Raw genomic sequence first — 81,777 nt, forward strand, 5'->3', positions numbered from 1 at the left:
GCCGGGGCCTCGGCGGCGAGCTTCTTCAGCTCGTCCTGGGCGGCCTTGAACGTCGCGTGCGCGTCGGCGAGGACCTGGCGCATGCCCTTGGCGGCCTTGGCCGCGTCCTCGAACTCCTTGGCCGTCTTGTCGACGAACCCGCGCGCCACTCCTGCGGTGACCCCGCTCCACTCGGCCTTGTCGGACTTCGCCTTCATGCCGTTGCGAGCGGCCTCGGCCATCTCGTCCAGCTTGCCGGCCATCGCCGTCCAGTCGGTGACGGCGCTCTGGAGCTTGCCCAGGGGCGCGTTCATCACGTTCTCGTACGTCAGCATGAAGGCGCCTACTTGAGGTATTTGTCTATCGCGGATGCGGTGAAGTCCGCATGGAGCTGCTGCTCGTCCTTGGCGTGGGAGGAGAGCGAGTAGTTCAACCCGTTGGAGATGTTGGCGCAGGCGGCCACGAGGGTCTTCACCTGGCTCTCCCACGCACTGCTGGCCTTGAGCAGCGCCGCCCCGCTCGCGAAGCCCTCCTTGGTGAGGGCCCCGGCCGCCTCGGCGGTGGCGGTGGCGGCGTGCTTGCCGTCGGTCTGCAGGCGCGTGTGCAGCTTGTACGCCTCGGAGCCGATCGCCCCGATGTGGTCCTGATTGAGCTCGAGGTCACCGCCACCGCCACCACCACCGCCGGGGTCGGTGGGCACCTGATTGAGGCGCATGGTGACATTGGCGGAGGCCGAGGCGCGAGCCGCCGACCATTCCTCGTCGAACGACATTGCGTGCACTCCCGGATTGTCAGTAGGTCAACGGTTGCGGCGTACGACGACCACGGTCACGGCCCCACCGATCAGCACGCAGGCTCCCAGACCAAGGGCGATCCAGGGAAGCACACTGCCGCTCTTCTTCTCCTCGGCCTGGGCGGCGGGCTTGGACGCGGCCGCGTCGGGGGCCTTGGCGTCCGCGGACGCGGAGGGCTTGCTGGCCCCGTCCGCCGCTGCGAGATCGGGCAGCGGATAGACGTCGGCCGGCCCGGGGTCGCCGGGGGTCTGCAGCGCGACGCGGGGGCGGACGATGCCGTAGCCGATGTAGTCGTTGCGCTCGACGCCGTCGACGGGCTTACCGGCGGTGTTCAGGAGGACGCGGAGGACCTGGTTGTTGGTCCACTCGGGGTGGGCGGACCAGATGAGGGCGGCGGAGGCGGAGGCGAGGGCGGATGCGTCGCTGGTGCCGTGGGTTTTGCACAGCCCCGTCTTGCCAGAGCAAGCGGTGACAACATCGATACCCGGGGCGGCAAGGTCCACCTGGGGACCATGTTGGGATTCCGCGGTCGCCTTGCCCTTGGCATCTGTCGCGCCTACGCCGACCACCCCTGGGGTCGCACCCGGGTACTCGACTTCGTTGCCGGCGTCCCCAGAATTCCCTACGGCAGCGAAGACCAACTTTCCCTTCGAGAGCGCATACTTCACCGCTTCGGCACGCGCCCGGTCAGTCTCAGGCGTACCAGCGATTCCTAGGGAGATATTGATGACCTTGGCATCCGATTCTGCAGCGAACCGAATAGCCGCGGCCCAAGACGGTGTGGCCAATTCAGCGTTGGCGACACGGATTGGGAGGACCTTGACGCCGGGTGCCAGTCCGAAACCACCGTCGCCGCTCGGGTGTCTACCCGTCGCAGCGATCATGGCCGCAATGCCTGTGCCATGACCACTGTCGTCGTTACGCCCATCTCCACCTTGCGACACGAGATCTGCGCCAGGGACGATCTGCCCCTTCAGTTCAGGGATCTCCTTGACGCCATCGTCGATGATCGCGACGGTCACGCCCGTGCCCGTGCTGACCTTCCAGATGTCGTCGGCCTTCATGGCGTCGAGATGCCATTGCTGGGATCGAACGGTCTCCGCATGGGCCGGGGTCGCGGCGACCCCGGCCAGAAGGAGACCCACCAGGGCCGAGGTCGCCTTGCGCATGCGCATCCCGTGCATTGTCCGTTCTGCTCAGTCGATCACCGGCGGAACAACACGACGGCTGCCCTGCCAGGTCTCTTCGTCCTCGGCCAGGTAATCGGGGCGCTCGCCCCCCTGGTCGTTCCGTCGCCTACCCGGAGTCTGCGTGCCGGCGCCCGCGTGGCCCATGGGACCCATGCCCGCGCCCCCGGCACCATTGCGCACGAGACCCGAACCGCCCTGGGTGAAAGGCTGCCCGCCCACGACCGGGCGACCTGCCGCACCGGTCTGACGCCCTCCGACGACGCCGCCCGGCTCCGAGGCCAGTCGACGTCCGCCGGCGAAGCCGCCCTGGCCGCTGCCGTGGGAGCCACCGCCCCCGTGACCCATGCCGCCGCCACCCATGGGACGGCCCGCCTGGGCGCCTTCGCCGATGACCGTACCCCGCGGGATACCCGAGCCGGGGCCGGTGGAAGTCACCGGGCGGCCGCCCATGATGCCGCTGTCACGCGGGAGCATGCCAGGCACAGTGCCACCCCTGCCGAGGGGACCGGTCGTGCCCGGGACGGGGCCGCCCGGGCCGAAGACACCGGGGAGACCCGGCCCTTTCACCCCGCTGATCGGCGGGACTCCCATGGGCGGCACGAAGGGGCCGGGGGGCGGTCCGCCCGGGCTCGTGGGCAGCGGCCCACCGGGCGTCGTCGTCACCGGAGGCAGCGTCTGGTTCGGTGGCAGCGTGCCGACGGTGTCGAGGTCCACCTCCACGTCACGGTCGGGAGTCACCGGCGCGGGCGCAGTCGTCGTCGGCAGAGTGTTGTCCGGCTGCGACGGACGTCCCTGGACAGAGCCCGGTTCGTTCGCGGACGCACTGCCGCCAGGACCTGTCGCCGGGTACGACGAACCGGCGGAGCCGACTCCTCCGGAGCCTCCACCAGACCGTTCCATGTCCTCGCTCCCATAGCGGGCCGGCGGCAACAGCACCGGCGGCGGCTCCGGGAACGTCGGGATCGTCGCCTTGTCCATCTCCGAGGACGACTGCTGGTACGACTGCGCCAGGTTTGTCATCAGCCGGACCGCCTCGCGGTGGTCCGCGTCCAGCGTCGTCTGGGCCTCCGCGCGGACCGCCGCCGCGTCCGGGTCGTTGTGGTGCTTGAGGGCCGCTGCGAGGTTCTTGGTCGCGGTCGCGTCCACCGCGGTCATCTTCGTGGCCTCGGTCATCGTCTGGACGACCGAGCCCATCCACTCCCCGCCCTTGGCGCTGTACTCGCCCAGACGTAGCGTCGCATTACCCGCGCGGCCCACCCACAGCTGGAAGGCGTCAGCTCCTTCGCCTTCCCAGCCGGTCACGACATGGTCCTTGAGCGCCTCGCCGATCTTCTTGATGTCCTCGGCGGCCTTCTTCAGCTGATCGGCACGTGCCTGGACCGAGGTCGGGTCCAGCGAGGCGATCATGTCCCGCATCTGCTGGTGCGTGAAACCTTCGAAATCCGTTGCCATCAGTAGGTACCTCCCGACGGAGTCGGAGTCGGCGGCGGGTTGGATGCCGCCAGGCGGCGCTGCTCCTCCGGCCACGGGTCGCGTTCCAGCACGTACTCCGCCTTCGCCTCCTTGGCGATCGCCGCCATGCGCTGCTTGGTCTCCTCGTCCACGCCGACGTAACCCTTGCCCGCCGTCTGGACCGCGATGCCCAGGGCCTCGATCTGCCCCGCCAGCCCCTTCGAGAGCTTCTGCAGCTCCGTGATGACCGTGTCGTACGACTTGAACAGCGCGTCGACCTCCGCGAAGCCCTTACCCAGCTTGCTGGCCGGCAGCTTGCCGTCCGCCAGCTTCTTGTGGTCCGCGTCGGAGCCGGTGAGGTCGTCCAGCAGGGTGTCCACCATGCGCTTGTACTCGCTCAGCGAGTCGTACTCGACCCGCATCGCCGCAGAGGCAGCACTGTAGGCCGCCCCAGCGATCGCGCCCATCGGGCCCGCGATCCCCATCGCGAGGGCCGTTGCTACTTGGCTCGCCCCGTTGTCCTCTGCCACGTTGGCCTCCCCGACTCCCCGTCTCCCCGCGGTCGCGGCGCTCGCGCCGCTCCCCGTCCCCGTTCGCATCCGCGTGCGCACCTACGCATCCACCCGGAGCGATCACTCTAGCGATCGGCACCGACAGGCCCAAGCCCGGGTTGCACGTGCAATGTGGGTCACACGGTCACGAGTTGGGCGCACCCACCGCCGCCGACGGCCTGATCGGCAGGCGGTTCACCGGGCGGCCCGTGGCCGCGCGGACCGCCGAGGCGATCGCCGCCGGGGTCGTCACCACCGGGACCGCGCTCGCCGCCTTCGCTCCGAAGGGGGCCACCACGTCGCGTTCCTCGACCAGTTTGACGATCCGGACCGCCGGGGCGTCGAGCGCCGTCGGCAGGGCGTAGCCCGTCAGGTCCGGGTGGCGGACCAGGCCGGCGACCGTGCGGAGGTTCTCCGTCAGGGCCGCGCCCACGCCCTGGGTGACGCCCGCCTCGATACGGGCCTCCAGCTGACGGGGGTTCAGGATGCGGCCCACGTCCTGGGCGACCGCGAGTTCCACGACCCGTACCGAGCCCAGTTCGATGTCCACGTCCACCACCGCGCGGATCGCGCAGAAGGCGAGGCCCACGAACGCGTCGCCCTGGCCGTCCGCGTCCAGGGGTTCCGTCGGGTGGGGGCGGCACTGGGCCGTCGCCCAGAGTTCCTTGCCCGCCATCGCCTCCCCGACCGACATCGAGAAAGCGCCGTCGTACGACGTGATGCGGCCGTCCTGAATCTGCAGCAGCTCCGTGGACATGCCCAGCTTGTGGGCCATCGGCTGGAGGAGCTGGGTGCGGACCATCTTGGCCGCCCGTTCCACCGCGCCGCCGGACACCCACGTGTGGCGGCCGTGCGCCGACGGGCCGGCCGGCGGCTGGTCGGTGTCCACCGGGGCCATGGTGACCTCGTCGACGCCCAGGATCTCCTGGACGATCTGGCGGGCCAGCGTGGCGAAGCCCTGGCCGGTGTCGACGGCCGCGCAGATGACCGTCGCCGCGCCGCCCACCACCTTCACCGTGGCGGTGGAGACCTCGTCGGTCCCCTCCGCGCCGAGCATGTGGACCATGCCGACGCCGTAGCCCACCCCGCGCCGTACCGCGCCGGGCTCGCCCGCGCCCTCGGGGCCGCCCGGCAGCAGCCACTCGTCCTCGGGGGCGTCCTTCGGCAGGGCGGGCAGTTCGAAGTCGCGGACCGCGCGCAGCAGTTCGGCCACCGGGGCAGGGCAGGTCACCGTCTGGCCGGTGGGCAGCAGGTCGCCCGTCGCCAGGACGTTGCGCATGCGCAGCTCGGCCCCGTCGATGCCGAGGGCCGCCGCGAGCTTGTCCATCTGGCCCTCGTACGCGGCGCACACCTGCATGGCACCCTCACCGCGGACGTGGCCCGACGGCGGGTTGTTGGTGCGTACCGCCCAGCCCTCGACGAAGGCGTGCGGGACGACGTACGGGCCGCAGGCGAAGGCCACCGCCGCGGCCAGGGACTCCGAGGAGGCGTCCGCGTACGCGCCCGCGTCCATCAGGATCTGCGCCTCGACCTTGACCAGCCGGCCCTCCGCGTCCGCGTGGTGGCGGTAGCGCAGCAGGGTCGGGTGGCGGTGGGTGTGGCCGAGGAAGGACTCCTCGCGGGTGGCGGCCAGCTTCACCGGGCAGCCGGTGCGCAGGGCGAGCAGCCCGAGCGGGAGCTGGAACGCCGCGTCCTCGCGGTCGGCCGTGGCGCCCGGCACGCCGGTGACGACCACGCGTACGCGGTCCGGTTCCAGCCCGAAGCAGGCGGCGGCCAGGTCGCGGTCGGTGTGCGGGTCGGTGGAGGCGGTGTAGAGCTCGACGCCGCCGTCGGGGCGCGGTACGGCCAGTCCGGCCTCGGCGCCGATGGGGGCGGGGTCCTGGCGGCCGATCCGGTACAGGCCCTCGACGACGACCTCGCCGGTGGCCTCCGGGTCGCCGTAGCGCAGCGGGATGTGCCGGATCAGGTTGCCGTCGGGGTGCAGGGCGGGGGCGCCGAAGGACTGCTCGGGGTCGGTGACCGGGTCGAGGAGTTCGTACTCGACGGCGATCGCGGCCGCGGCGAGGCGTGCCGTGTCCGGGTGGTCGGCGGCCACGGCGGCGATGGCCTCGCCGTGGTGGCGTACGACGTCGTGCGCGAAGACCGGCCGGTCGGCGATCCGGCGGCCGTGCGTGGTGGCACCGGGCACGTCGGCGTGGGTGACGACGGCGCGCACGCCGGGCATCTCGGCGGCGGCCGTGGTGTCGATGGAGAGGATCCGGGCGTGGGCGTGCGGGGAACGCAGCACGGCGGCCCACAGGAGGCCCTCGGCCCACAGGTCGGCGGCGTAGGGGAAGGTGCCCTCGGCCTTGGCGCGGGCGTCCGCGGCCGGGACGGAGACCCCGATTCCGCGCGGCACCTGCGGCTCGGAGGCCTCGGAGGCGGGGGCGGCCATGGCCGTCACCGTGGGGTTCACCGTTGTCGTCGCGGTCGCCGCGTCCTGCCCGCTCACGCCGTGCCTCCGTGGTGGATGCCGCCCTCGCCGGGCGCTGCCTGGTGCGGGATGCGAGGCTCCGGTGCGCCCGCGCTCGGGGCTGCCGCCGGGTCCGCGGCCGCCGCCTCGCGCTCGGCCACGACCTCGCGCACGGCGTCGACGACCCCGGCGTAGCCGGAACAGCGGCAGAGGTTGCCGCACAGGGCCTGACGGGTCTCCAGCTCGCTGGGGGCGTGATTGCCCTCCAGCAGGTCGTGGATGGTCATGGCCATGCCGGGGATGCAGAACCCGCACTGCACCCCGCCCGACCTGCACAACGCCTGCTGTACGTCCGAGAGTTCCCCGTTCGTCGCAAGCCCCTCGACGGTGCGGACCTCGCTGCCGGCGGCCGTCGCGGCCGGTACCAGGCAGGAGGCGACGAGCCGGCCGTCGACCTGCACGGCGCAGGCGCCGCATTCGCCCTGCGAGCAGCCGTCCTTGGCGCCGGCGAGGCCGAGGCGCTCGCGCAGCACGTACAGCAGGGACTCGCCGATCCAGGCGCCGGTGACGGGGCGGTCGGCGCCGTTGACGCGCAGGACGTAGGAGGCCGACGGGTGCTCGTGATGGGCGACGGCCCCGGCGTCCGCTTCTTCCTCGTACGCCTCCACCTCGGCCGGGAGACCTTCGGTGGTGCCCTCGTCCGGGATTCCACCGGCATGGTCGGCGGTGTCCGCGTCCGGCGTGCGGCCGGCCGGCGGCTCCTGCGCGGCCGGCTCGTCCCCGGCCGCGGGGTCGGAGACCGCCGGGCCGTGCTCGCCGCTCGCCGGGGCGGGCTCCGGAGCGCCCGGCTCCCCCTGGTGCGCGGCGTCGTGCGCGGCCTCGCGCCCACCCTCGGGACCGGCTTCGTACCCACCCTCGGGACCGGCTCCGTGCCCGTCCTCGGGACCGGCTTCGTACCCGTCCTCGGGACCGGCTTCGCGCAGTGCCGCGGGACCGGGCTCCGGCGCGTGGCCGAAGGCCGCGAAGCCGTGTCCGTCGGTGCCCGGGGGCTGCGCGGGTCCGGCGGCCGGCGCCTGCGCGCGCACCCCGCCGAAGAGATCCAGGTCACCGGGAGCCACCGGCTTCGCGGCGGCGGGCTCCGGAGCCTGCTCCGCGTACCCCGCGTAGTCACCCTGCCCGGCGTACTCGCCCTGCTCCGCGTGCCCGGCGTACTCGCCCTGGCCGGTGTACTCGCCCTGCCCCGCGTGCCCCGTGTGCTCCGCGTGGTCGGCGCCCCTGGCGCCCTCGGCCGGCTCCGCCGCCGGGCCGTGCGCGGCCTCGATGTCGTGCGGGGCCTGGTGGACCGGCTCGCCCTCGGGCAGGGGGGTACCCACACCGGGGCCGCCCAGCACGCGCGGACCACGGCCCGCGGCGCCCACTCCGGGCCCGCCGAGCAGCCGCCCGGCGGCGTGCGCGGTCGCGGCGGCGGCGGCCGAAGCGGCCGCGGCCTCGTCCGTACCGGGCAGCACACCGGCGCCGTGACCGGCACCGGCACCGTGCCCGGCGACGCCCGCGCCCGTGTCCCTGGCCGGCTGCTGCGTCAGGTACGCCCACGGCGCCGCGGCGCCGCCCGGCAGCGTTGCCGGGGCCTGGCTCCAGTCGGCGTCCAGTCCGCCCGGCCGGTAGTCGTTCGGCTGTTCCGGGTACTCGGTGAACTCGGGCACGGCCCACTGGCCGGTCGCCGAAGACACCGCCCCGGGCTCGTGCGCCGCCTCCGGGAACCGCCACTCGGCGGTCGCGCTCGGGTCGGGCTGCTGCTCCGGCTCCGCCTCGGCGAACGCCGCCGCGACCGACGCCGGGATCGGGACCGACGCCGGGATCGGCCCGCCCACCGGACCGGTCCCCGGGCCCTGGCCCGCACCCGGACCGTGCCCCGCACCCGCCTGGCCGGCCTGGCCCGTGCCGCCCGCCTCCGGCCACTGCACCGGGATGGTCCATGTGCCGGTGGCCGCCGGATCCGTACTGGCCGAGCCGAGCGGCACGATCATCGGCGGCGGCACATAGCCGTGCCCGGGCGCCGCGAGCGGCTCCCCGGTGCCGAGCGCGTCCAGCATGTCCTGCGGCAGTTTCACGAAGGCCGTGGCGTCCGAGTCGTACTCGCCGCCCTGCGGGACCGGTTCCCAGCCCCAGCCCGCCGTGCCGTTCCCCTGGGTCACGTTCTCGTTCTCGTTCTCGCTCATGAGGTCAGCGCCCTCCCCAGGGCCCTGCGCGCCAGCACGGCCACCGTCCGCCGCAGATGCAGTACTCCCGGAGCCACCGGTTCGCCCTGGTCGGGCACGCAGGCGGCCGCGACGTACTCGCCGAAGGCCTCCAGCGCCTCGGGGGCCAGGCTCCGCTCGCCGTCCCAGTCGATCAGCGAGGCCACCCACTGCTCGGCCTCCAGCGGCCGCAGCGGCATCGGGGCGACCGCGCCGATGGCACAGCGCACGCCCCGGCGCGCGGGATCGAGGACGAGCCCCACGGATGCCACGGCACGCCCCGGCCCGGTACGGCCCGTGGCCTTCAGGAACACCTGCGGTGCGTGCAGCAGCGGCACCCGCACGAAGCCGATCAGCTCGCCGGGCCGCAGCATCTCCCGGCCGGCCAGCAGGTACGACACCGGGATCTCCCGCTGCCCGCCCGGGCCGACGATGACGAGTACGGCCTCCAGCGCGGCCAGCACGGGCAGTGCGTCACCCGTGGGCGCGGCGGTGGCGATGTTCCCGCCGAGGGTGCCGGCGTTGCGGATCTGCGGGGGGCCGGCGGCACGGGCCGCGGCCGCCAGGGCGGGGATCAGAGCGGCGAAATCCGGCCGTCCCATCCGGGCGTGGGTGAGGCCCGCGCCGAGCAGTGCGTGGCCGTCCTGGTACTGCCAGCCGCGGATCTCGTTGATCCGGCCGAGGCCCACCAGTGCGGCGGGCCGCAGCAGCCCGGCGTTGACGGCGGCCATCAGGTCGGTGCCGCCCGCGACCGGCACGGCGGCGGGCATGGCGGTGAGCGCCGCCACGGCCTCGTCGAGCGAGGCCGGCAGCGTCACGGACTGCGCCGCCTGCGGGCCCTGCGGCCCCTGAGGTGAATCCAGTGCGTGCGGTGCGTGCGTGGTCAACCCAGCTGCCCCTTCCCGATGTCCCGGTTCCGGCGCTCACGCCTGTTCCGCCGTACGGTACGTGCTCACCGCCGGGACGTGGCAACTCTGGCACATCTTCCGGGCCGCCCGGCGCGAGGGTCCGCCCGCTGCGGCCGCCTCCGCGCGTGGTGCCCCGTACGGGGTGTACGGCCCTGTCGCACCGCCTTCGGCAGCCCTGCTCCCCGATTGCCCGATTTTCCCTGTATCGGGGGAAATTGAGGCAGAGTTCCGGTCCCGTTCCCTTTCGGTTCGGGTGCGCGCCGTCACTCCCGTGTCACACGTTCGGGGGCGCGCCCTCGATCGGGCGTCCCAGCACCCCGGGCCTCCGCTGCCGCGGCAACGGGCCGCCCGGCGGCCGGTAATCGACCCCCTGGGCGTCCAACCGCGCGTAGTGCGCGGCCATCCGGCCCTCGAACCACGCGAAGTCGCGCTCCCCCGGCGCCGGCTGCCACGACCACACCACCTCGGCGAAGGCCGCGAGCCTCGGGAACACCTGGTAGTCGACCCGGTCCCGGTTCTCCATCACCTCGGTCCAGACGTTGGCCTGCGCGCCCAGCACGTGGGCGGCGGCCTCCGCCGACAGCTTCGGCGGCACCGGTTCGAAGCGGTAGACGTCCTCCAGCGAACGCACGTACCCGATGGGCATCGGCTCGTCCGCGCCGCCCGCCTGCCGGTGGTCCAGGTACACCTGCTGCTCCGGGCACATGACCACGTCGTGCCCGGCCTCGGCGGCGGCGATGCCGCCCTCGTAGCCGCGCCACGAGGACACCGCGGCGCCGTCCGCGAGCCCGCCCTCCAGGATCTCGTCCCAGCCGATCAGCCGCCGGCCCCGCTCTGCGAGCCAGCCGTCGAAGTGCCGGATGAACCAGGACTGCAGCCCGTCCTCCCCGTCCACGCCCAGCTCGCGGATCCGCTCCTGGGCGACCGCGGAGGCCTTCCACTGCGCCTTGGGGCATTCGTCCCCACCCACGTGCACGAAGGGCGAGACCTCCGCCGGGAACAGTTCCAGCAGCTCCTCGAAGACCCCCTCGTAGAACCGCAGCACCGCCTCGGTGGGCGCGAGCACGTTCTCGGTGATCCCCCAGTCGTCCCACACGCCGAGCGCCGCGGTGTCGACGACGTCGGTGTTGCCCAGCTCCGGGTACGCGGCGATCGCGGCCTGCGAATGCCCCGGTACGTCGATCTCCGGGACCACCCGGACGTGCCGCTCGGCGGCGTAGGCGACGATCTCGCGGATGTCGTCCTGGGTGTAGTACCCGCCGTGCGGGGTCTCGTTCCACAACGGCGAGGCCCGGTGGCCCCACCGGCTGCGCGGCCGCCACCCGCCGACCTCGGTGAGCCGCGGGTGGCGCTTGATCTCGATCCGCCAGCCCTGGTCGTCGGTGAGGTGCAGGTGCAGGACGTTGAGCTTGTGGGCGGCGAGCAGGTCGATGTAGCGCAGCACGCCGTCCTTGGGCATGAAGTGCCGGGCCACGTCCAGCATCATCCCGCGCCAGCCGAACCGCGGGCCGTCCACGACTGCGGCGTACGGCAGGCTCCACGTGCGGCCCGGCAGCGGCGCCCTGCGGTACGCGTCGGGTCCGAGCAGCTGACGCAGCGTCTGCGCACCCCAGAACAGGCCGGCCGCGCTCGCGCCGGTCAGCTCCGCCCCGTCCGGGCCGATGTCGATGCGGTACGACTCCGGCCCGCGGTCCCACGCGCCGTCCGGGTCGATACGCAGCCGCAGCTCGGCGGTGACGCCGGCCGCGGCGGCGGGCAGCTCCCAGCCGGTGGCGGCCCCCAGCTCGCGTCGCAGCCAGCGCGCGACCGTCCCGGTGCCCGGACCGGCGTCCAGGACCGGCTGCGGCCCGAACGCGAAGCGGCGCCCGTCCTCGTCGAGAAGTGCGACCCGGGGTGCGGGGATCAGGTCCATGCGTGAGCCCTTCACGACTGCGTGCGCCTGTTGCGTCCTGCGCAACGCTCGTTCCGCAGGGCGCTCGTCGCGCCGACCCTAACGCGCCGTGCGGGCACGGCAAAGACCCCCGGACGCGCGATGGCGCGCCGGGGGTCTCGGTCCTGCGGAAGAGAGGGGGCCGGGGGCCGGACTACTTGTCCTTGCCGCCCTTGTCCTTGTCCCCACCGGGGCCCATGGACTCGTAGATCTCCTTGCACATGGGGCAGACCGGGTACTTCTTCGGGTCCCGGCCCGGTACCCAGACCTTGCCGCAGAGCGCGACGACGGGGGTCCCGTCGAGCGCGCTCGCCATGATCTTGTCCTTCTGGACGTAGTGGGCGAAGCGCTCGTGGTCGCCGTCACCGTGCGACACCTGCGGCGTCGGCTCTACGAGGGTCCCCGTGCCAGTCCCGCGCTCGGGCTCAAGAGTGCTCATGGACCCAGGGTACTTAACCCCGCGCCAGTCAGTTGAGCGACGGGTCGTCCGGATAGGTGGCGACCATCGCGAGGTCACTGCGCTGGCGGCGCAGCACCGCCCGCCAGAGCCGCTCCGGGTCCGGGAAGGACACGTCCCCGGGCTCCGACTCCACCACGTACCAGGCGCCCTCGCCGAGCTCGGCCTCCAGCTGACCCGGCCCCCAGCCGGAGTAACCCGCGAAGATCCGCAGGGCCCCCAGGGCCGCCGCGAGCAGCTCCGGCGGCGCCTCCAGGTCGACCAGTCCGATCGCCCCGTACACCCGGCGCCAGCCGAGCGGACCCTCCTCGCCCGGGATCACCGCGATGCCCAGGGCCGAGTCCATCGCCACCGGCCCGCCCTGGAAGACCACACCGGGGGTGCCGGCCAGCGGAGCCCAGGGCAGCAGGACGTCGCCGACGCCCACGGGGGTCGGCCGGTTGAGGACCACGCCGAGGGAGCCCTGCTCGTCGTGATCGAGCAGGAGCACGACCGCGCGGTCGAAATTCGGGTCCGCGAGGGCGGGGGTGGCAACGAGCAGCCGCCCTGTGAGGGAGGACACCTCGGTCATGCCGCCATGATCCCGCACATTCGCCGATTCCGGGGGGCGGGCGGAAAGATCGGATCGACCGCAGCTCAGGGCGCACGGGAGCAGCGAGGAGCGCGCGCGGAAACCGCAGGCGGAACGCAACGCTCCGCCATGTGGTGGATACGGAGGGTGTTGTGCCGAATTCATGACAGTCCTACGGCCACGTCGGCCTTACGAACAAGGGGGTGGTGGCCCTTACCCTTTTCCCTGGCCCCCTGCCCTCCCTCCCCCTGGCTGCCGCCGGGGGGACCCCACTCCGGAACGCGAGATTCATGACCGGCATCAGTGACGATGTACTGCTTGTCCACGGCGGTACCCCGCTCGAGGGCGAGATCCGTGTCCGCGGTGCGAAGAACCTCGTGCCCAAGGCCATGGTCGCCGCTCTGCTCGGCAGCGAACCCAGTCGGCTGCGCAACGTTCCCGACATCCGTGACGTGCGCGTCGTCCGCGGGCTGCTCCAGCTGCACGGGGTGACGGTCCGTCCCGGCGAGGAGCCGGGCGAGCTCGTCCTCGACCCCACCCATGTCGAGAGCGCGAACGTCGCCGACATCGACGCCCACGCGGGTTCCTCCCGCATCCCGATCCTGTTCTGCGGCCCGCTGCTGCACCGCCTCGGCCACGCCTTCATCCCGGGCCTGGGCGGCTGCGACATCGGCGGCCGGCCGATCGACTTCCACTTCGACGTGCTCCGCCAGTTCGGCGCGACCATCGAGAAGCGCGAGGGCGGGCAGTACCTGGAAGCCCCGCAGCGCCTGCGCGGCTGCAAGATCCGCCTCCCCTACCCGTCGGTCGGCTCGACCGAGCAGGTGCTGCTGACGGCCGTCCTGGCCGAGGGCGTCACCGAGCTCAGCAACGCCGCGGTGGAGCCGGAGATCGAGGACCTCATCTGCGTCCTGCAGAAGATGGGCGCGATCATCTCCGTCGACACCGACCGGACCATCCGGATCACCGGCGTCGACCGCCTCGGCGGCTACAACCACAAGGCCCTCCCGGACCGCCTGGAAGCCGCCTCCTGGGCTTCCGCGGCCCTCGCCACCGGCGGCAACATCTACGTGCGCGGCGCCCAGCAGCGCTCGATGATGACGTTCCTGAACACCTTCCGCCGCGTCGGCGGGGCGTTCGAGATCGACGACGACGGCATCCGCTTCTGGCACCCGGGCGGCCCGCTCAAGGCCATCGCACTGGAGACGGACGTCCACCCCGGCTTCCAGACGGACTGGCAGCAGCCGCTCGTCGTGGCCCTGACGCAGGCCTCCGGCCTGTCGATCGTCCACGAGACGGTCTACGAGTCGCGGCTCGGCTTCACCTCGGCGCTCAACCAGATGGGTGCTCACATCCAGCTGTACCGCGAGTGCCTGGGCGGCAGCGCCTGCCGCTTCGGCCAGCGCAACTTCCTGCACTCGGCGGTCGTCTCCGGCCCCACCAAGCTGCAGGGCGCCGACCTGGTCATCCCCGACCTGCGCGGCGGGTTCTCGTACCTGATCGCGGCGCTGGCCGCCGAGGGCACCTCGCGGGTCCACGGCATCGACCTGATCAACCGCGGCTACGAGAACTTCATGGAGAAGCTCGTGGAACTCGGCGCGAAGGTCGAACTGCCGGGCGGCGAGCTCGTCTGAGCCACCGTACGGCCGCATCCCACGGCCGTGGCGCGCACGTCGTGCCGTGCACGCAGAAGCCCCCCGGGCCCCGCACAGGGCCCGGGGGGCTTCCTCGTCCCCGGGGGCCATCTCGTGGCCGCCGGCGGCCCGGTGGGGCATGCCAGGGGCATACCGGAGGCATTACGGGGGCTGCCGCGGGCCATTCAGGGCCCCGGCAGGGCCCTGACGGCCCCTCACAGGGCCTTCCGGGCCTGCCGGGCACGCCCGGGACCCGCGCCGGCCCGCCGGGCCCACCGGTCGCGTCCCGCCCGTGTCCGGCCCCTGCCCGCCCTCGCCCCGTCCGCGCCCGCCCCTCGCCCCGTCCGCACCCGCCCCGCGCCCCGTCCGCGGCCCGGCCTGCGCTCCGCCCGCCCGTTCCCGGCCGCACCGGCCTGCGCCCCGCCCGTACCCGGCCCCGGACAGACCGAAGGGCGGCCACCCCGCCCGGGGGTGACCGCCCATCGTCGTTCTGCGTACTACTGCCGTTCCAGAGGCCTGTGCGGCCTCCGGCGCCGGGGCAGGACTACTTGCCCTTGGCGGCTTCCTTGAGCTTGGAGCCCGCGGAGACCTTCACGCTGTAGCCGGCCGGGATCTGGATGGGGTCGCCGGTCTGCGGGTTGCGCGCGGTGCGAGCGGCACGGTGGGTGCGCTCGAAGGTCAGGAAGCCGGGGATGGTGACCTTCTCGTCGCCCTTGGCGACAATCTCGCCGACGGTCTCGGCGAGCGCGGCCAGAACGGCGTCGGCGTCCTTGCGGGTCACCTCGGCGCGCTCGGACAGAGCGGCCACCAGCTCACTGCGGTTCATGTTGTACTCCCGTGTTCAACTTGCCTTAGAGGCGTGAGATCGAAGCCGATGCTGCCAGGGCCCTAGGACAGTCCCCGGACCCGGGTCTGAACGTCAGACCCTCTCGCCCGGTTACGCATCCTGCCCCCACCAGCGGCGGGAAAGCCAATCCGGCACCCGTCGGGGTCACACGAAAAGCGCCACAGTCACGCCGCGGTGACGCTCCGTCCACGCCCTCGCTCACACGCCGCTGCGGACCGCGGACCTCGCGGGCATCCCCGCAACCCTAGAGGCGGCCCGACGGGCCCGCATCTCGCGACGCGCCGGTATCAGAGCGCCGTGAGGGCCGTCACAGCTGGGCTCAGGCCCCTGCGGCGGCCTTGCGGACGGCACCCGCGACGGCGCCCGCCACCTTGTCGTTGAACACCGACGGGATGATGTAGTTCGCGTTCAGCTCGTCCTCGCCGACCACGTCCGCGAGCGCGCTCGCGGCGGCCAGCATCATCTCCGTGTTCACGGTGCGGGACTGAGCGTCCAGCAGACCGCGGAAGACGCCCGGGAAGACCAGCACGTTGTTGATCTGGTTCGGGAAGTCGGAGCGGCCGGTGGCCACGACGGCGGCCGTCTGGCGCGCGACGGCCGGGTCCACCTCGGGGTCCGGGTTCGCGAGCGCGAACACGATCGCACCCTCGGCCATGGCGGCGACGTCCTCGCCGGACAGCACGTTCGGGGCCGAGACCCCGATGAACACGTCGGCGCCGACCACGGCTTCCTTCAGCGTGCCCGTGTAGCCCTCGGGGTTGGTGTTGTCGGCGATCCAGCGCAGCGGGGAGTCGGCGGCCGCGTCGACGAGGTCCGGGCGGTCCGCGTGCACGACACCGTGGATGTCGGCGCTCACCGCGTTCTTGACACCCGCCGCGAGCAGCAGCTTGAGGATGGCGGTACCGGCCGCGCCGGCGCCCGACATGACGACCTTGACGTCGCCAACTGCCTTGCCCACCACGCGCAGTGCGTTGGTGAGGGCCGCGAGGACGACGATCGCGGTGCCGTGCTGGTCGTCGTGGAAGACGGGGATGTCGAGGGCCTCGCGCAGCCGGGCCTCGATCTCGAAGCAGCGCGGCGCGGAGATGTCCTCCAGGTTGATGCCCGCGAAGCCGGGGGCGATGGCCTTGACGGCGGCCACGATCTCGTCGGGGTCCTGGGTGTCGAGGCAGATCGGCCAGGCATCGATGTCGGCGAAGCGCTTGAACAGGGCCGCCTTGCCCTCCATGACCGGCATGGCGGCCATCGGGCCGATGTTGCCGAGGCCCAGCACGGCGGAGCCGTCCGTCACGACTGCGACGGTGTTGCGCTTGATGGTGAGGCGGCGCGCGTCCTCGGGGTTCTCGGCGATCGCCATGCACACGCGGGCCACACCCGGGGTGTAGATCATCGAGAGGTCGTCACGGTTGCGGATGGGGTGCTTGGACGCCATCTCGATCTTGCCACCGAGGTGCATCAGGAAGGTGCGGTCGGAGACCTTGCCGAGGCTGACGCCCTCGATGCCGCGCAGCTTCTCGACGATCTCGTCCGCGTGCGCGGTGGAGGTCGCGGCGATGGTGACGTCGATCCGGAGCTTCTCGTGGCCGGATGCGGTCACGTCGAGGCCGGTGACCGATCCGCCGGAGGATTCCACGGCGGTGGTGAGCTGGGAGACCGCGGTTCCGCTCGCGGGCACTTCCAGACGGACCGTCATCGAATACGAGACGCTGGGCGCCGTTGCCATGGCCGTGTTCCTCTTCTGTCCCTGGTTCGCTGTAACACACAGAGCCCCGCTGCACAGCAGATGCGGCAGGACCTGTTGTCCGATCGTCCCACCTACCAGCCAGTACAAGGTAACCAGCTACAAAATTCGGAAAGACTCTTCCACCATACGAGATTCCAGGGGGGTTCGGAAGGGTGGGGTCATACAAAACAGGTCCGCGCCCCCCACTGAGTGGAGGGCGCGGACCTGGTGATTCGTACGTCTATGACACCGACCCGCCATGCTCGCCTCGCGGCAAGTGGTCGCTCTGAGCGACGAAGGTTGGGCCCGGGGGCTTGGATCGAGTCGGTGCCGTACCCAGGCTAACAAAGGATCGCCGAAAGTGATCCCCCTGCTCGCACCCGTATCCGAGCACCACGCTCCTGGTCGCCGCCCATCCGGCCGTACGGGGCCCTGAGCGGGCCGGGACCCGGGCGATGAACCGCCACCGCCGGGCCACCGTCCGGGGCCCGCTACGGCAGCAGCAGCTCCGGCACCCCGTCCGCGTCCGGCTTGTCCCGGTCGGCCGAGACCACCGTCAGCTGCTGCGTCGCGCGCGTCAGCGCCACGTACAGCACCCGCAGGCCCGCCGGGGACTCGTCCGCGATCTCCGCCGGGGAGACGACCACCGTGGCGTCGTACTCCAGGCCCTTGGCCTCCAGGCTGCCGAGCGCCACCGCCCGCCCGCCGAGGTCCGCGAGCCAGCCCGCGGCCTCCGCGCGCCGGTCCATCGCCACGACCACGCCGACCGTGCCGTCCACCTGCTCCAGCAGCCGGCGGGTCTCCTCCCGGACCGCGGCGGCGAGGTCTCCCCCGGCAGCCGTGAAGCGGGGCTCCAGGCCCGTGGAGCGCACCGCGGTCGGCGGCTCCATGCCGGGCATCGCCAGGCGCAGCACCCGGGAGGCGACCTCGGCGACCTCGGCCGGGTTGCGGTAGTTCACCGTCAGGGTGAACCGCCGGCGCGGGCGCGAGCCCAGGGCCTCGTCGCGGGCCGCGGCGGCCTCCTCCGGGTCCGTCCAGGAGGACTGCGCCGGGTCGCCCACCACCGTCCAGGTGCCGTGCCGGCCCCGGCGGCCCACCATCCGCCACTGCATCGGCGTCAGGTCCTGGGCCTCGTCCACGATCACGTGCGCGTACTCGGTGCGCTCCGCCGCGAGCCGCTCGGCCCGCTCCCACTGCGTCTCCTCGCGGGTCGGCATCAGCTCCTCCAGCCCGCTGAGCTGGTCGAGCGGATCCATCTCCCGCCGTCTCTTGGGCCGCGCCGGGGCGCCGAGCAGCTGCTGGAGCTCGTCCAGCAGCGCCACGTCGTGCACCGACAGGGGGCCCTTGCCGTCCGGGCCCACCCGGCGCAGCGAACGGGCCAGCTGGCGGGACTCGCGCGGGTTGAGGTCCCGGCGCGACCAGCGGCCGAGGTGGCGCTCGTCGGCGAGCGCGGCGAGCACCGCGCGCGGGGTCAGCTCGGGCCACCAGGCATTGAGGAAGCCGATGAAGGCGTCCTCGGTGGAGATGTCCTCGTCGAAGGCGGAGCGCAGCTCGGCGGCCAGCTCCGGGTCGCTGTGCCGGCCGGCGCCGCCGGACTTCGCGTAGAGGGCGTCGAGGAGCAGCTTGCGGGCGCGCGGGCGCAGCAGGTTGACCGGGGCGGTGCCGCTGAGGACGTTCTGCCGGATCCGGTTCAGCTCGTCGGCCTCCAGCTCCTGGCGGCGGCCGAAGGCCACCACGCGCAGCCGGTCGGGGGCGCCGCCGAGCTCCAGTGCGCCGCGTACGGCCTTGCGGAGCACCTTGAGCATCCGGGAGGAGCCCTTGACGCGGGCCACGGCCGGGGAGTCGTAGGTGGTGGCCTCCGCGCCGTCGACGAGGGAACCCAGCGCCCGGATGGCCACCTGGCCCTCCTCGCCGAGCGAGGGCAGCACGCCCTCGGTGTAGGCGACGAGCAGCGGGGTCGGGGAGACGATCAGGATGCCGCCGGAGTACCGGCGCCGGTCCTGGTAGAGCAGGTAGGCGGCGCGGTGCAGGGCGACGGCCGTCTTGCCGGTGCCGGGACCGCCCGCGACCTCGGCGACGGAGGCGGCGGGGGCCCGGATGACCAGGTCCTGCTCGGCCTGGATGGAGGAGACGATGTCGCGCATGGAGTGCGTACGGGCCCGTCCGAGGGCGGCCATCAGGGCGCCGTCGCCGATGGCGGGCAGCTCCCGGCCGTCCAGGAACGCGGTGACCTCGGGGCGCATCAGGTCGTCCTCGACGCCCAGCACCTTGCGGCCCTTCGAGCGGATGACGCGGCGGCGCACGACCCGGCCCGGGTCCTTGGGCGTCGAGCGGTAGAACGGTGCGGCGGCCGGCGCGCGCCAGTCGATGACCAGCGGCGCGTAGTCGGAGTCCAGGACTCCGATGCGGCCGATGTGCAGCGTCTCGGCGACGTCGGCCGTGAGGTCCTCGCGGATCGCGTCGTCGGCGGGCTCCACGGAGGTGTAGGCGCCGTCGGCGCCGCGCTCCCCGTCCTTGCCGAGCACCAGGTCGATGCGGCCGAAGAGGAAGTCCTCGAACTCGTTGTTCAGCCGGTTCAGGTGGATGCCCGCCCGGAAGACCTGCGCGTCGCGCTCGGCGAGCGCGCCGGGCGTACCCACTTGGCCGCGCTTGGCGGCGTCGTTCATGAGGAACTCGGCCTCGTGGATCTTCTCCTCAAGGCGTCGGTACACCCGGTCGAGATGCGTCTGCTCGACCGCGGTCTCCCGATCGCGGACGGAATCCGCCGTGCTGTCGACAGCGGCATTCTGCGCGGCCACCAAGGCCCCCTTCTGACGTGCATGGGCGACCGTCAACCGTACGCGAATCGGCCCCTTGTCCGCACGCCCGTTCCGGAACCGGTCTCGCTGGGTGGTACGCCCCGGGCCGGGACCCCTACCGGGGCCCGGCCGCCAGCGCCCGGCGGCGGTGCCTGGCCACGCGCTCCCGGTTGCCGCAGCGCTCGCTGGAACACCAGCGGCGCCGGTGGCCGCGGGAGGTGTCCAGGTAGACGCGGGTGCAGCCGTCGCCGGCGCAGGCCCGCAGCAGCGCGCGGTCGCCGGGGTCGGTCAGCAGCTCGACGGCGTCCCGGGCGACGGCCGCGAGCAGCGCGCCGCACTCCACGCCGCCGCACAGCTCCCGTACGAGGTGCCCTTCCTGGTCCCGTACGGCGCACAGACCGGGGGGTGGTCCGGCGGCCAGGGCGTTGACCCGGGCGAGGGCGTTCTCGTCCGTGTCGGTGCCGAGCAGCTCCGCCCGTACGAGCGTTTCCACGTCGGCGCGCAGGGAGCGGAAGGCCTCGGCCCAGTCGGGACCCACCCGGACGAGCGGCGTCCGGTCGGGTACCAGGCCGGCCCCGGCGAGCCACACCCGCAGCTCGTCACCGTCCGGGATCCCCTCGTGGGGGGTGAAGGTGGCCACCAGGTCCAGGCAGACCCGCCCGGAATCGAACCGCATGCCGTCAGCCTCCCGTCGTGGGGTGCCGTACCAGATTGCCGCTCGGCGGGTCGCAGCGGAAGCCCCCGAACCGGTACCTCCGGTGGCTGCAGCCGCGCACCTTCAGCCTCGTCGGCCGGAACCCGGCGGGGGGTCGTCGTGGAGGAGGCGCTGGAAGAGGCGGTGGTCGCGCCAGGCGCCGTTGATGTGGAGGTAGCGCGGCGCGAGGCCGAACTCCACGAAGCCCGCCTTCGCCAGTACCCGCTGCGAGGCCAGGTTGTCGACCAGGGTGCCCGCCTCCACCCGGTGCAGGCCCAGCTCGTCGCGGGCGACCCGGCAGACCTCCGCCACGCCGGCGGTGGCCAGGCCCTTGCCGTGCCAGGCGCGGTCGACCCAGTAGCCCACACCGCCGCTGCACAGCGGACCGTGCACGATGGAGCCGAGGTTGATCGCGCCGACGGGCGTACCGGTGGCCGTCTCGACGAACAGGTAGGGGACGATCCGGCCCGCGTCCCGCTCGGCGAGCACGCCCTCGATCCGTTCCCGCTGGCCGTCCTCCGTGTAGAAGGAGTCCGGGCGGTCCGGTTCGAAGGGCGTCATGAACGCCCGGTTCCGGGCGAACGTCTCGGCCAGCCCGGCGGCGTCGCCGAGCGCTACGCCCCTCATCTCCACCCCGTCAACGATCATCCGGGCACGCTAGCCGACGACTCCCCTGGCCGTCACCGCGTCGGCGGGCAGCTCCCCGTACTTGGCCTCGCCGCCCGCGTCCAGCGACAGCCGGTACCCCCGCTTGACCACCGTCTGGATCAGGTTCGGGACGCCGAGCGCCACCCGGAGGCGGGCCATCGCCGTCTCCACCGCGTGCTCGTCCCGCCCCGCGCCCGGCAGCGCCCGCAGGAGTTCCGCACGGGCCACCACCCAGCCGGGCCGCCGGGCCAGGGCCCGCAGCAGGGCCATCCCGGCGGGCGGTACGGGCCGCAGCTGCGCGTCCACCAGCACCGCGTGGCCCCGGATCTCCACCCGGTGCCCGGCCACCGGCAGTACGCGGGCCCGGCCGGGCAGCTCCTTGCAGAGCAACTGCACCAGCGGGCCCAGCCGGAACCGCTCCGGCTGCACCGTGTCCACCCCCAGCGCCTGCAGCGGCAGCGCGGTCACCGGACCGACGCACGCGGAGAGCAGACTGCCGCGCAGCGCGTCCAGCACGGCCTCCTGCAGCCCCCGCTCCTCGGCCCGGGACAGCAGCGAGGCCGCCGCCGGCGCCGAAGTGAAGCTGACGGCGTCCACCGAGCCGCCGATCATCGCGTCGAGCAGCCGGTCCAGCGGTGCGAGGTCCTCCGGCGCCATCCACCGGTACACAGGGACCACCACCACCTCGGCCCCGCCCGCCCGCAGCGCCTCGACGAAGCCCGGCAGCGGCTCGCCGTGCAGCTGGAGCGCGATCCGCCGGCCGTCGACTCCCGCCGACAGCAGCCGCTCGAGCACCTCGGCGAGCGACTCCGAGTCCGGGGACCAGGTCTCCACGAGCCCGGCGGCCCGGATGGCGCCCTTCACCTTCGGTCCGCGCGCCAGCAGTTCGGCGGCCCGCAGCCGCTCCAGCAGTTCCTCCCCGACGCCCCACCCGTCGGCGGCCTCGATCCAGCCCCGGAAGCCGATGGCGGTGGTGGCCACGACCACGTCCGGTGCGCAGCCGATCAGTTCCTTCGTGGCGGCCAGCAGCTCGCTGTCGTCGGCGAGCGGCACGATCCGCAGCGCCGGCGCGTGCAGCACCGCAGCCCCGCGCCGCCGCAGCAGCGCGATGAGCTCGTCCGCGCGCCGGGCGGCCGTGACCCCTACGGTGAAGCCCGCGAGCGGGCCGGTGTTCGTGTCGTCCATCGTGACCTGCCTAGTGACGCATGTGGGGGCGGTACGGGTGGACCGAGCTTCCCAACACCCCGTGTCGGACTCGGTTCACCCGTATTTCGCCCCGGTTACACCGACGTGAGCTGCGGTTTCGTCTCGGCCCCGGCGGTGTGGATCACCGGGGCGGCCGGGCGGCGAAGGTATACCGCCCAGGTGACCGCGCAGCACAGGGCGTAGAAGCCCAGGAAGGTGACGAAGGCGGCCGTTCCGGAGCCGGAGGTGCGGAACGCCTCCCGGAAGACCAGGTTGATGCCCAGACCTCCGAGTGCGCCGACCGCGCCGATGAGTCCCATGGAGGCGCCGGAGAGCCGCCGCCCGTACGCGGCCGCGCTCTCGCCGCTCATGCCGCGGGCCAGCGCCTTCGCCTGGAAGATGCCGGGGATCATCTTGTACGTCGATCCGTTGCCGAGGCCGCTCAGGACGAACAGGGCCACGAACCCGACGAGGAAGACCGGCAGCGAGGACCGCTGCGAGGCGAACACCACCACGGTGGTCGCCGCCGCCATCGCCACGAACGTCCCCAGCGTGATCCGTGCCCCGCCGAACCGGTCCGCGAGCGCCCCGCCCACCGGCCTGATCAGCGATCCGAGCAGCGGTCCCATGAAGGTCAGCGAGGCGGCCTGGAGCGGGGTGCGGCCGAACTGGGTCTGCAGCACCAGGCCGAAGGCGAAGCTGTAGCCGATGAAGGACCCGAACGTGCCGATGTAGAGGAACGCCATGATCCAGGTGTGCGCGTCCTTCAGCGCCTCGCGGACCGCGCCGGTGTCGTTGCGCACGGGCGCCAGGTTGTCCATGCGTACGGCCGCCAGCACGGCCGCGAGCACGATCAGCGGGATGTAGGCGGCCAGCAGGTACCGCGGGTGCGAGGCTCCGGCGGTCGCGATGACCAGCAGCCCGGCGAGCTGGACCACGGGCACGCCGATGTTGCCGCCGCCGGCGTTCAGGCCGAGCGCCCAGCCCTTCTTGCGCAGCGGGAAGAAGGCGTTGATGTTGGTCATGGAGGAGGCGAAGTTGCCCCCGCCGACACCGGTGAGGGCCGCGACGAGCAGGAAGGTCCCGTACGAGGTCCCGGGCTCCATCACGACGATCGCGGCGACCGTGGGCGCCAGCAGCAGCAGGGCGCTGACGACGGTCCAGTTCCGGCCGCCGAAGCGGGCCACGGCGAAGGTGTACGGCACCCGGACGACCGCGCCGACCAGGGTGGCGGTCGCGATCAGGAAGAACTTCCCGGCGGGGTCGATCCCGTAGGCCGGCCCCATGAAGAGGACCATCACCGACCAGAGCGACCAGATGGAGAAGCCGATGTGCTCGGAGAACACGGAGTAGACCAGGTTGCGCCGGGCGATGCGCTCCCCCGTCCGGCTCCAGAAGGTCTCGTCCTCGGGATCCCACTGCTCGATCCAGCGGCCCCCCTTGCGCGGTGCGGTCGTACCGGTCATCACACGCCTCCACAAACTGTCGCGTCCGTGGAACGACCGTAGGAACGGCGCGTTTCCGCCCCGGTCCCCGCCGGATGACCGCCGGGAAACCTTGCTCTCACCCGCCGCCGTGGGCACCTGTGAGCGTGGCCGGGCGCCAGCTCGCCGGGGGCACGTCCAGCCAGCCGCGTGCGGCACCGAGGTCGGCCACGGCCCGGTGCAGCGCTTCGAGTCCGGGGTGGCCGAAACCCTTGCGCCACACCATGGACAGCGGGGACAGCGGTACGGGGTCGACCAGCGGCCGTTTCACGGACCCGGGCATGTCGACGAAGTCGACGGTCACCAGCACCGGATTGCCGGTCTTGGCCATGACCCGGCGGAACTCGTCCTTGCCGATGGCCACCGGTGCGGGCGGCGCCATGAGGATGCCCCGCCCGGCGAACAGCTCGCGCGCGAGTCCGGTCCACTCCGGCGTCCGCGGGTTCCCGGCGCCCGCGTACACCGTCTCCCCGGCCAGCGCGTCCAGCGGTACGGTCGCCCGCCCGGCCAGCGGGTGCCCGTCGGGCAGCAGCACGGCGAGCGGCTCGTAACGCACGAGGCTGTGCGCGATGCGGGACCGCCACACCGGGTCCAGCCCGGCGGCGTAGCCGAAGGAGACGTCGAGGCGGCCGGCGGCGACCTCGGCTGCGGCGTAGGTCAGCCCGCTCTCCCAGCGGGCCATCAGCTCGCAGTCCGGGGCCAGCTCCCGGGCCTGCTCCAGCACGGTGCGCGCGGTGCTCGGCCCGTCGGTGTTCAGGTCGACGAGAAGCGGCCGGGGAGCGGCGAAGGCGGTGGCGACCGCCTCGTGCGCGGCCAGTACCCGCCGGGCGAGCGGCAGCAGCCGCTCCCCGTCGGGGGTCGGCTCGACGGCCCGGGTCGTCCGGACGAACAGCGTGGTGCCGAGGGCCTCTTCGAGCCGCCGTACGTCCCGGCTCAGCGCCTGCTGGGCGACGTACAGGCGGGCGGCGGCGCGGGTGAAGTGCAACTCCTCGGCCACGGCGACGAACCCGCGCAGCAGCCGGGGATCCACATCACGGGGCATCATCCCCGGAGACTAACAACCGATCGGCGTGAATGGCCTCCGGACAGGTGTTGGACGCTGCGCCCGGTCACGGCCGAGGGTGGTGGTCATGCCCCTCATGGCCGTCACCGGCAACACCCTCGTCCTCGCCGCCCCGCCCGCACCCCTCCCCGACCGGACTCCTCCGCGCCCGCGGGGCCCCTACCGGCGCCTGTTCGCCCTGCCGGGCACCCGCGGCTTCACCGCCGGGAACCTGCTCGCCCGGCTCCCCATGGGCATGTTCGGGGTCAGCGCGGTCATGATGATCGCCGGGCAGCGCGGCTCGTACGCCCTCGCCGGCGCGGTCACGGCCACCGGCCTGGCCGCCACCGCGCTGGTCGCGCCGTGGACCGCCCGGCTGATCGACCGTCACGGGCAGGCCCGGATCGCCGTCCCGGCCACCCTGATCGCGGTCCTCGGCTCGCTGTCCCTGATCGCGTGCGTCCGTACCGGGGCACCCGCCTGGACCCTCTTCGCCTCGTACGCCGCGACGGCCACCACCCCCAACATCGGCGGCATGTCCCGGGCCCGCTGGACGCACCTGCTGAAGGGCTCCCCGGACGCGCACCACACCGCGATGTCCTTCGAGCAGGCCGCGGACGAGCTCTGCTACATGCTCGGCCCGGTCCTTGCGGCCCTCCTGTGCTCGCTCCTCTTCCCCGAGGCCGGCACGCTCACCGCGGCCGCCCTCCTGCTGACCGGCATGCTGGTCTTCACCTCCTGCCGCTCCACCCAGCCCCCGGTGTCGGCGGCCCCCCGCCACGGCTCCCCACTGCGGGTCCTCGCCCCGCTGCTGCCCCTCTTCCTCGCCACGGGCGTGGTCTTCGGCTCGATGGAGATCGCCTCGATCGCCCACCTCGACGCCCTGGGCCTGGGCGCCGCCTCCGGCCCGGTCCTGGCCCTCCAGGCGGCGGGCTCCTGCGCGGCCGGCCTGCTCTACGGCACGCTGCGCCCGCGCGGCCTGCGCACCTGCCTGACCGCCATGGCCGGCGCGATGATCCTGCCGTGGCTCGCGGCGGCCACGGGCTCCCTGCTCCCGCTGGCCTGCGCCCTGCTCCTGGCGGGCATGGCCACGGCTCCGACGATGGTCACGGCGATGTCCCGGGTCCACGCCCTCATCCCGGCGGGCCGCCTCAACGAGGGCATGACCCTGACGGTCACCGCCATCCTCGCGGGCATATCCCTGGGTGCGGCGACGGCCGGCACCCTGGTCGACCACCTGGGCCCCACGACGGCCTACGCCCTCCCGGCTGCAGCGGCCCTCCTGGCCCTCGCGATCGGCCTCCGCCCCCGCAGTCCCCACTGACCTCTGCCGTGAGGAGCGTTCACTTCGACCCCGCCGCCTGGGAGGACTTACTGTTCCGGCTCTCCTCCGACCGGAAGATGGCCCGCCGGATCACCCGCCTGATCGGCGAGATCCAGCGGGACCCGTTCGCCGGCATCGGCAAGCCCGAGCCGTGAAGGGTGAGCTGTCGGGCTCCTGGTCCCGCCGCATCGACGACGAGCACCGCCTCGTGTACCGGGCCGACGAGAAGGAAGTGAAGGTCCTCGAGGCCCGCTACCACTACCGACGCATGACAAAGGCCCCGCAGCCGAGAGGCTGCGGGGCCTTTGCCCACATGGGATGAGTGGAGATGGCGGGAATCGAACCCGCGTCCAACGGTGCAGAAGCAGGGCTTCTCCGAGCGCAGTCCGCTGCGCTTTTCTCAGCCCCGGAGATCACACGGACAAGTCTCCGACGGGCTCAGTCACTGTTTGATTTCCCTCCAACCCCCGTGACCGGGGCTAGAGGTTTAGATCCCTAATTGACGCCAGGATCCGGACCGGGACCACTTCCGGGCTGACGCTCCTCACAGAGGCTTCAGCTCACTGTTATTAGGCAGCGAGGGTGAAGCGGGAGTTATCGCTCTTGGAGTTGGCGATTATTGTTTGCGACATATGGTTAGCGAGATCATTGCCGCTTCCTCGGCTCGCTTCCCCTGCATCGACATCCGCTGTCGAAACCGATCATCCCCATGTTGTTTTTTCAAGCTGCGCCGACCCCTGGGGGACGGTGCTGACGCCATGGTACGCGAAGTGGACCACCGCGTGCCAGATGATTAAACCGTGCCGCGCTGCTTGCGACGGATGGCCGAGATCGTCCGGTTCGTCTCGCGGGTGTCCTGCTTCTCCCGCATGGTCTGGCGCTTGTCGTACTCCTTCTTGCCCTTCGCCAGCGCGATCTCGACCTTCGCGCGGCCGTCCTTGAAGTAGAGCGAGAGGGGCACGATCGTGTGACCCGACTCGTCCGCCTTGCGCTCCAGCTTGTCGATCTCCTCGCGGTGCATGAGGAGCTTGCGCTTGCGCCGGGCGCTGTGGTTGGTCCAGGTGCCCTGGCTGTACTCCGGCACGTGCACGTTGTAGAGCCAGGCCTCCCCGCTCTCCACCGACACGAAGCCGTCCACCAGCGAGGCCCGGCCCTGGCGCATGGACTTGACCTCGGTGCCCGTGAGCACGAGACCGCACTCGTAGGTGTCGAGGATCGCGTAGTCGTGCCGCGCCTTCTTGTTCTGGGCGATCAGCTTGCGCCCTTTTTCCTTAGCCATAGTGCGCTCATTTTCGCACTACGGACCCACCCCGAGGCCACCCAATACCGTGACGGCCCGCTCCTCGACCCGGTCGCCGGCCGTCACGTCCGGGGTGATGCCGTCGCCGTCCAGGCTCCGGCCCGCCGGTGTGCGGTACGTGCCGACCGTCAGTTCGGCAACCGAACCGTCCGGGAGTTCGGTCGGCATCTGCACCGAGCCCTTGCCGAAGGTCCGGCTGCCCACCGCCACCGCCCGGCCGCGGTCCTGCAGGGCGCCCGTCACCAGCTCGGCCGCGCTCATCGTGCCGCCGTCGACGAGGGCCACCAGCGGCCGGGTGGTGTCCCCGCCCGGGGCCGCATGCAGGACCCGCTGCTCGCCCCGTACGTCGTACGTGGCCACCAGCCCGCCGTCGAGGAAGGCGGAGGCCGCGGTGACCGCCTCGGCGACCAGCCCGCCCGGATTGCCGCGCAGGTCCAGCACGACCCCGGCGCCGGGCGGGGCCGCACGGACGGCGGCCCTGACGCGCTCGCCCGAACCACGGGTGAAGGAGGCCACCTTGATGACGGTCACCCCGTCCGGGCGCCGGCGGACGGTCACCGGCTCGGTGCGCAGCTGTTCGCGGCGCACGGTCTCGGTGAGGTCGGCGCCGTTCCGGCTCAGGTTCAGCACGACGGGGGTGCCCGCCTCGCCGCGCAGCAGCGCGACCACGTCGGCCACGGCCAGACCGGTCACGGCCTGCCCGTCGACGCTCAGCAGCCGGTCCCCGGCCCGCAGCCCGGCGCGGGCGGCGGGGCTTCCGGGCTGGACCGTGTCGACCTCGATCATTCCGTCGCGGGCCCGCTGGGCCCACACCCCGACGCCGGTCCAGTGGCCGTCGAGGCCCTCGGCGAAGGCGGCGTACTCGCCCTGGTCGTAGACGGTGCCCCAGCGGTCACCGCTGCGGCTGACCACCTCCTGGGCGGCCTTCTTCCCGGACTTCCCCTCGGCGACGGCCTCGGCCGCGGCGCGGGCGACCGCGTCCCGGTCGGCGGTGCCCGCCTCGCGCGGGGCCTCGGCGGCGGGTGCTCCCGTCAGGGCCGCGGCGGCCGCGGCGCCCTCCTCGCGGTCCCAGCAGCCGGTGTACGCACCGGCACCGACGGCGGTGAGGAACGCCAACGTCAGAACGGCCCCGCGACGCAGGTCGCGGGGCCGGAGACAGAAGGCGGGAATACTCGGCAAGCCCAGCATGGCGCCGAGTCTAGGACAAGCCCCGCGCCGGTACGGGTGGTTGACCGGACCGCTCGCGGGGCGCTTGTCACACCTTCAGGTACTTGCGCAGGGCGATGAAAGCGGCCACGGAGGGCATCAGGAGGCCGATGAAGAGCACGTACGGGAGCTTGGCCAGCACCGATCCCCAGCCCATGAAGTCGATCAGCTGGATCTTGTCGCGCAGGCCGACGCCGTGGTCGATCACGAAGTACTGACCGGACACGAGCATGGCGCAGGCGAAGAGCGCACCGATGAGGCCGGCGACGGCGGCCTCCATGATGAAGGGGACCTGGATGTAGAAGCTGGAGGCACCCACCAGCCGCATGATCCCCGTCTCCCGCCTGCGGCTGAACGCCGAGACGCGCACGGTGTTGACGATCAGCAGCAGCGCCACGATCAGCATGATCAGCATGATGCCGAGGGCCGCGAAGTTGAGGTAGTTCAGGATCCGGAAGAGGTCGTCGATCGCCTGGCGCTGGTCGTCGACGGTGTGGATGCCGTCGCGGCCGGCGAAGGCGGAGGTGACCACCTTGTACTTCTCCGGGTTCTTGAGCTTGACCCGGAAGGACTCCTGCATCTGGTCGGGAGTGATGGAGGAGGCCAGGGCGGTGTGGCCGTACTGCTCCTGGTAGTGCTTGTAGGCCTCGTCCGCCGACTCGTAGGCGACGGACTTCACCAGGGACATCTGCTTGAGCTCGGACTCGATCTGCTTCTTCTGCTCCTCGGTCACGGCGCCCTTGCGGCAGGTGGCGACGCCACCGGCGCCGCCACCGGCCGAACCGTCCGGCTTGGCGGCGACCTCGCCCGCCTCCTGGGCGTCCTGCTTGTTGCAGAGGTAGATCGAGACGTTGGCCTTGTCGTACCAGAAGCCCTTCATCCGGCTCACCTGCTCGCTCATGAGCATGGAGCCGCCGAACAGGGCCAGCGAGAGGGCCACGGAGATGATGACCGCGAAGGTCATGGTGAGATTGCGCCGGAGACCGACGCCGATCTCCGACATGACGAACTGGGCGCGCATTGCGTCTCAGGGACCTTTCAGTGCTGGTAGCCGTAGACGCCGCGCGACTGGTCGCGCACGAGTCGGCCCTTTTCGAGTTCGATGACGCGCTTGCGCATCTGGTCGACGATCTGCTGGTCGTGGGTGGCCATGATCACCGTGGTGCCGGTCCGGTTGATCCGGTCCAGCAGCTTCATGATCCCGACCGAGGTCTGCGGGTCGAGGTTGCCGGTGGGCTCGTCCGCGATCAGCAGGGCGGGGCGGTTGACGAAGGCGCGGGCGATGGCCACGCGCTGCTGCTCACCGCCGGAGAGCTCGCCCGGCATCCGCTCCTCCTTGCCGCCGAGGCCCACGAGTTCGAGGACCTGCGGGACGGCCTTGCGGATCTCGCCCCGCGGCTTGCCGATGACCTCCTGGGCGAAGGCCACGTTCTCGGCCACCGTCTTGTTGGGCAGCAGGCGGAAGTCCTGGAACACGGTCCCCAGCTGGCGCCGCATCTGCGGAACCTTCCAGTTGGAGAGCTTCGCGAGGTCCTTGCCCAGGACGTGCACCTGGCCGTGGCTCGCCCGCTCCTCGCGCAGGATGAGGCGCAGGAAGGTGGACTTGCCGGAGCCGGAGGAGCCCACGAGGAAGACGAACTCCCCCTTCGCGATGTCGAGGGAGACTTCTCTGAGTGCGGGACGGCTCTGCTTCGGGTAGGACTTGGAGACACTGTCGAATCGGATCACGGGTGCACCACGGTCGCCGGGAGTAGGTGTGCGTGACCATACGCGAACGGGCGCGACGTGTGGACCCTGCCTCCGGACTTGCCCTATTTATCCCCCGGTCCCGGAGGGTACGGACCGTGATTGCCCGGACGGGCCGCGCCGAATGTCGACGAAGCTGGCACAGTGGTAGGGGGAACGCTCCGGTTCCCCACGCCGTTATAGGACACGAGAAGCCCTAGGGGACGAGAGGAGGAGCGCATGACATATGACCGGCTCGTGTGCGCGAACTGCGCCGCACCCGTCAGCCAGGGCCGCTGCCCGGTGTGCCGGGCGAACCGGGAGCGCCTCCAGCAGGAGGGCCCCTTCTCCGGTCTGGACCCCATGGCCATCGTCGTGCTCATGGTGGTCCTCGTGGCAGTTCTGGTGCTGACGGCTCAGGTCTGAGCCGCCCGGACCGCCCGGTCGCGGTGCACGCGGTGTTCGTGCCGCGTACCGATCACACACGCGCGAGAAGGGCCCGGACACCTGGTGTCCGGGCCCTTCCGCTTGCGTGCGCGCGTGCCGGTGGCTACGCGGTCTGCTCCTGCTGCTTGCGCCAGCGGATTCCGGCCTCCAGGAAGCCGTCGATCTCGCCGTCGAGGACCGCCTGCGGGTTGCCGACCTCGAACTCCGTCCTCAGGTCCTTGACCATCTGGTACGGGTGCAGGACGTAGGAGCGCATCTGGTTGCCCCAGGAGCTGCCGCCGTCCTTGAGGGCGTCCATCTTGTCCTTCTCCTCCTGGCGGCGCCGCTCGAGCAGCTTGGCCTGGAGGACGTTCATCGCGCTGGCCTTGTTCTGGATCTGCGAGCGCTCGTTCTGGCAGGAGACGACGATGCCGGTCGGCAGGTGCGTGATGCGGACCGCCGAGTCGGTGGTGTTGACGCCCTGGCCGCCGGGGCCGGAGGCGCGGTACACGTCGACGCGCAGCTCGGTCTCGTCGATCTCGACGTGGTCGCTGGTCTCGACGACCGGGAGCACCTCGACGCCCGCGAAGGAGGTCTGGCGGCGGCCCTGGTTGTCGAAGGGCGAGATGCGCACGAGGCGGTGGGTGCCCTGCTCGACGGAGAGCGTGCCGTAGGCGTACGGGGCCTTGACGACGAAGGTGGTCGACTTGATGCCGGCCTCTTCCGCGTACGAGGTCTCGTAGATCTCGGTGGAGTAGCCGTGCCGCTCGGCCCAGCGCAGGTACATGCGCTGGAGGCGCTCGGCGAAGTCGGAGGCGTCGACGCCGCCGGCCTCGGCGCGGATGTTGACCAGGGCCTCGCGCTCGGCGTACTCGCCGGAGAGCAGGGTCCGGACCTCCATCTCGTCCAGCGCCTTGCGGACGGAGACCAGCTCGGTCTCGGCCTCCGCGAGGGTGTCCGCGTCGTCCATCTCCTGGGCGAGCTCGAAGAGGACCGCGAGGTCATCGATGCGCCCGCGCAGGGTCTCGGTCTTGCGGACCTCGGCCTGGAGGTGCGAAAGCTTGCTCGTGATCTTCTGAGCGGCCTCCGGGTCGTCCCACAGGGACGGCGCGGCGGCCTGCTCCTCGAGCACGGCGATATCTGCCCTCAGCTTGTCGAGGTCCAGGACGGCCTCGATCGACCCCATGGTCGAGGAGAGGGACTTCAGCTCTTCGGAAACATCGACGACTGCCACGGGTCCAGCGTAGCCGGTCCCCGGACAACGCCGTCCGGGCAGGCCGGATCACCCGTACTGATGAGAGGTCGTACGGGCGTACGCTCACGGTATGACCGTTCTCCTCGTCAAGCGCCGCCATGTGGGCAACATGCGTGTCACGACGACGAGCTGTCTGCCGCCGGACCGTTCACAAGCCTGATCCACCCCGATCCGACTTGGTCCTGTACGCGCGGCTCCCGCGGTCCCGGCACCACCCCTGTCGGCGACCCTCCCCCGCCCCGCGGCCCCCGCCACCTCTGGGGAACAGGACCCCGTGACATCCCGAAACGGAGCCGTCATGCCGTCCGCGCACACTCTCCCGGTCCTGGACCTCTCCCAGGCCGACGACCCGGCCCAGCGGGCCGACTTCCTGAAGAAGCTGCACGCAGCCGCCAGGGACTCCGGTTTCCTGCACCTGACCGGGCACGGCGTCACCGCCGCCGAGAGCGCCCGCATCCTCGATCTGACCAAGGCCTTCTTCGCCCTCCCGGAGGACGACCGGCTCGCCGTCAGCAACCTGAACTCCCCGCACTTCCGCGGCTACACCCGCATCGGCCACGAGCTGACCGGCGGGGCCTCCGACTGGCGGGACCAGCTGGACGTCGGCGCGGAACGCCCGGCGCCGGCCGTGGGGCCGGACGACCCGGCGTACCTGTGGCTGGAGGGCCCGAACCAGTGGCCCCCGGCGCTCCCGGAGCTCCGTACGGTGGTCCTGGACTGGCAGTCCAGGCTCGCGGCGGTCGCCCACCGCCTGCTCCGGGAACTCCTCGTGGCGATCGGCGCCCCGGCGGACTTCTTCGACGCCGCCTTCGCTGACCGCCCGCACCTGCACACCAAGCTGATCCGCTACCCCGGATCGGCCCCCTCCGGCGCCGACCAGGGGGTCGGCGCGCACAAGGACTACGGGTTCCTGACGCTCCTGCTCCAGGACTCGGTGGGCGGCCTCCAGGTGGTCCGGGACGGCGGCTACCTGGACGTGCCGCCGATGCCGGGGGCGTTCGTGGTGAACCTGGGCGAGCTGCTGGAGATCGCGACGGAGGGCTATCTGACGGCGACGGACCACCGGGTGGTCAGCCCGCCGGGCGCGGTGGAGCGGTACTCGGTGCCGTTCTTCTACAACCCGCGGCTGGACGCGGTGATCGACACCGTCCCGGGGGACTACCTGCGCTCCGCCCCGGGTGTCGCGCACGACGAGACGAATCCGCTGCACGCCGAGTACGGCCGCAACGAACTGAAGGGCTGGGTGCGCGCCCACCCGGCGGTGGCGCGGCGCTGGCACCCGGAACTCGTCGCGGCGTAGCGGCGTTCCGCACGCGTCGGCGATCGGCGATCGGGGCGCGGGGCGCGGGAGGCCGGGGGCGGCGCCCCCGGCCCCGGCGTCGCACGCCCCTACGGGACCCGCGGGGTCGACTGCTTGTTGTCCTGCCGGGGGGCCGGGTCGTCGCCCGAGACGGCCAGCCACGTGCCCAGGCCGACCGCCGCGGCCAGCGCCAGGGCCGATACGGACAGGACCAGCCGGCGCTTGCGCGCGGCCTCCGCGCGGTGGCGGGCGGAGCCCGGCCGGTGGCCGCCCGCCGGACGGGGTACGCGGGCGGTGCCCAGGGCCCCGCCCGCCAGCTCGTCCGGCCCGGGCACCCGCATCGAGGTGTGGGTGTCCCGGTTGGAGTCGGTCGCCGACCCCGGCACCAGCGGGACCACGCCCCGCCGCCGGACCGGGTCGGCCGCCGGTTCCTCCGAGGGCTCGGGGTCCGGATCCGCGTCGTCCGGCTCGTCCACGTCCAGCGGCGGCATCCCGGCCAGCATCGGCAGCAGGTCCCGCAGCCGGACCGACAGCTCCGAGGCCCGCAGCCGTGAGGCCGGGGCCTTGGCCAGGCACTGCACGATGAGCTGCCACAGCTCGTCGGGGATCCCGGGCAGCGGGACGACCGTCTCGGTCACGTGCCGCCGCAGGACCGCGCCAGGGTGGCCCCCGCCGAAGGGGGTGAACCCGGCCAGCAGCTCGTACAGCACGGTGGCCAGGGCATATATGTCCACCGCTGCGCGCGGAGGGAGGCCCTCCACGATCTCCGGCGCCAGGTAGTCCGGGGTGCCGATGATCCGGGTCGTCGGGGCCGAGACCCGGCCGGCGGAGGCCCGCCGCGGGGAGTCGATCAGCTTGGCCACGCCGAAGTCGGTGAGCAGCGCCGGGTGCGAGCCGCCGGGGCCGAGCGGGCCCTGCATGTCCAGCAGGACGTTCTCCGGCTTGACGTCCCGGTGGACGACCCCCGCCGCGTGCGCCGCGGCCAGCGCGTCGGCGACGTCCGCGACGATGGCGACGGCCGCCTCCGGGGCGAGCCGCCGCTCGCGGTCGAGGCGCGTGCGCAGGTCCGTACCGCGGACGAGGTCCATGACGAGGGCGAGGTCGTTGCCGTCCACGACGAGGTCGCGGACGGACACGACGTGCGGATGGTCCAGGCCGAGCAGCGCGCTGCGCTCCTGGACGAACCGTCCGACGAGTTCCTGGTCGGACGCGAGGTCCTCGCGCAGCAGTTTGACGGCGACGGGCCCGTCAGGCCCCTCGCCCAGCCACACCGTGCCCGCGCTGCCACGCCCCAGGATCTGGTGCGCGGTGTACCGGCTGCCGATCTTCCGTGCCACGACTGCTCCCTCAGCGGCTGGCGTACCGCACCGAGGCTACGCGGCCGGGTGGGCCTTGGAGGCCAGCAGGGGGCCCGATTCGCGGCGACCTTCACTTCTGCGCGTGAAATCACGTCCCAGAAGTCGACAAATCCACGAAGTCGGCGCTACGCGGGCTCTCCTCAGGGCGTGGAGGAGCCCGAGGAGCCGGCCGAGTCCCCGATCGTGCTGACCCAGTCGACGGCGTCGGAGCCCCAGGTCCACACCTGGTCCCACCAGCCGCGGCCGGTGCCGATCCACCCCTGGAGCGGGGTGAGCTCCCAGACCAGCCAGCCCGCGACGAAGAACACCAGGATCAGCACCAGGCAGCCCTTGAGGCAGCCGAGGCCGGGGATCCGCACCGGATTGGCGCTGCGGCGGCGCGGCTCGCGCGGCTCGCGAGGGGCGGGCCGCTGCTGCGGCGGGGCCTGCGGGGGCTGCTGCTGGGGCTGGCGGTACTGGGGCTGCTGCTGGGGCTGCTGCTGGTACGGCTGGGGCTGGTGCTGCTGCGGCTGGTAGTGCTGCGGCGGCGGCTGAGGCGCGTACTGCTGCTGGGGCGGCTGCTGCGGCTGGCGGTACTGGGGCTGCTGCGGCTGCTGGTACTGCTGCTGCTGGGGCGGCGGACCCTGCCGGTACGGCTGCTGCTGCTGGGGCCGGTGCTGCGGCGGCGGGGGCGCCTGTCGCTGCGGGCGGCGGCGCAGGGGGTCCTCGTTCGGGTCGAGGTACTGGATCTGCGTCTGCTCGTTGCGGTCACGGGCGGCCTGCATCTGCGACTGCCACGGATGCGGCTGGTCGGGGCGCTGGACCGGGGGCATGACCGAGGTGGGGTCGGCCCCGGGGGCCCCCGTGCTCGGCAGCACCGAGGTGGCGTCGGCCGCACCGACCGGCGGCAGGACGCTCGTCATGCCGTTCGGGTCGTACGCGCCGGCCAGCGGGCCCGCGCCGGGAAGCATCTGGGTGGGGTCCGCGGCGCCCGGGGTCTCGGGGACCGGCGCCGGCGAGGGGTCGGGCGCGAGCAGCGCGCCCACACCGAGCGCGGCCTCGACCTCGGCGGCGGAGGAGTGCACGCCGATGCCGGCGGCCACCACGCGCAGGGCGCGGGCCAGGCTCTGCGAGCTGGGGCGCTCGTTCGGCTCCTTGCGCAGGCAGCGCTCGATGACCGTCCACAGCGGCTCGGGCACGGTCGAGGGCCGCTGGGGGTCCTCGCTGAGGTGGCGGTGGAGCACTTCGAGCGCGGTGCCGCCGGCGAAGGGCGGGCGGCCGGTGAGCAGCTCGTAGAGGAGGATGCCGGCGCCGTAGATGTCGACGGCGGAGGTCTGCGGGCGGCCCTCGGCGGACTCGGGGGCGACGTAGGCCGGGGTGCCGACGAACTCGTGGGTGCGGGTCAGGCCCGGGGAGTCCGCGAGGCGGGCGATGCCGAAGTCGGTGAGCATCGGCTTCATCTGTCCGCCGCGCTCGTCGAGCAGCACGTTGGCCGGCTTCAGGTCGCGGTGGACCACTCCGTCGGCGTGGCTGGCGGCGAGGGCGTCGGCGATCTGGGCCGTCAGCAGGCTCGCGGCGACGGGCGTGAAGGGGCCGTTCTCCCGGAGGTACCGGTGCAGGTCCGGGCCGTCGATCAGGTCCATGACCAGGGCCAGCAGATCACCCTCGACGACGAGGTCGCGGGTGCGGACGATGTTGGGGTGGGTCAGGCGCAGCAGGACCGAGCGCTCCCGCAGGAAGCGCATGACGATGTCGGGATCCTGGGCCAGCTCCTCCTTGAGGACCTTGATGGCCACGGTCTCTCCGGGCTGCCCCGCGACGGCCGCCTCCGCGCCGGCGGCCTCCCTCTGGCGTGCACGCCAGACAGTGCCCGTGGCGCCGCGCCCGAGCGGCTCCTCGAGCAGGTACTTGCTGCCGACTGGCCGCACGTCTCGCGCTCCCCTGCTGTCGTCTGCTGTGGTCGATCTGCTGATTGGTTTTCCGGCCCACTCTAGGGGGTGTCCCCCGGGAAGACGCCGGTCCTCGGAGGTTGGTTGCCGCACATATGTACGGAGGGTGATGTTTGCGGGGTATGCCGGAGGCGATTTTCCCCGTCTTTCCCCGTCCCGGCGTCCGGATCCGGCCGGGGTCCGCCCCGGGCCGCGATCCATCAAGATCATTTGTTGCCGGGTGCCGGGCGTGTTGTCCGCGACAGGTGCGAGGATGCACACGTACGGAACGGCACGGGACGGGAGCCCCGCCTTCCGGGCAGACCTGACCGGACGACGCGTCCGTGCCGGGTGGGGGGCGACCGGACGGTCATGTCACGGGATTCCCCTGCCGGGCGCACACACCGCGCACCGCGCAGAAGGGACCGCTGACGGCGATGCAGATCCGGCTGACCGTCCTTGGGTCGCGCAGCGGCCACCAGACCGCGACCGCCCCCGCGAGCTGTGACGTCCTCGTCACCGCACCCGTCGGCACCGCGCTGGCCGCGGTCGCCTCCGGGCTCGCGGCGACCGTCGGCGGGCCCGACACCGGGGGCACGGTCGTGCTCTACGCCGGCTCCGAACGCCTCGACCTCCAGCGGCGGGTGCTCGGTGAGCCGCCGCTCGTGGACGGCGCGGTGCTGGCCCTGCACGGCCCGGTCCCGGACGTCCTGCCCGAGGACAGCCTCGGCGCACCCCAGCTGCACGTCGTCGCCGGACCCGACGCGGGCGGGGTGCACCTGCTGCACAGCGGTCAGATCCGGGTGGGCCGCTCCTCCGACGCCGACGTCCCGCTGGACGATCCCGACGTCTCCCGGCTGCACTGCGCGGTGACGGTGATCCGCGACGGGCGGGTCGCGGTGGCCGACCTGGACTCGACGAACGGCACCACGCTGGACGGCGCCCCGGTCGGGGCGCAGCCCGTGGGCCTGCCCCCCGGGGCGCTGCTGCGGGTCGGCGAGTCCACGCTGCGCCTGGCGCCCGCGGGCACGTCCGTGCTGCCGGTCACCCCCGATCTCCAGGGCCACCTCGCGGTGTCGGCGCCGCCCGCCGCGGGCCCGCTCCCCGCGGCGGATCCCGCCGCCCCGGTCCCGGCGCCGGACGCCGCCGGCGAAGCCGGCCCCGACGGTGCGCCTTCCGGCCCCGGGGCCGGGCGGCGCAAGGGCATCGGGGCCTGGGCCCGCAAGTGGGTGCGCGGCGAGGAACCGGCCGGGGCCCCGCAGGAACCGGTGGCCGCCGCACCCGACCCCGACGATCCCGCCGCCCTGCTGCTGGCCGCGATGGGGCCCACCGAGCGCCTGTGGTCCCGTACGGCCGGGCGCGCCCCCGTGCTGGACCTGGGCCTCGGCGCCGGAAGCCGGGTCTCCCTCCCCGCCGTCGGCGCCCTCGGGCTCGCCGGACCGCGGGCCCGGCTGGCCGGGGTGGCCCGCTGGCTGGTCGCCCAGACGGCCGCACTGCACGCGCCGGGGCAGCTGGAGATCGTGCTCATCTCCGCCGACCGGGCGCGCGGCCTCGCCGACCGGCGGCGCGACTGGGGCTGGCTCGGCTGGCTGCCCCACCTGCGGCCCGCGCACGGCCAGGACTGCCGGCTCCTGCTCGCCTACGACCGCGACCAGGCCGTCGCCCGTACGGGTGAGCTGATCCGGCGCCTCGACGAGTGCCCCCTCGGCACGCACTGGGCCGCCGCCGACGCCGGGCAGGTCCGGCGGGCCGCCGCCGTCTACGAAGGCCCGTACACGCTCGTCGTCCTCGACGGCGATCCCGGGGCCGGACCCCTGCGCGACGTCACCGGGCGGCTCGCCTCGCACGGCCCGGCCGCCGGGATCCATGTGCTCGCGCTGGCCGAGGCCCCGGCCGCCACCCCCGCCTCCCCGGTCGCCGAGACGTACGAGGCCGCGTGCGCGAGCACCCCCGTCTTCCGGGACTGCGGCGCGGTCGCCCTGCTCAGCGGCGACGTGGCCACGGCCGTACGGACCTTCGAGATCAGCGGCGGCCGGCCGGTCCCCTCCGGGGGCACCGCCACCGCCGACGCGGTCTCCGCCGCCTGGGCCGAGCGATTCGCCCGCGCCCTGGCCCCGCTGCGCAGCGCCGAGGGCGGCTCCGCCGAGGCGTACCGGCCGGCCGCCGCCACCCTGCCCGCCACCGCGCGGCTGCTGGACGAGCTGGGGCTGGCCCGCGCCACCCCGGCCTCCCTGATGGCCCGTTGGGCCGCCGCCACCGACCAGGGGCAGGGCGTGGGCGGCCTCGCCGAGATCGTGCTGGGCAGCGGGCGCCGCGGGCCGGTCGGCACCGAGCTCGTCCACGACGGCCCGCACCTGCTCATCGAGGGGCCCGCCGGGAGCGGGCGGACCGAGCTGCTGCGGTCGGTGGCCGCGTCGCTGTCCGCGGCCGCCCGGCCCGACCGGCTCGGGCTGCTCCTCCTCGACGGGGCCGGCGGCGAGCGCGGCGACGGGCTGCTGCCCTGCACCGAGCTCCCGCACGTCTGCGCCCACCTGGTCGCCTCCGATCCGCTGCGCATGCGGGAATTCGCGCAGGCCCTGGGCGCGGAGCTCAAGCGCCGCTCCGAACTGCTGGAGGAGCTGTCCTTCGCCGAGTGGCACGCGCAGCGCGAGGTGTCCGGCCGGATGATCTCGCCCCGCCGTCCCACCCCGGGCGAGCAGCGGGGCGACCTCGACCCCCCGCGCACGGGCACCTTGCGGCTGCGCGCCGCGACGCCCCGTACCGACCCGGCAGGGCCCAGTCCGCTGCCCCGCCTGGTGGTCCTCGTGGACGACCTCGACGCGCTGGTGGCGCCGGGGCTGGGCAGTACGGGCCGCCCCGCCGCCGGCTCGGTGGTCCGCGCCCTGGAGGCGGTGGCCCGCGAGGGTGCCCGGCTCGGCGTGCACCTGGTGGCCACCAGCGCCCGCCCGGACCGTACGGCGGACACCGGGCTGGCCCGGCTGGCCACCCTGCGCGTGGAGCTCGACGCCCCCGACCAGCCGGGACCGGGCCGCGGCCTGCTCCGGTTCGAGGACGGCCGGACGGTCCCGTTCCAGGCCGGCCGGGTCACCGGCCGGATCCCTCGGACGGCGACCCTGAGACCGACCGTGGTCCCGGTGGAGTGGGAGCGGATGGGTGATCCGCCGGCCCGCCGTCCGGTGCGTGAGCTGGGCAACGGACCCACCGACCTCGCGCTGCTGGCCAGCGCCCTGGACCGGGCCTCGAACCTGGTCTCGGCGATACCCGTGCTGTTCCCGCCCGCGCCCTGACTCCCGCTCGAGCCCCCCTCACGCGGTATTGCGGGGGCGGACGCCTCGGCGTAGACCTTGTGGTCCGGGACACACCACGGGCATCGGGGGCACAGCCATGCGCAGGCACGGAACGAGCCGTACGACACTCACCTGGACGGCGCTCGCCGCGGCGGGCGCCCTCGTACTCACCGCGTGCGGGGACGACGGGAAGAAGGAGCCGCAGGGACCTGCGGGAACCACGGCCGCCCCCCGCGTGGAATTACCGAAACTGCCCGGCGAGAAGCTGGAGGTCGCCGCGGTCTGGACGGGACCGGAGCAGGCGAACTTCACCAAGGTCCTCAAGGAGTTCGAGAAGCGGACGGGAGCGTCCGTCACCTTCGTACCGGCGCAGGACCCGATCGTCACCTTCCTCGGCTCGAAGATCGCGGGCGGGGCGCCGCCGGACGTGGCGCTGCTCCCGCAGGTCGGCGCACTGGTCTCGGCGGTGCAGAACAAGTGGGCGCAGCCGGTGGGCCCGGAGGCCGCCGCCCAGCTCGACGCCAACTACTCGCCGGGCTGGAAGAAGCTCGGCGCGGTCGACGGCACCCAGTACGGCGTGTACTACAAGGCCGCCAACAAGTCGCTGATCTGGTACAACGCGAAGGCCTTCGAGGCGGCGGGCGTCAAGCCCCCGAAGACCTGGAAGGAACTGATCACCGCGGCGGACACGCTGTCCGCCTCCGGAACCCCGGCCGTGTCGGTGGCGGGCGCGGACGGCTGGACCCTCACCGACTGGTTCGAGAACATCTACCTCTCCCAGGCGGGCCCGGAGAAGTACGACCAGCTGGCCAAGCACCGGATCAAGTGGACGGACGACAGCGTCAAGCAGGCGCTGACCACGCTCGGCGAACTGTTCGGCCGCAAGGACTTCCTGGCGGGCGGGCCGAGCGGGGCACTGTCCACCGAGTTCCCGAAGTCGGTGACGCAGACCTTCACCGGCGGTGACCGGCCGGCGGCCGCGATGGTCTTCGAGGGCGACTTCGTGGCGGTGAACATCGCGCAGACCGAGGCGAAGGTCGGCGAGGACGCACTCGTCTTCCCCTTCCCGGCGGTCGGCGCGAAGGCCCCGGTGGTCTCGGGCGGCGACGTGGCGGTCGCGCTGAAGCCGTCGAAGGGCGCGCAGGCGCTGCTGACCTTCCTGGCCTCGGCGGACGCGGCGGAGATCCAGGCGCGCGAGGGCGGCTTCGTCTCCCCGAACAAGGCGGTGGACCCCGCGGCCTATCCGAACGACATCCAGCGGAACATCGCCAAGGCGCTGATCGCCTCGGGTGACGACTTCCGCTTCGACATGTCGGACCAGGCCCCGGCGGCCTTCGGCGGGACCCCGGGCGCGGGCGAGTGGAAGGCGCTGCAGGACTTCCTGGCGAACCCGTCGGACGTGGCGGGCACCCAGGCGAAACTGGAGGCGGACGCGGCCAAGGCCTACGGGAACTGATCCGGTGCGGTTCTCTGCCGCAAAGGGCCCTTCCCCGAAGGGCCCTTCGGGGAAGGGCGTCTCCGCCGGGGCACGCCGCCGTCTGATCGCGGCGGCGTTCCTCCTCCCGGCCCTCGTGCTGCTCGGCGCGCTCGTCGTGCACCCGATCGGCTACTCCCTCTACCGCAGCTTCTTCGACCGCTCCGGCGGCACGTTCGTCGGCGCCGACAACTACCGGGAGATCCTCGCCGACCGCACGATCCGCACCGCTCTGAAGAACACCGCGGTGTGGGTGGTGCTCGCCCCGGCCACGGCCACCGCCCTCGGCCTGATCTTCGCGGTGCTCACCGAACGGGTGCGCTGGGGAACGGCGTTCAAGCTGCTGGTGTTCATGCCGATGGCCATCTCGATGCTGGCCGCGGGCATCATCTTCCGGCTCGTCTACGACCACGACCCCGACCGCGGGGTCGCCAACGCGGTCTGGGTCGGGGTCCACGACACCTTCGCGCAGTCCTCGGCCTTCCCCAAGGCCCGCCCGGGCCGGGACTCGCCGCTGGCGGACGCCGGCGGGGGCGCCTTCGTGACCCGCGACCCCGTCCGAGCGGGCACTGCGGTGCTGCTCCCGCTGGTCGGCGTGGCCCCCGAGGCCCTGCCGGAGGGCACCCGTACCGCGGGCACCTCCGAGGCCGTACCGGGAAAGGTCACCGGCACGGTGTGGCAGGACTTCACCCGCGGCGGGGGCGGACGGACGAACGCGGTCGACCCGACGGAGCAGGGCTTCTCCGGGATGCGGATCGAGGCGGTCAGGGACGGCCGGGTGGTCGACACGGCGACGGCCGGCCCCGACGGCACCTTCACCCTGTCCGCGAAGGCCGACGGCGCGCAGCTGCGGCTGCCCGCCGCCAACTTCCGGGAGGCGTACGCCGGGGTGCAGTGGCTCGGCCCGTCGCTCGTCACCCCGGCGGTGATCGGGGCGTACGTATGGATGTGGGCCGGTTTCGCGATGGTGCTGATCGGGGCCGGGCTGGCCGCCGTACCGCGCGAACTGATGGAGGCGGCGCGCGTGGACGGGGCGAACGAGTGGCAGGTGTTCCGCCGGATCACCGTCCCGCTGCTGGCACCCGTCCTGGCGGTCGTGCTCGTCACCCTCGTCATCAACGTCATGAAGATCTTCGACCTGGTCTTCGTCATCGCACCCGGAGCGGTCCAGGACGACGCGAACGTGCTCGCGCTCCAGCTCTACCGGACCTCCTTCGGCACCGACGCCGATCCGGGGCTGGGCAGCGCCATCGCCGTATTGCTGTTGGTGCTGGTGATCCCGGTGATGCTCGTGAACATCCGCCGACTGCGCAAGGAGGGGGCCCGATGAGCCGTTCCGACATGACGCCGGACCCCGCGAGGGCCCCCTTCGCCGAGCGGGCCGCGGCCCGGCTGGCCGCGGGTGCGCTGCGCGTCTTCCTGGTCGTCGCGGCGATGTTCTGGCTGCTGCCCACCCTCGGACTGCTGCTCTCCTCCTTCCTCTCCCCCACCGACCTCAACAGCGGCGGCTGGTGGCAGGTACTGACCGCGCCCTCGCGCCTGACGGCCGACAACTACGAGCGCCTCCTCGCCAACGACACGATCACCGGCTCCCTCCTGAACACCTTCGCGATCGCCGTCCCGGCCACCCTGCTGGTCCTGGCCCTGGGCTCGTTCGCCGGATACGCCTTCGCCTGGCTGGAGTTCCCCGGCCGGGACTGGCTCTTCCTCCTCGTCGTCGCACTGCTCGTCGTCCCCGTCCAGGTGGCGCTGATCCCCGTCTCCGAACTCTTCGGCTCCATCGGGCTGTTCGAGACCACGGCGGGAGTGGTGCTCTTCCACACCGCCTTCGGGCTGCCCTTCGCCGTGTTCCTGCTGCGCAACTTCTTCGCGGAGATCCCGCGCGAGCTGCTGGAGGCGGCCCGCCTCGACGGTGCGGGTGAACTGCGGCTGTTCACACGGGTGGTGCTGCCGCTCGGCGGGCCGGCGATCGCCTCGCTCGGCATCTTCCAGTTCCTGTGGGTGTGGAACGACATGCTGGTCGCGCTGGTCTTCGCGGACTCGGCCAGCCCGCCGGTCACGGTGGCGCTGCAGCAGCAGGTACGGCAGTTCGGGAACAACATCGACGTGCTCGCGCCCGGCGCGTTCCTGTCGATGGTGATCCCGCTCGTCGTCTTCTTCGCCTTCCAGCGGCAGTTCGTGTCGGGGGTGATGGCCGGGGCGATCAAGTGACCCGCCCTCCGCACACCGAGTGACGTGCGCCGTTGACGCTGCGTAACCCGAATGCCACGCACCGCGTAACCCGATCGCCACGCCGGGGGTTCCTGGGCAAACAGCCCGCGCCGACCCCTGGATGTGCCGTGCCCCGGTTCAGCGTCATCGTGCCCGCGTACAAGGTCCAGGCCTACCTCCAGGAGAGTCTGGACTCGGTGCTGACGCAGTCGTGCCCGGACCTGGAGCTGATCGCGGTCGACGACGCCTCGCCGGACGCCTGCGGTTCGATCATCGACGAGTACGCGGCCCGCGACCCCCGGGTGACGGCCGTGCACCTGGCGCAGAACCTGGGCCTGGGGCCGGCCCGCAACGCGGGCCTGTCCCGCGCGAGCGGCGACTACCTGATCTTCCTCGACGGCGACGACACCCTCGCCCCCGGCGCCCTGCAGGCCATCACCGACCGGCTGAAAGCCACCGGCTCCCCCGACATCCTGGTCTACGACTACGCGCGCACCTTCTGGTCGGGCGAACTGGTGCGCAACAGCCTCTCGAACCGGCTGTCCGAGGAGGGCCCGGCCAGCTTCCGCCTCGCCGACCGCCCGGCCCTCCTCGGCATGCTGATGGTGGTGTGGAACAAGGCGTACCGCCGCGAGTACGTGGAGCGCGAGGGCCTCGTCTTCCCGCCCGGCTTCTACGAGGACACCCCCTGGACCTACCCGGCGCTGCTGGCCGCCGAGTCCGTCGCCGTCCTGGACCGGGTCTGCGTCCACTACCGGCAGCGGCGCACCGGCTCCATCCTGACCACCACCAGCCGCCGCCACCTCGACATCTTCGACCAGTACGACCGGGTCTTCGGACACCTCGCCGGCCGCCCCGAGCTGGAGCGCTGGCGGCCCGCCCTGCACCGGCGCATGGCCGAGCACTTCTGCACCCTGTACGCCGACCCGCGCCGCCTCCCGCGCGCCGCCCGGGCCGAGTTCTTCGCCCGGGCCTGCCTCATGCTGCGCCGCTACCGCGCCCCGGGCGGCAGCGGCGCGCTGCCGCTGTCCCTGTCGCGGACCGACCGGGTCCGGCACACCCTGATGCGGCTGGGCACCCGGCGCACGTACCGGCTGCTGTCGGCGCTGCGCTCGGCCGGACTGGCGCTGGGCCGGGCGGCCTCGGGTCTGTGGCGCGGCCTGCGGGAGTCCGGGATGCGGCTGCACTACCGGATCCAGCGGCTCCTGCCGCTGGATCCGGAGCTCGCGGTCTTCTCCGCGTACTGGCACGGCGGCTACGCCTGCAATCCGGCGGCCATCGAGGCCAAGCTGCGGGAGCTGGCACCGCGGATGCGCACGGCGTGGATCTGCGACCCGGCGCACGCCTCGACGCTGCCCCGCGAGACGACGGCGCTGCGGCCGGGCTCGGCGGCGTACTGGACCGCCCTGGCCAGGGCCGGCCACCTGGTCACGAACGTCAACTTCGACCGCGCCCTGGTCAAGCGGCCGGGCCAGGTCCTCGTCCAGACGCAGCACGGCACCCCGCTCAAGCGCGTCGGCCTCGACCTCCAGGACCGTCCGGCGGCCACCCCGACGACGGACTTCGCGGGGCTGCTGCGCGGCGCCGACCAGTGGGACTACCTGCTGTCCTCGAACCGGCACTCCACCCTGGTCTGGGAGAAGGCCGTCCCGTCCTCCTACACGACGCTGGAGTACGGCTACCCCCGCAACGACGTCTTCCACCGGGCGGGCCCGGCCGAGGTACTGGCGCTGCGCGAACGCCTGGGCATTCCGGCGGGTTCGACGGCCGTCCTGTACGCACCCACGCACCGCGACTACCGGCGCAGCCGGCCGGAACACCTGGACTTCGAGCGGGTCCTGCGGGACCTGGGCCCGCGCTTCACGATCCTCGCCCGCACCCACCTCACGTACGCGGACGTCCCGCCGTCGCCGGACACGCACCCCCGCCTGATCGACGTCTCCTCGTACCCCTCGGTGGAGGAGCTGGCCCTGGCCTCGGACGCGCTGGTGACGGACTACTCGTCGCTGATGTTCGACTACGCGGTGCTGGACCGCCCGATCGTCATCCACGCGGACGACTGGGAGGCGTACGAGGCGGCCCGGGGCACGTACTTCGACCTGCGGTCGTGCCCGCCCGGCGCGATCGCCCGGACCGAGGACGAGCTGGTGGACATCTTCAGCACCGGCCACTGGCAGGGCTCGCGCTCCGCCCAGCTGCGGGCGGCCTTCCGGGCGCGCTTCTGCTCGTACGACGACGGCCACGCGGCGGAACGGGTGGTGCGCCGGATCTTCCTGGGCCAGAGCGCCCCGATCCCGGCGGTCGTGCCCCTGGCGGACCGCCGCCCCGCCCCGTCGGCCCCCGCAGCCACCGCTTCGGCCCCGGAACCGATGCTGGCCCCGCTGGCATCGAGCCGGTGGCCGTAGCGGACCGAAAGCCGGCCGCCCCGGGGTCCGCCCGCAGACGGCCCCCGGCCGGCCGGCCCGCTCAGCCCGCGTCGAGCGCGTCCAGACCCGCCCCGTCCAGGTCGAGCGGCGCCCGCTCCCGCGCCTGCTCCACGGTCCCCCGGGCGATGGCCGCCATGTCCACCTCGATGTGACCGGACCCGTCGAGGCCGAAGCCTCCACCGCGCTCGAACATCAGCACGAGAGGCTCGAAGGGCGAGGGCAGGTCCGGGAGAACGGGGGCGGTGTCCGAGAGCACTGCGAAGTTCAGGGCCCACGTGACGGTGTTCAGAACGACCGGCTGCTGCAGACCGATCCTCTCCGCGACACCCTTCACCGACTCGTCGTCGATCCGCGCCGAAGGATCGATACGCTCGGCGATGTCGAAGAACGGCCACTCCGTGGAACCGGTCGCCCCGGCCCACAACGCGGAGCGCCGCAGGAACTCACGCATGAGCGCGACACGCGACCGGGTGCGGTCGAACGAGCCGACCCAGTCGGCCCTTTCGAGCCTCGCTGCGAGCGCCAGGGCAGAATCCGTCCTCACGGCTTGTTCCTCCGGATGTAGTCGATGAGGTCGTCCAAGTTTGACAGGTCGGGCCGGATCTCGAAGGGCGGCGGATCCATGCCCAGGGAGCGCCATGCGACGTACGGGTTCGCATGGGTCTCGTGCGGCGAGACCTCGTGGGCGCCGTAGTGCTCCTTCGTGAACCAGTTGACGCCGTCGGCGTCGTAGTTCATGCCCCGGTACGGCATGCCCTCCGCCATGAGGACTCCCTCGACGCCCTCATGGACCATCAGCCGCCTGAAGGCCACCTGCCCCGCCTCGTCGAGGGTGCCGGCCTCGGCCCGCTGCCACAGTTCGGCCACGTGCTCCATGGGAGCCACCCGCCCGTTGCGGACCTGACCCGGACCGATGGGGAAGCGCTCGTGCACCGTGAAGAAGAGGTGCTGCCGCACGCCGTCGAGGACCTCCCTGGATATGCCCGTGTTCTCGGCGATCCGGATCGTGTCGCCCTCGTTGGCGCGGATCGCGTCGTAGGCTTCACCGGCCTTGCCCTGGGGCTCGTCCACGTACGGCGCACCGTCCGACGCGAAGTGCTCCGGCGGGACAGTGACGACGTCCGGCTGGTCCGGCGGGGGGGCGTCCCCGTCGCTTCCGGTGTCCCGGCCCGGAGGAACTTCCCCGTCCCCGGCACCGGACGGGGCGCTGTCGCCGTGGACACCGCCCGTGGACGGGGGTTCGTGGTGGCTGCCGGCGCCCGGGCCGTCCGTGTGACCCGTGCCCTCGGGGCCGTCCGTGTGCCCGCCACCGCCCGAGCCGGTGTCACCGTGGCCGCCGGTGGACGGGCCGTCGGCCCGGCTGGTGCCGGTCGGAGGGTCGTAGCTCCCGGAGGGGCCCGTGGCGGGCTCGTGGGCGTGGCCGCCGGGGGTGGTGTGGTCGCCGGCGCGGCCGGTGGGGGTGTTGTCGAAGCCGCCTGTGTGGTGGGCGGCGTTGTCGATGGTGTGGACGGGGCTGGAGATGTCGGAGGTGAGGTGGATGGGGTTGTCGCCGCCGCGGGCGGCGACGCCGGCGAGTTCGGGGACCCTGACGGTGGCGGGGGAGTCGGTCTTCGGGGCGTCGGTGCGCGGCAGGTCCGCGCCCGCGTTGGTGTCCGGTGAGGGCTCCTGGGTGGAGTTCTTGCCGCTCTGCTCGAGGGACCCGTCGGCCTTGTAGATGTTGCCTTCGATGTCCATGAACTTCGTGGTGCCGTCGGGCGTCGGCAGTTTGACCGTGTTCGGCGGGAGCGTGGTGGTTTTCTCCGGGAGTTTGATGTTCCCGTCGGACAGCTTGATCGCCCCGTCCGGAACAGCGGTACCCGACGGGAGGTGGATGACACCGTCGGGGAGCATGACGGCGCCTTCGGGGAGGGAGATCGCGCCGTCCAGGTTGATGCTCGGCGTCTCGATCTTGCCCATGCCCTTCAGACCGGCCATCACATCACCGATCTTCGAGAAACCGGCGCCCGCGCCCTTGAAGATGTACGTCATCGGGTCGATCGCCCGGCCGGCCTTGCCCGCGAACGACAGGGTCTTGGCGACCGCACCCGCCTTGCCCGCACCCGAGACCGCACCGCCCGCACCACCGGTGAACACCGTGGTCACCACATTGAACGTGACCGCACCCGCCGCACGACCCGGGTTCGAACCCCACTGGTCCCACGCCAGGAGCGCCTTGCCCGTCTCCTTCATCGCGGTACGGGAGTCACGCAGCCACGAGGGCAGCTTGTCGTCCGGAGCCGCCATGAACAGCGGGCCCACACCCGGGATCATCGCGATGCCCAGACCGGTACCGAGCTTGGCAAGGCCCGTCCAGGACTGCTTGAACACGTCCCAGCCCTGCAGGCCGACCAGACCGCCCAGGCCCTTGAGGGTTCCCCAGATACCGTCGACGACGATGCCCTTGCCGAACTCCCAGGCATGCTCCCAGACCTGCCAGCCGGGAATCGACTCCTCCACCGCGTCACCCCACGGCAGGGACTTCGCCTGCTTCAACGCCTCCGCGTCATACCCGTACATGTCGGCCGCGTTGGAGCCGTCGTTCACCCGCAACGGCTTCCCGTTGACCAGAGCGACGATCTTCGCGTGAGCGGCCCGTTCCACCGCGTGGAACTCTTCCCACACCTCCGCGACCTTGTTACGCCGCTCGAGGTTCTCGTCGATCAGATCGCCGTCCTCAGCCCACTTGTCCTCCTTCTCCGTCTTCTCCCGGAACGCCTGCGCCTCCGCCCGCAGACTCTCCAGCTTCTTGATGATCGGAGCCGCGTCACGCGAGTACGTCCCCAGCGCACCCGCGATCGTGCACATGTCAGAACTGAGCTTCAGCCCCAGATCCTGGACCGGCTTCGTCGTCGCGAACAGCTGATCCGCCTCCGGCGCCTGATAGAACGCCTGCAACCCACCAAAACTCGTATGGACGTCCGAGGCCTTCGTCGAAACGGTGGCACCACCCGACGAGATCAGCTTCACCTTCTCGTCCAGCACCGCCAGATCACCCGTGAAAACCGGTATCTCAGCCGGATCGACCGGCGCGCCCCCACTCATTCCTTACCCCCCGAGTGATCCAGCTACTGCGTCCCCCACCATCCCTATCAAGATCGGCGTTGCGGATGCAATTGCACATCCGGTTCCGTGACAAAGACATGACGTTGGATCACATCGGGGAGACGTCCGCCCTCAGGCCCGCCACCACCTGGCGGGCCAGGGTGTCCAGTTGGGCGGCCGTCATCGCGTCGCGGACGACCACCTGACGCCAGTAGAGCGGGCCGATCAGCAGGTCGAGGGTACGGTCCGGGCCGATGTCCGCCGGGAGTTCACCCCGGGCGACCGCATCCGCGACGACGCCCTGCGCCATCCGCTGCTGACCGTCGAGCAGAGCGCCGCGCACCGCGTCCGCGATGTCGGGGTTCCGCGCCGCTTCCACCAGCAGGTCGGGGATCACCGCAGAGGCCACCGGATGCCGCAGCACGTGTGACATGACCTCCAGCAGGGCCCGTACGTCCCCGTACAGCGACCCCGTCGCCGGCGCCGGCAGGCCGTCCGCCGCGAAGGCCCCGACCAGGTCCAGCACCAGGTGCAGCTTCGACTTCCACCGCCGGTAGACCGCGGTCTTGCCGACCCCCGCCCGCCGGGCGATGCCCTCGATGGACATCCGGGAGAAGCCGACCGCGGCCAGCTCCTCCACCACTGCGTCGCGGATCGCCTCGGTCACGTCCGCGCGCAGGACGGCGGCCCCGGCGGGGGCTCGGCGGGCGGGGGCGGGGGCCGAGTCGGCGGCGGGGTCGGTGGTCATGCACAGAGCATAACCGCGTCTCGTCAGGACGATACGGTTGCGTTCCGACGTACGACACCCTAACCTCGCCGTAGCGACGATACGGACCCGTCCCGACCTCAGAAGCGACGTACTGACCCCGTCGAAAGCGAACCCTGTGACCACCGCGACCGCACCCGAAACCGCGCCCGCGCCCTTCGCGCCCTCCGCGGAACTCGCGCAACTCGCCGCCGCCCACGGCCTCACCCTCAGCGGCGCCCGCCCCACGCTCCCCCGCTACATCGCGGAGCTCTGGGACCGCCGCCACTTCGTGACCGCGTACGCGACCGCCCGCATGCAGGCCACGTACAGCACGGCCAAGCTCGGCCAGCTCTGGCACCTGGTGACGCCGCTCCTCAACGCGGCCGTCTACTACTTCATCTTCGGCATCGTGATGAAGGCCAGCAACGGCGTGCCGGACTACGTCCCCTTCCTGATCACCGGCATCTTCGTCTGGGACTTCATCGGCAGCTCCGTCAACGCCGGCACCCGCGCCGTGCACAGCAACCGCGGCCTGGTCCGCGCCCTGCACTTCCCGCGCGCGAGCCTGCCCATCTCCACCGTCGTCCAGCTCTTCCAGCAGCTGCTCGTCACCATGGGCGCCCTGGTCATCCTGCTGCTGGCCTTCGGCCAGCGGCCCGCCTGGTCCTGGTTCCTCGCCGTCCCGACCCTCGTGCTGATGGCCGTCTTCGCCGCGGGCTGCGCGATGGTCATGGCGCGCATCGGCAGCAAGAGCCCGGACGTCAGCCAGCTGATGCCCTTCGTCCTGCGCACCTGGATGTACTCCTCGGGCGTCATGTGGTCCATCGACCAGATGCTCAAGACGGACCACCTGCCGCACTGGGTGCTGATGCTGCTCAAGTTCAACCCCGCGGCCGTCTACATCGACCTGATGCGCTTCGCGCTGATCGACAGCTTCGGAGCGCACTCGCTCCCGCCCCACGTGTGGCCCCTCGCCATCGGCTGGGCCCTGCTCGCCGGCATCGGCGGTTTCATCTGGTTCTGGAAGGCAGAAGAGGAGTACGGCCGTGGCTGACACCGCAACGAAGACCGGCACCGCCGGCACCACCGGCGCCACCGGCACCCGGGTGCCCACCGTCATCGCGGACGGCGTCCACGTCGTCTACAAGGTCCACGGCGCCGGCGCGGCCAAGGGCGGAGCCACCGCCGCGCTCGGCCGGATCTTCTCCCGCAGGCCGTCCCCCGGCATCAAGGAGGTGCACGCCGTCAAGGGCGTCACCTTCACCGCGTACAAGGGCGAGGCCATCGGCCTCATCGGCTCCAACGGCTCGGGCAAGTCCACCCTGCTGGCCGCCATCGCCGGCCTCCAGCCCGTGGCCCGCGGCCGGATCTACTCGCACGGCCAGCCGTCCCTGCTGGGTGTGAACGCCGCCCTGATGAACGACCTGACCGGCGAGCGCAACGTCGTCCTCGGCGGCCTCGCGATGGGCATGTCCAGGCAGCAGATCCGCGAGCGCTACCAGGACATCGTCGACTTCTCCGGCATCAACGAGAGGAACGACTTCATCTCCCTGCCCATGCGGACGTACTCGTCCGGCATGGGCGCCCGGCTGCGCTTCTCCATCGCCGCGGCCAAGGACCACGACGTCCTGATGATCGACGAGGCCCTGGCCACCGGAGACGCCGCATTCCAGCGCCGCAGCCAGGCCCGCATCGAGGAGCTCCGCGAACGCGCCGGCACCGTCTTCCTCGTCAGCCACGCCATCAACACGGTCCGCGAGACCTGCGACCGTGCGATCTGGCTGGAGTCGGGCGTCCTGCGTATGGACGGCCCCTCGAAGGAAGTCTGCGACGCCTACGACGCCTTCACCCGCCGCTGACCCTTCCAGCCCCGCTCCTCCACGAACGGGCCGGGCCCGGGACCACAAGGTCCCGGGCCCGGCCCGTTCCGTACAACCCGCGATCAGCTGTGCGCGCGCAACAGCGACCGCATCGTCCGCATCGCCACCGACAGGTTCGCCAGGTCGAAGTCGTCCGACCCCTGGATCTCGTCCAGAGTCGTCCGCGCACGCCCGATGATCGCCGCGTTCTTCTCCTCCCACGCCTTGAAGCGCTCCTCGGGAGTCGACGAACCGTTGCCCACCGACAGCACATCGGCCGTCAGGGCCGCGTGCGCCGCGAACAGGTCCTCGCGGATGGACGCACGGGCCATCGACTGCCAGCGGTCGGACCGCGGCAGCTCGATGATCCGGTCCATCAGCTGGGTGATGTTCAGGCGGTCGGCGAGGTCGTAGTACACCTCGGCGACCTCCAGCGGGTCCACACCCGTACGGTCCGCGATCGCCACGATGTCGAGCGCCGGGAAGGCGGAGGAGAAGCCGGCCACCTTGGCGGCCAGTTCCTCCGGGACGCCCTCACCCGTCAGCTCGTCCATGATCGACTGGTACCACTCCAGGTCGGCGCCGCGCACCAGCTTCGGCAGCTCGGCCCAGACCTGACCCACGCGCTCCGTGAAGAAGCCGATGGTCTCGGTGATCTGGAGCGGCTGCGGCCGGTTGTTCAGCAGCCAGCGGGTACCGCGCTCGACCAGGCGCCGCGAGTGCAGCCGCACCCGGGTCTGGACGTCGGCGGCGACCTTGTTGTCGAGCGTCTCCACCGCGTCCCACACGTCGGCCAGGCCGAAGATCTCGCGGGCCGCGAGCTGCGCCCGGACGATCTCCTCCGTGGAGGCCCCGCTCTCCTCGCGCAGCCGGTGCAGGAAGGTCGAACCACCGGTGTTGACGGTGTCGTTGACCAGGATGGTGGTGATGATCTCCCGGCGCAGCGCGTGCGCGTCGATCTGCTCGGTGAGCTTCTCGGCCAGCGCGGCCGGGAAGTACGCGAAGAGCAGGCGGCGCAGGTACGGGTCGTCCGGCAGCTCGGTGGCGATGAGCTCGTCCGCCACCGTGATCTTGGTGTAGGCGAACAGCACGGCCAGTTCCGGCTGGGTCAGGCCCTTGCCGCCGCTCAGCAGCTCGCGGATCTGCCGGTCGGTGGGCAGGAACTCCAGCGCCCGGTCGAGCAGCCCGTCCCGCTCCAGCCGGCGCATGTAGCGCTGCTGCGCGTGGAGCAGGCTCGGGGCCTGCGCCGCGCCGTTGGCGAGCGCGGTGTTCTGCGCGTAGTTGTTGCGCAGCACCAGGTGGCCGACCTCGTCGGTCATCTGGGCCAGCAGCTTGTTGCGCTGCTTGACGGTCATGTCGCCGTCGGTGACGACCGCGTTGAGCAGGATCTTGATGTTCACCTCGTGGTCGGAGGTGTCCACGCCGGCGCTGTTGTCGATGGCGTCGGTGTTGACCTTGCCGCCCTCGCCGCCGGCGCCGCTGCGGGCGAACTCGATCCGGCCGAGCTGGGTCAGACCCAGGTTGCCGCCCTCGCCGATGACCTTGGCCCGCACGTCGGAACCGTTGACGCGGATGGCGTCGTTGGCCTTGTCGCCGACGTCCGCATGCGTCTCGGCCGTCGCCTTGACGTACGTACCGATGCCGCCGTTCCACAGCAGGTCCACCGGGGACTGCAGGATCGCCTTCATCAGGTCGGCCGGGGTCATCTTGGTGACGCCCGCCTCGATGCCGAGGGCCTCGCGGACCTGCGCGGTGATCGGGACGGCCTTCGCGGAACGCGGGTGGATGCCACCGCCCGCGGAGATCAGCGTGGTGTCGTAGTCGGCCCACGAGGAGCGCGGCAGCTCGAACAGGCGGCGGCGCTCGGCGTACGAGGTGGCCGCGTCCGGGTTCGGGTCGATGAAGATGTGCCGGTGGTCGAAGGCGGCGACCAGGCGGATGTGCTCGGAGAGCAGCATGCCGTTGCCGAACACGTCGCCGGACATGTCACCGACTCCGACGACGGTGAAGTCCTCGGTCTGGGTGTCGTGGCCGAGCTCGCGGAAGTGCCGCTTGACGGACTCCCACGCGCCGCGGGCGGTGATGCCCATGCCCTTGTGGTCGTAGCCGGCCGAGCCGCCCGACGCGAAGGCGTCGCCGAGCCAGAAGCCGTAGGACTCGGCCACTCCGTTGGCGATGTCGGAGAAGGTCGCGGTGCCCTTGTCCGCGGCAACGACGAGGTAGGTGTCGTCCTCGTCGTGGCGGACCACGCCCTTGGGCGGCAGGACCTCGCCGGCGACCATGTTGTCGGTGATGTCGAGCAGCGCCGAGATGAAGATCTTGTACGAGGCGATGCCCTCGGCGAGCCAGGCATCGCGGTCCACCGACGGGTCGGGGAGGTTCTTCGCGACGAAGCCGCCCTTGGCGCCCACCGGCACGATCACGGTGTTCTTGACCATCTGCGCCTTGACCAGGCCGAGGATCTCCGTACGGAAGTCCTCACGGCGGTCGGACCAGCGCAGGCCGCCTCGGGCGACCTTGCCGAAGCGCAGGTGGACGCCCTCGACGCGCGGGGAGTACACCCAGATCTCGAAGGCCGGGCGCGGGGCCGGCAGGTCCGGGATGGCCTGCGGGTCGAACTTCATCGACACGTACGAGTGCTGCTCGCCCACGCCGTTGAGCTGGAAGAAGTTCGTGCGCAGCGTGGCCTTGATGAGCGTGAGGAAGGCCCGCAGGATGCGGTCCTCGTCGAGTGAGGCGACCTGGTCCAGGGCCCCGTCGAGCTCCTCCAGCATGGCGTCCACGAGCTCACTGCCGGCGGTCTGGCGCACGGGCGCCATGCGGGCCTCGAAGAGCGAGACCAGCAGCCGGGTGGTGTGGACGTTGTTGCGGAGGGTGTCCTCCATGTAGTCCTGGCTGAAGGTGGAGCCGGCCTGGCGCATGTACTTGGCGTACGCGCGCAGGACGACGGCCTGCCGCCAGGTGAGCCCGGCGCTCAGCACGAGGGCGTTGAAGTTGTCGTTCTCGGCGTCGCCCTGCCAGACCGCGGCGAAGGCGTCCTGGAAGCGCTCGCGGGCGTCGTCGCCGAGGTAGTTGTCCCCGCTCCCGGAGACGGGCATCCGCAGACCGAAGTCGTAGATCCACGCGCTGACGCGGTCGGAGCGGCGCAGCTCGTACGGGCGCTCGTCGGTGACCTCGACGCCCAGGCGCTGCAGCACCGGCAGGACCGCGGAGAGCGACACCTGGTCGCCGGTGCGGAAGATCTTGAACCGGCGCTCGCCGGGGCCCGCACCCACGGGCTCGTACAGCGAGAGGGCGAAGCGGCGCTCGCTGGCGGCGAGCTTCTCCAGGTGGACCAGGTCGGCGACCGCCGCGCGCGGCGAGTGGTCGGCCTTGTAGCCCTCGGTGAAGGAGGTGCCGTAGCGGCGCAGCAGCTCGGCGGCGCGCTCCTCGCCGCATTCGGCGATCAGCGCTTCCTGGAAGCCGTCGGCCCAGGAGCGGGCGGCCTCGACGAGACGGCCCTCGATGCGCTCGACGTCGGAGTCGGTCAGGGCGGGCAGCTCGGTGCCCTGCGGGACGCGGACGACGAAGTGGATGCGGGAGAGGATCGACTCGGTGTTCCACGCGGTGAAGTCGACGCTGATGCCGCCGAGCTCCTCCCGGAGGATGTCCATCAGACGCAGCCGCACGCCGGTGGTGAACCGGTCTCGGGGCAGGTAGACCAGCGCGGAGTAGTAGCGGCCGTACTCGTCCTGGCGCAGGTACAGCCGCAGCCGGCGGCGTTCCTGGAGGTACAGGACGGAGGTGACGATGGCCTGGAGCTGGTCGACCGGGGTCTGGAACAGCTCGTCGCGCGGGTACGTCTCGAGGATCTGCAGCAGGTCGCGGCCGTCGTGGCTGCTCGGCGCGAAGCCGGCTCCGTCGAGGACCTCGACGACCTTGCGGCGGATGACCGGGACGCGGCGCACGGACTCTGTGTACGCGGCGGAGGAGAACAGGCCGAGGAAGCGGCGCTCGCCGACGACGTTGCCGTCTGCGTCGAACTTCTTCACGCCCACGTAGTCGAGGTACGAGGGGCGGTGCACGGTGGAGCGGCTGTTGGCCTTGGTCAGCACCAGCAGGCGGTGCTCGCGGGCCTTGGCGCGGGCGTCGGCCGGCAGCCGGTTGAAGGACGGCGAGACCGGGTGGCCGTCGTCCTTGCCGCTGTGGTGCGGGTCGGAGCGCAGGATGCCGAGGCCGGTGCCGGGCACGGCGGCCAGGGAGTCGCCGTCGACGAGGTTGTATTCGCGGTAGCCGAGGAAGGTGAAGTGGTCGTCGGCGAGCCAGCGCAGCAGCTCACGGGCCTCTTCGAGCTCGTACTCGCGCAGGTCGGGGGCGGTGTGCTCCTCGGGCAGGCCCTCGGCGATGCGCAGCGCCGCGTCGCGCATCTTCTCCCAGTCCTCGACGGACTCGCGTACGTCGGACAGGACGCGCAGCAGGTCGGCGTTGATCTGCTTGAGGTCGGCGCGGTCGGTCTCGCGGTCGATCTCGACGTGGATCCAGGACTCGACGAGGGAGTCGTGGGGACGCGAGGTGCGGGGGCCGTGGGCGTCGCAGTCGGGACCGAGGATCTCGATCAGCTTGCCGGTGACGTCACGGCGTACGACGACCTGCGGGTGGATCACGACGTGGATGCCGCGGCCCTGGCGGGACAGCTCGTTCGTCACCGAGTCCACGAGGAAGGGCATGTCATCGGTGACCACCTCGACGACGGAGTGGCTGGAGGTCCAGCCGTTCTCCTCCACCGTGGGGGTGTGCACGCGCACGTTCGCGGTGCCCTGCGGCCGGTTCTCGGCGAGCCGGTAGTGCGAGAGCGCCGCGCCGAATACGTCGACCGGGTCCCGGTCCGCGAGGTCCTCGGGCGCCGTGTGCAGGTAGTAGCGCTGGAGGTACGAGAGCACTGTGTCCTGGTCTGGACGCTCTCCCCGCTCGGACCCAGTCGGAAGTAGCCCCCCGGCCGGGCTGTGCTCAGCTACCCGGGCCGCCCGTGCGAGCAGCTCGGCCTTTGCTTCGTCCAGCTTGGTCTGCATGTCCTCTGGCTCCTGTCGCGCGCCATTGCGTGACGTAGGTGAAGGAAGGAATGACATAGCGCCGCGAGGCGGGGTGTCCGTTCGGGATCGACGCTATGCCGTCGAGAGAGCCGACCGGGAGGGAATGAGCCATGATCGGCCGGATGTCCCGGGGGCGGGGATCAGCGAAGGCCCGGGCACGGTCGTGCGCCGGGCGCAGGCCGGAGGCTCCAGTGCCCCCGATGACTATCGCGCTGATCACGGGTACCAGGCTATCCCGACCTACCCCCAGGACGTCATTCGCTGCATCTGTACAAATCTTGGGGTGGAACTTTGACACTCTGGCCAGCGACGTGACCGCCCGTCCGTGCAGCAGCCTGTCCAGTCGCTATCCGGCCAGCTCACGAGCGGTCATTACGGCCTCTGCCAGGCTGTCCACGACCGGCACACCGGCCGATTCCAGACTGCTGCGGCTGTGCGAACCGCCCGTGTAGAGAACCGCGCGGGCACCCACGTGGGCAGCGGCGAGCGCGTCGTCCACGGCGTCTCCGATGAGGACCGTACGGTCGGCCGTCACGCCCGTCCCGTCCAGGGCGGTCAGGTGACGTACGAGGTGTCCCGCCTTGGACGTGTGGGAGGGGCCGGTCCGCCCGTCGACGCGCAGGAAGTGCTGCTCGATGCGGTGGAACCGGACCAGGGGCACCAGCTTCTCGTGGGGCGCGAGGGACAGCAAGGACTGCGTGAGCCCGCCCTGCTGCCAGTCCTGGAGCAGCTCCCGGGCACCCTCGGCCAGCCCGGCGTCCTCGGCGGCGGCCCAGTAGTGGCGGTGGAAGGTGTCGTCCATGACGAGCCACTCCTCCTCGGTGGGCAGCCGTCCCATGAGGCGCTCGTAGAACTTCGGCACCGGTACGACGTACAGGTCCCGGTACGTCTCCAGGGTGATCGGCTCGAAACCGAGCTCGGCGAAGGAGGCGTTGGTCGCGGCTATGACGGCGTCGATGTCGTGGAGGAGCGTGCCGTTCCAGTCCCAGACGATGTGGTTCGTGGCGGTCACTTCAGCAACCCCGCGATCTCCTGCACGCCGAACCACAGCAGCTCGTGGTCCTCGGCCGCGTCGACGACGGCCTGTGCGGCCGCGTCCCCGCCGTCGGCCGCATCGAGGGACCGCGCGGCCGCGGCCACGTCCTCGTCGGCGTCATCGGCGTCCGCGTGCACGGCAGCCGCCACGGCGAGCCGTACGGCGGCGCCGAGGGTCACCCGGCCCAAGGCGGCCTCGTCGTCGCCGGGGGCGGCGGTGGCGGCCTTGTCGTCGACGTCGAGGGCGACCACGACGCGCCGGCGCGGGGCGTCCGCGTCCGCGGCGAGCAGCCGCAGCGAGGCGAGCGCGGCCCGGTTCAGGGCCGCGTACTCCAGCTCCTCGATGTCGTCCGACACGTACCACTCGCGCAGCCCGGGGGTGACGGCGTACGCCAGCAGCGGGGCGGGGCCCAGCTCACCCGCCTTGTGCACCTCGGCGAGCCCGGGGAGGGTCAGGGGGACGTACACGCGCATGGCCGGCTGCTTTCGGTAGTCGGAAACGCACCCAGGATACGACTCGGACGGGGCCGGCCGGGTGATGGACTCCGTCCCCCATCGGGCCGTCGGGCCACGGCCCGCCCCCGTCCACCCGGGTCCTCGTGGGGCGCCGGCCGGGGCCGGGGAGCGGGCGCCGCCCATCCTGATAGGTGAACCGGGCGGGTGGCCCGCCGGAGCGCGGGCGTGGTTGCGGAGCGTGTTCGGCGGCCGTAGAAGATCCCCATCAAGTTACCGCCCGGTATGGCTCCGGGCCCGGCCTGTTCGGGGGCAGATCGCGATGGACACCACGACGCGCGGCACGATGACCGGCAACGAAGGCAGCCGTCGGCGGCCCGCCGGGCGCGCCCGGACCCGGCCGGCCGGGCGCCGCGATCCGCGGCGCCCCGCGGGCCCTCCGCGCACCCTGCGGCTCGGCCCGCACCACTGGTTCGCCGAACACCTCCTCGCGGTGGTCAGCGGCCTGCGCCCGGTCCACTCGCTCCTCGGCCACACGGTCGGCCCCGCCTACCAGCAGCTGATCGCCCTGGCCCCCACGGCCCCCCTGCGCGAGCGCCTGCGCCCGGTGGTCCGCCAGTGCGGCCGCTTCACCCCCGGCCCGGGGGTCATCGAGGCATTCGCCCGCATCGCCACGGGCGAGCGCCTGACGGCAATGGCCTTCCGCCTCGAACAGGGCCCGGACCTCCGCTGGCGCTGCGCAGCGGTAGAAATCCAGGGCCCCCGCCCCTGACCCCCCACCGGCCCCACGCCCACCCCCGCGGCGCTCCCGTCAGCCCCGCGGGCGCTCCCCTCAGCCCCGCGGGCGCTTGAGGCGCTCCCCCAGCCCCGCCGGCGCTTGAGGCGCCCCCCTCAGCCCCGCCGGCGCTTGAGGCGCCCCCCTCAGCCCCGCCGGCGCTTGAGGCGCGGGGGTCCGGGGGCGGCGCCCCCGGCAACGGCGCCGCAGGGCACCGCACCACCCGGCCGGCACCACACGACCCGGCCGGCACCACACAACGCGGCCGGGGCCGGACACCCGTAGGTGTCCGGCCCCGGCCGACAGCTCGCGCTCAACCCGGCGGTGGGTTACTTCTTCCGCCGACGCCCGCCCGCGGCCTTCTGCGCCTTGCGGCGCTCCGCCCGCGTCATCCCGTCGCCCTCACCACCGGCAGCGTCACTGTCGAAGTCGCCCTCGATGACACCGCCCTCCCCGTCCACCGTCGGCGCCGAGAAGTGCAGCCGGTCCGGCCGCTGCGGAGCGTCGAGGCCCTTCGCCCGGATCTCCGGACGCGCACCCGCCGGCTCCTTCGACAGGGACGGCGCCGCGTCCTGCACCGGAAGCTCCTCGACCTGCTGCTCGACCTGGACCTCCAGGTTGAACAGGTAGCCGACGGACTCCTCCTTGATGCCTTCCTGCATGGCGTTGAACATGTCGAAGCCCTCGCGCTGGTACTCGACCAGCGGGTCCTTCTGGGCCATCGCCCGCAGGCCGATGCCCTCCTGCAGGTAGTCCATCTCGTACAGGTGCTCGCGCCACTTGCGGTCGAGCACCGACAGGACCACGCGCCGCTCCAGCTCACGCATGATCTCGGAGCCGAGCGTCTTCTCGCGGGTCTCGTACTGCTCGTGGATGTCGTCCTTGACGGACTCCGCGATGAACTCGGCGGTGATGCCCGCGCGGTCGCCCGCGGCCTCCTCCAGCTCCTCGATGGTGACCTTCACCGGGTAGAGCTGCCGGAAGGCGCTCCACAGCCGCTCCAGGTCCCACTCCTCGGCGAAGCCCTCGACCGTCTCGGCCGCGATGTACGCGTCGATCGTGTCGTCCATCATGAAGCGCACCTGCTCCTGGAGGTCCTCGCCCTCCAGGACGCGGCGGCGCTCGCCGTAGATGACCTCGCGCTGGCTGTTGAGGACCTCGTCGTACTTCAGGACGTTCTTGCGCGTCTCGAAGTTCTGGGTCTCGACCTGCGACTGGGCCGACGCGATCGCGCGCGTCACCATCTTGTTCTCGATCGGCACGTCGTCGGGAACGTTCGCCATCGCCATGACGCGCTCGACCATCTGCGCCTTGAACAGACGCATCAGGTCGTCGCCCAGCGACAGGTAGAAGCGGGACTCGCCCGGGTCGCCCTGTCGGCCGGAGCGGCCGCGAAGCTGGTTGTCGATACGGCGCGACTCGTGGCGCTCGGTGCCCAGCACGTACAGCCCGCCGAGGTCCTTGACCTCCTCGAACTCCGCCTTCACCGCCGCCTCGGCCCGGGTGAGCGCCGAGGGGAGCGCGTGCGCCCACTCCTCGATGTGCTCCTCCGGGTCCAGGCCCTGCTGGCGCAGCTCGGCCTCGGCCAGGTCGTCCGGGTTGCCGCCGAGCTTGATGTCGGTACCGCGGCCGGCCATGTTCGTGGCGACCGTGACCGCGCCGCGGCGGCCGGCCTGGGCGACGATCGTCGCCTCACGGTCGTGCTGCTTGGCGTTGAGCACCTCGTGCGGGATGCCGCGCTTGGAGAGCTGCTGGGAGAGGTACTCGGACTTCTCGACCGACGTCGTACCGACGAGGATCGGCTGGCCCTTCTCGTGCTTCTCCGCGATGTCGTCGACGACGGCGGCGAACTTCGCGACCTCGGTCCGGTAGATCAGGTCCGGCTGGTCCTTGCGGACCATGTCGCGGTTGGTCGGGATCGGGACGACACCGAGCTTGTAGATCTGGTGGAACTCGGCGGCCTCGGTCATGGCCGTACCGGTCATGCCCGACAGCTTCGAGTAGAGGCGGAAGAAGTTCTGCAGGGTGATCGTGGCGAGGGTCTGGTTCTCGTCCTTGATGTCCACCCCTTCCTTCGCCTCGATCGCCTGGTGCATGCCCTCGTTGTAGCGGCGGCCGGCGAGGATACGGCCGGTGTGCTCGTCGACGATCATGACTTCGCCGTCGATGACGACGTAGTCCTTGTCGTTCTTGAAGAGCTCCTTGGCCTTGATCGCGTTGTTGAGGTAACCGACGAGCGGGGTGTTCACCGACTCGTAGAGGTTCTCGATGCCGAGCCAGTCCTCGACCTTGGCGACGCCGGTCTCGTGGATGGCGACGGTGCGCTTCTTCTCGTCGACCTCGTAGTCGCCGGTCTCCTCGATGCCCTTCAGCGGCTGGCCGGCCTCGCCCCTGGTCAGGCGGGTCACCAGCTTCGCGAAGTCGCCGTACCACTTCGTGGCCTGGTCGGCGGGGCCGGAGATGATCAGCGGGGTACGGGCCTCGTCGACCAGGATCGAGTCGACCTCGTCGACCACGGCGAAGTTGTGGCCGCGCTGGACGAGCTCGTCCTGGGACCACGCCATGTTGTCGCGCAGGTAGTCGAAGCCGAACTCGTTGTTCGTGCCGTAGGTGATGTCGCTGCCGTACTGCTCGCGGCGCTGGGCGGGCGACATGTTCGCCAGGATGCAGCCGACCTCGAGGCCGAGGAACTTGTGCACCCGGCCCATCAGCTCGGAGTCGCGCTCGGCGAGGTAGTCGTTCACCGTGATCAGGTGGACGCCCTTGCCGGACAGCGCGTTCAGGTACGCGGGCAGCGTGCCGACGAGGGTCTTGCCCTCACCGGTCTTCATCTCGGCCACGTAGCCGAGGTGCAGCGCCGCGCCACCCATGATCTGGACGTCGTAGTGCCGCTGGCCGAGGACGCGCTTGGCCGCCTCGCGTACGGTCGCGAAGGCCTCGGGGAGCAGGTCGTCCAGGGTCTCGCCGTCCTGGAAACGCTGCTTGTACTCGTCCGTGAGCGCACGCAACTCGGCGTCGGAGAGGTTGACGAAGTCCTCTTCGATGGAGTTGACCTGGTCCGCGATGCGGTGCAGTTTGCGCAGGATCTTGCCTTCGCCTGCACGCATGAGCTTGTTGAAGACGGACACCGAGGTTTGTCTCCTTGCCGGTCGGGCCTGAGCACTGTACGTACACGGGCACGGCAGGTGGGCCCCACCGCAACGGCCATCGTAAGCGAGGACGTGGCCGCGTCGGGAGGTCCGCCGTTCCCGTGAGGGCACGGGTGCCCGGATTGAGAACGTACGGGGGACACCGAAGGTGCCGCATCGCCCGGAGGGATTACCGAAAATACTTCGCCCGCGGTACTGCGACGGCAGCAGAATTCGTTCATGGAGCCCACGACACTGAGTACGGACCGGCTGGTATTGCGTCCTTTCGTCCCGTCCGACGAGGACGAGGTGTATGCGGCGGCCCAGGACGCCGACATCCAGCGCTGGACGCTGGTCCCCTCCCCCTACGAGCGCGAGCACGCGCACGCCTTCGTGAACGAGATCGTCCCCAACGGCTGGAGCGAGGGCACGGCCTTCCCCTTCGCCGTACATCTGGCCACCGACGGCACCCTGGTCGCGTCCGTCGGCGTGCACGTCCACGGCGCGGAGAGCTACGAGATCGGCTACTGGGCGGTCAAGGAACACCGCGGACGGGGCTACATGGCCGAGGCCGTCCTGGCCGTCGCCCGCTGGGCCTTCACCGAGCTGGGCGTCGCACGGCTGGAATGGCGGGCCGAGGTCGGAAACACGGGCTCGCGCGCCGTGGCCGAGAAGGCCGGCTTCCGGGTCGAGGGCGTCATGCGGGCCGGCATCGAGCAGCGCGGCACCGCCCGCGACTGCTGGGTCGGCGCCCTGCTCCCCTCCGACCTGGGCCTGTCCTCGGCGATCCCCTACCTGCCGTCTTCCGCCGCCTGAGGCCCCTGCAGAATCCGGTCATGGAGACGATCACTCTGACCACCGATCGCCTCGTGCTGCGCCCTCACACCCCCGAGGACACCGCCGAGGTGCACGCCGCCTGCCAGGACCCCGAGATCCAGCACTGGATCCCGGTACCGGTGCCGTACCGCCGCGAGGACGCGGAGGAGTTCGTCACGGAAACGGTTCCCCGGGGGTGGCGCGACGGCACCGAGTTCAACTTCGCGGTCCGGCTCGGGGCGGGCGGCCCGCTCGTGGCCGCCCTGGGCGTCATCCCGCGCGGCCCGCACGCGCACGAGGTCGGCTACTGGGCGGTCGCCGGGCACCGGGGCCGCGGCTACATGACCGAGGCCGTGCGGGCCGCGGCCCGCTGGGCCTTCACCGAGGCCGGCTGCGTACGCCTGATCTGGCGTGCCGGGATCGGCAACACCGCCTCCCGCGCCGTCGCCGAGAAGGCCGGCTTCGTCGTCGAGGGCGTCCAGCGCGCGGGCATGGAGCACCGAGACACCCTGCGCGACTGCTGGGTGGGCGCCCTGCTCCCCTCCGACCTCGGCCTGCCCTCCCGGCTGCCGTACCGGCCGGCTGCCGGTGACCGGCTCCAGGCTGCGGACGTGGCCCCGCTGTCAGTGGGCGCCCCTAGGCTGCGGGCATGACCTCGCTTTCGCTGTCCGCCGACGAAGCCCGCCGGATCGCCCTGCGCGCGCAGGGCTTCCTCGGGGCGCCCGACCGGCGCGGAGGGGTGCGCGGCGTCCTGCGCAACCTGGGCGCCGTGCAGCTGGACACCATCTCGGTCCTGGCCCGCTCGCACGAGCTGATCCCGTACGCACGACTGGGCGCGGTGGGCCGGGACACCGTGGAGAAGGCCTACTGGTCGGACCGGCACGCCTTCGAGTACTGGTCGCACGCGGCCTGCATCCTGCCGATCGAGGAATGGCCGCATTTCGCCTTCCGCCGCCGGGCCAACCGGATCCGCGGCCACCGCTGGCACATCCTCCAGGACAAGCAGCACTCGACGCGGGCGGTCCTGGACCGGCTGAAGGCGGACGGCCCCCTGACCTCCACCGAGCTGGGCGGCGCCAAGAACGGCGGCGAGTGGTTCGAATGGTCCGAGACCAAGATCGCGGTGGAGTGGCTCCTCGACACCGGCGAGGTGGTGTGCAGCGAACGCCGCAGCTGGAAGCGGGTCTACGACCTCCCCGAGCGGGCCGTGCCCGACGCGCTGCTCCACGACGACCTCGACGACCGCGAGTGCCTCCGGCGCCTGGTGGCCCTGGCCGGCCGCTCCCTGGGCGTCGGCACCCGCGCCGACATCGCGGACTACCACCGCCTCAAGGGCGAGCAGTTCGACGCGGTGGTCGCGGACTCCGGGCTGGTCCCGGTGGACGTGGAGGGCTGGTCCAAGCCCGCGTGGGCGGACCCGGCGGCGCTCGCGCAGGCTCCCAGGGGCCGCCATCGCACGACGCTGCTGTCGCCCTTCGACTCCCTGGTCTGGGACCGTCCCCGGACGGAGCGGATCTTCGGTTTCACGCACCGCCTGGAGGCATACGTCCCCAAGCCGAAGCGGATACACGGGTACTTCGCGATGCCGCTGCTGGCGGGCGGCCGGCTCCAGGGCCGCGTCGACCCCGCCCGCGAGGGCCGCACGCTGGTCGCCCGGCAGCTCTCCCTGACCTCCCCGAAGGCCGCCGGCCCGATGGCGCAGGCCCTGCGGGAGGCGGCGGAGTGGGTCGGCTGCGAGGACGTACGGGTCGAGCGCGCGAGCTCGCCCGCGGAAGCGGCGGCCGTCACGGCGGAACTGGCCGCGCTCTGAGCCCCGGGGGTGTCCTGCCGGTCGGGCCGGACACCCTCAGTCCGTCTCAGCGGATTTCGAGGATCTTCTCCCGCATCGCGTAGACCACGGCCTCCATCCTGGAGTGCAGCTGCAGCTTCTCCAGAATGTTGCGGACGTGGTTCTTCACGGTGTTCTCGGAAATGAACAACTCCTTCGCGATGTCGCGGTTGTTCATACCGGTGGCCACCAGTTTCAGGACTTCGAGTTCACGGTCCGTCAGCCTCGGCGCGGGCACCAGCCGCCGCTCGTCGGTGCGCTGGATCATCGACTTGAACTCGGTGAGCAGCTTCGACGCCATCGACGGGCTGATCTGCGACTGGCCGTCCGCCACCGCCCGGATCGCCGTGGCCACCTCGTCCGTCGAGATCTCCTTCAGGAGGTACCCGGTCGCGCCCGCCTTGATCGCGTCGTAGAGGTCCGCCTCCTCGTCGCTGATCGTCAGCATGATGATCTTCGCCGAGGGGGCCACCTCCTTGATCGAGGTGCACGCCTCGATCCCGCCGCGCCGGGGCATCCGCACGTCCATCAGCACGATGTCCGGAAGCAGATCGGCCGCCTTGTCCACGGCCTCCGCCCCGTCCCCCGCCTCACCGACGACCTGGATGTCCTCCTCCTGCGCGAGGACGATCTCCAGTCCCCGCCGGAAGAGCGCGTGGTCGTCGACCACGAGCACCCTGATGGGCTCCCCGGCGGGCTCCGCCGCCGGGTCCGCCTCACGGCAGCCCGCGACGCCGTCGTCCCCGCGCACCGGCCCGAAGCTGTCCGCCATCGTTCCTCCCCCTGCATGTGCTCAGCTGCTGGGCCAACCGGACACACACCGCAGCCGGTTGACTGCACGCCATGATTCCATGCCCGCACCACGGCGCGGGGGCCACAAGTGAGCCACCTGGCGCATACCCGTCGCACACCCGTCATGCAGGTGCCCCCGCCCGGGCGCCGGAGCGCCCGTGCGGGGGCAACGAAACGGGTGGTGATCAGCCTCAGCCGCCGAGCGCGCCACCGGCGCCGCCCCGCGGCTCCTCCGAGCTGGAGGCACCGTCGGGGTTCACGTGGATGACGCCGTAGTCATAGGCATGACGGCGGTAGACAACACTGGGCAGCTTCGTCTCGGAGTCGACGAACAGATAGAAGTCGTGGCCGACCAGTTCCATCTCGTACAGGGCCTGGTCGAGGGACATGGGTGCGGCCGAGTGGGTCTTCTCGCGGACGACGAGCGGGCCTTCGCCCTGCACCTCGATGGATCCGATCCGGGTGATCGGCACCCCGTCCGTCTTCTCCTCGGACACCGGCTGGCCGCTGCCGTTCAGCGACGCGACGCCCGGCACCACGTCGGCGACCTCTGCCGCCGAGAGCCGGCCGTTGCCACGGCGGGTGTAACGCTTGTCGTGCTGCTTGCGCAGCCGGGCCTCCAGCTTGTCCTGAGCCAGGTCGAGCGCCGCATACGCGTCGGCGGCGGCGGCCTCGGCACGGATCACCGGGCCCCGCGAACGCAGGGTGATCTCCACGCGGTCGGAACGGTCGGCCTGACGCGGGTTGTGCTCCTTGGACACCTCGACGTCCAAGCTGATCACCTTGGCGTCGAGCTTCTGGATCCGCTCCGGATTCAGCTTCTCGGCCACGTGCTTGCGGAACCGCTCGGGCACCTCGGTCTTGCGGCCCTTGACGACGATGTCCACGCAGAACTCCGTTCCCGGATAGCTCCGCCCGACGGGGCGAAGCGTCTCCCTTTCGCACCAGACTCCGGTGAAGGCCGGAGCCTCGGACTTGGCGACTTTCACCTCCTCCTCCCCCATCGGCAAGATCAACACCCCACCGACTTCGGAGTCGAGAGACAGCCTCCTGAGTTCCTTACAACCGAACATATCCCTCTATGGCGGTTGTCGGCACCCGCTACCGGAATGTACTTCCGACGAAGTGGCTGTTCCCTCTTACTACCTGCAACGATGGGCCTTCCCCGCCAGTTCCAAATCTATTCACAAGATTCTTGTTCTGTGCGAGTTGCTCAAACGCGTGGCGTCCGTTCGATCCGTCTGAACGAGTCCGCCGGCGCGGCGACCACCGCCGCCCGCAGCACCGCCCCCGGGCCCGTGGCCAGCCCCGCGGCGCGGACCGCGCGGGCCGCCTCCGCCAGCGTCGCCCCCGTGGTGATGACGTCGTCCACGAGGACGATCTCGGCCCCGTACGTGAGCCGGGCCCCGCCCCGGCGCACCGCCAGCGCGCCCGTGAGGTTCTCCCGGCGCTCCCGGGCCCCCAGCCCCGCCTGGTCCGCCACCGCCCGCCGCAGCCGCAGTACGGGCGCCACGCGCGCCGGAACACCGGCCCGCCGCAGCCGCCCCGCGGCCGCCAGGGCGATCCTGCGCGCCGGATCGTGCCCGCGCGCCCGGATCTGCCGCCGCGCCGACGGAACCGGCACCAGGGCCACCTCACCCGCACCGCGGCCCCCGTCCGCGCCCTCCGCCCCGGCCGCCAGGACCGCGCCCGCCAGGGCCGCGCCGAGCACACCGGCCAGCGGCAGCGCCCCGCGCTCCTTGTGCGCCAGCAGGAGGCCCCGTACGGCCCCGTCGTAGCTGGCGCGCGCCCACACCCCCGGAAGCCCCACGGGGCACGGAGACGGCCGCACCGGGCCCGCCCCGGCCCCGCTCAGCCCGTCCCGGCAGTCGGCGCACACCAGCACCCGGACCGCCCCGCAGCCGGCGCAGTCGACCGGCAGGACCAGCCCGGCGAGCTCCTGCCACCACCCCCGCATGGCTCCACACTGACGGGCCGCACCGCGGCGCGCGACCCCTGTGGACAACCGGCGCGGCCCCGGCTCAGCCCGGGTACACCGGAGCCCGGCCGCCCAGCGCCACCGTGCGCCACTGCGCACCCGGCGGCAGCCACACGATCCCGTCCTCCGAGAACGCGACCACCGGCTTCGGCTTCGCCTCGTCCTCCGTGGCCGCGACCGCCACCGCGGACAGCCCGGTGGCCCCGGGCAGGCTCGCCGCGACCATCGACCCGTCGGCCAGCATGTAGCGGGCCTGCTGGACGCCGCCGTTCTCCCGGCCCACCACGAGCAGCCGCCCGCGCGGCGCCCAGCTCATCGCCGTCACGTCCACCATCTGCGGAGCCGCCGGACGCAGCTCGCGCACCGACACGGCGGAGAGGTCCCCCTTGGCGTCGGGCCGCTCGATCCGCCCGACGTAAAGGATCTTGCTGGTTTCGCTCTCCTCCACCAGCAGAGCGATCCGCGCCCCGTCGGCGGACGCCTTCAGCGACGCGATGCGCCGCCCGTCGAGCCCCGCCACCTGCACCTTCTCGGGCGTTCCGGTGCCACCCGGCACCCGCCACAGCGCCGGGGACTGCGGATCCCGGTCCGCCACCCACAGGTCGCCCGAGGCGTCCCAGCTCGGCGCGGTCAGAGTCGGCGCCTTGCCGCCCTTGCCGATCGGCACCGGCGGCGGCATCGGGCCGCTCCCGACCAGCGAGACCACGTACAGCCCGTGACCGTCCTCGGAGACCACCCCGGCGCGCCGCTCGTCGTGCGACACCGCCGCAGAGCTGACCTTGACGACGGGAAGCGCGGCCAGCGGCCCCGGCACCGGTTCGGTGCGGACCTGCTGGTCCTCGCTGCTCACGTCGAGCTTCATCCGGACCAGACGCTTCTCGTTGTCGACGAAGTACTGGAACTCGGGGATCTTGGGCCGGCCCGCGATCGCGGTCGCGCTCACCTCGGTCACCGAGCACAGCGACGACGACTTGTCGTCGGAGCGCAGCAGTTCGACCTGGTCGAGCCGAGAACCCGTCAGGTCCTTGACGGTGTAGAGGAGTTGGGTGGCCATCTTCTTGCACTGCGGCTGCGCGACGTTGTTGGCCTTGTCGTTGAGCGGCACGCGCAGCGTGTTCTGCCCGTCGTACGAAAGGGACTTGGTGCCCGTGCGCAGTTCCGTACCGGTGGGGAAGCTGGACTCCACGACCGGTGCGAGCCAGCGGGACGGCCCGGCCAGCAGCGACTGGACGGTCTGCGTGGTCGGGTCCATCCGCGAGTCCGGGTCGGTGCGCTGGCGCACGTAGACCGGGTCGGCGACGAGCGTGCCGCCCGCGAAGTAGTACTTGTTCACCGGCATGTATATGCGCTGGAAGTCCGACTCGCTGAGCACGAGACCGCTCGGCGGGGTCGAGATCCGCCACTGCTTGTCGCCGTCCTGGATGAGCTGGAGGTACTCCTCGTACTCCCTGGCGCCGGTCTGCGGCTGGTACGCACTGTGCTCGTCGACGGTCGCGAGCTTCTTGCCGGTCACCTTCCAGCGGGGCCCGTCGGGGTCCTTCTCGCCCCGGGTCGCCACCCGGTTCAGGCCGGAGGAGAGCACGGTGACGGCGGAGCCGGGCTTCCAGTTCTTCGCGGCGGCCTCGGTGAGGTACTTGCGGGCGGTCTCCAGCTGCGGGTCGTCGCTGGTCATCGCCTCCAGGAAGCCGTCGACGATCTCGGCCGGGCTGGCCTTGTCCGCCGGGGGCACGCCGAACACCCGGACCTGCGAGTCGACGCCCTGCGAGGCCTGCACCGGGCGGATGTCGCCGCTGTCCGGCATGGAGGCGCAGCCGGCCAGCAGCAGCCCGGCCACCCCGAAGGCGTACGCCCGTACGGTGCGCAGGCGTCTGCCCCTCGCCCGCACGGCCCCTGCCCGCGCGTCCAAGGGCTCAGCGTCCATCGGCTCGGTCCTCCTGTTGTGCCTGCTCGGCCGGGCGGGACACGACCCGTGCCCCGTTCCCCGGCAGTGCCGTCGGGTCGGCGGGCACCGGCATGGCGCCGGCCACGGGCGAACGCGGCGGTATCGGCGAGCGGCCACCGTTGTCGGCGGGCGTACGGTCCGCGGTGCTGCCCGCGGCATCGGCCGCGGCGTCGGCCGCGGCCCTGGCCCGGTTCGCCCGCGAGTCCTCGGGCTCCAGCGGGATGGGCGAGCCCCGCAGCGGCTCGTCCGCCGTGCGCGGCAGGGTCAGGCGGAACTGCGACCCGCCGCCCGGCTCGCCCCAGGCCTGCAGCCAGCCTCCGTGCAGCCGGGCGTCCTCGACGGCGATGGACAGGCCCAGGCCCGTTCCGCCGGTCGTGCGCGCCCGTGCCGGGTCGGCCCGCCAGAAGCGGTTGAAGACGCGGGTGGCCTCACCGGGCTTGAGCCCGACGCCGTAGTCCCGTACGGCGACCGCGACGGCCCCGCCCGCGGACGCCAGCCGGACCACCACGTCGCGGCCCTCGCCGTGCTCCACGGCGTTGACGACCAGGTTGCGCAGCACCCGCTCCACCCGGCGGGCGTCCGCCTCGGCGATGACCGGCTGGGTGTCGCCCAGCACCCGGATCCGGGTGCCCTTGTGCTCGGCGAGCGGCTCGGCGCCGTCGATGACCCGGCGCACGACGTCGCGCAGGTCGATCGGCTCGGCCTCCAGGGCCGCGGCCCCGGCGTCGAAGCGGCTGATCTCCAGCAGGTCCGCGAGGAGCGACTCGAACCGGTCGAGCTGCCCGGCGAGCAGCTCGGCGGAGCGCGCGGTGATCGGGTCGAAGTCGACCCGGGCGTCGTGGATGACGTCGGCGGCCATCCGTACCGTCGTCAGCGGGGTGCGCAGCTCGTGCGAGACGTCCGAGACGAAGCGGCGCTGCATCCGGGACAGCTCCTCCAGCTGCTGGATCTTGTTCTGGAGGTTCTGCGCCATCTTGTTGAAGGCCTCGCCGAGGCGCGCGATGTCGTCCTCACCGGTGACCTTCATCCGCTCCTGGAGCCGCCCGGCCGAGAGCCGCTCGGCGATCCCGGCGGCCATCCGGACAGGGGTCACCACCTGGCGCACGACGAGCCAGGCGATGCCGCAGAGCAGGACGACGACGAACAGGCCCGCGGTCACGATGGTGACCTTGATCAGGTTGAGGGACTCCTCCTCCTGGGTGAGCGGGAAGAGGTAGTACAGGTCGTACGGGTCGCCGTTGATGTCCGAGAGCCGCTTGCCGATGACCAGCGCCGGCTCGGGCTCCTTCTTCCCGTCCCCGCTCGTGTACCGGATCTCGGAGAAGGTCTTGAAGGCACCGGTGGCGTGGTTGACGGCCCGGCGCAGGCCCAGCGGCACGCTGGCGGTCGGGTCCACGTTGCCGGAGGCGCGGGCGCCCTTGACGCCCTGCACGCCGGGCAGCGCCTGCTCGCCCGTACCGGCACCGAGCGCGACCACCTCGAAGGCGGTCTGGCCACCACTGGCCAGCTGCTTGACCAGGGAGTTCATCCAGGTACTGGCGTCCCGGCCGACCTTGTTGTCGGTGGCGTCGGGCCCGTCCACCGTGGCCGGGGCGTTCGCCTTCTCCTGCGCCACCGCGAACCCGCCCGCGGCCTGGCTCTGCGCCGCCTCCTCCTTGGCATCGAGGAGACCCTTGCTGACCTGGGCGATGACGACGAAACCCAGGGCGAGGACCACGGCGAGCGAGATCAGCAGGGTGGCCGCGACCACCCGCAGCTGGATGTTGCGGCGCCACAGCCGGACAGCAGGAAGCAGCGGCCGGCGCACGAGGCGCACGCACAGCCGCAGTACGGGGCTGCGCGCCGCTCCGTCCCTCAGCAGCCCGCCGGGACGCAGGTTCCACCGGCGGGGCCCGCGGGGGCCCCTGCCGGCCGTGCCGGACGTGCCGGACTGCACGTCAGCTGGGTCCGGCCTTGTAGCCGACACCGCGCACCGTCACGACGATCTCAGGGCGCTCCGGGTCCTTCTCGACCTTGGAGCGCAGTCGCTGCACATGCACGTTGACCAGGCGGGTGTCCGCCGCATGGCGGTAGCCCCAGACCTGCTCCAGCAGCACCTCACGGGTGAACACCTGCCAGGGCTTGCGCGCGAGGGCGACCAGCAGGTCGAACTCGAGCGGGGTCAGCGCGATGGAGGCACCGTCCCGCTTGACCGAGTGCCCGGCCACGTCGATGACCAGGTCACCGATGGCCAGCTGCTCGGGCGCGGGCTCCTCCGAACGGCGCAGACGGGCCCGGATCCGGGCCACCAGCTCCTTCGGCTTGAACGGCTTGACGATGTAGTCGTCGGCCCCGGACTCCAGACCCACGACGACATCGACCGTGTCGCTCTTGGCGGTGAGCATGACGATCGGCACGCCGGACTCCGCCCGGATCAGGCGGCAGACCTCTATGCCGTCCCTTCCGGGCAGCATGAGGTCGAGCAGCACCAGGTCCGGCTTCGCCTCCCGGAAGGCAGCAAGTGCCTTGTCACCGTCCGCTACGAACGACGGCTCAAAACCTTCTCCACGCAGCACAATGCCGAGCATCTCGGCCAGCGCGGTGTCGTCGTCGACGACAAGGACGCGTCCCTTCATGGTTGACATCATCCCATTAGCTAATCGTTACCCGGCGGTGAGCTGTCCCACAGCCAAAAGGGCTGGAAATCGACCCTCGGACCTGCGTGGACACCAGCTCCACCAGTCTGCCCCTGATCGGGTCGACAATTGAAGGTACGGGCAACCGGGACCCCGCGGCACCGCCCGGGCCCGCCCCACTGATCAGGATCGCCCCGAACCGCCCGCCACCGCACCCGATCCGCACCCGATCCGCCGCCCACCCCCTACTCCGTTCGGGCCCCCCACGTGGCACGATGGCAGCGACCAGCGCCCCGCCGCAGCAGGCGCACGTGAAGGAGTGACGATGAACGACTCTCCGGGCTGGGCTAAGCCCGGATCCTCTCCGTCCGACGACGAGCGGCCGGGAACCCCCGCCGACCGTCCGGGCACCGACGGCGGCGCACAGCAGCCCACCCCGCCCGCACAGCCCGCCGGCGACCCGAAGTGGTCCGCCGAGCAGCCGCCGCCCGGTCAGTGGTCGAACCCGGGCACCGGTCAGGCCCCGCAGCCGCCCGCACCCCCGCAGCCCGGCACGGGCTGGGGCGCGTACCCGCAGCAGCCCGGCCAGGCCCCCCACGGCGGCCAGCAGGCCCCGTACGGAGGCCAGTGGGGTCAGCAGAGCCCCTGGGGCAAGCCCCCGGCCGCCAAGCCCGGCGTGATCCCGCTGCGCCCGCTGGGCCTCGGCGAGATCCTCGACGGCGCGGTCGCCACCCTGCGCACCCACGCGCGCTCCGTGCTGCCCATCAGCTTCACCGTGGCCATCTTCGCGGTCCTGGCGATCACGCTGCTCCAGGGCTTCGCGTTCGACCGGCTGAACGAGCTCGACGGCTCCCTGGACAGCAACACGGCCGACCCCGACGACGTCGTCAGCGCCCTTTCGGGCACGCTGGTGGCCGGCGCCGGCGCCCTCGTGATCACCTTCTTCTGTACCATCGTCGCCACCGCCATGCTCACGATGATCTACAGCCGCGCCGTCCTGGGCCGCCCCTCCTCGGTGGGCGACGCCTGGCGCGAGTCCCGCCCGCAGCTGCTCCGCCTGGCCGGCCTGACCGCACTGGTCGCCCTCGGCGGCATCGTGATCATCGCCGTCGGCTTCGTACCGGCCGTCATCGCGGGCGTCGCCGGCATGGGCGCCGGAGGCGTCCTCGCCCTCGCCATCGTCGGCGGCCTGGCCGGCTTCGCCGTCTGGGTGTGGCTGTACGTACGCGTCAGCCTCTCCCCGTCCGTACTGATGCTCGAGCGCAGCACCGTCCTGCGCAGCCTGTCGCGCTCCGACAAGCTGGTCCGCGGCTCCTGGTGGCGCATCCTCGGCATCACGCTGCTCGCCGGCCTCATCGCGGGCGCCGTCGAATTCGTCATCGGACTCCCGTTCAACGTCGTCGCGCTGATCAGCGAGGGCGTCTCCGGCGGCTTCAGCGCCGACTCCGGCGTGGCCATGAGCTGGACGTACCTGACCATCATCGGCATCGGCTCGGTCGTCGCGATGACCATCACCCTGCCCTTCAAGGCCGGCGTCTCGGTGCTCCTCTACGTCGACCAGCGCATCCGCCGCGAGGCCCTCGACCTGGAGCTGGCCCGCGCCGCGGGCCTCGAGAACTACGGCGGCGCACCCGGCTCCACCCCGGACGCCCCCGGCGCACCCGGCACCACGCCCCCTCCAGCCGGAAGCTGATGCGATGACCAGCCCGGGGGGACTGCCCATCAGCGAGACACCACCGGTGACGACACCGCGCGACGCCGCCCGCGAGGCCGCCGAACGCGAACTGTCCAAGCCGATGTACCACGAGAACGACCCCGGTCTGCTGGAGCGCGCCCTGCGCAGCTTCCTCGACTGGGTGGACGACCTGTTCAGCTCCGCCGCCGGGGCGACCCCCGGCGGCACCCTGGGCATCGTCGTGATCGTCCTGCTGACCGCGGCGGCCGTGGCACTGCTGTGGTGGCGCCTCGGCACCCCCTCCAAGGCCCCCGCCGGCGCCGGCGCCCTGCTGGGCGAGCGGATCCGCAGCGCGGCCGACTACCGCACCGAGGCCGAGGCCCACGCCGCCGCCGGCCGCTGGACCGAAGCCGTCCAGGCCCGGATGCGGGCCCTCGTCCGCTCCCTGGAGGAACGCACCCTGCTGGATCCCCGCCCCGGCCGCACCGCCGACGAGGCCGCCGCCGAGGCAGCGGTCACCCTGCCGGGCCACGCCGCGGACCTCCGTACGGCCGCCCTCGCCTTCGACGACGTCACCTACGGCGGCCGCGCCGGCGACCCGGCCATGTACGCAACGCTGCGCGACCTCGACACCGCCGTCGAACGCACCCGCCCCGCCCTGTCCCGAACGGGGGTCACCGCATGACGGCCCCCCACGGCCCCGCACCCGCGGGCCGCGCCGCCGGCACGACGCGCCCTCAGGAACCGGACGCACCCGGCCCGGACCGAGACCCGACCACCCCGGCGACGACCGCCCCGGCGACGCCCAGCACCTCCACCGCCCTCGGCGCCGCAGCCATCTGGCGCCGCGCCCGCGGCCTCCTCCTCGCCCTCGGCATGCTCATCGCCACCGGCGTCGCGCTGGCCGCCTTCAACTCCGGCGAGAACCTCGGCGCCCTCGACCCCCGGTCCGCCGACCGCAACGGCAGCCGCGCCGTCGCCGAACTCCTGAAGCAACGCGGAGTGACCACCCGGGTGGTGACCCGCACTCAGGACGCCGTCGACGCCGCCGGCCCCGACACCACCCTGCTCGTGGCCAACCCCGAACTCCTGTCACCCCGGCAGCTGTCCGAGCTCAAGGCCGCCATCGACCTCTCCGGCGGACGCACCGTCCTCGTCACACCGGGCCGCACCACCCTGACCGCCCTCGCCCCCGGCGTCCAGGCCCGCCGGGCCGCCCCCGGCGAAGTCCGCGAACCCGCCTGCGCACTGCCCGCAGCCCGCTCCGCCGGATCCGCCGAGACCGGCGGCCGCATCGGCTACCGCACGGACGACCCCAAGGCCACCGCCTGCTACCCGGACGGCGACCACGCCACCGTCCTGCTCCTGCCGGCCCACGCCGACGGCGACACCGTCCTCCTCGGCTCCGGCCGCATCCTGGAGAACGAGCACCTCGCCGCCCAGGGCAACGCCTCCCTGACCCTGCACACCCTCGGCAGCCGCCCCCAGCTCGTCTGGTACCTGCCCTCCCCCGCCGAAGCCATCGAGTCCGGCGGCGCCGAGGGCGAGGACAAGACCCTCTTCGAACTCATCCCGGCCGGCTGGACCTGGGCCGTGCTCCAGCTCTTCGTCGCCGCCGTCCTCGCCGCCCTGTGGCGCGCCAGGCGCCTGGGCCCCCTCGTCACCGAGAAGCTCCCCGTCGCCATCCGCGCCTCCGAGGCCACCGAGGGCCGTGCCCGCCTCTACCGCAAGGCCGACGCCCGCGACCGCGCCGCCACCGTGCTGCGCGCCGCCACCCGCGAACGCCTGGCCGCACTGGTCGGCGTACCGCACACAAGGGCCCACGACCCCGCGTCGCTGGCCCCTGCCGTCTCCGCCCGCCTCACCGGCGAGCCCCGGGACGTGACCGCCCTCCTCTTCGGCTCCACCCCCTCCGACGACGCGGCACTCGTCGCGCTCGCCGACCACCTCGACGCCCTCGAAAGAGAGGTCCGTACGTCATGACGTACCCGGCCACCGAGTCCACGGCTGTGACCGCGGACAGCGCCCGCGCTTCCCTCGAAGCGCTCCGCACCGAGATCGGCAAGGCCGTGGTCGGTCAGGACTCCGCCGTCACCGGCCTCGTCGTCGCACTCCTGTGCCGCGGCCACGTCCTCCTCGAAGGCGTCCCCGGCGTCGCCAAGACCCTCCTGGTGCGTGCCCTGGCCGCGTCCCTGGAACTCGACACCAAGCGAGTCCAGTTCACCCCGGACCTGATGCCGAGCGATGTCACCGGCTCGCTCGTCTACGACGCCCGCACCGCCGAGTTCTCCTTCCAGGACGGCCCGGTCTTCACCAACCTCCTCCTCGCGGACGAGATCAACCGGACCCCTCCCAAGACCCAGTCCTCGCTCCTCGAAGCGATGGAGGAGCGCCAGGTCACGGTCGACGGCACCCCCCGCAAGCTGCCCGACCCCTTCCTCGTCGCCGCCACCATGAACCCGGTCGAGTACGAGGGCACGTACCCCCTCCCGGAAGCCCAGCTGGACCGCTTCCTCCTCAAGCTCACCGTCCCCCTCCCCTCCCGCGAGGACGAGATCGGGGTCCTGACCCGCCACGCCGCCGGCTTCAACCCCCGCGACCTGCACGCCGCGGGCATCCGCCCGGTCGCCGGCCCGGCCCAGCTCGAAGCCGCCCGCCGCGCCGTCGCCGAGGTCTCCGTCTCCCCCGAGATCGCCGGCTACGTCGTCGACATCTGCCGCGCCACCCGCGAATCGCCGTCCCTCACCCTCGGCGTCTCCCCCCGCGGCGCGACCGCCCTGCTGGCCACCGCCCGCGCCTGGGCCTGGCTCACCGGCCGCGACTACGTCACCCCCGACGACGTCAAGGCCCTCTCCCTCCCGACCCTGCGCCACCGCGTCCAGCTGCGCCCGGAAGCGGAGATGGAGGGAGTGACGGCGGACGCCGTCATCACGGCGATCCTCTCCCACGTCCCCGTCCCCCGCTGATGGCCCTCACCGGACGCGCCGCCCTGCTGGCGGCCCTCGGCAGCATCCCGGTCGGCATCCTCGAACCGAGCTGGACCGGGATGCTCGCGGTGAACGGCCCGATCGCCCTGGCCTGCGCGATCGACCACGCCCTGGCAGCGCCCGTACGCAGCCTCGTGCTGGCCCGCTCCGGAGACACCTCGGTCCGCCTCGGCGAGACGGCGGACGTCCACCTCACCGTCACCAACCCGGGCAGCCGCAAGCTGCGGGCCCGGGTCCGCGACGCATGGCCCCCGAGCAGCTGGGTCCCGGGCACGGAGGCAGCGGCCTCCCGCCACGAGGTGGTCGTCCCCGCGGGCGAACGCCGCCGGCTGACCACCCGGCTGCTCCCCACCCGCCGCGGCGACCGCCAGGCCGACCGCGTCACGATCCGCTCCTACGGCCCCCTGGGCCTGTGGGCCCGCCAGGGCTCCCACGTGTCCCCCTGGACGGTCCGGGTCCTGCCGCCCTTCACCAGCCGCAAGCACCTCCCGTCCCGGCTGGCCCGCCTGCGCGAACTGGACGGCCGTACGAGCGTCCTGACCCGCGGCGAGGGCACCGAGTTCGACAGCCTCCGCGACTACGTCCCGGGCGACGACACCCGCTCCATCGACTGGCGCGCCACGGCACGCCAGAACAAGGTGGCCGTCCGCACCTGGCGCCCCGAACGCGACCGGCACATCCTCATCTGCCTGGACACCGGCCGCACCTCGGCGGGCCGCGTCGGCGACGCCCCCCGCCTGGACTCCGCCATGGACGCGGCCCTGCTCCTCGCCGCCCTGGCCACCCGCGCCGGCGACCGCGTCGACCTCCTGGCCCACGACCGCCGCCCCCGTGCCCAGGTCCAGGGCCGCTCGGCCGCCGACACCCTCCCCGCCTTCGTCAACGCGATGGCCCCCCTGGAGCCGGAACTGGTCGAGACGGACTCCCGGACCCTGGTCTCCACCATCCTCCGCAGCGCCCCGCGCCGGTCCCTGGTGGTCCTTCTGACGAGCCTGGACGCGGCCCCGATCGAAGAGGGCCTGCTCCCCCTGCTTCCCCGCCTCACGCAGCGCCACACGGTCCTGCTGGCCTCGGTGGCCGACCCCCATGTCGCGACCATGGCGAGCTCGCGCGGCACGGTGGACGCGGTCTACGAGGCCGCCGCCGGCACCCAGACCCAGTCCCAGCGCCGTCGCACGTCCGACCAGCTCACCCGCCACGGCGTCCACGTGGTCGACGCCACCCCGGACACCCTGGCCCCGTCCCTCGCCGACGCCTACCTGGCTCTGAAGGCGGCCGGCCGCCTGTAGCAACCAGGCTGGATACGCTGACCGGGGCACCCACCAGGAACACCTTGGCCGACCCTCACACCGGGTTGACCAAGGTCCCCGACCTCATGGTCATCGCGGAAGAGGACACGGACGACACGGCGAAGGTCGTCAACTCCCGCGATGTCCTGATGGTGGAAGTCGTGTCCCGCACGAACTCCCTCACCGACATCCGCGGACCGCCGGCCGCTGGACGCTCGACACGCGCAGCCTCAAGAGCTACCCCGTCGACTGGTGAAGCGGCGCACGGCCTGACCCCAGGCAGCGACCGATCGGGCCGTAAACGCAGAAAAGCCCCGCACCATAAGGTGCGGGGCTTTCCCACAATGATTGTTCGGCGGCGTCCTACTCTCCCACAGGGTCCCCCCTGCAGTACCATCGGCGCTGAAAGGCTTAGCTTCCGGGTTCGGAATGTAAACCGGGCGTTTCCCTAACGCTATGACCACCGAAACACTATGAAATTTGAACGCTGGTGTTTTCACAGCTGTTCGTTATTTCAGAACTAACACAGTGGACGCGAGCAACTGAGGACAAGCCCTCGGCCTATTAGTACCAGTCAGCTTCACCCGTTACCGGGCTTCCACATCTGGCCTATCAACCCAGTCGTCTACTGGGAGCCTTACCCTCTCAAGGAGGTGGGAATACTCATCTTGAAGCAGGCTTCCCGCTTAGATGCTTTCAGCGGTTATCCCTCCCGAACGTAGCCAACCAGCCATGCCCTTGGCAGGACAACTGGCACACCAGAGGTTCGTCCGTCCCGGTCCTCTCGTACTAGGGACAGCCCTTCTCAATATTCCTACGCGCACAGCGGATAGGGACCGAACTGTCTCACGACGTTCTAAACCCAGCTCGCGTACCGCTTTAATGGGCGAACAGCCCAACCCTTGGGACCGACTCCAGCCCCAGGATGCGACGAGCCGACATCGAGGTGCCAAACCATCCCGTCGATATGGACTCTTGGGGAAGATCAGCCTGTTATCCCCGGGGTACCTTTTATCCGTTGAGCGACGGCGCTTCCACAAGCCACCGCCGGATCACTAGTCCCGACTTTCGTCCCTGCTCGACCCGTCGGTCTCACAGTCAAGCTCCCTTGTGCACTTACACTCAACACCTGATTGCCAACCAGGCTGAGGGAACCTTTGGGCGCCTCCGTTACCCTTTGGGAGGCAACCGCCCCAGTTAAACTACCCATCAGACACTGTCCCTGATCCGGATCACGGACCGAGGTTAGACATCCAGCACGACCAGAGTGGTATTTCAACGGCGACTCCACAACCACTGGCGTGGCTGCTTCAAAGTCTCCCACCTATCCTACACAAGCCGAACCGAACACCAATATCAAACTGTAGTAAAGGTCCCGGGGTCTTTCCGTCCTGCTGCGCGAAACGAGCATCTTTACTCGTAGTGCAATTTCACCGGGCCTATGGTTGAGACAGTCGAGAAGTCGTTACGCCATTCGTGCAGGTCGGAACTTACCCGACAAGGAATTTCGCTACCTTAGGATGGTTATAGTTACCACCGCCGTTTACTGGCGCTTAAGTTCTCAGCTTCGCAACCCCGAAAGGTCACTAACCGGTCCCCTTAACGTTCCAGCACCGGGCAGGCGTCAGTCCGTATACATCGCCTTACGGCTTCGCACGGACCTGTGTTTTTAGTAAACAGTCGCTTCTCGCTGGTCTCTGCGGCCACCCCCAGCTCACGGAGCAAGTCCGATCACCAGTGATGGCCCCCTTCTCCCGAAGTTACGGGGGCATTTTGCCGAGTTCCTTAACCATAGTTCACCCGAACGCCTCGGTATTCTCTACCTGACCACCTGAGTCGGTTTAGGGTACGGGCCGCCATGAAACTCGCTAGAGGCTTTTCTCGACAGCATAGGATCATCCACTTCACCACAATCGGCTCGGCATCAGGTCTCAGCCTTAATGAGGGACGGATTTGCCTACCCCTCGGCCTACACCCTTACCCCGGGACTACCACCGCCCGGGCTGGACTACCTTCCTGCGTCACCCCATCGCTTACCTACTACCACCTTGGGTCAGCGGCTCCACCACTTTCCTTTCCCCGAAGGGTCCGGAACGGCTTCACGGCTTTAGCATTAGAGGATTCGATATTGGGCGTTTCAAAGCGGGTACCGGAATATCAACCGGTTGTCCATCGACTACGCCTGTCGGCCTCGCCTTAGGTCCCGACTTACCCTGGGCAGATCAGCTTGACCCAGGAACCCTTAGTCAATCGGCGCACACGTTTCTCACGTGTGTATCGCTACTCATGCCTGCATTCTCACTCGTGAACCGTCCACAACTAGCTTCCGCTGCTGCTTCACCCGGCACACGACGCTCCCCTACCCATCACAGCGGGCGTTGGCCCTATTGCTGCAATGACACGACTTCGGCGGTACGCTTGAGCCCCGCTACATTGTCGGCGCGGAATCACTTGACCAGTGAGCTATTACGCACTCTTTCAAGGGTGGCTGCTTCTAAGCCAACCTCCTGGTTGTCTCTGCGACTCCACATCCTTTCCCACTTAGCGTACGCTTAGGGGCCTTAGTCGATGCTCTGGGCTGTTTCCCTCTCGACCATGGAGCTTATCCCCCACAGTCTCACTGCCGTGCTCTCACTTACCGGCATTCGGAGTTTGGCTAAGGTCAGTAACCCGGTAGGGCCCATCGCCTATCCAGTGCTCTACCTCCGGCAAGAAACACACGACGCTGCACCTAAATGCATTTCGGGGAGAACCAGCTATCACGGAGTTTGATTGGCCTTTCACCCCTAACCACAGGTCATCCCCCAGGTTTTCAACCCTGGTGGGTTCGGTCCTCCACGAAGTCTTACCTCCGCTTCAACCTGCCCATGGCTAGATCACTCCGCTTCGGGTCTAGAGCGTGCAACTCAATCGCCCTATTCGGACTCGCTTTCGCTACGGCTTCCCCACACGGGTTAACCTCGCTACACACCGCTAACTCGCAGGCTCATTCTTCAAAAGGCACGCAGTCACGACTGTATGTGCAAGCACATACAGCGACGCTCCCACGGCTTGTAGGCACACGGTTTCAGGTACTATTTCACTCCGCTCCCGCGGTACTTTTCACCATTCCCTCACGGTACTATCCGCTATCGGTCACCAGGGAATATTTAGGCTTAGCGGGTGGTCCCGCCAGATTCACACGGGATTTCTCGGGCCCCGTGCTACTTGGGAGATTCTTAAGCAAGCCGCTGATGTTTCGTCTACGGGGGTCTTACCCTCTACGCCGGACCTTTCGCATGTCCTTCGACTACATCAACGGTTTCTGACTCGCCGACCGGCCGGCAGACCGGTCAAAAGAATTCCCACAACCCCGCATGCGCAACCCCTGCCGGGTATCACACGCATACGGTTTGGCCTCATCCGGTTTCGCTCGCCACTACTCCCGGAATCACGGTTGTTTTCTCTTCCTGCGGGTACTGAGATGTTTCACTTCCCCGCGTTCCCTCCACACTGCCTATGTGTTCAGCAGTGGGTGACAGCCCATGACGACTGCCGGGTTTCCCCATTCGGACACCCCCGGATCAAAGCTCAGTTGGCAGCTCCCCGGGGCCTATCGCGGCCTCTCACGTCCTTCATCGGTTCCTGGTGCCAAGGCATCCACCGTGCGCCCTTAAAAACTTGGCCACAGATGCTCGCGTCCACTGTGTAGTTCTCAAACAACGACCAGCCACCCATCACCCTGATCCCTTACGGACCAAGTTCACTGGGGCCGGCACTGAAGACATGACCTTACGGCCGTACCTTCAGGACCCAACAACGTGCCAAGCATCTCCGTTCGTCCGTCTCCTCTTTCCACGCCGAAGCAGTACTCGAGAACCATCAGACCGAAGATGCCAACTAATCAACGTTCCACCCATGAGCTGACCGTGCAGAACGTTTGTCTGCAATCG

General features: G+C 71.6%; 59 protein-coding genes, 2 rRNA genes, 1 other RNA gene and 1 pseudogene (1 of these 63 only partly in view). 21 read left to right on the forward strand and 42 right to left on the reverse strand.

Going from position 1 to position 81,777, the window contains the following annotated elements:
- The 11 genes from OG753_RS17520 to OG753_RS17570 form a co-directional block, all read right to left on the reverse strand.
- Positions 1 to 314 carry the 5' end (the start) of a hypothetical protein gene (locus OG753_RS17520; protein ID WP_405789104.1) on the reverse strand. It extends 1,969 nt beyond the left edge of the window, so only the first 314 of its 2,283 coding nucleotides appear in the window; it begins with the start codon at positions 312 to 314; its stop codon lies beyond the left edge, outside the window.
- 8 nt (positions 315 to 322) lie between these two features.
- Complete coding sequence (locus tag OG753_RS17525) at positions 323 to 751, reverse strand: hypothetical protein (RefSeq protein ID WP_327266791.1); 429 nt, start codon at positions 749 to 751, stop codon at positions 323 to 325.
- A gap of 27 nt (positions 752 to 778) precedes the next feature.
- Positions 779 to 1,948 carry a type VII secretion-associated serine protease mycosin gene (mycP, locus tag OG753_RS17530; RefSeq protein ID WP_405789105.1) on the reverse strand — a complete coding sequence of 390 codons (1,170 nt, stop codon included), beginning with the start codon at positions 1,946 to 1,948 and terminating at the stop codon, positions 779 to 781.
- A gap of 21 nt (positions 1,949 to 1,969) precedes the next feature.
- Complete coding sequence (locus OG753_RS17535; protein WP_405789107.1) at positions 1,970 to 3,415, reverse strand: WXG100 family type VII secretion target; 1,446 nt, start codon at positions 3,413 to 3,415, stop codon at positions 1,970 to 1,972.
- Complete coding sequence (locus tag OG753_RS17540) at positions 3,415 to 3,945, reverse strand: hypothetical protein (protein ID WP_405789109.1); 531 nt, start codon at positions 3,943 to 3,945, stop codon at positions 3,415 to 3,417. The genes OG753_RS17535 and OG753_RS17540 overlap by 1 nt, the downstream gene beginning before the upstream one ends.
- Positions 3,946 to 4,111: 166 nt before the next feature.
- Positions 4,112 to 6,400: a xanthine dehydrogenase family protein molybdopterin-binding subunit gene (locus OG753_RS17545; RefSeq protein ID WP_327266792.1), complete on the reverse strand. Its 2,289-nt coding sequence runs from the start codon at positions 6,398 to 6,400 to the stop codon at positions 4,112 to 4,114.
- A 53-nt stretch (positions 6,401 to 6,453) separates the two neighbouring features.
- Positions 6,454 to 8,637, reverse strand: coding sequence for a 2Fe-2S iron-sulfur cluster-binding protein (locus tag OG753_RS17550; RefSeq protein WP_405789111.1), 2,184 nt, complete (start codon positions 8,635 to 8,637; stop codon positions 6,454 to 6,456).
- A complete protein-coding gene (locus OG753_RS17555) occupies positions 8,634 to 9,518 on the reverse strand; it encodes an FAD binding domain-containing protein (protein WP_327266793.1) in 885 nt (294 codons plus the stop codon). The genes OG753_RS17550 and OG753_RS17555 overlap by 4 nt, the downstream gene beginning before the upstream one ends.
- A gap of 319 nt (positions 9,519 to 9,837) precedes the next feature.
- Positions 9,838 to 11,475, reverse strand: a complete 1,638-nt coding sequence (locus OG753_RS17560; RefSeq protein ID WP_405789113.1) for a beta-N-acetylhexosaminidase — start codon at positions 11,473 to 11,475, stop codon at positions 9,838 to 9,840.
- A gap of 172 nt (positions 11,476 to 11,647) precedes the next feature.
- A complete protein-coding gene (locus OG753_RS17565; protein ID WP_030010729.1) occupies positions 11,648 to 11,932 on the reverse strand; it encodes a DUF3039 domain-containing protein in 285 nt (94 codons plus the stop codon).
- Between the two features lie 28 nt (positions 11,933 to 11,960).
- A complete protein-coding gene (locus OG753_RS17570; protein ID WP_327262717.1) occupies positions 11,961 to 12,521 on the reverse strand; it encodes a YqgE/AlgH family protein in 561 nt (186 codons plus the stop codon).
- A 290-nt stretch (positions 12,522 to 12,811) separates the two neighbouring features.
- Here OG753_RS17570 and murA point away from each other — a divergent pair, with 290 nt between their 5' ends.
- Positions 12,812 to 14,155 (forward strand): UDP-N-acetylglucosamine 1-carboxyvinyltransferase, encoded by a 1,344-nt coding sequence (murA, locus tag OG753_RS17575; RefSeq protein ID WP_202201366.1) that lies wholly within the window; start codon positions 12,812 to 12,814, stop codon positions 14,153 to 14,155.
- 544 nt (positions 14,156 to 14,699) lie between these two features.
- On the opposite strand, the gene OG753_RS17580 is transcribed toward murA, so the two are convergent.
- From OG753_RS17580 to OG753_RS17615, 8 genes are all read right to left on the reverse strand, one after another.
- Positions 14,700 to 14,981: an HU family DNA-binding protein gene (locus OG753_RS17580; RefSeq protein WP_007264399.1), complete on the reverse strand. Its 282-nt coding sequence runs from the start codon at positions 14,979 to 14,981 to the stop codon at positions 14,700 to 14,702.
- Between the two features lie 340 nt (positions 14,982 to 15,321).
- Positions 15,322 to 16,725, reverse strand: coding sequence for an NAD-dependent malic enzyme (locus OG753_RS17585; protein WP_030769711.1), 1,404 nt, complete (start codon positions 16,723 to 16,725; stop codon positions 15,322 to 15,324).
- 491 nt (positions 16,726 to 17,216) lie between these two features.
- Positions 17,217 to 19,523, reverse strand: a complete 2,307-nt coding sequence (locus OG753_RS17590) for a UvrD-helicase domain-containing protein (protein WP_327262718.1) — start codon at positions 19,521 to 19,523, stop codon at positions 17,217 to 17,219.
- 115 nt (positions 19,524 to 19,638) lie between these two features.
- Positions 19,639 to 20,199 carry a CGNR zinc finger domain-containing protein gene (locus OG753_RS17595; protein WP_327262719.1) on the reverse strand — a complete coding sequence of 187 codons (561 nt, stop codon included), beginning with the start codon at positions 20,197 to 20,199 and terminating at the stop codon, positions 19,639 to 19,641.
- 102 nt (positions 20,200 to 20,301) lie between these two features.
- Entirely contained in the window at positions 20,302 to 20,865 is a 564-nt protein-coding gene (locus tag OG753_RS17600; RefSeq protein WP_327262720.1) for a GNAT family protein, read from the reverse strand.
- Between the two features lie 9 nt (positions 20,866 to 20,874).
- On the reverse strand, positions 20,875 to 22,050 hold the full coding sequence (locus OG753_RS17605; protein WP_327262721.1) for a uroporphyrinogen-III synthase: 1,176 nt from the start codon (positions 22,048 to 22,050) through the stop codon (positions 20,875 to 20,877).
- Between the two features lie 95 nt (positions 22,051 to 22,145).
- Entirely contained in the window at positions 22,146 to 23,516 is a 1,371-nt protein-coding gene (locus OG753_RS17610) for a nitrate/nitrite transporter (protein ID WP_327262722.1), read from the reverse strand.
- Between the two features lie 97 nt (positions 23,517 to 23,613).
- Positions 23,614 to 24,579 carry a LysR family transcriptional regulator gene (locus OG753_RS17615; protein ID WP_405789116.1) on the reverse strand — a complete coding sequence of 322 codons (966 nt, stop codon included), beginning with the start codon at positions 24,577 to 24,579 and terminating at the stop codon, positions 23,614 to 23,616.
- 94 nt (positions 24,580 to 24,673) lie between these two features.
- On the opposite strand from OG753_RS17615, the gene OG753_RS17620 reads away from it, so the two are divergent.
- Positions 24,674 to 25,900 (forward strand): MFS transporter, encoded by a 1,227-nt coding sequence (locus OG753_RS17620; RefSeq protein WP_405792703.1) that lies wholly within the window; start codon positions 24,674 to 24,676, stop codon positions 25,898 to 25,900.
- Positions 25,901 to 25,908: 8 nt separating this feature from the next.
- Positions 25,909 to 26,222: pseudogene (locus OG753_RS17625) on the forward strand (Txe/YoeB family addiction module toxin).
- Here the strand turns inward: OG753_RS17625 and ssrA are convergent.
- The 5 genes from ssrA to ftsE form a co-directional block, all read right to left on the reverse strand.
- Positions 26,221 to 26,609, reverse strand: a transfer-messenger RNA (tmRNA) gene (gene ssrA / locus OG753_RS17630). The pseudogene OG753_RS17625 and the gene ssrA sit on opposite strands and share 2 nt — an antisense overlap.
- Positions 26,610 to 26,693: 84 nt before the next feature.
- Positions 26,694 to 27,179 (reverse strand): SsrA-binding protein SmpB, encoded by a 486-nt coding sequence (gene smpB / locus OG753_RS17635; protein WP_266595930.1) that lies wholly within the window; start codon positions 27,177 to 27,179, stop codon positions 26,694 to 26,696.
- 18 nt (positions 27,180 to 27,197) lie between these two features.
- Positions 27,198 to 28,388, reverse strand: a complete 1,191-nt coding sequence (locus OG753_RS17640; RefSeq protein WP_327262724.1) for a S41 family peptidase — start codon at positions 28,386 to 28,388, stop codon at positions 27,198 to 27,200.
- Between the two features lie 67 nt (positions 28,389 to 28,455).
- Positions 28,456 to 29,427: a permease-like cell division protein FtsX gene (ftsX, locus tag OG753_RS17645; RefSeq protein WP_327262725.1), complete on the reverse strand. Its 972-nt coding sequence runs from the start codon at positions 29,425 to 29,427 to the stop codon at positions 28,456 to 28,458.
- Positions 29,428 to 29,444: 17 nt separating this feature from the next.
- Complete coding sequence (gene ftsE, locus OG753_RS17650) at positions 29,445 to 30,134, reverse strand: cell division ATP-binding protein FtsE (RefSeq protein ID WP_327262726.1); 690 nt, start codon at positions 30,132 to 30,134, stop codon at positions 29,445 to 29,447.
- A gap of 237 nt (positions 30,135 to 30,371) precedes the next feature.
- Between ftsE and OG753_RS17655 the strand changes: the two genes are divergently transcribed.
- A complete protein-coding gene (locus OG753_RS17655; RefSeq protein WP_327262727.1) occupies positions 30,372 to 30,557 on the forward strand; it encodes a hypothetical protein in 186 nt (61 codons plus the stop codon).
- Between the two features lie 124 nt (positions 30,558 to 30,681).
- Here OG753_RS17655 and prfB read toward each other — a convergent pair whose 3' ends face one another.
- The gene (prfB, locus tag OG753_RS17660) at positions 30,682 to 31,791 is read right to left on the reverse strand and encodes a peptide chain release factor 2 (RefSeq protein ID WP_327262728.1); all 1,110 of its coding nucleotides are present in this window, start codon (positions 31,789 to 31,791) and stop codon (positions 30,682 to 30,684) included.
- Positions 31,792 to 32,110: 319 nt separating this feature from the next.
- Here prfB and OG753_RS17665 point away from each other — a divergent pair, with 319 nt between their 5' ends.
- Positions 32,111 to 33,112 (forward strand): isopenicillin N synthase family dioxygenase, encoded by a 1,002-nt coding sequence (locus tag OG753_RS17665; protein ID WP_383204320.1) that lies wholly within the window; start codon positions 32,111 to 32,113, stop codon positions 33,110 to 33,112.
- 89 nt (positions 33,113 to 33,201) lie between these two features.
- Here the strand turns inward: OG753_RS17665 and OG753_RS17670 are convergent, their stop codons facing one another.
- Positions 33,202 to 34,449: a serine/threonine-protein kinase gene (locus OG753_RS17670; RefSeq protein WP_327262730.1), complete on the reverse strand. Its 1,248-nt coding sequence runs from the start codon at positions 34,447 to 34,449 to the stop codon at positions 33,202 to 33,204.
- Between the two features lie 161 nt (positions 34,450 to 34,610).
- Positions 34,611 to 36,377, reverse strand: a complete 1,767-nt coding sequence (locus OG753_RS17675; protein ID WP_405789120.1) for a protein kinase domain-containing protein — start codon at positions 36,375 to 36,377, stop codon at positions 34,611 to 34,613.
- Between the two features lie 437 nt (positions 36,378 to 36,814).
- Here OG753_RS17675 and OG753_RS17680 point away from each other — a divergent pair, with 437 nt between their 5' ends.
- From OG753_RS17680 to OG753_RS17700, 5 genes are all read left to right on the forward strand, one after another.
- Complete coding sequence (locus tag OG753_RS17680; protein ID WP_405789121.1) at positions 36,815 to 39,664, forward strand: FHA domain-containing protein; 2,850 nt, start codon at positions 36,815 to 36,817, stop codon at positions 39,662 to 39,664.
- Between the two features lie 97 nt (positions 39,665 to 39,761).
- The gene (locus OG753_RS17685) at positions 39,762 to 41,120 is read left to right on the forward strand and encodes an ABC transporter substrate-binding protein (RefSeq protein WP_327262733.1); all 1,359 of its coding nucleotides are present in this window, start codon (positions 39,762 to 39,764) and stop codon (positions 41,118 to 41,120) included.
- Between the two features lie 4 nt (positions 41,121 to 41,124).
- Positions 41,125 to 42,468, forward strand: coding sequence for a carbohydrate ABC transporter permease (locus OG753_RS17690; protein WP_405789122.1), 1,344 nt, complete (start codon positions 41,125 to 41,127; stop codon positions 42,466 to 42,468).
- Complete coding sequence (locus OG753_RS17695; protein ID WP_327262734.1) at positions 42,465 to 43,349, forward strand: carbohydrate ABC transporter permease; 885 nt, start codon at positions 42,465 to 42,467, stop codon at positions 43,347 to 43,349. The genes OG753_RS17690 and OG753_RS17695 overlap by 4 nt, the downstream gene beginning before the upstream one ends.
- Positions 43,350 to 43,477: 128 nt before the next feature.
- A complete protein-coding gene (locus tag OG753_RS17700) occupies positions 43,478 to 45,754 on the forward strand; it encodes a CDP-glycerol glycerophosphotransferase family protein (protein WP_405789124.1) in 2,277 nt (758 codons plus the stop codon).
- A gap of 61 nt (positions 45,755 to 45,815) precedes the next feature.
- On the opposite strand, the gene OG753_RS17705 is transcribed toward OG753_RS17700, so the two are convergent.
- The 3 genes from OG753_RS17705 to OG753_RS17715 all read right to left on the reverse strand — a co-directional run bounded on the left by OG753_RS17705 (position 45,816) and on the right by OG753_RS17715 (position 49,604).
- Positions 45,816 to 46,319, reverse strand: a complete 504-nt coding sequence (locus OG753_RS17705) for a hypothetical protein (protein ID WP_327262736.1) — start codon at positions 46,317 to 46,319, stop codon at positions 45,816 to 45,818.
- Positions 46,316 to 48,796: a hypothetical protein gene (locus OG753_RS17710; RefSeq protein WP_405789126.1), complete on the reverse strand. Its 2,481-nt coding sequence runs from the start codon at positions 48,794 to 48,796 to the stop codon at positions 46,316 to 46,318. Before OG753_RS17710 ends, OG753_RS17705 begins: the two co-directional genes overlap by 4 nt.
- A gap of 169 nt (positions 48,797 to 48,965) precedes the next feature.
- Complete coding sequence (locus tag OG753_RS17715) at positions 48,966 to 49,604, reverse strand: TetR/AcrR family transcriptional regulator (RefSeq protein WP_327262738.1); 639 nt, start codon at positions 49,602 to 49,604, stop codon at positions 48,966 to 48,968.
- Between the two features lie 136 nt (positions 49,605 to 49,740).
- Between OG753_RS17715 and OG753_RS17720 the strand changes: the two genes are divergently transcribed.
- Positions 49,741 to 50,658: an ABC transporter permease gene (locus tag OG753_RS17720; RefSeq protein WP_405789128.1), complete on the forward strand. Its 918-nt coding sequence runs from the start codon at positions 49,741 to 49,743 to the stop codon at positions 50,656 to 50,658.
- Positions 50,651 to 51,463, forward strand: a complete 813-nt coding sequence (locus tag OG753_RS17725) for an ABC transporter ATP-binding protein (RefSeq protein ID WP_405789129.1) — start codon at positions 50,651 to 50,653, stop codon at positions 51,461 to 51,463. The genes OG753_RS17720 and OG753_RS17725 overlap by 8 nt, the downstream gene beginning before the upstream one ends.
- A gap of 83 nt (positions 51,464 to 51,546) precedes the next feature.
- Here the strand turns inward: OG753_RS17725 and OG753_RS17730 are convergent, their stop codons facing one another.
- The 3 genes from OG753_RS17730 to OG753_RS17740 all read right to left on the reverse strand — a co-directional run bounded on the left by OG753_RS17730 (position 51,547) and on the right by OG753_RS17740 (position 58,041).
- The gene (locus tag OG753_RS17730; RefSeq protein ID WP_405789130.1) at positions 51,547 to 56,511 is read right to left on the reverse strand and encodes an NAD-glutamate dehydrogenase; all 4,965 of its coding nucleotides are present in this window, start codon (positions 56,509 to 56,511) and stop codon (positions 51,547 to 51,549) included.
- Between the two features lie 367 nt (positions 56,512 to 56,878).
- A complete protein-coding gene (locus OG753_RS17735; RefSeq protein ID WP_327262742.1) occupies positions 56,879 to 57,544 on the reverse strand; it encodes an HAD hydrolase-like protein in 666 nt (221 codons plus the stop codon).
- Positions 57,541 to 58,041, reverse strand: a complete 501-nt coding sequence (locus OG753_RS17740) for a DUF6912 family protein (RefSeq protein WP_405789132.1) — start codon at positions 58,039 to 58,041, stop codon at positions 57,541 to 57,543. The genes OG753_RS17735 and OG753_RS17740 overlap by 4 nt, the downstream gene beginning before the upstream one ends.
- A 301-nt stretch (positions 58,042 to 58,342) precedes the next feature.
- Between OG753_RS17740 and OG753_RS17745 the strand changes: the two genes are divergently transcribed.
- A complete protein-coding gene (locus OG753_RS17745; protein WP_327262744.1) occupies positions 58,343 to 58,792 on the forward strand; it encodes an Rv3235 family protein in 450 nt (149 codons plus the stop codon).
- Positions 58,793 to 59,124: 332 nt separating this feature from the next.
- Here OG753_RS17745 and secA read toward each other — a convergent pair whose 3' ends face one another.
- Positions 59,125 to 61,923, reverse strand: coding sequence for a preprotein translocase subunit SecA (gene secA / locus OG753_RS17750; RefSeq protein ID WP_327262745.1), 2,799 nt, complete (start codon positions 61,921 to 61,923; stop codon positions 59,125 to 59,127).
- Between the two features lie 240 nt (positions 61,924 to 62,163).
- Here secA and OG753_RS17755 point away from each other — a divergent pair, with 240 nt between their 5' ends.
- From OG753_RS17755 to OG753_RS17765, 3 genes are read left to right on the forward strand one after another with little or no spacing between them, the layout of a single operon-like run.
- Positions 62,164 to 62,739: a GNAT family N-acetyltransferase gene (locus OG753_RS17755; protein WP_405789133.1), complete on the forward strand. Its 576-nt coding sequence runs from the start codon at positions 62,164 to 62,166 to the stop codon at positions 62,737 to 62,739.
- 20 nt (positions 62,740 to 62,759) lie between these two features.
- Entirely contained in the window at positions 62,760 to 63,392 is a 633-nt protein-coding gene (locus OG753_RS17760) for a GNAT family N-acetyltransferase (RefSeq protein ID WP_405789134.1), read from the forward strand.
- Positions 63,389 to 64,549, forward strand: coding sequence for a winged helix-turn-helix domain-containing protein (locus tag OG753_RS17765; protein WP_405789135.1), 1,161 nt, complete (start codon positions 63,389 to 63,391; stop codon positions 64,547 to 64,549). Before OG753_RS17760 ends, OG753_RS17765 begins: the two co-directional genes overlap by 4 nt.
- Before the next feature lie 46 nt (positions 64,550 to 64,595).
- Here OG753_RS17765 and OG753_RS17770 read toward each other — a convergent pair whose 3' ends face one another.
- From OG753_RS17770 to mtrA, 6 genes are all read right to left on the reverse strand, one after another.
- Entirely contained in the window at positions 64,596 to 65,339 is a 744-nt protein-coding gene (locus tag OG753_RS17770) for a response regulator transcription factor (RefSeq protein WP_327262749.1), read from the reverse strand.
- A 211-nt stretch (positions 65,340 to 65,550) separates the two neighbouring features.
- Positions 65,551 to 66,246 carry a ribosome hibernation-promoting factor, HPF/YfiA family gene (hpf, locus tag OG753_RS17775; protein ID WP_327266796.1) on the reverse strand — a complete coding sequence of 232 codons (696 nt, stop codon included), beginning with the start codon at positions 66,244 to 66,246 and terminating at the stop codon, positions 65,551 to 65,553.
- A gap of 326 nt (positions 66,247 to 66,572) precedes the next feature.
- The gene (locus tag OG753_RS17780) at positions 66,573 to 67,316 is read right to left on the reverse strand and encodes a ComF family protein (protein ID WP_405789136.1); all 744 of its coding nucleotides are present in this window, start codon (positions 67,314 to 67,316) and stop codon (positions 66,573 to 66,575) included.
- A 64-nt stretch (positions 67,317 to 67,380) separates the two neighbouring features.
- Positions 67,381 to 69,258: an LpqB family beta-propeller domain-containing protein gene (locus tag OG753_RS17785; protein ID WP_327262751.1), complete on the reverse strand. Its 1,878-nt coding sequence runs from the start codon at positions 69,256 to 69,258 to the stop codon at positions 67,381 to 67,383.
- On the reverse strand, positions 69,248 to 71,215 hold the full coding sequence (gene mtrB / locus OG753_RS17790) for an MtrAB system histidine kinase MtrB (protein ID WP_405789139.1): 1,968 nt from the start codon (positions 71,213 to 71,215) through the stop codon (positions 69,248 to 69,250). The genes OG753_RS17785 and mtrB overlap by 11 nt, the downstream gene beginning before the upstream one ends.
- A 1-nt stretch (position 71,216) precedes the next feature.
- The gene (gene mtrA / locus OG753_RS17795; RefSeq protein WP_189747360.1) at positions 71,217 to 71,906 is read right to left on the reverse strand and encodes a two-component system response regulator MtrA; all 690 of its coding nucleotides are present in this window, start codon (positions 71,904 to 71,906) and stop codon (positions 71,217 to 71,219) included.
- Between the two features lie 313 nt (positions 71,907 to 72,219).
- Between mtrA and OG753_RS17800 the strand changes: the two genes are divergently transcribed.
- The 5 genes from OG753_RS17800 to OG753_RS17820 are packed head-to-tail and all read left to right on the forward strand — an operon-like array spanning position 72,220 to position 77,845.
- Positions 72,220 to 73,587, forward strand: coding sequence for a hypothetical protein (locus OG753_RS17800; protein ID WP_405789142.1), 1,368 nt, complete (start codon positions 72,220 to 72,222; stop codon positions 73,585 to 73,587).
- A gap of 4 nt (positions 73,588 to 73,591) precedes the next feature.
- A complete protein-coding gene (locus OG753_RS17805; RefSeq protein WP_405789143.1) occupies positions 73,592 to 74,254 on the forward strand; it encodes a DUF4129 domain-containing protein in 663 nt (220 codons plus the stop codon).
- On the forward strand, positions 74,251 to 75,552 hold the full coding sequence (locus OG753_RS17810; RefSeq protein WP_405789145.1) for a DUF4350 domain-containing protein: 1,302 nt from the start codon (positions 74,251 to 74,253) through the stop codon (positions 75,550 to 75,552). Before OG753_RS17805 ends, OG753_RS17810 begins: the two co-directional genes overlap by 4 nt.
- On the forward strand, positions 75,549 to 76,535 hold the full coding sequence (locus tag OG753_RS17815; protein WP_327262755.1) for a MoxR family ATPase: 987 nt from the start codon (positions 75,549 to 75,551) through the stop codon (positions 76,533 to 76,535). The genes OG753_RS17810 and OG753_RS17815 overlap by 4 nt, the downstream gene beginning before the upstream one ends.
- Positions 76,535 to 77,845 (forward strand): DUF58 domain-containing protein, encoded by a 1,311-nt coding sequence (locus OG753_RS17820; RefSeq protein ID WP_405789147.1) that lies wholly within the window; start codon positions 76,535 to 76,537, stop codon positions 77,843 to 77,845. The genes OG753_RS17815 and OG753_RS17820 overlap by 1 nt, the downstream gene beginning before the upstream one ends.
- A 350-nt stretch (positions 77,846 to 78,195) precedes the next feature.
- Here the strand turns inward: OG753_RS17820 and rrf are convergent.
- Both rrf and OG753_RS17830 read right to left on the reverse strand, forming a co-directional pair.
- Positions 78,196 to 78,313: ribosomal RNA gene (rrf, locus tag OG753_RS17825) — 5S ribosomal RNA — on the reverse strand.
- A gap of 76 nt (positions 78,314 to 78,389) precedes the next feature.
- Positions 78,390 to 81,511: ribosomal RNA gene (locus OG753_RS17830) — 23S ribosomal RNA — on the reverse strand.
- Between the last annotated feature and the right edge of the window lie 266 nt (positions 81,512 to 81,777).

The sequence above is a fragment of the Streptomyces sp. NBC_00029 genome (genome assembly GCF_045160505.1).
Lineage (GTDB): Bacteria > Actinomycetota > Actinomycetes > Streptomycetales > Streptomycetaceae > Streptomyces.

Bases quoted from the DNA above. Each gene is read 5' to 3' on its own strand.
- OG753_RS17695 (WP_327262734.1), top strand. From the start codon at position 42,465: ATGAGCCGTTCCGACATGACGCCGGACCCCGCGAGGGCCCCCTTCGCC.
- OG753_RS17820 (WP_405789147.1), top strand. From the start codon at position 76,535: ATGGCCCTCACCGGACGCGCCGCCCTGCTGGCGGCCCTCGGCAGCATC.
- OG753_RS17565 (WP_030010729.1), bottom strand. From the start codon at position 11,932: ATGAGCACTCTTGAGCCCGAGCGCGGGACTGGCACGGGGACCCTCGTA.
- OG753_RS17810 (WP_405789145.1), top strand. From the start codon at position 74,251: ATGACGGCCCCCCACGGCCCCGCACCCGCGGGCCGCGCCGCCGGCACG.
- OG753_RS17730 (WP_405789130.1), bottom strand. From the start codon at position 56,511: ATGCAGACCAAGCTGGACGAAGCAAAGGCCGAGCTGCTCGCACGGGCG.
- OG753_RS17755 (WP_405789133.1), top strand. From the start codon at position 62,164: ATGGAGCCCACGACACTGAGTACGGACCGGCTGGTATTGCGTCCTTTC.
- OG753_RS17740 (WP_405789132.1), bottom strand. From the start codon at position 58,041: ATGCGCGTGTACGTCCCCCTGACCCTCCCCGGGCTCGCCGAGGTGCAC.
- OG753_RS17620 (WP_405792703.1), top strand. From the start codon at position 24,674: ATGGCCGTCACCGGCAACACCCTCGTCCTCGCCGCCCCGCCCGCACCC.
- OG753_RS17545 (WP_327266792.1), bottom strand. From the start codon at position 6,400: ATGGCCGCCCCCGCCTCCGAGGCCTCCGAGCCGCAGGTGCCGCGCGGA.
- OG753_RS17615 (WP_405789116.1), bottom strand. From the start codon at position 24,579: ATGATGCCCCGTGATGTGGATCCCCGGCTGCTGCGCGGGTTCGTCGCC.
- OG753_RS17665 (WP_383204320.1), top strand. From the start codon at position 32,111: ATGCCGTCCGCGCACACTCTCCCGGTCCTGGACCTCTCCCAGGCCGAC.
- OG753_RS17805 (WP_405789143.1), top strand. From the start codon at position 73,592: ATGACCAGCCCGGGGGGACTGCCCATCAGCGAGACACCACCGGTGACG.
- ftsX (WP_327262725.1), bottom strand. From the start codon at position 29,427: ATGCGCGCCCAGTTCGTCATGTCGGAGATCGGCGTCGGTCTCCGGCGC.
- mtrA (WP_189747360.1), bottom strand. From the start codon at position 71,906: ATGATGTCAACCATGAAGGGACGCGTCCTTGTCGTCGACGACGACACC.
- smpB (WP_266595930.1), bottom strand. From the start codon at position 27,179: ATGGCTAAGGAAAAAGGGCGCAAGCTGATCGCCCAGAACAAGAAGGCG.
- OG753_RS17785 (WP_327262751.1), bottom strand. From the start codon at position 69,258: ATGGACGCTGAGCCCTTGGACGCGCGGGCAGGGGCCGTGCGGGCGAGG.
- OG753_RS17800 (WP_405789142.1), top strand. From the start codon at position 72,220: ATGAACGACTCTCCGGGCTGGGCTAAGCCCGGATCCTCTCCGTCCGAC.
- OG753_RS17585 (WP_030769711.1), bottom strand. From the start codon at position 16,725: ATGGCAACGGCGCCCAGCGTCTCGTATTCGATGACGGTCCGTCTGGAA.
- OG753_RS17600 (WP_327262720.1), bottom strand. From the start codon at position 20,865: ATGATCGTTGACGGGGTGGAGATGAGGGGCGTAGCGCTCGGCGACGCC.
- OG753_RS17685 (WP_327262733.1), top strand. From the start codon at position 39,762: ATGCGCAGGCACGGAACGAGCCGTACGACACTCACCTGGACGGCGCTC.
- OG753_RS17760 (WP_405789134.1), top strand. From the start codon at position 62,760: ATGGAGACGATCACTCTGACCACCGATCGCCTCGTGCTGCGCCCTCAC.
- OG753_RS17815 (WP_327262755.1), top strand. From the start codon at position 75,549: ATGACGTACCCGGCCACCGAGTCCACGGCTGTGACCGCGGACAGCGCC.
- OG753_RS17715 (WP_327262738.1), bottom strand. From the start codon at position 49,604: ATGACCACCGACCCCGCCGCCGACTCGGCCCCCGCCCCCGCCCGCCGA.
- OG753_RS17640 (WP_327262724.1), bottom strand. From the start codon at position 28,388: ATGCTGGGCTTGCCGAGTATTCCCGCCTTCTGTCTCCGGCCCCGCGAC.
- OG753_RS17595 (WP_327262719.1), bottom strand. From the start codon at position 20,199: ATGCGGTTCGATTCCGGGCGGGTCTGCCTGGACCTGGTGGCCACCTTC.
- OG753_RS17780 (WP_405789136.1), bottom strand. From the start codon at position 67,316: ATGCGGGGGTGGTGGCAGGAGCTCGCCGGGCTGGTCCTGCCGGTCGAC.
- OG753_RS17765 (WP_405789135.1), top strand. From the start codon at position 63,389: ATGACCTCGCTTTCGCTGTCCGCCGACGAAGCCCGCCGGATCGCCCTG.
- OG753_RS17680 (WP_405789121.1), top strand. From the start codon at position 36,815: ATGCAGATCCGGCTGACCGTCCTTGGGTCGCGCAGCGGCCACCAGACC.
- OG753_RS17770 (WP_327262749.1), bottom strand. From the start codon at position 65,339: ATGGCGGACAGCTTCGGGCCGGTGCGCGGGGACGACGGCGTCGCGGGC.
- OG753_RS17525 (WP_327266791.1), bottom strand. From the start codon at position 751: ATGTCGTTCGACGAGGAATGGTCGGCGGCTCGCGCCTCGGCCTCCGCC.
- OG753_RS17745 (WP_327262744.1), top strand. From the start codon at position 58,343: ATGGACACCACGACGCGCGGCACGATGACCGGCAACGAAGGCAGCCGT.
- OG753_RS17610 (WP_327262722.1), bottom strand. From the start codon at position 23,516: ATGACCGGTACGACCGCACCGCGCAAGGGGGGCCGCTGGATCGAGCAG.
- murA (WP_202201366.1), top strand. From the start codon at position 12,812: ATGACCGGCATCAGTGACGATGTACTGCTTGTCCACGGCGGTACCCCG.
- OG753_RS17570 (WP_327262717.1), bottom strand. From the start codon at position 12,521: ATGACCGAGGTGTCCTCCCTCACAGGGCGGCTGCTCGTTGCCACCCCC.
- OG753_RS17605 (WP_327262721.1), bottom strand. From the start codon at position 22,050: ATGGACGACACGAACACCGGCCCGCTCGCGGGCTTCACCGTAGGGGTC.
- OG753_RS17560 (WP_405789113.1), bottom strand. From the start codon at position 11,475: ATGGACCTGATCCCCGCACCCCGGGTCGCACTTCTCGACGAGGACGGG.
- mycP (WP_405789105.1), bottom strand. From the start codon at position 1,948: ATGCGCATGCGCAAGGCGACCTCGGCCCTGGTGGGTCTCCTTCTGGCC.
- OG753_RS17535 (WP_405789107.1), bottom strand. From the start codon at position 3,415: ATGGCAACGGATTTCGAAGGTTTCACGCACCAGCAGATGCGGGACATG.
- OG753_RS17550 (WP_405789111.1), bottom strand. From the start codon at position 8,637: ATGAGCGAGAACGAGAACGAGAACGTGACCCAGGGGAACGGCACGGCG.
- OG753_RS17655 (WP_327262727.1), top strand. From the start codon at position 30,372: ATGACATATGACCGGCTCGTGTGCGCGAACTGCGCCGCACCCGTCAGC.
- OG753_RS17580 (WP_007264399.1), bottom strand. From the start codon at position 14,981: ATGAACCGCAGTGAGCTGGTGGCCGCTCTGTCCGAGCGCGCCGAGGTG.